General features: G+C 38.6%; 108 protein-coding genes and 9 pseudogenes (2 of these 117 running past the window's edge). 27 read left to right on the forward strand and 90 right to left on the reverse strand.

Annotation, left to right across the window (positions count from 1 at the left end; all coding sequences use genetic code 11):
* Window positions 1-698 carry the 3' portion of an MFS transporter gene (locus ACJROX_RS27455; RefSeq protein ID WP_408008355.1) on the forward strand. 442 nt of this gene lie to the left of the window's left edge, so only the last 698 of its 1,140 coding nucleotides appear in the window; the start codon falls outside the window, past its left edge; its stop codon occupies window positions 696-698.
* Between the two features lie 258 nt (window positions 699-956).
* Window positions 957-1,454, forward strand: a complete 498-nt coding sequence (locus ACJROX_RS27460; RefSeq protein ID WP_408008356.1) for a DinB family protein — start codon at window positions 957-959, stop codon at window positions 1,452-1,454.
* 2,326 nt (window positions 1,455-3,780) lie between these two features.
* Here ACJROX_RS27460 and ACJROX_RS27465 read toward each other — a convergent pair.
* From ACJROX_RS27465 to ACJROX_RS27480, 4 genes are all read right to left on the reverse strand, one after another.
* Window positions 3,781-4,356 carry a dihydrofolate reductase family protein gene (locus ACJROX_RS27465; RefSeq protein ID WP_056639975.1) on the reverse strand — a complete coding sequence of 192 codons (576 nt, stop codon included), beginning with the start codon at window positions 4,354-4,356 and terminating at the stop codon, window positions 3,781-3,783.
* A gap of 948 nt (window positions 4,357-5,304) precedes the next feature.
* Window positions 5,305-6,033, reverse strand: a complete 729-nt coding sequence (locus tag ACJROX_RS27470) for a P-loop ATPase, Sll1717 family (protein ID WP_408008357.1) — start codon at window positions 6,031-6,033, stop codon at window positions 5,305-5,307.
* A 30-nt stretch (window positions 6,034-6,063) separates the two neighbouring features.
* A complete protein-coding gene (locus tag ACJROX_RS27475) occupies window positions 6,064-6,234 on the reverse strand; it encodes a hypothetical protein (RefSeq protein ID WP_408008358.1) in 171 nt (56 codons plus the stop codon).
* A gap of 409 nt (window positions 6,235-6,643) precedes the next feature.
* Window positions 6,644-6,841: a small, acid-soluble spore protein, alpha/beta type gene (locus ACJROX_RS27480; RefSeq protein WP_408008359.1), complete on the reverse strand. Its 198-nt coding sequence runs from the start codon at window positions 6,839-6,841 to the stop codon at window positions 6,644-6,646.
* Window positions 6,842-7,378: 537 nt separating this feature from the next.
* Between ACJROX_RS27480 and ACJROX_RS27485 the strand changes: the two genes are divergently transcribed.
* Both ACJROX_RS27485 and ACJROX_RS27490 read left to right on the forward strand, forming a co-directional pair.
* Entirely contained in the window at window positions 7,379-7,546 is a 168-nt protein-coding gene (locus tag ACJROX_RS27485; RefSeq protein WP_408008360.1) for a helix-turn-helix domain-containing protein, read from the forward strand.
* 119 nt (window positions 7,547-7,665) lie between these two features.
* Entirely contained in the window at window positions 7,666-8,034 is a 369-nt protein-coding gene (locus ACJROX_RS27490) for a hypothetical protein (RefSeq protein WP_408008361.1), read from the forward strand.
* Here ACJROX_RS27490 and ACJROX_RS27495 read toward each other — a convergent pair.
* The 6 genes and pseudogenes from ACJROX_RS27495 to ACJROX_RS27520 form a co-directional block, all read right to left on the reverse strand.
* Window positions 8,030-8,650: pseudogene (locus tag ACJROX_RS27495) on the reverse strand (IS3 family transposase); the annotation flags it as partial. The gene ACJROX_RS27490 and the pseudogene ACJROX_RS27495 sit on opposite strands and share 5 nt — an antisense overlap.
* Window positions 8,614-8,748 (reverse strand): hypothetical protein, encoded by a 135-nt coding sequence (locus tag ACJROX_RS27500; protein WP_408008362.1) that lies wholly within the window; start codon window positions 8,746-8,748, stop codon window positions 8,614-8,616. The gene ACJROX_RS27500 and the pseudogene ACJROX_RS27495, both read right to left, overlap by 37 nt.
* A 726-nt stretch (window positions 8,749-9,474) precedes the next feature.
* Window positions 9,475-10,902, reverse strand: coding sequence for a Na+/H+ antiporter NhaC (gene nhaC / locus ACJROX_RS27505; protein ID WP_408008363.1), 1,428 nt, complete (start codon window positions 10,900-10,902; stop codon window positions 9,475-9,477).
* A gap of 1,422 nt (window positions 10,903-12,324) precedes the next feature.
* Window positions 12,325-12,773 (reverse strand): annotated as a pseudogene (locus tag ACJROX_RS27510) (multidrug resistance efflux transporter family protein); the annotation flags it as partial.
* A 75-nt stretch (window positions 12,774-12,848) separates the two neighbouring features.
* On the reverse strand, window positions 12,849-13,529 hold the full coding sequence (locus ACJROX_RS27515) for a DUF4352 domain-containing protein (RefSeq protein WP_408008364.1): 681 nt from the start codon (window positions 13,527-13,529) through the stop codon (window positions 12,849-12,851).
* 83 nt (window positions 13,530-13,612) lie between these two features.
* Window positions 13,613-15,034, reverse strand: coding sequence for an alkaline phosphatase (locus ACJROX_RS27520; RefSeq protein WP_408008365.1), 1,422 nt, complete (start codon window positions 15,032-15,034; stop codon window positions 13,613-13,615).
* 407 nt (window positions 15,035-15,441) lie between these two features.
* On the opposite strand from ACJROX_RS27520, the gene ACJROX_RS27525 reads away from it, so the two are divergent.
* Window positions 15,442-15,855: a hypothetical protein gene (locus tag ACJROX_RS27525; protein WP_408008366.1), complete on the forward strand. Its 414-nt coding sequence runs from the start codon at window positions 15,442-15,444 to the stop codon at window positions 15,853-15,855.
* A 785-nt stretch (window positions 15,856-16,640) separates the two neighbouring features.
* Here ACJROX_RS27525 and ACJROX_RS27530 read toward each other — a convergent pair.
* The 5 genes from ACJROX_RS27530 to ACJROX_RS27550 all read right to left on the reverse strand — a co-directional run bounded on the left by ACJROX_RS27530 (window position 16,641) and on the right by ACJROX_RS27550 (window position 21,959).
* On the reverse strand, window positions 16,641-16,976 hold the full coding sequence (locus ACJROX_RS27530) for a hypothetical protein (RefSeq protein WP_408008367.1): 336 nt from the start codon (window positions 16,974-16,976) through the stop codon (window positions 16,641-16,643).
* Between the two features lie 24 nt (window positions 16,977-17,000).
* Window positions 17,001-17,882 carry an IS3 family transposase gene (locus ACJROX_RS27535; RefSeq protein WP_408007392.1) on the reverse strand — a complete coding sequence of 294 codons (882 nt, stop codon included), beginning with the start codon at window positions 17,880-17,882 and terminating at the stop codon, window positions 17,001-17,003.
* A gap of 8 nt (window positions 17,883-17,890) precedes the next feature.
* Window positions 17,891-18,508: a helix-turn-helix domain-containing protein gene (locus ACJROX_RS27540; protein ID WP_408008368.1), complete on the reverse strand. Its 618-nt coding sequence runs from the start codon at window positions 18,506-18,508 to the stop codon at window positions 17,891-17,893.
* Between the two features lie 329 nt (window positions 18,509-18,837).
* A complete protein-coding gene (locus ACJROX_RS27545) occupies window positions 18,838-20,460 on the reverse strand; it encodes an amidohydrolase (RefSeq protein ID WP_408008369.1) in 1,623 nt (540 codons plus the stop codon).
* Window positions 20,461-20,582: 122 nt separating this feature from the next.
* On the reverse strand, window positions 20,583-21,959 hold the full coding sequence (locus tag ACJROX_RS27550) for a sigma-54 interaction domain-containing protein (RefSeq protein ID WP_408008370.1): 1,377 nt from the start codon (window positions 21,957-21,959) through the stop codon (window positions 20,583-20,585).
* 263 nt (window positions 21,960-22,222) lie between these two features.
* On the opposite strand from ACJROX_RS27550, the gene ACJROX_RS27555 reads away from it, so the two are divergent.
* Entirely contained in the window at window positions 22,223-23,863 is a 1,641-nt protein-coding gene (locus ACJROX_RS27555) for an amidohydrolase (RefSeq protein ID WP_408008371.1), read from the forward strand.
* 164 nt (window positions 23,864-24,027) lie between these two features.
* Window positions 24,028-25,557 (forward strand): BCCT family transporter, encoded by a 1,530-nt coding sequence (locus ACJROX_RS27560; protein ID WP_408008372.1) that lies wholly within the window; start codon window positions 24,028-24,030, stop codon window positions 25,555-25,557.
* A gap of 387 nt (window positions 25,558-25,944) precedes the next feature.
* On the opposite strand, the gene ACJROX_RS27565 is transcribed toward ACJROX_RS27560, so the two are convergent.
* Together ACJROX_RS27565 and ACJROX_RS27570 are read right to left on the reverse strand one after the other, a co-directional pair.
* Entirely contained in the window at window positions 25,945-26,364 is a 420-nt protein-coding gene (locus ACJROX_RS27565) for a universal stress protein (protein WP_408008373.1), read from the reverse strand.
* A 16-nt stretch (window positions 26,365-26,380) separates the two neighbouring features.
* Window positions 26,381-27,830, reverse strand: a pseudogene (locus tag ACJROX_RS27570) (SulP family inorganic anion transporter).
* Between the two features lie 774 nt (window positions 27,831-28,604).
* On the opposite strand from ACJROX_RS27570, the gene ACJROX_RS27575 reads away from it, so the two are divergent.
* Window positions 28,605-29,270 carry a hypothetical protein gene (locus tag ACJROX_RS27575; protein WP_408008374.1) on the forward strand — a complete coding sequence of 222 codons (666 nt, stop codon included), beginning with the start codon at window positions 28,605-28,607 and terminating at the stop codon, window positions 29,268-29,270.
* A 40-nt stretch (window positions 29,271-29,310) separates the two neighbouring features.
* Window positions 29,311-29,760, forward strand: a complete 450-nt coding sequence (locus ACJROX_RS27580) for a hypothetical protein (RefSeq protein ID WP_408008375.1) — start codon at window positions 29,311-29,313, stop codon at window positions 29,758-29,760.
* Between the two features lie 643 nt (window positions 29,761-30,403).
* On the opposite strand, the gene ACJROX_RS27585 is transcribed toward ACJROX_RS27580, so the two are convergent.
* The 9 genes from ACJROX_RS27585 to ACJROX_RS27625 all read right to left on the reverse strand — a co-directional run bounded on the left by ACJROX_RS27585 (window position 30,404) and on the right by ACJROX_RS27625 (window position 38,796).
* Complete coding sequence (locus ACJROX_RS27585) at window positions 30,404-30,760, reverse strand: hypothetical protein (protein ID WP_225068300.1); 357 nt, start codon at window positions 30,758-30,760, stop codon at window positions 30,404-30,406.
* Window positions 30,761-31,219: 459 nt separating this feature from the next.
* Window positions 31,220-32,401, reverse strand: a complete 1,182-nt coding sequence (locus ACJROX_RS27590; protein ID WP_408008376.1) for a trans-sulfuration enzyme family protein — start codon at window positions 32,399-32,401, stop codon at window positions 31,220-31,222.
* Window positions 32,402-32,798: 397 nt separating this feature from the next.
* On the reverse strand, window positions 32,799-33,689 hold the full coding sequence (gene rbsK, locus ACJROX_RS27595; RefSeq protein WP_408008377.1) for a ribokinase: 891 nt from the start codon (window positions 33,687-33,689) through the stop codon (window positions 32,799-32,801).
* Between the two features lie 15 nt (window positions 33,690-33,704).
* The gene (locus tag ACJROX_RS27600; RefSeq protein WP_408008378.1) at window positions 33,705-34,517 is read right to left on the reverse strand and encodes an energy-coupling factor ABC transporter ATP-binding protein; all 813 of its coding nucleotides are present in this window, start codon (window positions 34,515-34,517) and stop codon (window positions 33,705-33,707) included.
* Window positions 34,505-35,377, reverse strand: coding sequence for an energy-coupling factor ABC transporter ATP-binding protein (locus tag ACJROX_RS27605; RefSeq protein ID WP_408008379.1), 873 nt, complete (start codon window positions 35,375-35,377; stop codon window positions 34,505-34,507). Before ACJROX_RS27605 ends, ACJROX_RS27600 begins: the two co-directional genes overlap by 13 nt.
* Window positions 35,374-36,123 carry an energy-coupling factor transporter transmembrane component T family protein gene (locus tag ACJROX_RS27610; RefSeq protein ID WP_408008380.1) on the reverse strand — a complete coding sequence of 250 codons (750 nt, stop codon included), beginning with the start codon at window positions 36,121-36,123 and terminating at the stop codon, window positions 35,374-35,376. Before ACJROX_RS27610 ends, ACJROX_RS27605 begins: the two co-directional genes overlap by 4 nt.
* Window positions 36,124-36,212: 89 nt before the next feature.
* On the reverse strand, window positions 36,213-36,797 hold the full coding sequence (locus ACJROX_RS27615; RefSeq protein ID WP_408008381.1) for an ECF transporter S component: 585 nt from the start codon (window positions 36,795-36,797) through the stop codon (window positions 36,213-36,215).
* Between the two features lie 20 nt (window positions 36,798-36,817).
* Window positions 36,818-37,777, reverse strand: coding sequence for a nucleoside hydrolase (locus tag ACJROX_RS27620; RefSeq protein WP_408008382.1), 960 nt, complete (start codon window positions 37,775-37,777; stop codon window positions 36,818-36,820).
* On the reverse strand, window positions 37,774-38,796 hold the full coding sequence (locus ACJROX_RS27625; RefSeq protein WP_408008383.1) for a LacI family DNA-binding transcriptional regulator: 1,023 nt from the start codon (window positions 38,794-38,796) through the stop codon (window positions 37,774-37,776). The genes ACJROX_RS27620 and ACJROX_RS27625 overlap by 4 nt, the downstream gene beginning before the upstream one ends.
* Before the next feature lie 789 nt (window positions 38,797-39,585).
* Here ACJROX_RS27625 and ACJROX_RS27630 point away from each other — a divergent pair.
* Window positions 39,586-41,154 (forward strand): sodium/proline symporter, encoded by a 1,569-nt coding sequence (locus tag ACJROX_RS27630; RefSeq protein WP_408008384.1) that lies wholly within the window; start codon window positions 39,586-39,588, stop codon window positions 41,152-41,154.
* A 3-nt stretch (window positions 41,155-41,157) separates the two neighbouring features.
* Window positions 41,158-41,646: a hypothetical protein gene (locus ACJROX_RS27635; protein ID WP_408008385.1), complete on the forward strand. Its 489-nt coding sequence runs from the start codon at window positions 41,158-41,160 to the stop codon at window positions 41,644-41,646.
* 314 nt (window positions 41,647-41,960) lie between these two features.
* On the opposite strand, the gene ACJROX_RS27640 is transcribed toward ACJROX_RS27635, so the two are convergent.
* The gene (locus tag ACJROX_RS27640) at window positions 41,961-42,836 is read right to left on the reverse strand and encodes an EAL-associated domain-containing protein (protein ID WP_408008386.1); all 876 of its coding nucleotides are present in this window, start codon (window positions 42,834-42,836) and stop codon (window positions 41,961-41,963) included.
* A gap of 70 nt (window positions 42,837-42,906) precedes the next feature.
* Window positions 42,907-43,164, reverse strand: coding sequence for a hypothetical protein (locus ACJROX_RS27645; protein WP_408008387.1), 258 nt, complete (start codon window positions 43,162-43,164; stop codon window positions 42,907-42,909).
* Window positions 43,165-43,866: 702 nt separating this feature from the next.
* Here ACJROX_RS27645 and ACJROX_RS27650 point away from each other — a divergent pair.
* Window positions 43,867-44,064 carry an IDEAL domain-containing protein gene (locus ACJROX_RS27650; RefSeq protein ID WP_408008388.1) on the forward strand — a complete coding sequence of 66 codons (198 nt, stop codon included), beginning with the start codon at window positions 43,867-43,869 and terminating at the stop codon, window positions 44,062-44,064.
* Window positions 44,065-44,328: 264 nt separating this feature from the next.
* On the opposite strand, the gene ACJROX_RS27655 is transcribed toward ACJROX_RS27650, so the two are convergent.
* From ACJROX_RS27655 to ACJROX_RS27690, 8 genes are read right to left on the reverse strand one after another with little or no spacing between them, the layout of a single operon-like run.
* Window positions 44,329-44,871 carry a hypothetical protein gene (locus tag ACJROX_RS27655; protein WP_408008389.1) on the reverse strand — a complete coding sequence of 181 codons (543 nt, stop codon included), beginning with the start codon at window positions 44,869-44,871 and terminating at the stop codon, window positions 44,329-44,331.
* Window positions 44,871-45,881 (reverse strand): lysozyme family protein, encoded by a 1,011-nt coding sequence (locus tag ACJROX_RS27660; RefSeq protein ID WP_408008390.1) that lies wholly within the window; start codon window positions 45,879-45,881, stop codon window positions 44,871-44,873. The genes ACJROX_RS27655 and ACJROX_RS27660 overlap by 1 nt, the downstream gene beginning before the upstream one ends.
* A 46-nt stretch (window positions 45,882-45,927) precedes the next feature.
* The gene (locus tag ACJROX_RS27665) at window positions 45,928-47,604 is read right to left on the reverse strand and encodes a CD3337/EF1877 family mobilome membrane protein (protein ID WP_408008391.1); all 1,677 of its coding nucleotides are present in this window, start codon (window positions 47,602-47,604) and stop codon (window positions 45,928-45,930) included.
* 17 nt (window positions 47,605-47,621) lie between these two features.
* Window positions 47,622-50,042, reverse strand: coding sequence for an ATP-binding protein (locus ACJROX_RS27670; RefSeq protein WP_408008392.1), 2,421 nt, complete (start codon window positions 50,040-50,042; stop codon window positions 47,622-47,624).
* Complete coding sequence (locus tag ACJROX_RS27675) at window positions 50,005-50,433, reverse strand: conjugal transfer protein (RefSeq protein ID WP_408008393.1); 429 nt, start codon at window positions 50,431-50,433, stop codon at window positions 50,005-50,007. Before ACJROX_RS27675 ends, ACJROX_RS27670 begins: the two co-directional genes overlap by 38 nt.
* 6 nt (window positions 50,434-50,439) lie before the next feature.
* Window positions 50,440-50,664 carry a hypothetical protein gene (locus ACJROX_RS27680; protein WP_408008394.1) on the reverse strand — a complete coding sequence of 75 codons (225 nt, stop codon included), beginning with the start codon at window positions 50,662-50,664 and terminating at the stop codon, window positions 50,440-50,442.
* Window positions 50,665-50,686: 22 nt separating this feature from the next.
* Complete coding sequence (locus ACJROX_RS27685) at window positions 50,687-51,523, reverse strand: replication-relaxation family protein (protein WP_408008395.1); 837 nt, start codon at window positions 51,521-51,523, stop codon at window positions 50,687-50,689.
* A gap of 17 nt (window positions 51,524-51,540) precedes the next feature.
* On the reverse strand, window positions 51,541-54,150 hold the full coding sequence (locus tag ACJROX_RS27690; RefSeq protein WP_408011807.1) for a helicase HerA domain-containing protein: 2,610 nt from the start codon (window positions 54,148-54,150) through the stop codon (window positions 51,541-51,543).
* Window positions 54,151-54,666: 516 nt separating this feature from the next.
* On the opposite strand from ACJROX_RS27690, the pseudogene ACJROX_RS27695 reads away from it, so the two are divergent.
* Window positions 54,667-54,747 (forward strand): annotated as a pseudogene (locus tag ACJROX_RS27695) (recombinase family protein); the annotation flags it as partial.
* A gap of 668 nt (window positions 54,748-55,415) precedes the next feature.
* Here ACJROX_RS27695 and ACJROX_RS27700 read toward each other — a convergent pair.
* The 6 genes from ACJROX_RS27700 to ACJROX_RS27725 all read right to left on the reverse strand — a co-directional run bounded on the left by ACJROX_RS27700 (window position 55,416) and on the right by ACJROX_RS27725 (window position 59,163).
* Window positions 55,416-55,991: an NAD(P)H oxidoreductase gene (locus ACJROX_RS27700; RefSeq protein WP_408008396.1), complete on the reverse strand. Its 576-nt coding sequence runs from the start codon at window positions 55,989-55,991 to the stop codon at window positions 55,416-55,418.
* Between the two features lie 115 nt (window positions 55,992-56,106).
* Window positions 56,107-56,421, reverse strand: coding sequence for an ArsR/SmtB family transcription factor (locus ACJROX_RS27705; RefSeq protein WP_408008397.1), 315 nt, complete (start codon window positions 56,419-56,421; stop codon window positions 56,107-56,109).
* Window positions 56,422-56,493: 72 nt separating this feature from the next.
* Entirely contained in the window at window positions 56,494-57,225 is a 732-nt protein-coding gene (locus ACJROX_RS27710; RefSeq protein WP_408008398.1) for an alpha/beta fold hydrolase, read from the reverse strand.
* 664 nt (window positions 57,226-57,889) lie between these two features.
* Window positions 57,890-58,435: an alpha/beta fold hydrolase gene (locus ACJROX_RS27715; protein ID WP_408008399.1), complete on the reverse strand. Its 546-nt coding sequence runs from the start codon at window positions 58,433-58,435 to the stop codon at window positions 57,890-57,892.
* Window positions 58,432-58,641, reverse strand: coding sequence for an alpha/beta fold hydrolase (locus ACJROX_RS27720; protein ID WP_408011809.1), 210 nt, complete (start codon window positions 58,639-58,641; stop codon window positions 58,432-58,434). The genes ACJROX_RS27715 and ACJROX_RS27720 overlap by 4 nt, the downstream gene beginning before the upstream one ends.
* Before the next feature lie 45 nt (window positions 58,642-58,686).
* Entirely contained in the window at window positions 58,687-59,163 is a 477-nt protein-coding gene (locus tag ACJROX_RS27725) for a DinB family protein (protein WP_408008400.1), read from the reverse strand.
* A gap of 146 nt (window positions 59,164-59,309) precedes the next feature.
* On the opposite strand from ACJROX_RS27725, the gene ACJROX_RS27730 reads away from it, so the two are divergent.
* Window positions 59,310-59,612 carry a LysR family transcriptional regulator gene (locus ACJROX_RS27730; protein WP_408008401.1) on the forward strand — a complete coding sequence of 101 codons (303 nt, stop codon included), beginning with the start codon at window positions 59,310-59,312 and terminating at the stop codon, window positions 59,610-59,612.
* A 10-nt stretch (window positions 59,613-59,622) separates the two neighbouring features.
* On the forward strand, window positions 59,623-60,213 hold the full coding sequence (locus ACJROX_RS27735) for a LysR family transcriptional regulator substrate-binding protein (RefSeq protein WP_408008402.1): 591 nt from the start codon (window positions 59,623-59,625) through the stop codon (window positions 60,211-60,213).
* 344 nt (window positions 60,214-60,557) lie between these two features.
* Here ACJROX_RS27735 and ACJROX_RS27740 read toward each other — a convergent pair whose 3' ends face one another.
* The 29 genes from ACJROX_RS27740 to ACJROX_RS27880 all read right to left on the reverse strand — a co-directional run bounded on the left by ACJROX_RS27740 (window position 60,558) and on the right by ACJROX_RS27880 (window position 91,735).
* The gene (locus tag ACJROX_RS27740) at window positions 60,558-60,938 is read right to left on the reverse strand and encodes a hypothetical protein (RefSeq protein WP_408008403.1); all 381 of its coding nucleotides are present in this window, start codon (window positions 60,936-60,938) and stop codon (window positions 60,558-60,560) included.
* Between the two features lie 584 nt (window positions 60,939-61,522).
* Window positions 61,523-61,900: a VOC family protein gene (locus ACJROX_RS27745; protein WP_408008404.1), complete on the reverse strand. Its 378-nt coding sequence runs from the start codon at window positions 61,898-61,900 to the stop codon at window positions 61,523-61,525.
* A gap of 29 nt (window positions 61,901-61,929) precedes the next feature.
* On the reverse strand, window positions 61,930-63,543 hold the full coding sequence (locus tag ACJROX_RS27750) for a sigma-54-dependent Fis family transcriptional regulator (RefSeq protein WP_408008405.1): 1,614 nt from the start codon (window positions 63,541-63,543) through the stop codon (window positions 61,930-61,932).
* 196 nt (window positions 63,544-63,739) lie between these two features.
* On the reverse strand, window positions 63,740-65,131 hold the full coding sequence (gene lpdA, locus ACJROX_RS27755; RefSeq protein ID WP_408008406.1) for a dihydrolipoyl dehydrogenase: 1,392 nt from the start codon (window positions 65,129-65,131) through the stop codon (window positions 63,740-63,742).
* A 10-nt stretch (window positions 65,132-65,141) separates the two neighbouring features.
* On the reverse strand, window positions 65,142-66,440 hold the full coding sequence (locus ACJROX_RS27760; protein ID WP_408008407.1) for a dihydrolipoamide acetyltransferase family protein: 1,299 nt from the start codon (window positions 66,438-66,440) through the stop codon (window positions 65,142-65,144).
* Window positions 66,441-66,454: 14 nt separating this feature from the next.
* The gene (locus tag ACJROX_RS27765; RefSeq protein ID WP_408008408.1) at window positions 66,455-67,441 is read right to left on the reverse strand and encodes an alpha-ketoacid dehydrogenase subunit beta; all 987 of its coding nucleotides are present in this window, start codon (window positions 67,439-67,441) and stop codon (window positions 66,455-66,457) included.
* A 26-nt stretch (window positions 67,442-67,467) separates the two neighbouring features.
* Window positions 67,468-68,457 (reverse strand): thiamine pyrophosphate-dependent dehydrogenase E1 component subunit alpha, encoded by a 990-nt coding sequence (locus ACJROX_RS27770; RefSeq protein WP_408008409.1) that lies wholly within the window; start codon window positions 68,455-68,457, stop codon window positions 67,468-67,470.
* A 68-nt stretch (window positions 68,458-68,525) separates the two neighbouring features.
* Window positions 68,526-69,548: a zinc-binding dehydrogenase gene (locus tag ACJROX_RS27775; RefSeq protein WP_408008410.1), complete on the reverse strand. Its 1,023-nt coding sequence runs from the start codon at window positions 69,546-69,548 to the stop codon at window positions 68,526-68,528.
* A gap of 126 nt (window positions 69,549-69,674) precedes the next feature.
* The gene (locus ACJROX_RS27780) at window positions 69,675-71,144 is read right to left on the reverse strand and encodes an NAD-dependent succinate-semialdehyde dehydrogenase (RefSeq protein ID WP_408008411.1); all 1,470 of its coding nucleotides are present in this window, start codon (window positions 71,142-71,144) and stop codon (window positions 69,675-69,677) included.
* Window positions 71,145-71,184: 40 nt separating this feature from the next.
* A complete protein-coding gene (locus tag ACJROX_RS27785; RefSeq protein WP_408008412.1) occupies window positions 71,185-71,958 on the reverse strand; it encodes an acetoin reductase in 774 nt (257 codons plus the stop codon).
* A gap of 28 nt (window positions 71,959-71,986) precedes the next feature.
* Window positions 71,987-72,742 (reverse strand): oxygen-insensitive NADPH nitroreductase, encoded by a 756-nt coding sequence (gene nfsA / locus ACJROX_RS27790; protein WP_408008413.1) that lies wholly within the window; start codon window positions 72,740-72,742, stop codon window positions 71,987-71,989.
* Window positions 72,743-72,751: 9 nt separating this feature from the next.
* Window positions 72,752-73,765 carry a zinc-binding dehydrogenase gene (locus tag ACJROX_RS27795; protein ID WP_408008414.1) on the reverse strand — a complete coding sequence of 338 codons (1,014 nt, stop codon included), beginning with the start codon at window positions 73,763-73,765 and terminating at the stop codon, window positions 72,752-72,754.
* A gap of 8 nt (window positions 73,766-73,773) precedes the next feature.
* Window positions 73,774-74,478, reverse strand: coding sequence for an ABC transporter ATP-binding protein (locus tag ACJROX_RS27800; protein WP_408008415.1), 705 nt, complete (start codon window positions 74,476-74,478; stop codon window positions 73,774-73,776).
* Complete coding sequence (locus tag ACJROX_RS27805; RefSeq protein WP_408008416.1) at window positions 74,471-75,193, reverse strand: ABC transporter ATP-binding protein; 723 nt, start codon at window positions 75,191-75,193, stop codon at window positions 74,471-74,473. The genes ACJROX_RS27800 and ACJROX_RS27805 overlap by 8 nt, the downstream gene beginning before the upstream one ends.
* Window positions 75,177-76,184, reverse strand: coding sequence for a branched-chain amino acid ABC transporter permease (locus ACJROX_RS27810; RefSeq protein ID WP_408008417.1), 1,008 nt, complete (start codon window positions 76,182-76,184; stop codon window positions 75,177-75,179). The genes ACJROX_RS27805 and ACJROX_RS27810 overlap by 17 nt, the downstream gene beginning before the upstream one ends.
* Complete coding sequence (locus tag ACJROX_RS27815) at window positions 76,181-77,065, reverse strand: branched-chain amino acid ABC transporter permease (RefSeq protein ID WP_408008418.1); 885 nt, start codon at window positions 77,063-77,065, stop codon at window positions 76,181-76,183. Before ACJROX_RS27815 ends, ACJROX_RS27810 begins: the two co-directional genes overlap by 4 nt.
* Before the next feature lie 69 nt (window positions 77,066-77,134).
* Entirely contained in the window at window positions 77,135-78,364 is a 1,230-nt protein-coding gene (locus tag ACJROX_RS27820; protein WP_408008419.1) for an ABC transporter substrate-binding protein, read from the reverse strand.
* 18 nt (window positions 78,365-78,382) lie between these two features.
* The gene (locus ACJROX_RS27825; protein ID WP_408008420.1) at window positions 78,383-79,615 is read right to left on the reverse strand and encodes an ABC transporter substrate-binding protein; all 1,233 of its coding nucleotides are present in this window, start codon (window positions 79,613-79,615) and stop codon (window positions 78,383-78,385) included.
* A 20-nt stretch (window positions 79,616-79,635) separates the two neighbouring features.
* Entirely contained in the window at window positions 79,636-80,394 is a 759-nt protein-coding gene (locus ACJROX_RS27830; RefSeq protein WP_408008421.1) for an SDR family NAD(P)-dependent oxidoreductase, read from the reverse strand.
* Window positions 80,381-81,553: an iron-containing alcohol dehydrogenase gene (locus tag ACJROX_RS27835; RefSeq protein WP_408008422.1), complete on the reverse strand. Its 1,173-nt coding sequence runs from the start codon at window positions 81,551-81,553 to the stop codon at window positions 80,381-80,383. The genes ACJROX_RS27830 and ACJROX_RS27835 overlap by 14 nt, the downstream gene beginning before the upstream one ends.
* A 547-nt stretch (window positions 81,554-82,100) precedes the next feature.
* A complete protein-coding gene (locus ACJROX_RS27840) occupies window positions 82,101-82,676 on the reverse strand; it encodes a hypothetical protein (RefSeq protein ID WP_408008423.1) in 576 nt (191 codons plus the stop codon).
* A 3-nt stretch (window positions 82,677-82,679) separates the two neighbouring features.
* Window positions 82,680-84,245, reverse strand: a complete 1,566-nt coding sequence (locus tag ACJROX_RS27845) for a sodium:solute symporter family protein (protein ID WP_408008424.1) — start codon at window positions 84,243-84,245, stop codon at window positions 82,680-82,682.
* 17 nt (window positions 84,246-84,262) lie between these two features.
* Window positions 84,263-84,481 carry a hypothetical protein gene (locus ACJROX_RS27850; RefSeq protein WP_408008425.1) on the reverse strand — a complete coding sequence of 73 codons (219 nt, stop codon included), beginning with the start codon at window positions 84,479-84,481 and terminating at the stop codon, window positions 84,263-84,265.
* A 109-nt stretch (window positions 84,482-84,590) separates the two neighbouring features.
* Window positions 84,591-86,192: an acyl CoA:acetate/3-ketoacid CoA transferase gene (locus ACJROX_RS27855; RefSeq protein WP_408008426.1), complete on the reverse strand. Its 1,602-nt coding sequence runs from the start codon at window positions 86,190-86,192 to the stop codon at window positions 84,591-84,593.
* Window positions 86,185-87,792 (reverse strand): acyl CoA:acetate/3-ketoacid CoA transferase, encoded by a 1,608-nt coding sequence (locus ACJROX_RS27860; protein ID WP_408008427.1) that lies wholly within the window; start codon window positions 87,790-87,792, stop codon window positions 86,185-86,187. The genes ACJROX_RS27855 and ACJROX_RS27860 overlap by 8 nt, the downstream gene beginning before the upstream one ends.
* Before the next feature lie 30 nt (window positions 87,793-87,822).
* Window positions 87,823-88,716: a 3-hydroxyacyl-CoA dehydrogenase family protein gene (locus ACJROX_RS27865; RefSeq protein WP_408008428.1), complete on the reverse strand. Its 894-nt coding sequence runs from the start codon at window positions 88,714-88,716 to the stop codon at window positions 87,823-87,825.
* Between the two features lie 26 nt (window positions 88,717-88,742).
* The gene (gene fabG / locus ACJROX_RS27870; RefSeq protein WP_408008429.1) at window positions 88,743-89,483 is read right to left on the reverse strand and encodes a 3-oxoacyl-ACP reductase FabG; all 741 of its coding nucleotides are present in this window, start codon (window positions 89,481-89,483) and stop codon (window positions 88,743-88,745) included.
* A 52-nt stretch (window positions 89,484-89,535) separates the two neighbouring features.
* Window positions 89,536-90,714: a thiolase family protein gene (locus tag ACJROX_RS27875; protein ID WP_408008430.1), complete on the reverse strand. Its 1,179-nt coding sequence runs from the start codon at window positions 90,712-90,714 to the stop codon at window positions 89,536-89,538.
* 1 nt (window position 90,715) lies between these two features.
* Window positions 90,716-91,735, reverse strand: a complete 1,020-nt coding sequence (locus tag ACJROX_RS27880) for a LacI family DNA-binding transcriptional regulator (protein ID WP_408008431.1) — start codon at window positions 91,733-91,735, stop codon at window positions 90,716-90,718.
* Between the two features lie 445 nt (window positions 91,736-92,180).
* On the opposite strand from ACJROX_RS27880, the gene ACJROX_RS27885 reads away from it, so the two are divergent.
* From ACJROX_RS27885 to ACJROX_RS27895, 3 genes are all read left to right on the forward strand, one after another.
* Complete coding sequence (locus ACJROX_RS27885; RefSeq protein ID WP_408008432.1) at window positions 92,181-92,411, forward strand: GerAB/ArcD/ProY family transporter; 231 nt, start codon at window positions 92,181-92,183, stop codon at window positions 92,409-92,411.
* 282 nt (window positions 92,412-92,693) lie between these two features.
* Window positions 92,694-93,779, forward strand: coding sequence for a tetratricopeptide repeat protein (locus ACJROX_RS27890; RefSeq protein WP_408008433.1), 1,086 nt, complete (start codon window positions 92,694-92,696; stop codon window positions 93,777-93,779).
* A gap of 13 nt (window positions 93,780-93,792) precedes the next feature.
* Complete coding sequence (locus ACJROX_RS27895; RefSeq protein WP_408008434.1) at window positions 93,793-93,996, forward strand: hypothetical protein; 204 nt, start codon at window positions 93,793-93,795, stop codon at window positions 93,994-93,996.
* 155 nt (window positions 93,997-94,151) lie between these two features.
* Here the strand turns inward: ACJROX_RS27895 and ACJROX_RS27900 are convergent.
* A pseudogene (locus ACJROX_RS27900) lies at window positions 94,152-94,569 on the reverse strand (TIM barrel protein); the annotation flags it as partial.
* Between ACJROX_RS27900 and ACJROX_RS27905 the strand changes: the two are divergent.
* A complete protein-coding gene (locus ACJROX_RS27905) occupies window positions 94,553-94,648 on the forward strand; it encodes a hypothetical protein (protein ID WP_408008435.1) in 96 nt (31 codons plus the stop codon). The pseudogene ACJROX_RS27900 and the gene ACJROX_RS27905 sit on opposite strands and share 17 nt — an antisense overlap.
* Window positions 94,649-94,967: 319 nt before the next feature.
* On the opposite strand, the gene tatC is transcribed toward ACJROX_RS27905, so the two are convergent.
* The 6 genes from tatC to ACJROX_RS27935 all read right to left on the reverse strand — a co-directional run bounded on the left by tatC (window position 94,968) and on the right by ACJROX_RS27935 (window position 99,663).
* Window positions 94,968-95,693 (reverse strand): twin-arginine translocase subunit TatC, encoded by a 726-nt coding sequence (gene tatC / locus ACJROX_RS27910; protein WP_408008436.1) that lies wholly within the window; start codon window positions 95,691-95,693, stop codon window positions 94,968-94,970.
* 252 nt (window positions 95,694-95,945) lie between these two features.
* Window positions 95,946-96,146 (reverse strand): twin-arginine translocase TatA/TatE family subunit, encoded by a 201-nt coding sequence (locus ACJROX_RS27915; RefSeq protein WP_408008437.1) that lies wholly within the window; start codon window positions 96,144-96,146, stop codon window positions 95,946-95,948.
* A 54-nt stretch (window positions 96,147-96,200) separates the two neighbouring features.
* On the reverse strand, window positions 96,201-97,439 hold the full coding sequence (locus ACJROX_RS27920; protein WP_408011811.1) for an amidohydrolase: 1,239 nt from the start codon (window positions 97,437-97,439) through the stop codon (window positions 96,201-96,203).
* Between the two features lie 865 nt (window positions 97,440-98,304).
* Window positions 98,305-98,433 (reverse strand): AAA family ATPase, encoded by a 129-nt coding sequence (locus ACJROX_RS27925; RefSeq protein WP_408008438.1) that lies wholly within the window; start codon window positions 98,431-98,433, stop codon window positions 98,305-98,307.
* A 200-nt stretch (window positions 98,434-98,633) separates the two neighbouring features.
* Window positions 98,634-99,092 carry a DUF4309 domain-containing protein gene (locus tag ACJROX_RS27930; RefSeq protein WP_408008439.1) on the reverse strand — a complete coding sequence of 153 codons (459 nt, stop codon included), beginning with the start codon at window positions 99,090-99,092 and terminating at the stop codon, window positions 98,634-98,636.
* Between the two features lie 13 nt (window positions 99,093-99,105).
* On the reverse strand, window positions 99,106-99,663 hold the full coding sequence (locus tag ACJROX_RS27935) for a helix-turn-helix domain-containing protein (protein ID WP_408008440.1): 558 nt from the start codon (window positions 99,661-99,663) through the stop codon (window positions 99,106-99,108).
* 30 nt (window positions 99,664-99,693) lie between these two features.
* Between ACJROX_RS27935 and ACJROX_RS27940 the strand changes: the two are divergent.
* A pseudogene (locus ACJROX_RS27940) lies at window positions 99,694-99,936 on the forward strand (HD-GYP domain-containing protein); the annotation flags it as partial.
* A 101-nt stretch (window positions 99,937-100,037) separates the two neighbouring features.
* On the opposite strand, the gene ACJROX_RS27945 reads toward ACJROX_RS27940, so the two are convergent.
* Both ACJROX_RS27945 and ACJROX_RS27950 read right to left on the reverse strand, forming a co-directional pair.
* Window positions 100,038-100,361 (reverse strand): hypothetical protein, encoded by a 324-nt coding sequence (locus ACJROX_RS27945; RefSeq protein ID WP_408008441.1) that lies wholly within the window; start codon window positions 100,359-100,361, stop codon window positions 100,038-100,040.
* Window positions 100,358-101,461 (reverse strand): hypothetical protein, encoded by a 1,104-nt coding sequence (locus tag ACJROX_RS27950; protein ID WP_408008442.1) that lies wholly within the window; start codon window positions 101,459-101,461, stop codon window positions 100,358-100,360. Before ACJROX_RS27950 ends, ACJROX_RS27945 begins: the two co-directional genes overlap by 4 nt.
* A gap of 265 nt (window positions 101,462-101,726) precedes the next feature.
* Between ACJROX_RS27950 and ACJROX_RS27955 the strand changes: the two genes are divergently transcribed.
* Together ACJROX_RS27955 and ACJROX_RS27960 are read left to right on the forward strand one after the other, a co-directional pair.
* Window positions 101,727-103,190 carry an S-layer homology domain-containing protein gene (locus ACJROX_RS27955; RefSeq protein ID WP_408008443.1) on the forward strand — a complete coding sequence of 488 codons (1,464 nt, stop codon included), beginning with the start codon at window positions 101,727-101,729 and terminating at the stop codon, window positions 103,188-103,190.
* 70 nt (window positions 103,191-103,260) lie between these two features.
* Window positions 103,261-103,695: a hypothetical protein gene (locus tag ACJROX_RS27960; protein ID WP_408008444.1), complete on the forward strand. Its 435-nt coding sequence runs from the start codon at window positions 103,261-103,263 to the stop codon at window positions 103,693-103,695.
* Window positions 103,696-103,742: 47 nt separating this feature from the next.
* Here the strand turns inward: ACJROX_RS27960 and ACJROX_RS27965 are convergent, their stop codons facing one another.
* From ACJROX_RS27965 to ACJROX_RS27985, 5 genes are all read right to left on the reverse strand, one after another.
* The gene (locus ACJROX_RS27965; protein WP_408008445.1) at window positions 103,743-105,968 is read right to left on the reverse strand and encodes a stalk domain-containing protein; all 2,226 of its coding nucleotides are present in this window, start codon (window positions 105,966-105,968) and stop codon (window positions 103,743-103,745) included.
* A 127-nt stretch (window positions 105,969-106,095) separates the two neighbouring features.
* A complete protein-coding gene (locus ACJROX_RS27970; RefSeq protein WP_408008446.1) occupies window positions 106,096-106,320 on the reverse strand; it encodes a hypothetical protein in 225 nt (74 codons plus the stop codon).
* 319 nt (window positions 106,321-106,639) lie between these two features.
* The gene (locus ACJROX_RS27975) at window positions 106,640-106,894 is read right to left on the reverse strand and encodes a DUF3006 domain-containing protein (RefSeq protein ID WP_408008447.1); all 255 of its coding nucleotides are present in this window, start codon (window positions 106,892-106,894) and stop codon (window positions 106,640-106,642) included.
* A 33-nt stretch (window positions 106,895-106,927) separates the two neighbouring features.
* The gene (locus tag ACJROX_RS27980; protein ID WP_408008448.1) at window positions 106,928-107,836 is read right to left on the reverse strand and encodes an MBL fold metallo-hydrolase; all 909 of its coding nucleotides are present in this window, start codon (window positions 107,834-107,836) and stop codon (window positions 106,928-106,930) included.
* A 14-nt stretch (window positions 107,837-107,850) separates the two neighbouring features.
* Entirely contained in the window at window positions 107,851-108,108 is a 258-nt protein-coding gene (locus ACJROX_RS27985; RefSeq protein WP_408008449.1) for an S-layer homology domain-containing protein, read from the reverse strand.
* 85 nt (window positions 108,109-108,193) lie between these two features.
* On the opposite strand from ACJROX_RS27985, the gene ACJROX_RS27990 reads away from it, so the two are divergent.
* The gene (locus ACJROX_RS27990; protein WP_408008450.1) at window positions 108,194-108,640 is read left to right on the forward strand and encodes an S-layer homology domain-containing protein; all 447 of its coding nucleotides are present in this window, start codon (window positions 108,194-108,196) and stop codon (window positions 108,638-108,640) included.
* A gap of 508 nt (window positions 108,641-109,148) precedes the next feature.
* Window positions 109,149-109,563: pseudogene (locus ACJROX_RS27995) on the forward strand (transposase); the annotation flags it as partial.
* Between the two features lie 163 nt (window positions 109,564-109,726).
* Here the strand turns inward: ACJROX_RS27995 and ACJROX_RS28000 are convergent.
* On the reverse strand, window positions 109,727-110,068 hold the full coding sequence (locus ACJROX_RS28000) for a hypothetical protein (protein WP_408008451.1): 342 nt from the start codon (window positions 110,066-110,068) through the stop codon (window positions 109,727-109,729).
* A gap of 237 nt (window positions 110,069-110,305) precedes the next feature.
* Here ACJROX_RS28000 and ACJROX_RS28005 point away from each other — a divergent pair.
* A pseudogene (locus ACJROX_RS28005) lies at window positions 110,306-110,506 on the forward strand (transposase); the annotation flags it as partial.
* A gap of 57 nt (window positions 110,507-110,563) precedes the next feature.
* On the opposite strand, the pseudogene ACJROX_RS28010 reads toward ACJROX_RS28005, so the two are convergent.
* A pseudogene (locus ACJROX_RS28010) lies at window positions 110,564-110,845 on the reverse strand (NUDIX domain-containing protein); the annotation flags it as partial.
* The gene (locus ACJROX_RS28015) at window positions 110,805-111,305 is read right to left on the reverse strand and encodes a hypothetical protein (RefSeq protein ID WP_408008452.1); all 501 of its coding nucleotides are present in this window, start codon (window positions 111,303-111,305) and stop codon (window positions 110,805-110,807) included. The pseudogene ACJROX_RS28010 and the gene ACJROX_RS28015, both read right to left, overlap by 41 nt.
* Before the next feature lie 216 nt (window positions 111,306-111,521).
* Between ACJROX_RS28015 and ACJROX_RS28020 the strand changes: the two genes are divergently transcribed.
* Window positions 111,522-111,884, forward strand: coding sequence for a hypothetical protein (locus tag ACJROX_RS28020; RefSeq protein ID WP_408008453.1), 363 nt, complete (start codon window positions 111,522-111,524; stop codon window positions 111,882-111,884).
* 157 nt (window positions 111,885-112,041) lie between these two features.
* Here ACJROX_RS28020 and ACJROX_RS28025 read toward each other — a convergent pair whose 3' ends face one another.
* Together ACJROX_RS28025 and ACJROX_RS28030 are read right to left on the reverse strand one after the other, a co-directional pair.
* Window positions 112,042-114,186: a CDP-glycerol glycerophosphotransferase family protein gene (locus ACJROX_RS28025; RefSeq protein ID WP_408008454.1), complete on the reverse strand. Its 2,145-nt coding sequence runs from the start codon at window positions 114,184-114,186 to the stop codon at window positions 112,042-112,044.
* Window positions 114,187-114,479: 293 nt separating this feature from the next.
* Complete coding sequence (locus ACJROX_RS28030) at window positions 114,480-114,704, reverse strand: discoidin domain-containing protein (RefSeq protein ID WP_408008455.1); 225 nt, start codon at window positions 114,702-114,704, stop codon at window positions 114,480-114,482.
* Between the two features lie 201 nt (window positions 114,705-114,905).
* Here ACJROX_RS28030 and ACJROX_RS28035 point away from each other — a divergent pair, with 201 nt between their 5' ends.
* Window positions 114,906-115,343: the 5' portion of a hypothetical protein gene (locus tag ACJROX_RS28035; protein WP_408008456.1), read on the forward strand. 108 nt of this gene lie beyond the right edge of the window; only the first 438 of its 546 coding nucleotides appear in the window; it begins with the start codon at window positions 114,906-114,908; the stop codon falls past the right edge of the window.

Raw genomic sequence — 115,343 nt, forward strand, 5'->3', positions numbered from 1 at the left:
GTTTTATCACAGATATATTTAATTGGAGAGTCCCATTTTTCACCATTGGTGTAATCGGCATTCTTATGTTTATTGTCGCATGGACTGTCATTCCACAGTTTAAATCTACCAGCTCAAGTTCTATTGTAAAAATGATAAGAAAAGCACTCTCTAACCGTACCGTTACGCTTACATTGCTGATTTCTTTTATGTATTACGGCGGGTTAGAAGCTATTTTTTCTATCATAGGTATTTACTATAACCAATATTTTGATTTGTCACCTTCCTTTATTGGAAGTATCTTGCTTGTTGCAGGAATTGCAAGTGTTTTAGGCAGCATAGTGAGTGGCAAAGTGATGGATAAACCTCATAATAAGAAAAGTCTGTTACTGGCGGTGTCTATTATTTCTTTATTCTCCATCTTGTTATTAACGATGAATGATAAGCTGCTTTATGTATCCATCGTGTTAAATGTCATTTGGTCTTTTTCTTATGCATTCGGTCAAAATATTATCAACACCTATATGTCTAACCAAAATGATCAAATCCGTACAACAGTAATGTCTTTAAATACCTCAGCAATGTATTTTGGGGCAACCGTTTTAAGCATGATTAGTATCACGCTTCTAAATACTTTCTCATTTATTGCCGTTGGTATTTTATGTGCTATTGCTTATCTTCTGTCCGCTTTATTAACGTTTAAATTACAAGCTAGATAATAATGTATCAAAGTCATGAGTACTGAAGCTTTTCGTTTTCTTAAATTGTTATGAAAGCACGATATATAGAAAAAAACATCATTGCTAAGTAGTAAGAGATCAATCGTAAAATCTTCAAGAATAGGGCGCATTTCTGGAGTAAGAATTGCACATTGCATCTTTTTTGTGTTGTTTTGGGTCCGTAGTTTGTGAATAATACAGGAAGTTTTGGAAGAGTACTGAAGCAGTTATTATCTAATCAGAGGGAGTGTGTCGAGTATGTCTCACGCTAAAGATGTTTTGGCCGATCAGTTGTTAGCAAATGCGAACGATCCTAGCTGGTACGTATCATTTAAGGAAGCAGTAGAAGGTTTGTCTGAGGAAGAAGCCTTTTGGAACCCAAATGATGAATGTAATAGTATCGCTGAAATAGTGCAGCATTTGTTGTATTGGAATGAAACATGGCAGGCTAGGTATCTAAAATCTCATGTCAATGCTGTACCTTCCATAGGAAACAATGATAAAACCTTTATCATTCCGGAAAATCTATCGTTTATGGACTTAAAGGAAAGACTACTAGAAGTTCTTTTACAATGGCAAGAAATACTTTCTAATGAAAAGCTAGAAAGTGATGTATTAGGTTTCCTAGTACCAGCGAAGTGGTGGGAAATACTTGGTAATGCAACCACTCATAATGCCTACCACATTGGACAAATCATTTACATCCGAAAACTGCAAAAGAGTTGGAAAAATAACAACAAGTTGGAGGATTCCTAGGGCTGTTCACATCAAGTGCATTTTGTATAAGCAATGAAATTAAATCACAACATGTTTGAATAGGATTAATCAAAACATGTTGATTTTTTATTTCTCTTCGAAGCTCCGTAAGATATTACGTTTCAAGTTTAAACTAACCCGTCCTTCTTTAAAGGGAGGCTATTATTAAAGCTCTATTGAGATTGGATAGACACAATTTCGTTATTCCATTATAGGGCGCGCGCGACAAGTTCTGTTATAAGCGCATTACTGCGCGAAAATACAGGGAGTTTAACAGTTTAGACTTCAACTTTACAACGGAGGATGGGAATGATGGAGCCATGTTTCTTGAAACCATCCCGTCAATACTCCTGCATGCGTTATAACTGACAGGTTATAGGGTATGAAGCACAGGTAGATTCGGCAGAACGAAGGCTGAAGCCAGAAAGGTATGCCAACGGATATGCCGCACGGCTGAAAAACTAGATATGGTGAGAATGTTCTTTGAGAAAGGAACTGACGAACTTCCGAATGTACAGGTCTAGATTTAAAACATGGGGAAACTTATGTGTCATCCAACGATGACGTGAGTGGTGTGGAGTAAAAGTGCGCCCTCTGAAACACGCTATATCGAACAAAGGCGATATCCAGCTCACAGGCTTATAGGAAGCACCTAATTCTAGAATGGATAGCTACGTTGTAAGGGACTTGGAAAGCAAGGAACGTTGAAATAAAGGACTGTTATCCGAAACGGTTGCCATAAAGATCATACTGAAAGGCATTTATTCTTGTGAGGGTAGGGGTATGACCTAGGAATCTCCTGTAATGGGAGTGGAGGAACAGCCCCAAGTCTAGCGAAGTGGAATGATTATTTTCCAAGCGTTCATCGCACCGATCGGGTAGGAACGTGGGAACATTGCCTCCAGCAGGAGGGATGCCACAGTGCGAGCTTTTAGTAGGAATTATAAGATACTTCCTGTCTAAAGGTAACGAGGAACTTATAGTCTAGTACAATTCGTTAGATGGAGCGCCGGATGCTGGGAAACTAGCACGTCCATGGTGTGGAGCAGGGGAAAAGCTGGAGATAACATCAAATGCTTACCTATTGCTAACGCGCGACAAGTTCTGTTATAAGCGCATTACTGCGCGAAAATACAGGGAGTTTAACAGTTTAGACTTCAACTTTACAACGGAGGATGGGAATGATGGAGCCATGTTTCTTGAAACCATCCCGTCAATACTCCTGCATGCGTTATAACTGACAGGTTATAGGGTATGAAGCACAGGTAGATTCGGCAGAACGAAGGCTGAAGCCAGAAAGGTATGCCAACGGATATGCCGCACGGCTGAAAAACTAGATATGGTGAGAATGTTCTTTGAGAAAGGAACTGACGAACTTCCGAATGTACAGGTCTAGATTTAAAACATGGGGAAACTTATGTGTCATCCAACGATGACGTGAGTGGTGTGGAGTAAAAGTGCGCCCTCTGAAACACGCTATATCGAACAAAGGCGATATCCAGCTCACAGGCTTATAGGAAGCACCTAATTCTAGAATGGATAGCTACGTTGTAAGGGACTTGGAAAGCAAGGAACGTTGAAATAAAGGACTGTTATCCGAAACGGTTGCCATAAAGATCATACTGAAAGGCATTTATTCTTGTGAGGGTAGGGGTATGACCTAGGAATCTCCTGTAATGGGAGTGGAGGAACAGCCCCAAGTCTAGCGAAGTGGAATGATTATTTTCCAAGCGTTCATCGCACCGATCGGGTAGGAACGTGGGAACATTGCCTCCAGCAGGAGGGATGCCACAGTGCGAGCTTTTAGTAGGAATTATAAGATACTTCCTGTCTAAAGGTAACGAGGAACTTATAGTCTAGTACAATTCGTTAGATGGAGCGCCGGATGCTGGGAAACTAGCACGTCCATGGTGTGGAGCAGGGGAAAAGCTGGAGATAACATCAAATGCTTACCTATTGCTAACGTTTATCGAGTAACGCGTCTTTTTGTATCGGGCCAGTTTGTGGAATAAGGGGGTGAGGTGGGAATGAATGAATTGTTACAACGACAAAATGCTTTACAGGCGGAGGTATCAGAGGTTGTAGACAAATTAAAACTTGATGGGGTTCACCAACATTTTAACGAAAATATACGCTAAGCCCTGAATTGCGTCCGACTTGGCGTTTCTCCTTACTCTAAGCTCAAACGACACGATCACCCGACAAACTGAATTAGACTGACTCGTAAAAAAAGCAGTGACGGACTAGGAACTCGAAAGACCTAGACTGCCGCTGCTTTTATTGTGCTAACGTAATTTGTTAGCGTAATCTACTTTAGGAGACAAGGTCATCTAACCGTCTGGTAAACGAGGCCTATGGCTCCAGAATCAAATGTCTTGTTTTCGATAAGTTTAAGATTGATCTTCTCCTTGAGACCTTGGAATAACGGCAACCCGCTGCCGATCAGGACGGGAGAAACCGTAATTTTATACTCATCTATTAAATCAAGCTGCATAAGGTAGTGTGCGAACCTAGGACTGCCGAGGATGACCATATCCTTGCCTGGCTGCTGTTTGAGGTTCTTGATCTCTTCCTCGACATCTTCTTTCACCAGTCTGGAATTGTTCCATTCGACTTTCTCCAGCGTCGTGGAAAAAACGATTTTGGCTGTCTTTTCGATCCACTCGGCATGATTCCGTTCATGCTGCGAAGCTGATGGGTTCGAAGGCACAGATGGCCAGTAACTGTGCATCATCTGATAAGTCCCACGTCCCCAAATGACAGTGTCGGCAGTACTCAGAATTTCTTTCGCATGTTTCTCCAAATCAGCATCGTAGGAAACCCAGCCAATGTCCATTTCACCATTCGGCCCTTCTACAAAACCGTCAAGCGATGCGTGCAGAAATAGAACGAGTTTTCTCATTTTCAGTTCTCCTTTGTTCATGAGGAATATCTACATTGTACATTAACTAAATTTTAGCATAATTCAACTTGGGTTGTTTCTTATGGATTGCTAATCTAAACTGCCCATCCGTAATCCCGCACATATGACCGCTAACAGTCCATAGCGGACATTAATCCCGTTGTTCATTAGTGTTAATGTCCGCTAATGATTGATATAACAGAGATTTTGAATGTCCACTAAGGTTTAACTGTAGAAATCACACGTATCATGTAGATACCCCCTATAAGAAGAATGGTTACGTGCATTGTACTAAGCCTATGGAATATTTTACATCTTAAGCAATCGGGCGCTTAAGTGGAATAAATAATAAAGTAAAAGACCGCAAAATATGCAAAGTTTTATACAAAACTTTAATATTGTGGTCTTTTTAATATGCAAAAATCATACTGCCATTTCATACATAAATTAAATGCCAAATACAGGAACGGTATTTTAAAATCCAAGAAGTTCTCTCAGAATATCTATTATGACTTTACTCATAGCGGATATATACTTCCTCAAGGGGCAATAATGCATACAATTCCCGAGCTAATCTGATAGTGACTGAACAAACAGACTTAATCCTGGTAAATTTCATTGTATGTCCTTTTGCCATCTGCTTCTTTGATAATTTCCGGTGAGACTCGGGATGACATCATCGGAGTGGACATGGATGTTAACGACCTCTTGTGTGGTTGAAAGTCATGAAGTTTCCTAACTAATCAACATAAAATTAATACTTTTTTCTTCTTTTTGTGTTTGAGTGTTATATTCCTCTTCGAGGCCTTCCCCCAGGAAAATCCTTTTATTGTAATTAACCCCCTATGTGCTATTAAAAAAGCGCTTTCCTAATATAGAAAAGCGCTCGTAATTAGTCCATTAGGGGAAATTTAATAGCAGCCTTACGAAATAGATTAAAAGAAAATATTATGGAGAAGGAATTGGAAGGTTTACTTTTTCAATTTCCAAATATGCATGAAAAGCAGGATTGATTTGGTAACGTTTTGAACAAGAATTACGTTCAGATAACCTATCAGCAAGCTTATCTGTAATTTGAGTAGATCGCTTTTCACTATAATACTCAAATTTACCCTCTTGTATTTCTTGACCTATGAATGTCATTTCACATAGTATTCTGATTATGTCTTCTATATTAGTCAAGGTGTTTTTCCTTAAAGATTCTTCTAATTCTTCCTTATTAATAATTGATTTTTCTCCTGCAAATTCATAAAGTATTGATTCTAAGTTTTTAATTCTGCCACCATTTTCAGGAAATAGAGATTGAAGTGCGTATTCTGAATATGAATATTCAGCCGCTTTAAAGTCTTCCTCTTCAACTTTAGAATGCCCTTTGTTCACCGCTTCCTGTAATGCTGTTTTAAATAAAAAAACGATATCACGGGGCCTAGGAAGTATTAAACTTTGAACATAGGTTCTTAAAGGGATCCCATCTATATGTTTACAAAAATATTTTTCCCATAACACATCAGGACTAGTTACTCCATCACTACTGTAATCAATTCTATTTTCAATAACTCTGAATAATAAACTAGGCTCTGACCATGTTAAATGTCTAAATGGAATTTTGTCCCTCTCAGAGGCAAAACTCATAATTCGAGAAAATATATCACTTCTAAGAAATACAATTAGTGACATATTCACTTTAATATGCTTGTAGCTATTCTTTTAAAATTCATCAGAAATTTTATGAACTACATTTAATAACCCAAATAGTAAGTCACTTAATTTTTCTAAATCAGCATTGTCATTCCAACTCTTATCTAAATTATTGAGTATACTTACTTTTTCTCTTTTATGTAGTACCTTCCCTAAATGCTCCCTTAATTTTTTTATCATAGTATCGTGTAGAAACTCACTAACTTTTAATCGTTGTTCTTCAATAGAATCAGTCTGTTTGCAGGAAGCAGGAGTAAAAAAGACGACCTTTTATAAGCTGGTTAAGGAGTATGAACGACAAACAACTATATTATAGGAAGAATCTCGTAATAAATTTAAATAAATCCCCTCATAATCATACGATTTAATGGAAAAAAGATTATTGAGAAAACTGTACAGTTTAGTAAAAAGTTGAAGTTAATTGACCCACGTGTTCAAGAGAAAAGTTTAAAATATATATAGGTGAATTTAAATAGACCAGTGTAATCCTATAAAACTATCTGGAACACATTGGTTGAATAGATTTTTATTGACGATATAGCAAAGATAGGGTTCATTTTTTAGCTTTGTGTTACCACTACAGTAATAATCAGCTGCTTGATCCCATTTGTTGCTGAGCCATTTGAACCAGACGCTTGGTAATTTCTCCACCAACTGAGCCGTTTTGGCGAGATGATGTGTCCGGTCCCAGTTGTACATTGAATTCGTTCGCAATTCCATATTTCATTTGATCCATTGCTGCTTCTGCTCCTCGAACTAACAAATTATTGGTATTACTTTGTGCCATGTTGTTTGCTCCCTTCGATTGACCGTTCAAAAGCTTTATAATTTAAGTATTAAATGAAATTCAGAATCTATACAAGGAAAAAAATGGTAATATAGAGCGTTTGGGTTTTAAGTATTAGGGGGAAGACAATCATACCAAGGGGCTTATTTTTTTCTTAAATCGGATATTACTTCATAATAGGAATGCTGCCCGATTGCTGAAGATTAACTGTCTGTTACACGTGCTAATTGAACACATTGTTTATCGTAACAAAAATCATGATTCAAATCGGCAAATACGATTATTTATATATACGTTGACATACAAGTCATCATATGTTTTAACATTATGATTAACATATATATTAGTTTAGTAAAAAACTTGCGGATCAGATCAGCTGTCCAACTATGTCTTAAAGGACTAACATTTATCCCGTAACCCTGACGATGATATAGTTTTTTCTAAATAAATGTGAACAGCACTGGTAAAATACCCAATATCAGCACTTGAAAATTCCCCATTATTAGCGGACACTCTCCTCAAGAGGGGAGAAAAATTATGGTCCAGAATGGAGAATTTTTTATGATTAAGCAAATGAAACAAAATGGAATGACCATCACGCAAATTGCCGAAGAACTGGGGAGAGATCGTAAAACAATCAGAAAATGGCTAAACGAAAAAGAACCTCGAATTATCAACGTCGTACAACCCAGCCAGGCAAGCTAGAGCCTTTTAAATCGTACGTTCGTCAACGTATGGAGGAAGGATGCCTGAATGCCGTTGTCCTATTTGACGAACTGAAAGCAAAGGGTTATACCGGGCAACTCACCTTACTGTGTAATTTCATGAGACCCTTACGTCCCATCATTATCGCAAAAGCAACAGAGCGATTTGAAACACCTCCGGGCAAACAAGCCCAGGTAGACTGGGGACAATTTACGGTCGATTGGAACGGAAAGAAAAAACTAGAGACGCTAATAGGCTGCCACTTACGGGCTATGCAGTATTTTGGTGGAAAAACCGAAACGTGCCTGTACGATAATATGAAGACCGTTGTTGCCGGACAGGATGATCAAGGAGAAGTCATCTGGAACGAGAGATTTACCCATTTTGCCAGCCATCATGGGTTTAACTTAAGACGATGTCAGCCGTACCGGGCTCGTACAAAGGGAAAAGTTGAAAATGGTGTGGGCTATGTACGCAAGAATTTTTAGCCTCGCGTTCATAGGAGGTGTATTGGGCACCTTGATCACTGTGTAAGATAACTTCATGAGTCTCTCTTCCTCTACATGCAGCTTTTAGCGTATCGAGTACAAGGCTAACTTCTTGAGTATCACTTACCTTGTAGGCAACGATCTCGTTATTGTACAAATCCATAATCGTAGACAAATACAACGTTTTTTCTCCATAGGTTAAATACGTGATATCGGTTACCCATTTCTGATTGGGTTTCTTAGCCACGAAGTTTTGATTTAGAAGGTTGGGGACCACAATCTTACTTTCACCCGCAACGTATACTTTCTTTTTCACCTTTACTTGGCATTGAATAGAGTATTTCTGCATGATCTTTTGTACTGTTTTACGATTCACTTTTATTTTGTGATCTTTCCAAAGGAGTCCCTTTACGATTCGGTGTCCTACTCGATATGAAAGATGCTTACAAATATCGATGATGAACTGATGGAGGGGCGGAAGCTCCCTTAATACATCTCGTTTCCAACGATAATATGTGGATCTAGGAACTCCTAAGCATTCACAAATCCTCTTAATTGAATATTTTACTTTGAAAGCCTCTACAACTTCGATGAATATTTCTGGTACCACTTCCTTTTAGCCATAATTTCTTTATTGGTAAGCTCTCCAGCAAGCTTTAAACGAATAACCTCTTGTTTGATATGTTCTGGATAATACGTTTTCTTCTTCCCCATAAGAAAAACACCCCTATATGTCGATATTTGTTTATACGACTTAGGTGGTGTTTTTTCCTGTCTCATTTTACTGGGTCACTCTAGTGTTAACCGACATAGCTTTTTTTATCGATATAGTTAAGGATCTTCTTAATACCTTCCTTGATTAACCCTTTTTTGTATCGAGTCAGAAAATCACAATAGTCACACTAATCAGTTTTTCTAACGTGTAGGGGTGACCGTTAAAGACCTCCGAGAGATCGCTTAGTAACGTTTTTTCCTTAATGCAGCTTTCCTAATTATTCTGACGTACATGGTCCTGAGAGATGGCTGTGTGTCCTCTACATAGTCAATTGAATTCTTCATAACAATGAACCTCCGGCCTTATGGATTTATCTCTTATTATGAGATTGTTATATATAAACTCATCGGTACGCCTCACTTGGTCCAAGTATTCATCAAATAGAATTTTTAATAATCAACCTGGTCAAAATGTGTTTTGCTTAATCCACTAATATCTCACAAAGAACAAATGCATAAAAGTCACACCTTGGTAATTTAGTTTTACCTAGGTCAGAACAATCAAATCTACTATACACAGCATAAGCTGGATCAATACTAGTAGCTAATAAACAAACAACGGAAAAAGATTCCTTCAAAATTAGAAAACACAAAAAACCCGAATGTTAATAACTTTTTTAGTGTCCATCATTCGGGTTATAGTCCGAAGTTTCCAGAGCCTTCTCTTTAAGATGCCTTTTGATCGTTTGCCTCCATTTCTTTTCGGTCTTGATCACTCATAAAAGTAATTTTGTAGCCAAGCAAAGCAAAAATAATGGCTAGGATTGGCACGGTGAAGTTCAAAATAGCATACGGCGCGTATTCAAACGGATGCACTGACAGTGTAGACATAATAAATACTGCGCAAGTATTCCACGGGATAAATACAGAGGTCACTGTCCCTCCATCTTCAAGTGCGCGCGATAGATTTTTGGATTGCAGATTTTTATCCTTATAAGCCTGTGCATACATTCTACCAGGCAACAGGACGGATATATATTGTTCTGCTGCGGCAATATTTGTAAAAAAGGAGGATAAAACAGTTGTAGCCACAAGGCTTCTCGCTGAACGTGCCAGTTTAAGAATCTGATCGACAATTGCTTTTAGCATTCCTGTCTGTTCCATGACACCGCCAAAGGTCATAGCAACAATTGTCAATGAAACAGTGTACATCATATCATCAATGCCGCCTCTATTAAAAAGGTCGTCCACAAGGCTATTTCCGCTTTCGATTAAAAAGCCGCTCTGAAGCGTATTCACAGCATCTCCTACTGAACCGCCCTGAACGAAAATATGGCAAAGCCAGCCAAGTACAACTCCAGCCGCCAATGCAGGAAGGGCCGGAACCTTTTTGGCTACCAGAAAAATTACCAGTACAGGCACGAGCAGAAGCCAAGGAGAAATGACGAAGCTCCCAGAAAGCACCTTCATTACCTCTGTAATATTTTCATTGTTTAATTTACTCCCGCCGAACTGCCTGCCCATAATCCAATACGTAATAACTGCAATAATTAGTGCAGGAATGGTGGTGTAAAACATGTGGTGGATATGTTTAAACAAGTCTGTCCCCGTTATCCCTGCAGCCAAATTGGTTGTATCGGATAGCGGCGACATCTTGTCCCCAAAATAGGCACCGGAAATAATGGCACCTGCCGCCATCGGAGCTGGAATGCCCATACTGATTCCAATCCCCATGCCTGCAACCCCGATTGTTCCCATCGTGGACCAGGAGCTGCCAATCGCCAGTGTAACAATCGCACTAATGACGCATATTGAAACCAAAAACATCGAAGGCGTAATAAGCTTTAGTCCATAGTAAATCATCGTCGCGACAATTCCGCCGCCAATCCAAGAACCAATCGTCAATCCTACCATAATGATAATCAGGATTGCTGGAAGAGCTAATCGAATCCCTTTATAAAAACCTTCTTCAATGTCATTCCATTTAAATCCGTAACGCCAAGCAATGAAAGCAGATACAATTGTACCTATAATTAATGGCACATGCGGGCTTCCCTCAAATTTTACAATCGTGACAGCCATGACAGCAATCATCACCAATAACGGCAGCACGGCCATCCAAAACGGAACCTTCTTCCCTGTCGATTCATCCATATAGTTTCCTCCTTTTAAAATAAAAAACTTTAGAATATCCTTTGCAAGATTAATGCCAAAACATAAAATAACGTCATTTTTCTGATTTTCATGTTGAAAAATGCTCCGTCTGGGGTGTTTCTATATAATTTAGAATGCAAAATAATTTGGCGATCGCACACTCATTTTGCATGCAAAAGCAAAGAATTTTTGCATGCAAAAACCACTTATTCCAATATTGGCCAAGCAAAAGGGCATGGAATATATCACCTTGTGAAGTTCCAAATCTGTTAAGTGATCTTTTCCTTCCTCTGTGTAACTCTCTAAAAAAAGCCGGACTTTATTTTAATTGTTATTTTGCACATCCAACTTTTAAAACCCAGCTCCTTCACATCGGAAGATTAGCTGGGTTTCTTAATTATTTAAATCCACTCATTTATAGAACTATTCTGATCGGTTAAGTAAAAAAAGCGAATGCGGAAGATCTTTCCAATGCCTTAATAAAATAAAAACAATTATAGTTTAGGTGAAAGTTTTCACTAACTATTCACTATACCAATTTTCTTTAACCTTTTTAGTCCTAGCTATTGACCTTCTATTAGCTGGTATTGTGAATGAAACGCCTAATTTCTCGTTTACTACATTGTTGAGAAGTTAGACGTTTTTATATTTGGGTTTTCTTAGCGTAGGATTTTTTCAAAATGTTACCGATATCCCACTTAGTGGGGATAATATCACTTTAGATAGTTTTTAAAGAAATTCGTTTGTTTTAATGAAGACTACCCTTCAAGAAATTCTCTTTTTTATAGCCTGTGACAAAGGGTGCAGATTTGTCATATTTATTAAGTATACGGGTATATAAGGCAAAATCACTCAATCATAAAAGGACATACTTCGGGTGGAGAATGACTATAGTCCGCTTTGTTTTTTCGACAATTTGAAACAACGTTTAAATTCACTTTTTATGTTATAAACCCAATCCATTAATGGGTAATTGGGGACCGGTACATCTTCAATTCTTTTTTCAACATTTTTTCTATCAGGACCCATTATAGCATGATATAATTAATCTAATAGAGTAGTGAAAGGATTGATATCATGGAAGATATGCTAAAACAGATATTACAAGGAATAAATGAGCTAAAGGCCGAAATAAAAAATATAAAGAGCAACAAAGCAATGACATGAAAAAGATTGATACAAGGTTAAAGGCAATGAATGAAAGATTAGATTCTTTTAAATTTGATACAGATTATATCGTCCAAAAACGTTACCGTTCACCTTGCTTAATGTTAAACCAATAATAACTTATTCTACAATCTGGCCCGTATACGAAAAGACGCGTTATTCGATAAACGCGCCCGATTTGAAGATCAAAGGCTATTGAAGCTGGCTCGCACTCATTGAACTTTAGCACCCTTTGTAGAATAAGCGAAAGATAATTTAAAGATTCACTGACTGTTGCAAATGACTTTCCACTTTTCTATTTGAAACATAACTATGCAAAATCATTCCAAGAATGACTATAAAAATACCGTACCAAGATAAAAGTAAAGGAAGTGGTATCGACAAAAATATTTGTTCCCCAACTAATGCAAAAAGCAATTCCATTGATTGCGTGGCTTCAACAGAAGCTAATTTTTGCATATTTCCTCTAACCATATCTGTTGCTTTGAAAAATAGGACAGTAGCAATTACTCCAGAACAAAGTCCACCAATAAAGATTGAAGACTCTGCCCCTAACTTGGTAATCCAACGGTATAAAAACCATACAAGAAAAGTAAAAACCAGAAAGGAAGACTTGCTAGTGTCATTCCTAACACTCGTTGATAAGCATCTAAACGCCCTTCACATACATCTATCATCTTACGATTCCCTAAAGGATAGGCAAAGACCTTCTATAAAAGAGGGGATTACCTTTAAGGACAGTTTAATAAAAGGTTTATCACGATTAAGTTTGTCTAGACTTAAAAATCGATAATGAACTTCTGATTTTCATGGATGGATCCTTCGTTCTTAAATATATCACTTGTCGTTATCTCGATAGAAGTTAGGTTTTCTGGTTTTGTTTGCTCTAAAATGAATCCGAGTTGTCCGTACCTTTTCTCGCCTGGAGCATAGTCGCCATACAGTTTCTCTAAATAAAAATCATCTTCAAAGCTTGTCTGTTCTCCTTCATTTGTTTCCAAATGGGACACGGGTGCAAAATTCAAGGTTTCATCTGACGTGTTTTCCACAACAATTCTTAGCTTTACATAATTGAAATTCGATTCTTGATGTGTGTAGCCATGAAAGAAATCGATCAAGTCAGGCGAAGGGGAATAATTCAACAGCTTTGCCTCTTTAATGGTGACTTCGATTGGTCCAATGGAAACATGTTTATCCTCAGAGGAAATCGCTAATAGTTTTATCACACCATCTTGATCACGATGAGTTTTGCCAACCTCAGTAAGTTCTTGGTCATTTGGAGCTTGTGGGTTTTTAATGAACGGATCTTGTTTTTTCCTAACCGCGTCATTTTCATCCTTCTCTTCTATTATTGCTTTTTCTTCGGGTTTCACATTAGAAGAGTCGGCCTTTCCGTCATCATTCATACAACCAGTCAACAAGATGGTTGCTGCAAAAAATAGAAACCAAAGATGCTTCATGTCCTTCATCCTCCTGGTTGTTCGATTGTTATCTTTAGACACAGTTGCCCCGTTGCCTAAGAGACAACGGGTGATGTGCAATCTTAGTGCTTATTATGTGGTTTTACTGCTTTCAATACTTGAAATAGTTTCTGCCCGGTTTCACTGTTTTCATTCAAACCGCTGAATTCGTCACTTTGTGGTCCATACGTATAGACATTCACATCGACACCTGTATGGGCGCTGGTTGTCCAACCTGTTCCTGATCGAACGTTGTATATATGTTCGATTGCATTGTCAACTTCTGTAATATCAATGTTTCCATCTGCATCAGTCTGTGCCGCCTCTTTAACGGCATCCACTTCTCCTTGTTTCAAATCCAATCCAGAGTAAGTGTTTAAAACCTCTTCGACATCTGCTCCTTCTGCAATTTCTGTAGCCATGTAATCTGGGGTGCGCTCAGCAGCCTTTATCACATCAGGGTTAAACACATAGTCCGAACCGCGTCCGATGGAAATCCCACCTGTGGAATGATCAGCTGTTGTAACGACAAGGGTTTGTTTATCTTTTTTCGCAAATTCGATTGCTTGCTTAAAGGCCTCTTCAAAATCTTTCATTTCACTCATAGCTGCCACAACATCATTATCATGACCAGCCCAATCGATTTGACTTCCCTCCACCATTAGGAAAAAGCCATCTTTGTCCTTACTAAGTTTTTCTAGCGCTGTATTCGTCATCTCACTTAGAGAAGGAGTCTCTTCATCTCGGTCGATCGCTTTATCAAGGCCTTTCGGTGCAAACAGACCTAGAATTTGATCGTTATCAGCATTCAGCATATCCTCTTTGGTCGTTACATAGCTGTATCCATCTTGTTTGAATTCTTTTGCTAGATTCCGGTCACTTCGAATAAAATAATCGGTTCCGCCGCCAAGAAGGACATCTACTTTATGCTCTCCCTTAATCATTTCATCGTAGTAATCATCTGCTATATCATTATAGTTCTGCCTTGACTCATCATGTGATCCGAAAGCGGCAGGCGTAGCATGATTGATTTGGGAAGTAGCGACAAGCCCCGTCGCCTGTCCTTGGTCTTTTGCTACTTCAAGAATCGTTTTCACTTCTTCTTGTTCTAAGTCTACTGAGATGGCACCATTATACGTTTTGATACCAGCTGCCATAGCGGTTGCTGTAGCTGCAGAGTCTGGGATGTTTTCTTTGACATCATCTTCTCCACCGTCAAAATAAGGGTCCCACGAATAAGTAGATTGCGTACCTACTAAATATGGATCGAATACTGTACGTTCCATCATTTTAGTAGATTGATCATCTTTTATGTAGCGATACATGGTGGTATAGGAAGGCCCCATACCATCTCCTACCATAAAGATAATATTTTTGATTTCGGCATTGTTTTTCTTATCCGTTTTTGCTTCGACCTCTGGTGTGCTAGTGCCTGTACCACCGATAACCAGTGAAGTAATCACTGTAAACGGCAATAGCTTTTTTTTAAAGTTTTTGCTAATCATAAGTATCCTCCTTCTTGCATGTTTTTAACGATTATGTATGCGTATACATAATGTGAATAAAACTAGTAAATCACAAATACTCTACTTTTTGGGGTTGATCAGGAAAAAGAGTAGCGTAGAACTAGATAAATAGTTATCATTAATTTCCGCTCCCCATCGTCATACCTACAAAAAAAACAAAACCTACCAAATTATTATCAACTGGGCAGAAAGGCAGTTCATACTTCAGAAATGCGCTCGATTACTTAATAAAAATCCCAATGAAGCTTAGTGAAACGATTCATCCGTTTCTGTTCAAAATGGACCTGTTCTCTTAAAATGTTTTTTCATCCTGATCAACTTGTCTATTCACTATCAAATTAGATTTCATATTAATAGATTATTAAATAATAAGGAGGTGAGACTTTATGCCTAATCCACATTTTATTAAAGCGAGTGCTAGTGGACCAGATGAAAGTGGTAACCTAACCGTTTCATTTAAAATTGCAGGTCTTGGGGATAATGTGACTACAACGATTACTGCTAGTGCTGATGCCACTGCTGAATTCGCTTGTAGAAACAATGGTGGTAACTTTCCAAGTGATCCAAAGAAACAGCAAGTTAGTGGACCTGTATCAGCATCAAGACAATTCACATCTGGTAAAAATGGACAAATTACTGGAAGCCTAACATTACAACCACCACCCTCAACATTAGATTGTCCTCCAGGACAAGAAGAAGTATTAGTAAGCGTGACCTATACTAATGTTCAGGTTTCCGAACCTAGCGCAGGATCAGAAAGTATTCCGGGAACATTCACAAGAATCTTCTTTACTATTTAACTTGAGAACTATAAATAATTAATTCATTATCGTTGTTCAACAGTGATTTTCTTCTTTTTACAACAATTAGCTTTTTAAATTTAGCTCCCCTGTTAATTGAGTAACTTAGAGTTCTATTTACTTTCTAATGTTTCGTTATAAAAAAGATGTTTACTCTTAAATGTGAGATACCTTATTTGAGAGTAAACATCCCAGTATAAAGAAAATAAGTTCTTTACTGTTCAGGAGAATCCTCTTTACGGGATCTGGAAATAGAAATAAAGTTGTTTAATTAAATCAGCTCAAGCCCTTGATATATAAGGATTTTTCTGAAAATGAGCCGTTTTTTATTGAAAAAAACCGGTTATGAGTAAACAAATTTATTCCCAAGTAAACATCTATTTTTCCATGTAAAGAACATTTTTTCACGTTACACCTAACAATTCCTTCTTATACTACAATCTGGCCCTATTCATTAAAAAGAGGGCATTTTCTTGCTTCAGAATGGCGCCCTTTTCTGGAATAAGATTGCAGGAATTAATTGTTTATTTTAGCTGATAATTCATTAAAGTTTTCCACTATTTCAGGCATAGATAAATCCTCAGCTAACCCTTTACCATTCTCTATAGATATTCTTGCTTAATCATATAATTTTGCTTTGATTTGTGCATCTGCAAGTGTATACCAGTAAAACCAAGCATCCATTTTGGATAATTTATTCTTATAGAACCCTTCAATTACAGGATAATAGTTCAAGAATAAATCTTCATCAAATACTAATTTTTCGCCATTCCATTTAAGAACATTTACAAAATAGTGTCTGCAATATACCTCTGCCAGACTGCAATCCCAATATTTTTATTATTTAATAACTCTAATTTATGATAAAGAACATCTGAAATTTTTGAAAAAGTATTTTTATTCCATTCATAAATATCAAGATTATGTCTTGCTGAAGCACCAATTGTTGTTCCAAATAGGTATTCTTTAATTCCGTCACCTGTAATATCAGCAATACCCGAGTACTGTAACCCTACTGCTTTTGTTTTTGTTTCCCAAATCTTTATCCATTTTGCATCTACTTTTTTTAATAATATAGCTCCAAAAACAGAACGGGATGGTTGTGAAGTGACCCCTGTCAAGTAGACAGAAATTAAAAAGCATTTTTAAGCAGCCTGAGCTCTATAATTATAGGGACTCAGGTTGTTTAATTTCTTTTGAAATCTCTGGTGATTATAAAATCGTATGTATTGGTGGACGGCAAACTTAACCTCTTCAGAGGTTCGGAAAGAGTATAAGTGAAAACATTCTGTTTTAAAATGGCTAAAAAAGTTCTCCATACAAGCATTATCCCAACAGTTTCCTTTTCGAGACATACTCGCTTTCATTTTGTATTTTTTAAGCAGTTGGTTATATTGTTTTGAGGTGTACTGGAATCCCTGATCGCTATGAAGGATAATTCCTTTTACACTCCGTTTTCTTCTTGCCTTTTTTACTGTATCCATTACTAGTTGAAGGTCGTTTCTTTGACTGATTTTATATGCGATGATTTCGTTATTGTATAAGTCTTTAATAGCCGATAAATACAATCTTTGTCCATTAAAAATTAAGTATGTAATGTCTGTTACCCATTTTTCATTTGGCTTAGAGGCTTTAAAATCTCGGTTCAAATGGTTTTCTGAGATGGCATAAGCTTCCTTCTTTCCGTAGTAGGGCCGTTTTCTTCTTATGATGGCTTTTATTCCCAATTCACCCATCAAGCGTTGAACCCGTTTATGATTCATATGTAAATTGTGTACCGACTTAAGCCAGACATGTATCCTTCTATAACCATAAATCCCCTTGAGCTTTGTGTGACACTTTATGATTAACTTCTTGATTTTATCATCCTCTAACTGTTTAGAAGAGGGGGCTTCCTGACGCTTTAACCACTTGTAATATCCGCCCCTTGATACCCCTGCAAGTTCACATAGAAGTTGGACAGGGTATTGTTTCTTGGACATATCTTGAATCACTTTATACTTAGTACCTGTTGATACGGCTTCCATACCCCCTTTTACTTCCCTAAGAACTTTTTTAACATTTCATTCTCGGCTTCTAATCGTTTGATTTTCTCTTCTGGATCCTCAGGACGGGTTCTTGGTCTGCCTTTCCCAGGTCCTTTTGCTTTCCCGCGCTTTTCCTCGAGACCCTTTATTCCTTCTGCCTCAAAGTGTTGAACCCAACGACGTACAACTGAACTAGAAATACCTACTTCCTTCGCAACCGTATCGTAGCCCATACCATCTTTAATATATAGATCCACTACTTTTTTCTTCAAATCTTCATGTTCTGATTTTGTTAGTATTTTTCCAAGTTCACGATGAACATAAAAGTATTCTTGTTTTGTTTCCTTCCAATTTTCTAACGTCTCAGTTGGTAATCGAAATGTAGATTCATTATTTTCTGCCTGTGGTTCATTCGCTGTTTCACCAAGAAATCGCATCAGAAATCTCTTTTCATAGAAAAGTAAATGACAAACTAATTCCCAAATGGAATTCATTGCCCCATCAGCTGGTTTCCAAATTGCCTGTTCAAAAGTAATATCCTCTAGCACTTTTTCAAGTGGTGGAAACCAGTCTTCTTCATCTAAGCAGCTTGCCCATTGTTGTAACAAAAGTGTCTTTACATCCATTTTCTATTCCCTCCAATTTAATCCCTTTAATAGATAATCCCTTTGGTCAAAATTCATTTGCGGCGTGTTGTTCTGGCATAACTTACAATTTCAAGATGAACGATCAAATTACCTCCCCTTACTCCACAATATGGCCCTTTTCATGAAGAAAGACGCTTTCCTTATTAAAGAATAGCGCCCGATTGCTGAAGATCTGTTTACTTAAACTGTGGAAAAAAAGATATAATAATTTATAAGAAAAGGCTGGGATGTTCCAGCCCTTTTAGATGTGTAATAAAGTCGTTACTATTCAAATGTATCTTTATATTTTTTAAATAATTTTAAAGGAGTCACAATGTTTGTTTAACAATTGAAGACTCTTTACTAGTTCTATCCTCCTCAGGAGTAGCAGGTATCACCCATTCATTTTCTTTTCTCTCAGTTGTAACATATTCCGGCCAACGGAAATGGATTGGAGGTTCATAATCAGATAGAGGACCAACCCATTTTGTCCCATTAATTCCGCCTCCTGTTCGTTTAAAAAACTCTTGTTTAGCTTTTTCTAGTAAATTCGGTTTGGTTAATAAATCAATAATAGTCAAGCCAACGGTCCCTGAGGCGCTATAAATCATTGGATCTATACATTCAGGAATTCCACCTAATGCATTCATTACCCAGCTTGGGTAACTGTAACCACTAGGGGCCTTTAATGCTGGTCTACCAACATATAATCGAACAGTTGGGGCATGCCAACAGTACTCCGTATAATCATCGGATGTAAAATGTTCTTGCCAAGAAGGTAAAGTAGCTCTTAATTTTGCTTCTGCTTCTTTTGGATCAATGAGTGTTTCGACTTCTTTCAAGAATGGCTTATCCATCGGTTGCAAACCTAAATTTTTTTGAATCCCTTTAGCAATTTCCACTGCTTTTGGTCCGAAATGAGGGGGGCCAACCACTTTTAAATTCTCATAGGTTAGATTAGCCATTGTATGGTTAGCTAATCCCATTCGTGACTTTGTAATCCAGTCTTTTTTCCAACTACAATGTGCTGATCTTGCAGCACTTTCTGCGTTTTGGTCAAGTACATGTAAAACTTTTTCTGCCATTTCAATAGTAGGAACACGCATAAAATAGTATATTTGAGCCATTTGTGAAGGTAGATTATCTGCAGTAGCCTGCCCGGTATTTAATATTGTTTCATTCATAGACCATCCCATGTTATTGGAAAGCATATGTTCCCTGTACATTTTTGACAATGAATACATTGTGACTACAGCATCTGTAGCACCTGGACATCTTGCGGAAGCATGTGACGCTGGTATCGGACTGTCACTAGAGGAGGATAACCACGTTTCAGGATTATCACATGTAAATGTATACATTACTGAGAAGGCAACCGAGCAGTGAGTATTCCATCTTGTCGTATTACATAAAGGAAGCATATAAAAAGGATGAAAGCTAATGGCTGCATCTAGGTCATCATAATAACCTTTAGCTGCATGAATTGGTTTAGAGCCGCGTAGCTTTTCTGCCGGTTCACCGAAAAATTTGAGTTTACCCTTGATGTTATATTTTTCCATCGTATTTTTAGCTGCAAGAAATCCACCAAGAGAACTAATTCCTAACGCTGAATGCGGATCTGTATGCCCCCCGGCATATTTGCTCAACCCGTTACGGGGGCGTTCCACCGTGTCGGCAGCTTGACAGTTTCCCGGAACGGCATCATATTCTGCATATCCCCCAATTACAGGGCCGTCTCCATTACTCCAAGTAGCACAGAAAGCTGTAGGCATCCCGCCACTTCCTTCTTCTACCGTAAATCCTTCATCCCTTAACTTTTGAACATACCATTTTGCAGATCTATACTCTCTCCATGCTGTCTCAGCGTAGTTCCAAATGATTTGATTCCAATTTGATAAATCTTGTTTATTTTTTGATACCCAATCTAAAACATAATTTCTTGAACTTTCCATTTCCGTTTATCCCCCTTATAAAAGTTTTAATTATAATAATGCAAAAATTGTGCCAGTTTTTTGTAAGGGGGGTTATTTTGAGCGGGGGAATGATATAGAATCCAGTTTATTGATACGATAATTTAATGTAAATATTCTTTGTATTTTTGCATTTTTCTTACGACTGTAGGTTGACTAACGCCTAGATATTTAGCCATTTCTGTAGTACTTCTGCACTCCATTTTAGCCTTCTTTAAAATATTTATTTCTACTTCCTTCAGCATTTCGTAAAGGGAGATGTCTCCAACCTTGTTTAATGGATTTGTATATCCCTCCATTAATATTTTATCCGGTAAATGTTCCGGTAGAATAATAGAGGAATCTATTGTTAGAATTAATCTCTCAATCAAGTTAGATAACTCTCTAATATTGCCTGGCCACGAATAACCTAAAAGGATATCGAGGGTTTGCCTATGAAACTCTCTTCTTTTATTATGCTTATGATTAAACTGATCTTTGAGTAGCAGAGTTAATTTAGCAAGATCTTCTTCTCTTTCCCTTAAAGCAGGAATGTGAAGGGGGATAACGGATAAGCGATAAAATAAATCTTCTCGAAAGCTCTTTTCTTTAACTTTTTTTTCGAGATTAACATGCGTGGCTGTAATTAACCTAAAATTCACATATCTTGGTTTACTATCTCCAATCTTGAAAAATTTCTTCTCTTGAATGAGTGTTAGAAGCTTTACCTGAAGATTTAGAGGTAATTCCCCAATTTCATCCAAGAATAAAGTTCCATTTGCTGCTTCTTCAACTAGGCCCTTTTTCCCTCTTGAATTAGCCCCTGTAAATGAACCAGGAGCATATCCAAATAGCTCTGATTCGAGAAGGGATTCTGGTAATGAACCACAGTTGACTTGGATTAAAGCCCCCTTTCTTTGGCTATTATCATGGATAAATTTTGCCAACACATTTTTACCTACTCCTGTCTCGCCGGTTATAAGAATAGATGTGTCTGTATTAGCGACCATCATAGAAGTGTTTAAGATTTGTTTCATTTGACTGCTTGAAGCAATCATGTTATTGGACTTTTCCTGTGAGTTTTGAAAAAAGGCTAAATCATTTTTTACCTTTTGTAATTCTAATTCCATTTCTTTTACATATTCTTTTAATTTTTCAAAGTCTGTAACGTCTTGTGAGTAAGTAACAATATATTGTATTTCGTTTTGCTGATTATAGATGACATCTCCATTTAATAACAGTTTATTTCCTAACTTTGTAGTTTGAATAATGGTTTGTCTTTTTTTTGATTTAATTACCATTTTGGCTATTGATGGATAAAAAATCTTCTTTCTCTCAAGATCGTATACTGATTTACCTATTAACTCCTCTTTGCTTAGACCAAACCAATATTCACATGAATTATTAGCATAAACAATAGTTCCTGTGGCATCTGTAATAATAACATCGTTGTATATTCCATCTACTATTTCCTTCCAATACCCAGAGATGATAGAATCCATTATTCACCCTCCAACTTCTTTTTTAACGATTGTATAGCAGGTTATTCTGTTCTGTATAACCAGAAATGAACTATAAATATAGGGCCTAACCAAAATTTAATTTAATTCTATACAATACTGAATAGTAGGTAAAGGTGTATATCCTGAAAATACAGATAAATCAGGCAATTCATTATTGGTACAATAATTGCATTGTCTATATACGACTGAAAGAAAAGTATACCGATATTTTAGAAGATTAATTTAGAATAGGAGTAGTGGAAATGATGGAAAAAGACGTTTTGCTATTTACGGGTGGAACAATATTAACAATGACAGAGGAGATGTATGCAGAAGGTGTGGTTGTCAAAAATAATCGTATAACCTTTGTCGGTTCGCTCGACCAATGTCGGGAAGTGGCTGGGCAGAATTATGAAGTTATTGATCTTCAAGGCCAATGCCTAGTTCCAGGATTTATCGACCCACATGTTCATGTAATGATGTTAGGAATGTGTAATACGTGGGCTGACATTAGTTATGAGAAGGTTAAAAACATGGATAACCTTGTAAATGTTCTAAAAGAGCACGAGAAAACCCTTCCTGAAGGGGCACCAATCCGGGGATTTGGATTTGATAAGAGAAAGTTAGAAGAACAACGTTATCCTACATCGAAAGATTTAGATAGAGTTGCCACAGACCGCCCTGTTCAAATTATGAATAGTAGTGGTCATTGTAATGTTGTTAATACCTATTTACTGGATTTAATAGGTATTAAACCAGATACTCCAGATCCAATAGGCGGTTCATTTGGAAGAAATCAAGATGGTTTTCCTAATGGTACTTTATTTGACAGCGCAAATGACTATTTAGCACAACAATTTGGAGTTAGACCAGGTAATCATGGGCCAAATATTCATATGCCTGATACACAAGATAACTTGCAAAAAAATATTGAGATCGGGCAGGATTTGTTACTTTCTGCAGGTTTTACAACCGTTAATGATGTTCAAGTAACGAAACAGGAAATGGAATCTTATTTACATGCCCGGGACAATGGATTGCTAAAAATTCGTATTGAACTCTCCTTCTTATCTAATTACTTAGACGATATCAAAAAGATGGGGATATGCTCAAGGTTTGGGGAAGATCAATTAACTATGGGATCGTTAAAGCTCTATGCTGACGGTTCTCTGATTTCAGGAACTGCATATTTGAGCACTGATTACGCAGATCATGAGAGAACGAAAGGATATCTATTTCACGATCCAGAGGAGTTTAAAAATATACTTATTGAAGCTCATAAATATGGTTTACAAACGCTTACCCACGCTCAAGGGGATGGTGCTATTGAATTAGTCTTACAGGCAGTTGAAACTGCCCAGAAGGAATGCCTAAGACCAGATATACGTCACAGAATAGAGCATTGTGGTTTACCAACAAAAGAGCAAGTTAGAAGAATTGCTGAGTTAGAAATTTGGCCCGTACCTCAACCGCAACATGTGTATTTGTATGGAAATGGGGTAGTGGAAGCAATAGGTCAAGAAGGTGAAAACTATTCACCTTATGGTTGGTTTAAAGAAAATGGTATTCCGATAGTATTATCATCCGATACACCCGTAGCATTCCCAAATGCTTTTGAAGCAATATATGCTGCAATAACTCGGAATACTGCCCAAGGGAATATAGTTGGTTTGGAACATAAAATAGAGCTTGAGGAAGCGCTAAAAGGTTATACGATTGAGGCTGCTAAAACCATTCATAAGGAACATTTAGTAGGTTCAATTGAAAAAGGGAAATTAGCTGACTTTGCTATTCTTGATAAAAATCCTTACCATGACAAAGAAGAAGATTTAATCAAAATATCAGTTAATGAAACTTGGATTTCTGGAAAGAGGGTTTTTATAAGAGAAAAAGTAATAGGGTGAAAATTACCAAGTCATGTAAAGGCATTTATTGTATACCTGAAAAAACCTCTAGGTGATAATAATAGTAATTCATCGAGGTTTTTTCTACCTAGACATTAAGAAGAAACAAAACTTAAAGTGAATTTTCGAAAAATTCTAAAATATATTAAAAGGGGGAAGAGATATTGGTAAAGAAGAATTCAGTATTAATTATCTCTTTATCACTTTGTTTTGCTTTTGTCTTATTCGGAATTTTAAATCCAGTAAAGTTAGGTGAATTTTCTTCTAATTTCTTAATTTTTGCAATGGATTATTTCGGCTGGTTTTATATTCTTTCAGCATCTGCTTTCGTAATTATTTGTTTATATGCAGCCTTTTCTAAATATGGGAATATTCGATTGGGGAAAGATACAGATAAGCCAGAGTTTAGTATGGGTTCTTGGATCGCGATGTTATTTAGTGCGGGACTTGCAATCAGTCTTTTCTTTTGGGGAGTTGCAGAACCTGTAATGCACTATATGACACCTCCTGTAGGGGATGGACAGACACCGGAAGCTGCTAAATCGGCCATGAGTCTTTCCTTTTTCCACTGGGGATTACACAGCTGGGGTACTTATGCCATTGTCGGGTTAATCATTGCTTATTTCCATCATCGCAAAAAATATCCACCTCTTATAAATTATGCTTTCCGTCCATTGTTAGGAGATAGGGTTAACGGACCGATTGGTAAACTAATAAATATCTTAACCATTTTTGCGATAATATCCGGTCTTACTACCTCATTAGGTATGGGTGCTAAACAAATGAGCGCAGGATTAAATTACGTTTGGGACATTCCTAATACATCTGTTAGTCAAATTTTATTAATCTCAATATTAACTATTATGTTCGTAACTTCGGCTTCTATTGGTCTAGATCGTGGTATTAAAAATTTATCAAACTTTAATATCATATTAGCAGTAGTAATTATGGTAGTAATTTTTATTATGGGTCCTACAAAAGAAATTCTGCAAATATTTGTAGCTGGAACTGGTGAATACCTCCAAAATATTGTTGGTATGAGCTTGCGAATGGAGCCGTTTCTACCTGAAAATACTTGGCTTTCAAGTTGGACTATATTTTATTGGGGATGGGCTGTAAGTTTCGCTACCTTTGTTGGTCTATTTGTTGCAAGAATATCAAAAGGACGAACAATAAAAGAGTTTATTATTGGAGCAATGTTAGTTCCAACTTTAGCAACAATAGTTTGGTATTCAGTATTTGGAGGGAGTGCCCTTCATTTTATTCAAAACTTAGGTGAAACTGAGCTGGCTAATCAGGTAATGGACGATGTAACAACAGCTTTCTTTTACTTTTTACAATACTTCCCATTCGCTTCAATTCTTATCGTTTTGACGATTGTATCATTAATAATCTTTTTTGTTACATCGGCTGATTCTACCGTATTTGTATTAGGTATGTTAAGTGAGGAAACTAGTGATCCTACAACGAAAAGTAAAGTATTATGGGGACTTGTTATTGCTGGTGTAGCTATTGCACTACTTTTAAGTGGTGGCCTAAGTCCTTTACAAACTGTTTCAGTTGCTGCAGGTTTACCATTTACAGTTGTCATGTTGTTTATGTGTGTCTCCTTCTTTAAATCTTTAAGACAAGAAGTAAGGTTACAAAAAACAAATGTTGATAAAACAGAGGACTCAGACTCAGAATCTGCATAAATTTTCTATAGTCTTTGGCATCGTGATGAAATTTCTAAAAAGTTTGGGCCTTGGGAGATTTCCTTCGAGAATAAAAATACGTTTTTCCTTTTTTATAGCCTTTTCACCAAGTGTGTAAGGCTATTTTTATTATCTTCATTTTAAAAGTAGAGATGGTGTGGGAGCTATGTTTAAAATACAGCGACTGGAATCAGTAAAACCTCACTTTATAGGTATTTGGACAAAGTACAGTAGGGCTGCCAAGTTAAGCTTGTTATGATAAATTACATTTTATGTAAATAATCTGACGGACTAGAGCAGTAACCCTGTGACTAGGCCTTATAGTAAAATAAGTTCTATAAATTAGAAAAAGGTTGATATATAAATATGTATCAACCTCCAGTCTATCTATTTGACAATTAGTACAGGGCAATTTGCTCGTTTAGCAACCTTATGGCTTACGCTTCCCAATACAAATTCTTGAAGCACATTAAGTCCCCTACTTCCAATAACGACAATATCTATTTGATTATTATTAACATACTCAACAATTGTAGGGCCTGGCTCACCATGTAAGACTTTAATTTCGTATGTTACACCTGCTTCTTTTGCTTTTTGTTCTACATCCTTCATTCTCTCTTTCCGAGAATCATTAAGATCAGCAGAATTCCAGTTACTTAAAACATCAGATTTGGCACGATCGGCATCAACAACATAAACCACTTCTATTGTCGAATCTGAACTACATTTTGCAATATGTATTGCATTTTCTGCTACACGTATTGAATGCTCTGAACCATCAGTTGCTAACAATATTTTTTTATACATATTCTAAACCTCCATACTAATGAGATCCAAGCTTGTTTGCTAATTTTCCTACCAATTCCGAACTATCCTCATTTAACCCTGTAACCTCTACTAGGACTCCGTTTGATTCGAACTTGGAAACGACCTTGTCTACAGCAGCAACAGCTGAATCATCCCATATATGAGACCGACTTAAATTTATTTCTACCCTTTTTACATCTTCTTTGTATTCAAACATTGTTAATAGTTCAGTTACAGATGCAAAAAAGAGTTCACCCTTTACTAGATATATTCTTTTATTTCCCTCCAATGAACTTTCAACACGTACCTTTGATATTTTTGAAACAAAGAAAATTGCGCTTAACAATATACCCGTGAAAACACCCATAGCTAGATTATGGGTTAAAACGACCGTAAGGACAGTAACAATCATAACCATAGCATCACTTCTAGGAATTAAATGAAGTGTGCGCAAGGAGTTCCAATCAAATGTGCTTATTGAAACCATGATCATTACACCAGCTAAGGCTGCCATTGGTATTTCTACCACTATTTCGCCCAGTACAATAATCAAAAAAATTAAAAAAATCCCGGCTACTAGAGAGGAAAGTCTACCCCTTCCACCTGATTTGATGTTAATAACAGATTGTCCTATCATTGCACATCCAGCCATTCCACCAAAAAATCCAGTGATTATATTTGCGATTCCTTGACCTCTACTTTCTACATTCTTATCACTACCAGTATCGGTCATATCGTCCACAATAGAAGCTGTTAATAGGGATTCTAATAACCCAACAACAGCAAGGGCTAATGAGTATGGAAAAATGATAAATAGTGTTTCGAATGTAAGTGGAATGTCTGGAATAAAAAACGATGGTAATGTTTGCGAAATGGTACCCATATCTCCTACAGTTCTAACACCAAACTCCATAAAAATTGATAAAGCTGTGATAACGATAATGGCCACAAGTGTTGATGGTACTGTTCTTGTGAGATACGGGAAAAAAATAAATAATCGCTAATGTTAACCCCACAAGTGCATACATGATCCAAGTTTCACCAACAAAATGTTGCAATTGTGATGTAAAGATTAAGATTGCTAAAGCATTTACGAATCCAACCATGACAGATCTTGGGATAAATTTCATATACCTTGCTAATTTAAAAACTCCAAACAGTATTTGAAATATTCCAGTTAGTACAGTTGCAGCTAAAAGATATTGAAGTCCATGTTCTGCTACTAAATCAATAAATAAAAGTGCCATTGCACCCGTTGCAGCCGAGATCATACCTGGTCTACCGCCGATAAAAGCTATTGTTACTGCTATTGTGAACGAAGCGTACAGCCCCACCATCGGGTCTACACCAGCTATAATGGAAAAAGCAATAGCTTCTGGGATAAGTGCAAGGGCCACAACTAAGCCTGAAAGGATATCACCTTTAACATTTCCAAACCAAGATTGTTTATAGTTAAGTTGTTCCAAATTAATCCCCCTTTCTATTTAGTATGTTCTTTTGGAACAATTTCCATTATTAAACTTTAACTAATTAGTACTAGAACTAAAAAAGAATGTGGATATTAATTCCCACACTCTTCATAATGAATTCTATTTGTTTATTGATCCGCATTTCCATTATTTTCTTATATTTTTTCTTCAACTCGTTGAAGAAATATTCAAACTACAGGAATTTTCACAATTTCTTCTTCGGCAATATGGCCCGATAATGGAATACTGCAGTTTTTTCAATTATGAATAAAAATAACTGTTCATTCATATCCAAGAGTGTGTAATTATACTATTACCTTAATAAATATACCGCCAAAACATACATAGGTTAAATGCCATATACATAATTGCTAGTTAAAAAGGAGATATGCTCTTATCTAAAGGAAAAACATTTGGATTTTCATATCCGATAAACATTGTTCCTATTTTCAAGGGATTAACGTTTTCAGGATTTAGATTATAAAATGGACCCCATCGATAAGGCTGTTGGTTGTATAAAACAGGGGATCCGTGTAATGGTTTTGATCTAACATAATCATTTCTGTGATCCCCTTTAAAAATCCTATTATGGGGTAAATTCCTTAAATAATATATCCCGACAAAAATAGCGTTTTTTACAAAGCATTTATAAAAGGACAGTCTGAATCATTTTAGGATGCCTTTGCTCACTAGTACTAGATACACAACATATAAAAAATACATATCAATAGATATAGTCTATTGCACATTAGAAATAAGTAGGAGGAGAAAATGCAACAATTACCTGTACGAAACGCTTGGTTTATCGATAAAAAAGTTCGATTTGTTGATGCAGGAATAACACCGATGAGAAATGCACATGTTTATGCCTTCGTCCATGGATTTACATCCACAGGACAACCTATTCGAGTTCAAGGTCAATTCAATATTGCGGATACAATACCAGGAGATCCTCTTTATAGTCCATTATGGTTAGTTAATTATGTTTTCGTCCCTCAAAATTATTTACCCAATTCTATTCGTTCAGAAGAAGATATTTTTCGCAGTAATTATCATATTGAAGTAACAGGTGATGTCAGCAACTGTCCCGTTGTTCCTCGAGGTACGGTAGCGCCTGAATTTATGACGGTTCCTAGTTGGTATAAAAATCAACAGATCTTTTACGTGGATTTTGGATTATTTTCATTTAAAGCAGCCAACTTTTATATTTTCGTTCAGGAAAATAATCAACAATTGGTTGCGATAGCTGACCAATATGCGATTCTTGATTCTATACCTGGGGTTAGTGGATACAGTCCTGTATGGAGAATTAATTGGGTAGTGACACCATCCGATTATAAGGCTAATTCAATACGAAGCGTAAAACAATTATTTGAGTCAGGTTTTTTAATCAAACCAACAAAGCAGTTTATCAACTGTCCTGTTTTGTCGGAATAGAATGGTTCACTAATACAGAATTTTATAAAGGAGTATTGATATGAATCAATTTTGTAAAAATATTACTTTAAATGTTTTGCCTGAAGAAAAACCGAATTATATTTCTACAGAATACTGGTCCGCATCAAAAGGAATGGGCGTTCTTTGTGGGTATCCTAATAATACGGGAACATTTATTGTTACGGCTCAAAATCTGGTACCTTCTGGAGTTTATACTGCTTGGTTTGTGACAGATAATGGAGCCTATCCGTCTGCTCCGAAAAATGTAATCTTTACAGAAGATGGATATGATCCGAATCGATTGATTGTGAATTCAAAAGGTCAACTCCAATACTATATTGCACAACTTGATTACAATCCTTTTGAAGGGATCCCAACGAATGATGGAAAAATGCCTGTTAGAAAAATAGTCCTGGCGTTCCATCAAGACAATACCACTCACGGTTTAAAACCGGGTCCACACATTTCCCATTTATCTGGTGAATTATAGGTTGCACTCAATTTTTACTTTTAAGCCATCAATTATTTTCATCTATCCTATAGAGAAGTCGGCTATTTTTCTAAATACTTATGAAAATAGCGAATTGCAGTTGTCCATTTTAGAACTAATTTAAAACAAATCCATATTGTCAACTGGTGTAACTACAGCGTATAGGTTATCATTTGAATCCTTTATATTCTTTTGTATGATTTTGTGATGTAGCTGCAAATCCTTTATTTCTGTTTTTAACGAATCTTTTTTCATTTTCCATTGTCGTAGTTTCCCTCCTAACAATCCTCTTCCTACAACAAACTTAAATATATTTAAGGAGAAAAAATTGATTCTCTAATCAAATGTAATTGATCAAAAGGGGAAAGTCCGAGATAAGTCCAAAAAACGCCATGCAGATGGAATAAAATGTAAACACTAAATAATACCAATAGTTTTAATCTATAAAGTTATTTAATTTTCAAGCATTAAACACGTATAACCCCGTTCAGAGTAGGACGGGGTTAAAATAAAATTGTTTAAATTTTGATGTATAATACTTCATGGCACTTAAAAATATAACAATAAAGTTGTTTAAGTCTAAAGGTTCTTCAACAATCGCGCCCGTTTCAGGAATAACTTGCATGCTGGGTTTATTTAATTCCTATTTTCGTGGATTGACTCTGAGGATCGTTCCACAGGGATCCGAAATCCAGTAACCCTCTGAGTTCTCGTGTACCTCCACTTCGTCTCTTCTATTAATGTGATTCTTATGTAAATACTCTGCTGCTATCTTCACATTGTCTGTCTGAATCTCCAGCCATACATCTTGTTGAGAATAATTTTCCATACAATCCAACCACAGTGTGGCGTCACCAAACTGAAAGGCATGTGATTCAGACATGAAGCCTAAATATGGTAGCTTTATCACTTCCTTATAAAAATGCACCGTCTCGCTGTATTTGAATTTAGGAATCTTTAGAGCAATGTTATTTCCACCTTTGAATTCTCCCCTTGTCATTTCCAAACAGACTACCTCCTTTATTTTTATCTTTACTATACCATCTGCTACTTTTTTCCGTTTCTTCCAGATTGCTTTTTTCCTTGTCGATCTTCAACAATCTTTTCAACTCTATTGACATTAAAGACTTCATTTGTCTAAAAGTTTTAAGTTTTGGACGCTTAAAAAGCCACCCTCCCGGTGATTACTAATAAGCCTTTTCAAAACATCTTCTTCATCGTCAACTTTATTCCATTTGAGATAATCTTTTTATTAAGTCAATACCGAAAGATACATACACTCCCCTCACCAGATTAAGTCTCGGACATCAGGAAAGTGTCCTAAACTTAAAGTTGAGAAAAGAGGAGAATAGATGAGTGGGCTAAAGGTAAAAAGGAAAACTCGATCGGATAAAAAACGAGACGTGAAACCGACAATCCCTTATATAAAACAGACGGTTGAAAGAGAAGCATCACTTCACTATGACGAAATTTTGTCAAGAGCCTGAGCAAAGTCAGAGTATAGATCACCTACATCTTCACATCCGATCGAGAGACGAATTAAATTCTGGCGTTTCGGCATAGGATAGACAAGACTCCGGACGTCACCAAGACTTACCGCTATGGCTGAGAGTTCAAGATTCGCTGCAAACGTTTCCATCGCTGCGGCTCCTCCGTGTAGACGCAATGCGAGCATTCCCCCGTTCCCTTCACGAAGAAGCTTTCGTGCAACATCGTTGTGTGGATGGTTTTCAAGTCCAGGGTAAAGTACGAATTCAACCTCTGGTCGTGATTGTAGAAGTTCCGCAACCGCTTGCCCGTTCAGCGAATGCGTCCGCATTCGAAGAGGAAGTGTCCGAATGCCGCGAAGAATCAACCAGGAGTTAAACGGACTAACAGGAGAACCCAAATTGTCCATATAATAACGCACCCGGTTAACGAGACTCTTATCTCCAGCGACCGCACCTGCTAGCGCATCTCCGTGTCCTGCAATGTACTTAGTTGCAGAATGCACTACAAGGTCGGCACCAAACTCTAATGGTCGTAACAGATACGGGGATAAAAAAGTATTATCGACTATAAGGTACAAGTCATTTTCATGCGCTATTTTGGAAAGATTCGGTATATCAGCAACATTCATGTATGGATTAGACAAGGACTCGACGAAGATGACCTTCGTGTTTGATCGTATGTGTTCTGTGACGTCTGCAATATCATTGGTATCTATCCGTGTTACCTCAATACCTTTCGCATTAAACACATCATCTAAAAGGGTCTGAGTTATCGTAAAAAGGTCCGTCGACGCAATACAATGATCTCCTGCATTCAGTAAGCTCAACAGCGCTGTGGCGCAGGCGGACATCCCCGAGGCAGTCACAACGGCATCCTCCGCGCCCTCCAGTGAAGCCAGCTTATTCTCCAACGCCGCCGTAGTCGGATTCCCTGTTCGACTATAAAAATAAGTGTCGGGAGTCCAACTCATTCCTGCATCTACGGCAGATTCTTTATCTCGCGCGGACTCGAACGCAAACGTCGAAGTTTGGTAGATCGGTGTGTTGAGCGCCCGTGTCACGGGGTCAACTAATTCACCCGATTGAATAGCACGTGTCGAAAACGCCCATTTTTCTTGTTTCATAGAAATGCCTCCTTTAGTATTAGCCAATGTATACAAGATGAGTGCCACTGTAAATCTTCCTAAAGGTCTAAAAAAGTTTATTTTAATTTGTACGCAGTTTGCTCAGCATGATATGAATTTTGGTGGTCGAAACAGCCTTCATTCCGGGAATTAGATACTTTAAAGGTAAAAAGCATTTTTGGGAGCCTGCATGGTCATTAAACATACCAATTGAACAGGAAATCAACCGAAATCGGTTACAGAAACTAGAATGCCTTTTTGATTTTCATAGATATGTATCCGTCCCAAAAGTATTTTTTTATAATATCCAGACATAATTCAATCAAAAAAGTTAATCTTTAACAAAATGACCCTTTTCACGTGAGACCAAAGGAACGAAGAGCCCCGTAGCTTAAATTGAGTAACGCAATCATCGGTTTCATGTCTATACAACCCGAAATGATTTCGGAAATACTGGTTGTGCACCCATTTCTGTCACTACATATGCAGCTGCTTCAGCTGCATTCTTTACTGCATCCTGAAGAGAATCTCCCCGGCAAATTGCAACTGCGAGAGCCCCATTAAAGGCATCTCCCGCACCAGTCGTATCCACTACATCAACTTTTGCCGCTTTAACCCATCCATTTTCCTCATTATTCATGTAAAATGCACCTTTTGAACCAAGGGTAACGATTATCGTACCAACGCCTTTATCCAATAAGAATTTACACGCCTCCATCAATTTCTCTTCACTTGATGTTTCAAATCCTGTTAGTTGAAAGAGCTCTGTTTCATTAGGCGTCAGGATTGATACTTTCTTTAATAAAGAATCAGGTATCTCCTTTGTAGGTGCAGGATTCAAAATGATTACCGTTTCGGATTCTGCAGCTATTCTGATGGCTTTCTCTATACACTCGAGTGGTATTTCAAGCTGACAAAGGAGTACATCGCTGGTCCGGATCACATCAGATTCCCGGTCAACCTGTTCAGGTGTGACAAGAAAGTTGGCACCCGGGAATAAAACAATGGAATTTTCTCCGGAATTCGAAACTTGGATAATCGCCTGTCCAGTGATTCCTTCTTCTTCAACAGCAGCTGTATTGACGCCTTTATTTGCTAAATTTTCTTTTGCCTGCTCTCCAAACGCATCTTTTCCAACTTTACCAATAAAATAGACATTTGCACCAAGCTGACAGGCTGTTACAGCCTGATTCGCCCCTTTCCCTCCATAATGGATAGAATGAGACGTGCTATGCAATGTTTCGCCTTCCTTCACGATATGGGGGACGCGATAAACAAGATCGATATTGATGCTGCCTACTACTGAGATGTTCATGTACTACTCCCCCTTTCACGAATTTATGCGTTTTTCAATAGCAGTAATCAACTGCGGCTTTGTTAAAATGCCTTTCGGTAAACCTAATAATCTTGCCATACTTGCCACGGCAGGAGGCTTTAGCATGCTCTTTTCCAACACTTCATGATTATAAAAAATTTGCTGTGCATCATCATCAGACACTATCCGTCGATTCGCCATGACTACGATTCGGTTGAAATGCTCGGTAACAAATTCCATATCATGCGTAATCGTAACGACAGTCTTTCCTTTTTCTTGTAAAGTGTCCAGGATGTTCTCTAAACTTTTTAAGCCAATCTTATCTTGCCCAGCAGTTGGTTCGTCCAGGATGATGACGTCCGAATCCATTGCTAATATAGAAGCGATCGTAACGAATTTTCTTGTTGAGTAAGGTAGATTATATGGGTTTTCCTTTTTTAATTCGTAAATGCCGCAAAGATGTAGTGCCCATTCTGTCAGTTCATCCACTCGTTCAGGCTCGAATCCCATGTTTTTTGGACCGAACCTCACTTCTGATTCAACATCGTTGTGGAAAATTTGATCGTCAGGGTTTTGAAACACATATCCCACCTTACGTGATACTTGGGCTGTCGTGTAATCTTTCGTATTCCAATCCCCAACATGAACCGTACCCTCAGTCGGCTTCAGCAATCCATTCATGAGCTTAACAGCAGTTGTTTTTCCTGCTCCGTTTTGACCGATAATAGCAACCCGTTGTCCCCTAGGTATGTTCAAAGTAAGATTTTCTAAGGCCTTTGTACCGTCTGGATAAGAGAAGCTCACATTTTGCAATTTCAAGTAAGACATGATGCATCCTCCTTCACTACCTCCCAGGCGATGCTTTCCGTCAGTTCTTTGTCACGGATCGGCACAAATTTCAATGGAATGCCTGATTCTTGTAATTGAAGAGCGATTTCCGTTACGTGCGGGTATTGGATGTTATATTTAGCAAAATCCGGATTCGCAAACACTTCTCTTGCTGGACCTTGCAAGGCAATTTCTCCTTCATTCAGTACGATGATATTATCAGCATATTCTGCGATAAGGTCCATTTTATGCTCCACAAGCAGAATTGTCTTTCCTTTTTCTTTCATTAGTCGGATGATGTCAAATACATGCTCGGTTCCGATCGGATCGAGCTGGGAAGTCGGTTCATCAATTACTAAAATGTCGGGATCCATGACGATAATGGAGGCAAGCGCGACACGCTGACGTTGTCCACCTGATAATTCAAATGGATTTTTATCCCGAAGATGTTCGATTTTCACTAATTTCAATATTTCTTCAACACGGTTGCGTATTTCATTTTCTTCTACCCCTAAGTTTTCAAGGCCATATGCTACTTCATCAAATACTGTATCCTTTACACCTGATATTTGAATAAATGGATTTTGGAATAGGTAACCGATTTTTTCTCCTAGTTGACCTAACTGATAATCCGCCATGTTTTTCCCATCTACAAGGACATCCCCTTCGATATTTCCTTTGTAAAAATGTGGGACGAAGCCCCTAATTGTATTACATAACGTTGTCTTGGCTGAGCCGTTATTTCCGACAATTGCCGTAAAACTTCCTTTTTCAATAGTAAGGGAAATACTTTTCAATACATTCCCATCACCGACAGGATAACGATACGATACGTTTTTCATTTCAATAATTGAACTCATGACAGCACTCTCCAAACGATTAATGAAACTATGATGAGCAGAAAAAACAAGGGCAGAATCCGGTCCGTTGTACTTTTCGAAAGCTTATATAAGCTTGTTTTTTTCACAGGAGCCGAAAATGCGCGTGATTCCAATGTAATTGCTCTTTCTTCGGTGCTTGCAATGGAAGAAAGGATTAGTGGAGTCAAGGTCGGAATGAAAGCTTTTGCCCTGACAAGCATAGATCCTTCCGTTTCTACCCCACGTGTTTTTTGAGCTTCCATAATCGTATGTGCTTGGCGTTTCATTTCAGGAATGATTTGCAATGTAGACATGACTATATACGCTCCCATCGGTGGTAAACCGATATCTTCGAGAGACTTCACGAAATCCTTTACGTCGGTAATTCTAAAAAACAGAATGAATGCTGATCCAATGGCTAATATTTTGGAGGTCAGAATAAGACCATATTGAAGGCCTTCCGTGGTCCATTTGAAAATTCCCCATTCTCCAATCACCGTCTCGCCCGGATAAAAGAAAAGTTGCATGAGAAATACGAGTATTAGTAGGAAGAGAAGCGCATTAAGGATAATACCGATGAATTCCTTGAAGACACGTGATCCAGCAAGAAGTGCTACAATCATTAAAACAGGAAACCATGAAAATGCGAACAAATAACTTGGGATGATGAGGACTGCTAAAGTTACAAATAATGTAAAATAAAGCTTTGTCATTGGATGCAGTTTTAAAATAAAGTTTTGGTTCATTACAACCCACCTCCTTAGAAAAGTAAACTTTTTCCTTCCCTCGAAGTAAAAGGATGAAAGAGCATATCATATCTTAATTTATCTTTGTATTACATATATAAGTGTCCATAATTCATTTTCGACAAATAGCGATCTGACATTTTCTTCACAATGAAATAGACAATAAGAACTGAGATGACTTTATCTGCAATTTCAATAATGATTGATGAAGATAATACTGCTGTCCATAATTGCTGCCCTGCAGCAAGGAACGTTGCTGTAATGATAGATCCTGTGCCTCCTGTTACTCCACCAAAGACTAATACTGTGATTGGTGCAGAAACAATGGTTGCGATTAGTGTAATGATGATACCGGAAATAATGGTTTTAGGAATCGTTTTGAACATACCACTTTTCGATAGAAATCCTACACCAACACCGACTGCCATAGATGTCAATGCATATGGTAAGAAAGTAGGGTTGAAGATGGCATTAATGAGATTTGTGACAAGTCCGGCGATTAAAGCAACCCATGGCCCAGCGATTACTCCGATTAAAATGGTACCAATAGTATCAAGGAATATAGGTAGTCTCAATACATTGTGTAATTGGAATCCTACAATATTGATCGAAACTCCAATTGGAATTAAAAGCATGGCCATTATATTAAAGTCATTTTTAAAACTCTGTTTCATTTCATTTCTCCCCTTTGTTTTTATTGACCAATATAATGGTCCATTTTTTTTATTGCCTCAAAAAATTGTTGAACGAATTCTTCCCTTTTGACTGTGTGAAGCACTTTCACATTTTGGGGAAGCCCTGTACGTTGTGTATAATCCACAACTGTTGTGCCCGCTGTGAGACGTCCTTCTAATTCAACTTCAACATGGCAATCATCCCCTTCAAACAGTTCTGGTGTAATGACATACGAAACTGCGCATAAATCATGAAGACGAATCGCTCTTTCAAAATGCTCCTCATGGAAGGGGGTGCGATTTGCATTATAGATATAAAATTTAAGAAGCGAACTAATGTTTTTGGCAAGCTCAGTACCGGTTGCTTCGATTCCTGAAACTTCATCTAACGTAATATAGGCTTTATGAGTGACATCAAGCCCACTCATGACGATTGGAATGCCAGAACGGAATACAATTTCTGTAGCATGAGGATCTACGTATACATTGAATTCTGAAGTTGGTGTCATATTACCGCCAACAGCCGCCCCTCCCATGTAGGAAATGTATTTGATTTTATTTTTCACTTCAGGGTGAGCTAGAAATAAAGACCCAATATTTGTAAGGGGGCCTGTCGCAATGAGGACAATCTCTTCTTCACTGCTTAACAGTACATCTTTCATTGCATCAATGGCTGTTCGATTACTCTCAGGAAGTGTCGGGTCCGGAAGAACAACATCCCCAAGACCGCTCTCCCCATGGACCTCCTCAGCGACTTCAAGAACGCGAAAAAACGGTTCATTAAGGCCTCTTGCAATTTCAATGTCCTGCTTCATATAACTTGCAAAGGCACGTGCATTATAAATGGTTTTGGTTTGAGTTTGATTGCCTGGTTCTGTTGTAATCAATTTGATGTCAAGGTCTTCTGATGAAAATGCAAGCAAGAGCGCCATAACATCATCGATACCAGGATCGCAGTCGATAATAACAGGTACTTTCAATACAATCTCTCCTTTATTTTTACATGGACTGTACTTTCCCGCGCGATTAATGTAGGACTAAATAGTACGGATTCTGTCTTTCCTGTTTCAATTTGATTGATCAAAAGCTCCACAGCTTTTCGTCCCATTTCATATGTATTTTGGCGGATGGTTGTCAATTTCGGTATCAAAGATGACACAAATGAAATATCATCGAATCCAATGACGGAAAGCTCATCTGGAATCTTAATATTCAATTCATGAGCTGCTTGATATACACCAAATGCCATCATATCGTTACATGCAAATATGGCGGTAATATTGTTTATCGTTAGTAGATTTTTCGCATGTTCATAAGCGGATTCGATTGTGAAATCACCTTCGAATTGGAGGGAATTATGGAGATCTATCCCAACTTCTTTTAATGCACGACGGAATCCCGTTACACGCTCAAAAGAGTTCTTAATTGAATTTGGCCCTGAAATACACCCAATGTTTCGATGTCCTAAATCAGTTAGATGTTTGCCCGCCAAATATCCTCCTGTCTCATTGTCCAAAAAGACAGCGGAATACTTATTCTCCTCTATCCCTCTGTCAAGAAGCGCACACGGAATCTTCCCTTTCTTTAGAATCTCCTCACTCGATGGTGAAAGCTGATCTTGGCTGGACAGAATAATCCCATCTACTTGTTGTTCCTTTAATACTCGTAAATATCGCTCTTCTTTCTCTGATTGGTCATCAGAATTGCAAATAACTAAGCTGTAATTTCTTTTGTTTGCTTCATCTTCGGCCCCTCTACATAGCTCTGGGAAAAAAGGATTCATAATCGTTGGAACAATAAGCCCAAGTAATTTGGATTGCTTTGTGACAAGTCCTCTTGCAAATTGATTAGGCTGATATTGGACTTCCTCAATTACCCGCAACACCTTTTCACGAGTTTCTTCGGACATCCCCTCCTCCTTTTGATTCAACACCCTTGAAACAGTCGTTATGGAAACGCCTGCTTTTTTTGCAATGTCTTTAATTGTCCATTTGGCCATGTAATCTTCCTCTACGAATTAAATAATTGTAGTAAAAGCGAAAACGTTTTACGAAAACGTTTTCGCTTATTTCTCTTAGATTATTGCAATCGCTTTCAATTGTCAATATTTTTTTAATTTTCTTACAATATTCAGGGTGTTGGATCTTCAGAGCAGAAGCTATTAGGGGGAAAGGTAGCCTCCGTCTAGTTTTGGTGCCATTTGTCGAACAACTGGAAAGAGGAGTCGGGAGTCCCTATGCAATCCTAACGGTAAAATTTATTTCAAATTTAGAGAGGTGATTTGGTGGTGCATCTAATGAGCAACCCTTCAGACCGGACTTGCTCCGTCTAAAGAAAGCGAATATGTCGCAAACTTAGGGGTTAGTCAGGCAGCGTTTTATCGCAAACTAAAAGAAATGGAAAAAACTGTACCGTTTTTCAAATAACGTTATACCGTTTGTAAAAAAGTTCGATTAAAATAAACCTTCTTTTTCCTGAGAAAATTGATCAATCAAGGTTTCTAAAACATTTTTGATCAAACTTTATTTGAAAGTTACATAATGTTCTAAATTTATAAATTATTTTTACATTTTGTCTAACGCTAAGAAAAAAGCTAACATTTATAATTGACATGACAGCGTTTACATTTTTTTCTGGAGGTGAAAACATGTTTAACCTACCGCTAGAAACGTTTATTTGGTTTATACCATGGCCGTTTATTTGGATGGGAATATCTCTAGTAATCTATTTTAAAATGAAAAAGGGAGATGAACTTGAAAATTAATCGTTAGGGGGGTGTTTTTATTTTATGAAATCGGATGCTATTATTTTTATTGTCTACTTACTTGTATTATTAGGAGTAGGAGTTTGGTTCTCTCGAAAGGCTTCAAAATCAATTGATCATTATTTAATTGGTGGTCGGAGTTTAGGTCCTGCAGTAACTGCCCTTACAATGCAAAGCAGTTCCATGAGTGGTTATATGTTTATGGGGGGACCTGCATTAGCCTTTCAACAAGGCTGGTACGCATTATGGTATGCCATTGGGGATGCTGGTGGTTCAATCATTAACCTTTCCGTTTTAGGTAAAAGAATGCGTAGACTTTCTGAACTTTTAGGTGCACTTTCGCCAATTGAGTACTTGGAAAAGCGTTTTGAAAGTCCAACGATTCGTATTGTCGGCTCCATTATTTCGATTATTTTTTTAATGGCCTATGTATTTGCACAATTCATTGCTTCTGGAAAAGCTTTAACGATGTTAACAGGATTACCATATGAAGCCTGCTTGATCATAGGGGTAAGTGTTATTATTACATATACCGTCGCAGGTGGCTACCTGGCAGTTGTGTGGACTGATTTTGTACAAGGCATCATTATGGTATTAGGCGTTCTTGGTATTGGAATAATGGCATTCATTCATATTGACGGCTTATCAGGATTAAATGCTGCACTAGCTAGGATTGATCCAACCTATTTAAGTATTTGGGGTAAAGATTTAGCGTATTATGGCCAATGGGGTGTTGTTTTAGGAGCAATACTCATCTATAGTGTCGGATATATGGGGCTTCCTCATGTCGTTGTACGTCACATGTCCATGAAAAGTACAAAAACAGTAAAAGGTGCCATCTTATTCTCAGCAACATGGAATCAGATTTTCATATTTACTCCTTATTTATTAGGTCTTATCGCCATTGTTATGCTTCCTACACTAGCTGATCCAGAAATGGTTATTCCTGAACTTGCGTATAACTTTTTCCCTGGCTTTTTTGCCGCAATACTATTATCTGCTATTATGGCCGCCATCATGTCAACATCTGATTCGTGTTTAATGCAAGCGGGAACCATTTTGTCACGGGATTTATATCAACGTTTTTTTGCGAAAAATGCCTCACATTCAAAAATGGTTCTGGTCTCTCGGATTTGTATTTTGTTAGGTGGAATTGCCGGCATCATCGTTGCCATTTTTGAACCACCTTCCGTATTTACCCTTGTCGTATTTGCGTTTGGTGTCTTAGGAAATAGCTTTTTAGTTCCATATGTTGCTTCAGTCTATATGAGAAATGCAACAAATATTGGGGTTTTAACTGCGATGATCAGCGGTGGTTTAACAAATGTACTTTGGACAGTTGGTAATTTAGAAGCATACACAGCTATTCATCCATTTTTGGCAGGGTTAATTATTTCAATTATTGGGATCTTTATCGGAAACAATTTTGGTAGGACACCTTCTCAAAAAATTTTAGACGATTTTGAAAAAGCCAAGGGGCCACATCATATTTCAAAAACGATTGAAAAGAATATTGCGAAAGACCTGTCACCTGAAGCGAAAAATATTTCAGAGTTTTACAATAATCTACCGGGTAATTTTCAGAAGGTGTAACCGATGACTACATTAACTCAATCAATTTCCATTCAACCCGAAAATATCATTAACAAACTAAAACAATTCGATCCGAAAGCAAACTATCAAATTGATAAACTCATTTATTATCCCTACCATTTCTTTAAATATAAAATGAAAGCAAAAGGGCTGCTAAAACTAGATGGATATCTTGGCTGTACAATTGACAGTATAAGTGGACAAGGTGCCATCATTGACCATACCCCATTATTTATGGAAGAAAATCTACATGATCAACCATGTTTACCTAGTACACTTTCTTTACAAGATGCCAAAATAATGGCTGAGGATTTCCTGAATCATTCAGCATCTTTGAAACTAAAATTTTTCAGTATCCCTAAAATGCAACTAGAACAACATGAAAGGTTTTTTAGACCGTACTGGATCATTGTCAATCAAAAAAACAATGAAAAATACCCATCTATTATGATCGATGGCGTTTCGGGAAAATATCATCCATTAAATATATAATGAATAAAGGCTGTTTATTATTAAGTAGTTCCGTTTTTGTGGAGAAACATTAAGGGAAAAATCTTATCATCCAAACGAAAGAACATGCATTAGGAGTAGCTGACCATAGTATCGAATATGAAGAGAAACTCAATATCCTGCAGGAGGGCCATAGAATACCGTTATTCATAACAAATGACCCGTTTTCTACTCCTGTTAATACAGGTCATCCTATGACATGTTCTAGGATGGCTTTTGTTTTCTTTTGATTCAAGTGATAGAATTCGCATACCATATTCTTTTAACATTTTAACCTTGATGTTGAATAATCCTATTCACAAATTTAGTAAGGATTCATTTTCAAAAATAAAGGAATAGCTAATATCAACGAACAAAAAATAGTGATCAGATAATGGAAAACTAAAGGTGCGTATTGTTTCCCTAGTCTCAATATCCAAATAATTATCAGATAATATTCCTTTGTTAAATGTTTTCATTTGTAGGGTATTCTCTAAGAAATAGGGACGAAACGCCCAATTAGAACCTTTTTTATCGGGTTCAGTCTCCCAGCCTTCATCTCGCTTTCTGAAATTTGAAGACACTTGATAACCATCACTGTTACAAACAAACATACGGAAACTTTCTTCATTAAATAGGGTTGTCAATTCTTTAATAAACGAATCTACCTTTTCTATCCCTCTCCATTGAGAAAGTATATTCTTCACCTTTTGTTCCCAAATTGAAACAAGGTTCTGCCGTTGCTCAACGAAGTTTTTTTCTCTTTGGATATATTCAGCAATCTTACCTTTGACATTAACAGTTAATGAATCCGTGGAGGAAAGGTCAAATTTTTGTGGCGCTAAATATTGTCCCTGGTAAAACATACCTCCATGCTTCCATGCAAATTGGAGATGAAAGTTATCCTCTATATTGTCAAATAGCAAAGCAGCACCAATTCGGTGTGCGAGCATCGAAAGGGAATAGATAATATCTTGAAAACCTTCGGAATGATGATCACGAATAATGTTTGTATCAATTTTAAGAATATGGGGTTCAAGTTGACGTATCCGGTCTATATTAGAATTTTTGATCCCTATATGGTCGATTGCAACTTTTATTCCGTACGTTTTATAGTAGAGCAGTAAATGATTAAGAGTATGAAATTCCTCATCGAAGTCATGTTCAGTAATGGCTAAGACGATTCTCTCCATTGAAAATCCTCGTTGTTCAAAGCTTTTTAACGTTTGTAATAGGTCCTCTCCATGATTGACCATTAATTGTTTAGCGCAAGAAGCCTTGCTTGTTTGCTTCGAGAATATCTAAAATGGCAACATGTAATAGGTGTTGATCGACTTCCATTTTGAATTCATCGGGTACCTCATTATCTAGAAAAAAAGGCCTAAGTTTTACCCATTCATCCCCCTCCCAATATCGACCCGATACTTCATATCCAACGACATTATGTTTAATAGCGCTTACAATGGGTTGATAAGCAGGCTTTACGTTCTGTAAGTTGGTTATGATTTCTAAAGGATCCATACTCCCCCTCCTTCATATATCGATTAAAAATGAGTAAATAATGGAGTGTTTTATTGAACCTCTCGCCACTTAACGACCCATGGTTGGTCACCTCGTTTGAAGAGAATGTAAGTTCTTATTCTAACATAGCGAGGCTACTTTGACTAACGCCAACCGACATTCATCTCCCACTTACTCATGGGATACGCCCTTCACATTCCTTGAGGTGGGAGTCTTCTGTCGGTAAACGATAAATCCTTCCACTTTCATATATAGGCTCCTGCAAAAACACAAACACAGATGGAGGACAAGTCAAAGGTTTTCCCTGTTTTGAAACCCATCTGCCTTTGAACACCTTGCCCAGAAGTTTCTAGATGAATAATGAAAAGGATAAACTCACAAGGAGGTATTCCATCATTACTCCTAAAACAATCATATGTATATTCGGCACTAGGCCTGAAGCTATCAACCGAAAAATGGTTGGTATTGTAGGGGATTCTTACCTATTTGATCCAACAATTTTATGATAATGATCCGGAATAATAGTTTTTGAGATGAATTAAAAATATTCTTGTTTAAAGATCATAACTGAAGGTTTCAATGAGTTTGTACTTTCAGATGTAAACTCATTGGCTATAAATACCATGGAACTACCAAGCGAAATATTTGAATAGTCTGAAAACCGTTAGTATAATAGAAAAAAGGTTAAGGAGTTGGTTTCCTATGGAAAGGAATTTGCTTAATACACCACCACAATCTGAAGTAAACGTCATGGATTCTGAATTTGCTGAAATGGTATTAAACAAAGCCCTTCGTAATTTCCGAAAAGAGCAAATCCGAAAAGAGATTGACCAGTCATTACAGGATAGAAACAAAGAAGAATTCCTACGATTAACAGAGGAATTGAAAAACATTTCTTAAAATGTTATATTTCAATTCTGTGTATAATACAAGTACAAGAAAAGCAATGCCTATTAAATGACAACCAATCATTGATAGGTGGGGGAAAGACTGTCTGCCGAGTGGGGACTTGGGCTAAAGGCAGTCTTTTTTATATGATTTTCCTACGTTTTGTTACTCTTTTTCTATCAATTTATGATATAAATTAACAATGCTTTTTAGTTACACAAATCATGCACTATTTTTACACAACTTCAGGAAAAAAAGAGATTATGGTAAACTTTTTTATAGCAGCTGCTTTACTTCGAAGTTCTCGATCGACCAATCCCCTTCAAAGTGCTCCAGGTTAACAACCGCTTCATTTTTTGTTCTGGTTGCAACCCCTTCTACTGTTAAAACATGATTGAATACGACTGTTACCAGGGCAGAATCTTCATCGATTCGGTTATAGTAGGTTTCTAGTATGTCAACCTTTGAAGAAATATCATCGCCTATGTTCTCTGTGCCTTCTGTATGGTGAACTTCCTCGCTTTTTGTTAGTTTTTCCCTTGCTTGACCGGAAGCGCGCTCTAAAAGCTTCTCCTGGATTCCTGGAGCGGTCTTGCTATCGTAAGTGAACATGATCTCGATAAATTCCTTCCCATGTTGAACTAATTTTTTATTGTTTGATTCTGAGGCCTTCAGACGGTCTCTAAGCTGTTTTACTTCCTCCTGGAGTGTTATCCTGTGTTTTTTCTCCTCGTTCCATTTCTCGTAGAATATGACGCTAACAATCGATGTTGTAACGACCAATAACAACGAGACGACAATGAAACTATTTCGATTCATTAAAAAATTCTCCCCTCTGGATTTACTTTTCTTCCGTTTTCGTGAAGTTCCAGGTGTAAATGTTCTCCGGTGCTGCTTCCTGTTGTGCCGCAAGTTCCAATCTTTTGGCCAGCCTGTACGGTTTGACCTGGTTGAACTAATATCTGCGCTAAATGCGCGTATACCGTAACCAATCCGCCTCCGTGATCAATATAGATCCTTTGGCCAAACCCTTCACTGTGATTGCCTTGATTCTGCCATCCTGCCTGTTGGATCTTTCCGTTTCTTGCTGCATAAATCGGGAGCGGTTGACCTTTACAACCAAAATCAACACCGTAATGATTCGTAGGAACTCCAGTAAACGGATCGAACCGAACACCAAACCTTGAAGTAATTTCTGCTTGAATCGGTTTGATAAATCCGTAACTGTTCGGGGATCCAGGGGAGATTTCTAAACTGCCTTCAAAGTACCGCAATACATTATCGACATAATTGATATCTCCGTATCCACTCCAACCTAATTCCTTCGCTTTTTTTTGAGAAAAGGCAGCTGCAACTTCTTTTGAATAGCCTCCACGTTTAAAGGCGTAATCAATAAAACCTGTTCCAAAATTGAAAGCCTGGAGCGTTAAAGAAATATCTCTCTCGGCTTTTTTCAATACCTGGGAGAAATATCTTACCCCAGCTTCTATACTGACTGCCGGGTTTGTAATGGTGTTAGGGGGCAATCCTAAAGATTCGCTTGCCTGCATAGGATCTCCACCCCTTCCACCGCTTTCCTGCTGCATTTTTGCTAGTAAAAGTTCTGTATATCCTTCAACTCCGTATTTTTCCGCATACTTCCTGACAAGCGGCTCGTATCGCCTGACCTCTGGAGAAACAATCGCTTTTCCCCCTATTCCACCCTCTGGCAGAACAGGGGCACTTTCATCCATTTCTGGATTCATAAACAAAGCCGGTAGCAAGGTGATCCCTACTATCAATAAGAATCCTAGGATGATCGCGATTATGAGAAGCGGAAACTTAAACATCCAAAGTAATTTTAGGAATTCTATTTTTGCTTTCTGTTTTATAATCTCATTCACCCGAAGCACCTCTAAGATTGTGCTTTCTCAAGCGTTTCGCTGCTTCTAATTGTGTTCCAGCTGTAGGTGTTGCTTTCTTTGCAGGCTTCGCTTCCAGAACTTGACTTTTAATTGGCTGCTGCTTTTTAATTGTGTTACGGGTAGTGGTTCCGCTGTGCTGTGTGTTTGGTCGGCCTACAACCGATTTTCCATTCACATTTGTGGATCCAACTGCCCTTTTTCTGTTTACATCTGGTTTCGCTCGATTTGTTACAGTTCGACTAGTAGAAGTATAGCTGCTTTGCCTTTCTCTAGGTGTTTCTGCTGTTTTAGATGATCTATTTATCTCCTCTTGTTTACCTCCTCTATGCTCTATTGACCTCCATTTTTTGAAGAACCTTTCCCATGATGGTTCGTTGAATCCTAATCTGGTTCTAACCGGTGTGATCAACTTATTCTGATATACTAACGCCCCTATAAAGACGATGATTTGAACAAACATTGTGACAAAAAAGTGTTCCTGTTCTGTCGCTGCGTATGCTGCGGAAGACACAAACAACACGATAGAAACCAAAATACTCATATAAATCTTCATTAGGAGCGGCGATATAAGCCCTCCAAGGCCTTTCCAAGCTGTTCTGCTGTAGTAAGGAAGTAATCCCAAAAGAAAATTGAATGGTAATGTAATAGCTTTAAAGATGAACAATAAGCTATAAAACGTCATCCGTCCGATAAAGATTAATAATGTGAGGGCCATGATCAGGACAAACAGAAAAATTAAACAGATAAAGGTGATTCTTGAAGAGTGTACTTCGCTTGTATTCTTCATCATTTCATTTTTGTGTAGTTCGATTTCTTCTTTTACAACCTCTTCTCGATCCTCTCCAGATGTCGAAAGCACCTTATGGATCCGTTCTTTACCTATTACTTTTTCGTTTATCGTTCCAAATTGGAGCATCAAATAAGGCTTGTAGAGCCCTAAAGTGTAAATCTGGTTGTTCATAGCAGCTAAACTTTCATCATGATTGTAATTCTTTCCTGGAGCGGCAACCTTTGAAGTTTGACTAAGCACTTCTTTACCAACGACTGACGATCCTTGATTTAAGAATTTTAGGGATTGTTCCGCTGTCATTACGAAACCTAAAGCGAAAACAAGAACGATAAATGTGCTTAAAATCCCTGTCAAAGCTGTTGAAGATTTACCTCTAACAAAGGCGTGATAGGCTGCCCAGATGGCCATTAGCGAAACAAGAAAGCCTATAAAATACGTGTAGATACCTACATCGCTAAATCCTCCGTCAAAACCGGTTAAAATTTGTATGCTGTGGGCGGCTCCTTCGATCATTCCATTTATGAACTCTAATTGGAACGCTTCGTTTAGGAGAAAGATTGTTCCCTGGATAAACCACACAATTCCTTTAAATAAAAGGTTCGTGATATGGTTTCCCGCATATAGGAAAGTTTGTGTTGTTTTCTCCATGAACTTAAAGCCTTCAACTTCCTCCGCGTGTGTGTCTAACTTGTAATGACTAATCGGGTACTTATTGTAAAGCAGCTCCACATCTCCTACATTTTCACGTTCATCTAAAGGGATAAAATTATCGTCTAATGTTTCGGCGTTTGATATACCAGAAGGCATTACAACAAATAATACTAAGATCAAGATCCATGTTTTTAGGCTGTTTCTCATTTTCTCACCTCCCGCTTTTACCCTACTTCCTCTACATGTTCAGGTGGTCTTGTATCGAAAGCGTTAAACAAATCATCGAATAAGTAGTCAAATTTGATAACGGCCGTCCTTCCGTAAATGTCTTGGAACAAACATTCTCCTTGTTCCGGTCTTAAGTTTTCGACTGTTTGAATGTTATCTTCTGATTTCGATAATCCCATGAACTCCAGGACCTTTCGGACTTCCTTTTCATTGTTGTTTTGGAATACGTAACGGATCCCGATGTTACTTTCAATCGACTCTGGAATGTCATTTACATTGTGAGTGGCCAAGTAGATCCCCGCTTTCATGTAACGACCTTCACGGATCAATCTGTTTACAATGTCTTGGCCAAGACGGGTTTTTAATAAGAACCACGATTCATCGAAGAAAACCACTTTGAAAATTCGATTGTCGATCTTGATAAATTCATGTGCGAAACGTCCGATCGCTAACATCATAGCGGTTGAAAGCTTTTCTAAAAGGTTATAGTTTTCGAGTTTCACATTATCAGGCGGGATCCTTAAATTTTGGACCTGTAACACGTTCAAAGCGTCATCCAGGCTAATTGGTTTGACGGGTTTCCCATTTCCAAAGAGTAATTGAGATAGAGATACTTCAGCAAAAGCTTTTAAATGGTTCCCAATGTTTCGCGCTTCTTCATCTTTACTTTCTCTCAGGTGATCCACTACATCATTCATACATTCCGCATGTTCAACCGCTTGGTAGACCTTGCTAAGTCGTGTGTCTTCTGTTCTGATACCAAGTAAGAATGTGATAATCTCCATTGCTAGTTCTTGAGCGTCTTTTTTAGAAGAGCAAATGTTGTAAGGATCTAGTCTCCCCCTGTTTTCTTCATCTGAGGTTAACGTAATGATGTTTATCCGGTCCTTTAATTCAGGCAAATCTTTATCCCAATTGCTTCTCTCTCCCTTCGGATCGACGACCAACGCTTTTCCACCTGATAATACACTTAGATATGTGATCAAGTTAGCATTGAATGACTTCCCGCCCCCTGGAGGACCTATGAATATAGCGGAAGGGCTTCTAGTTTTAGATCCTGCAACGTTTTGTGTAGCAATGGCGGGATTTATATAAACTGGACGATCCAACATACCATGTGTACCAATGAAAAAGCCTTCTCCGTCTCCTATGTGTTTCGTTGCTCCAAACATGCCAGCTGCTAGTGTCGTAGGTTCAAAGTATTGGAGATAATCGCTTACAAGGTTCCTTTTTCCGCACGGTAGAAACTCATTGAATAGTTGAAGTTGATCGCCGGCAGGTTGAAGTAATTCTATATTCATGCCTCTATATTCAGCTGCTACCGTTTGGACTCTTTCTTGCAATGTATCTTCATCTTTCGCGTAAACACATATTAGAATCGATGTTTGTAAAATAGGGTGCTTTTCGTTATTCAATGACCGCTCCAGGTCTTCGGCCAGGTCCGAACTTTCTAATACTTCCATAGAAATTTGTTCACCATTCAATGAAGCATGATCTTCCTGGTCTCGTAATAGATTTTTTCTGAAATTTAGCTTCTTTTTCGCGGTGTAATTATCGATAAATTCCGTTCTAATGGACATCTCAACCGGAAAATCAAGGTTTTGAATCGCATAAACCCACTCGAAACCTTGTGAATAGATCTCTCTAGGAAAATGGGAAACTGTCATGAAAGAAAGGTGTGTATTATCATCCATTTGATTGATTTTCAGCTTTCTTGGATCCGTGTTATCGATAAGTCCCTCTGTAAGCTTCATAACGTCTCGTTTGAAAGGTTTTCTTTCTCCCTGTTCTAGTTCGTAAGATGGTTCCAAACCTTGATAAATAGCCGGTTCTTCCATACCTCGATAGAAATTTCGTTTGATTAACCATTGCATCTCGTCACTGGTTAAAGGTTCAACATTGTACCAATTCTTTATGTGATTTAAATAAGTGCGGGATCCTTTGTAAATACTAGAAAGCGTGATTTCAGGTATGCCAGGATCCTTTGAAAAATAACCTAGTACATACTGAACCACATTCTTAAAGGAGAATGATCGAAGAAGGTTTACACCTTCCGATGGCAATTTCACTCCGATGTAAAACTCATAATCCGCTGATTCTTCACCGATTAGATCCTTGATAACGTCTTTACTTTGATCGATATGCCGTGCTGCTACGTCTTTAAGCGGTCCTGATAGTCTAGCCTTTGATTTATCGTGTATATCGTCTATATTCTTAAACCTGGGTAAAACTAAATAGTGAACATCTACATTTAAGGAAGTGAACATCGCTTGTAACCGTCTGAATGACCGGCCTTTTTCTTCATCGGACAGGTAATCGTACACATAACTTTGCAGCTTATAAAAGGCCCACACTTCCTTGTTTTCTCCAAACAAAACGTTATTTTCCCAATAGCTTACTGGAAACTGTATTTTCATCCTTAAACCTCCTGTATTTCATCTTCGCTTTGTATTTCATAGGCTTTTTACAGACTGTAAAGGAGTTGTATCTGTTTAATAGGTCCGGTTCCAGGTAAAGATGTCTGAAACGCGACCATGCATATTTGAGCGGGGGTTTTCCGTCGGCTTTGAACCGTGAGAAAAACCAAGCTGATACGAAAGGAACTAGTAAGTACCAAAACATCCATTTATCATTTATTGAAGAAAGAAAAGGGAATCTTGAAAGGATGAAGATTCCCACGAGTGTTACACCGGCAATGATTAACTGGTTATATGTGACTGGAAAAGGCAGCTTTTTATCTTGGATGGAGTAAAGCTTTTTTTCGAACATCCAAATGCTTCTGTAGTTCCTACACAATTTAGGCTTCATCCTCTTTTAACCTCCGAAAACCGCTTTGGTTACATTTGTCCCGACCTTTACTAGTAGTTCTGGGTTGAAGACAAGCGCACCGATGAGCGATCCAACGATGAAAAATCCAATCAATGCCGCGAATGATTTCTTTATGATCAAGAAAGATGCGAATATTACTACCAAGGCTAGAAACACCGGTTGAAATTGTGCTGCTATTAAGTCGAAAAAATTTTGGCCTGCATCTAACATATAAATTCCTCCTATTATTTGGTCATTTAATAATTTTTTCTGCTAAATGGTATCTCTGGTTCTCGTCTTTGGAATCTTTCGCTTTGAAAATTTGGCCATATGGATCTTTTCTTATTTGTTCATACGTCGTGTACAAAACGCCCGCTATATGGCTTGTATCACATCCTTTCGAATGTCTTATAAGGCCTTCTATTTCGTTTTGCTTATTTGAAATGAAGAGGATCCTCGGTGTGTTAACTTCTAAAGCGATGTGCTTTTGGTATCCTTGTATTTTGCAATATTTGTTATATCGTTGAAGTTTGTTTCGCGTCACCTCGATCATTTGTTTACTTCTTTCAAGTTCAAGCATGAAAGAGAAAGGTTTGCTTGCTTTCGGGTGATCCAGGAGAACAACCCCGTCTGGTCGAATAACCTCTGATCCGTTGTCGTTTCCGTATTTGAAAAATCCTCTCCTTTCATTCAACCAATCAACTAGTTCAAACTCTTCTTGCTTATTTTGAAAAGACGCTTTTACCATGGCCATTTCCAAGCTGTGATGAATGGTTAAAGGTGTTCGCTCGGTCCAACGTTGATCAAAATCCACCCAACCAAGTATTTGTCGTACTTCCGAAATCCCCTTTTTGTCTAAAGTAAAGGCTTTTTTAGAAGTTCCCTGGTGCCCCATCGTAAGGATCGGCAATCGGTAAGACCTAATATATCCCTCCTCTTCAAGTCTTTTCGTTCGCTCGTAAATCAAAGGAAGAGAACTACTTGAGTAAATCACTTCTTTCAGGTACTCAATGTCTAAGAACGTCATATGGTACAGGTCTACAAAGAAGTTGTAGTCTCTTTGTGTTAGCAGCAAATTTTTCTTCGTCATTAAAAAAAAACACCATCCTAGAAAAAATCATCATCATTGTTTTGATCTACAGGATCCGATCTCTTTTGATTATTAGGGAAAGCTAATACTTTGCCTCTCTGTGGTTCGGGTTCGATTGCAGGTTCGATTTCTACTTTTGGTTCGGGTTTAAGATCCTCTCTCTGATCACATTCAAAGAACATTTCATCTACTTCTTCTAAGTCAACACCTAAGTATTTAGCTATCTGGTCATCAACTTTGGAATAATGTAATCCGTCTCTTTCTTGCAGCTCCCTAGCCTTTTCACGGGACCAATCAAAACCGGCTATCATCTCCTTTTCGTTTTGGTAATCCGCTGTTTCTCCATCTGGTTTGTAAACGTATGGTGGATCTGTAACGACAGTACAGGTTGTGATCTTATGCTGGTTGTTCTTGCCTTTGTACTTAGAAAAAACAGCAGCGGTTAAACTCGGTAAATCTTGAAGATATTCTGCTGAGAATTTTCCATTGGTCATTGCTTCAATTTGTGCTGCGGATTCATCCCCCTGGGTTCCTGATATGATCGTTCCCATGTTTCCACCGATGGCCTTTCTTAACCAGGGTTGAAACTGTCCCATGTACTGAGTCATCAAGCCAAGGCCAAGGCTGTATTTTCGGTCAAATGCAATGATTGTTTCCATGATCGGGATCTGTACCAGGTGCGCTTCATCGACAAACAACATATGAAACTTGGAACCAGTTACCCTTTTAGTGGCCTGTTGGTGATATTGTGTCATTAAATGGCCCATGATTAAGGTTGTTTCAATCCTGCTAAGACCTTTTATATCAACTAAAACGATGTGTCCTTCATCCATCCATCGCTTTAAATCGAAGCTGAATTTTGATTGGCCAAAAATACGGCGCATATATTCGCTCGATATAAAAGGACTGGTTCGGGTATATACCGTATCCGCTACGTTTCGAAGTTCTTTTTCGTTTACTTTCTCCCAAAAGTCAGTTAATACAGGATCCGAAACACTTTTTAGAACTTCTTTTCTAAAGAAACCGTCGGTCGTCATCCTGTTGACTCCCAAAATGTTATGGCTCCTCTTATCTTTTAAAAGGGATAACACCACATGATCGAGGTATTTTTGCATCCTGGGAGCTCCGGTGTTATCGAATGCTGTATCCAGTAAATCCATGATGTTGTTTTTTACTGCATTGCTATCCTCGCCCGCTCCCTGGTGTAGAAGGTTTAAAGAGACCGGAAAATCACTTTCTTTCATAGAAATGTAGTGAACTTTTTCCCATGGTACGGCCTTTCCTTCTGTCTCAGCCTTTAAGAGTCGATTTAATGCGGTTAATGCTGTTTCTTGTGCGGGATCAAATAGCGTGAAACCTGGTGCTTTATTCGGATTTTCGATCCAGGCATCGATCATGGATTGGATGGCCGTAAGGGCTAAAGCTGATTTCCCAGCACCCGTTTTCCCTGTAAGGGCAAAATGCTGTTTAAAGATTTCATCCGGTATTTTCACTTCTCGATCTTTAACGAAAGGGTGTTTCATCTTTCCGATCGTGATACCGTGCGAAAACTCGTTCTTATTAAGGTTCCGCTCTCCTTTCTCCAGGTGCGGGATATCCTCAGCTGCATCATGTCTCATGTCTGGTAAATGAACCATTTGTTCAAGTTCTTGACCGGTCCAATCCATTACATGTTTCATAGGGTACGGACATTTTTTAATTGGCTTGCTATGCTTTCGAAGGATTAACCGGTTTTCACCGTTCATCATGGTTCCGATACTATTTGCAATCGAATACAAGGTAGCTTTGCTACTTCCTAAAATTGATACTGATACATGAAAGGATTCATCCCGACCCGATAAACGGGTACTGATTGCCTTGAATCTTTCCTTTTCGTAAGAATCCATATCAGATATCTTGCTATAATCTTTCCTCATAGCCTTTTCAGCTTTTCTTAATTTCCTACGTATTTTGTAATTGCTACCTGGAGAAAAGGTTACATCGATCCAGGTATCTTTCTCCATGAACGAAACCATGTTCCCGATCCCGTCAATCCCTTCAAAAGGTATTAACGGCAGCCTCTTATCAAGGCCCTTTGTCGAAAACGTCATCCTTCCCCCGCTTCCCTCGGATCCACTTAGTGGAATTCCTTCAACCTTGTGAAATTCCGCTTCTGGGTACGCATTTTCAAGCGTTTTGATAATTCCGGTCTGACGATCTCCGGGACAACCGATGTAAAAACTTATTTCTTCGTTTTCGTCCTTGTGGATCAACCATTGAAACCATTCGCGGCCTTTTAGGAAGCGGATGTAAAACGGCCTCCTGTATCCTATAAATTGTTCAATCATTTCTCGTATGCGGGTAGGATTGTTTCTTTGTTCGATGTGCGGAATCATTCGAAAGTATTTGTACTGTGTTTTCTCCTTCTTTCGTGTTGTATAATGCCTCGTTATGGCTCCCCCTAGCAAACAAGTTCCACCTATAGCAAGTGCACCTATACCTTTTTGGATGTAGGGATACAGATTTGTTACTACCTCAGGGTTATTTGATAAGTAAAAATACCCTACTACTGATCCCCATAATGGAGAAGACTTTAGGAAGACTTTAGTTAGTTTTTTGAGTTCTTCTTCCTTACCTTTCGTCACCATTACCAAGGAAAATCGCCTCCTTTCGGTGCATCATTCGGATGCTATAAATTAAATAGGGATAGATCTGGTAAGGGTCGCTGTAATTTAGCCGTTTTTTATAAGGATCCATAAACCCTTAATATAAAAGGCTAAATTTACTTTAACAGGACCATATGTTGCCCCGTATGTAGAAATTCAGGTAAAAAAAATAACCCGATCAACTAAACAATATGTGATTCAATATGTACCCTGATCAAATTAAGGGTAAAAAGGAAATGCAACCAAATCATGGTATAAATTTAAATTTTCTTAATATTTAAAACAGAATTCTAGGGAATTTATAATCAGGATCCAGGGGACAGGAATTTTTAATGTGCGTTTTGTACAGTCTACAGAAGTAACGTTAATTAAACGTTACTTAAACGTTAAGCAAACGTTAATTTAAGGGCCTGAAATTTACATCGAATGGAGAATAAAAAAAGCCATGGAATTTGAAGCAGGATCCGATGGCCACAACAATTTACAAATGCTTCTCTCAATATTTTAGGTTCATTTGCACAGTTCGAACGAGATTTGATCGTAGAACGTACCGCAGAAGGCAGAGAATTAGCCAAGCAACCCAGCCCTGAGGAAAAATGATTACTTATTGGTCAGTCACATTACTACTCGTAGATTTTGTTGCCGTAACCCATGAATCACAAATCGGACAAGGCAAATCATACTTTCGTTGTTTCGATTGTCGAAAAAACAAAGCGGACTATAGTCATTCTCCACCCGAAGTATGTCCTTTTATAATTGAGTAATTTTGCCTCATATACTCGTATACTTAATAAAGATGACAAATCTGCACCGTTTGTCACAGGCAATAAAAAGAGAATTTCTTGAAGGGTAGTCTTCATTAAAACATATGAATTTCTATAAAAACTATCTAAAGTGATATTATCCCTCTAAGTGGGATATCGGCAACATTTTGATGTAAATCCTACGCTAAGAAACCCAAATATAAAAAGCCTAACTCCTCAATACAATGTTATAAACGAGAATTAGGCTTTTATTACTTCACAATCGCTCCCGATTCTAATGATCAAACTGTTATACTCAAAATAAGAGGAAAGGATGAAGCTGGATAAAAAAACGTTGGGTGGCAGCCCTTCTTCGGATGAACGTTTTAAAAATTAGTTATTTATATTTTATAAGCAAGAGGCCCCCCCGATTCTTGAATACAACATTTTTTAACCCATTTTTAGCGGAAAGGTCACATAGTCGCATTAAGAAAACCTCAAAACTTAATATTTGGCGTAGTGCAGTCCTAGATTATAAGCTTGAGTCAACCACTCTTTCATATATCCGGGCTGTACATTTATGGTTTCATATAAAAGTTCGAATTGCGAATTTTGGATTCCGCAATAATTCGCCAAACCAACATTGAAATATCTTGACATCATCTTATCGTACTGCCTCTTCTCAAAACGCTCAATTGGTGCACCGGCTAGGCTTAGCCATAACACTTTTTCATGCTTAAGCTTTCCTGGTCCGTAAGCAAACCCATAGTTCCAAACGCGATCTATATACCCTTTTAGTAGGGCGGGCATGCTCCACCACCAGAGTGGAAAAATAAAAGCTAGGGCATCATGTCTTTTCATGCGTTCTATTTCGGTTTCAACCTCTGAAGAGTATTGTTGAACCTCGTTTGACCAATCAGGTTCATCCTCTTCCCAAAGTACGGGATTGAAACCGCTACGATATAGATCTAATACCTCTGTTTCGTGACCAGCTTTTTTAAGGCCTTCGACGAAATGACCAGCAACTTTAAAAGTCAAAGAGTTCTCTCTAGGATGAGTAACAACTGTCAGTACCTTCACTATGATCCCTTCTTTCCTTTAGTTTTTTTCCAGAATAAATCGTTAGTATTTAGACTGACCCAAAAACATATTTATATATCGGGAAATATCGATATATATGGATAAGAAAAACCAATTAAAGTTTTTCTTTTAAGTATACGGATACATCTTGAATCGTTTTTTCATTTCTTCGGTAGTAAGTCCATTTTCCGTGTCGTTCAGATTTCAACAAGCCAGCCTTCTGCATCATAGCTAGATATTGAGATGTCGTTGATTGTGACAATTGTGCTTTCTTTTGAATAACACCTACGCATACGCCACCTTTTTCATCAATATTTTTTGGATCTTTGCCCGGGGGATTGTCAAAGTGTTTTTTTGGTTCTTTCAACCATCTCAATATTTCTATGCGTGTTTCATTTGATAGGGATTTAAAAATATCGATATACTTCATACTTTTAAACTAATCGACTTTTCCCGATATGTCAATGTAAAGAATTTAAAAGTTAACCGGAATAAGATCGGTTTATAATTTAGCCCTCATCTCCTTAATAGCATTTATAACAGCTTTAGGATCGTCAATGTGGATAGCGTGTCCAGCCTTTTTAATAATAAGATGATTACTTTTTGATGAGAGATTGGCAAGTTCCTTCTGAAATTCCATCCATTGAGCCATAGATTGTGTAGTATGATAGGACTGTGTACCACCAGTAATAACGAGAAGAGGAACGCTTCCAAGTTTTGCTCCCCTTACTTGCTCCAAACTTTCTTCAAATTCATTTAGCGTAGCCTCTACAACAAATTGCCCTAAATACTCTTTTCGTACTTTCTCTGAAAATAACGGAACCATTATCTTATTTTGATCTTCGTGAACGGAGTCTAACAGAATTATTCCTGCAACCTCTTCTGGATACTTACTAGCATATAATCTGACATTTACACCCCCGAAGGAATGTCCTACAAGAAAATATGGTGGTTTGATATCTGCCTTTTTTAGTAGATTTCTAAGGTTCTTGATAATTTGAATACTATGTTTTGGTTTATTACTTTTCCCGCTTCTGCCAACACCGTCCCTATCATAAAAGAACAAATTTGCAAACTTCGAAACATCGTTCCTAATTGGATTCCAGTTATTCAAATCCCAACCATATCCAGATTCAAACACAATTGTTATATTGTTTGTAGAACCTTCAATATATTCATAATATAGTTCATTTCCTTCTATATTCACCTTTTGTCCAACAGTACTTATAGCCATAAATCCTCCTAAAATATTTGTCTATAATAGAGAGATTCCTCAACTTTATTCAACAATCTTGCCTAACTCTTGAGCATGTATGGATCCAGTTGCTTATTCAGCAAGTACCCCCGATAACAAAAAAACGACCGCGCAATTCAATATTCTTGAATTGTTATTGTTTAAGACTTTGAGTATTTATTTTGTTAGCATATTCCTAATAATCTATTACTTTAATAACATGTGTCCAATACAGAACCGTTCCGACAAAGTCGCGGATGTTTAGCCCTAGCATTTTGTAATTGTCTTCTTGTGGACAGTAGAAACGGCGTTTTCAATAAACGTGACTTTACACCTGTCGTAACCAGCAATGGCGGTGAATAGACAGCAAGATTCCGTATTAAACCCTGTAACTGACTTAATTTGAATATTGCATAATTTTCCTTTAATAGATTATTTATAACCTAAATATCCTGATATTAAAACAAGCTCCAAGATCTGACACGATTGATTAAAACCATCAGTTTTAAAACGGTTCAAACCGAGGAATCAATCATAGGGTAAGATATTGCAGAAGCGCCAAACGAGTGCTTTCCCCTTCATGGAAAAACACTCGTTTGTTTTGTGAATTCTCTTTAACAGGGTTCCATCTCTTTCTGTTTGATAATTGACAGAAGATCCTTTGTTAGTCGTTCAGCATGGGTAAGCCATGTGGACCGTTCTCGTATACAATGAACTTATTATCCGGTATAAGCTGTGTTGATTTCTCTCCAGATATCTCCATAGGCATTGACTGGTCGCTGTCACCGTGAATGATCAACGCAGGAACATCGATTTTACGTATTTCATCTCGAAAATCAGTCTCGATAACCGTTTCATAACAGTCAAGAACAGCCTTAAAGGAAGTATGGAGCATATCCCATCTGGTCCATTCACCAATCTTTGTTGAAACGTTACACCCAGGAAGCCCTACACCAAAGTAAGGTTGTTCAGCCTCAAAAAGCCAGCTTGGAAAATCTCTTTTCCATGCATCGCGCATCGAATCAATAAAGCCTCTATCGAACCCGTCCGGATTATCCGCCGTCTTTAATGGAAAAGGCACACTCCCTGCAAGCAGAACAATCCGATCGATGCGATTGCTGCCGTATCTCGTTAAATATCGGACAATCTCACCACTCCCCATCGAATGTCCTACAAGCGTAATTTCCCGGAGATCAAGATGTACGATCAAAGCATTGAGATCATCACAGCGAGCGTGTCATAGTCATATCCTTTTCCTGGACCATCCGAACGCCCGTTCCCCTTCCGGTCATACGCAATGCAACGAAGCCCTTCATTGTACAGTTCGACCATTTGATATTCCCACATCCGGGAACTGATCGCCCAGCTTGAAATGAAGACGATCGGTTTACCGTTGCCCCAATCCTTAAAGAACAGTTGTGTGTGATCTTTGGTTCATAGTAGGGCATTACATATGCCTCCCTAGACTTTTTGATATTGAAGTACTTTTAACAGGCATGAAATTGTACTAAAGTGCATACTTTCATGGACGATTGCAAAGTTGAAGACCTCTCCAAACGTTTCAAATTTCAGTGGACCAAGCTCTTTCGGTGGATCCATTTGTTTGTCGAAGACACTAGGATCAATCTCAGAAAAGCCGGAAAGCTGCCTTGATAGATTTTGAAGAAGCTCTTCTTTTGTTGGAGGAATGTCGCTCCAATCAACCGGCTTTGTTCCTGGTTTGAATAATGATCCGTAGTTATTTGGAAGTCTTGAATCAATTGGTAGACCTAATGAAAGAAAGTACTCATGGACAAAGGCGATATGTCCCACATTCCATCGAATCGTATTATTGAATTGATCTGGTTGAACATCGAACAGCTCCTCGGGGATGGAATGAACCTGCTGGATAACCATTTGGCGGACAGATGCGGCCATGCTTAACAATGCACTAGACATAATAATAAAACCTCCATTCATTTTTTAAAAATTCTAACAATCGGTACAACACAAGTATATCCAGCCCCCAAAACTTTATCAATGCAGTGTTTCTTATCATTATGATAAGTTATAATTATGATAATATTTGGAAAGAGGGCGATAGCATGGAATTGCGGCAGTTGGAATACTTCATGGTGGTCTATGAAGAGCTTCATTTTTCAAGAGCAGCAGAGAAAATTATGGTTTCACAGCCTAACTTGAGCCAGCAGATCAAGTTACTGGAAAGTGAATTGGGTGCCCCCCTCTTTAATCGTATCGATAAACGGATCACGATTACAGAAGCAGGTGAACTGTTATATGAACAGTGCAAGCATATTTTTTTGCATATTAAACAAGCACAGGAAAGCATTTCGGAACTTAAACAGCTGAAAGGCGGTTCCCTTACCATCGGAGTTCTGCCTCGGTGATGCAGACCTTATGTTCAATTCTTTGCTATTGGATTTCCACAATACATACCCGAATGTTTCCATATCCCTGATTGAAACAAGCCAGGTGACCGATCAAGTCATTGAGGGCAAGATTGATATTGGGGTAACCACATCCCCCGATCCAGATGAACGGATCATGCAAATTCCACTTTTCCATGAGGAATTCTCCTTGGCCGTCTTGAAAGAAACAACACTTGCAAAGAAAAAGTCGGTTCCACTTTCAGATCTGCAAGAGGTGAACACCGTCCTGTTCCCTCCTGATCATCAGTGCCGCCAATTAATTGATCATCATTGTCAAGCAGGGGGATTCCGAATGAAACCGAAAATGGAAACAACCACCTTATCCTCGTTGCTCACCATGGTTGAAAAGGGGATCGGTGCAACGATTCTGCCAAGACTTCTAATCGAAAATCTTCCAAATAAGAACATTCAACTCATCAAAATTACGAACCCCACACCAAGCCAAAATATTTGTCTCATATATCGAACGGATAAATACTTAGGATTTGCAGCAAAGACATTTATACAAACAGTTGAGGATTATATTCAAGCAGCAATAAAAAACACTATTATTTCATAAGAGATACGGTTAATGATTCGAATACGAAACCCTCGCCTATAAAGGTAACGGGTTCACTTGTGAGGTGCAAAAAGCAAAAACACGGACCAAATCACAAGGGAAATCATAGTGTACGTGTAATTATTCAAAGTATAATTCACATCAAATAGGCTTAGAGGGAATATCCTCTAACCCTATTTCTTTTTAATGATTGCTTCAATTAAAGCCTCTTTACCGGAATAACGGAAGCATTTCAATTACTCTGAATTACGCCCTTTTAGTGTAACAAGAATTCCATTATTATCTATTTAACGCGTTATTTAATCCTTGTATCCATTCTTGAATATGAAATATCATTCATTTGTTCATTTAGTTTTTACTGAGATAGCTGGGGAAATATTGATAACCCGACAATCTTCTAGGTCATTTTCCTTTAAAATACCAAGGTTAATCGCTGCTTTCATTTTGTCGATATCCGGTTTTTTCACCATTAAATCTTCTAATTTTAGTTCCTCTAATTTCTCTACCGTCTTCGCTTCATTAAATTTCTCAATTGCTCTAACTTGCCTTTGTAATATGTAATCCCCAACTGTTACTTGCCCTTTAACACTTTCGCCTACCGTCTCATCAAAGTAATTATGGAATTGCTTTTTCATTTCCTTCATGGCAGATTCAATTTCCTTTTTCTTTTGATTAAGCCTATAAAATTTTTCAAGCATTGCTTCTGTTACTTGATATTCACCCATACTTACACTCCCCATATAAACTAGATATATCATCTTATGGGGTTAATAAATTATGTATGACTAAATATAATTGGGAATATAAAAGTAAACTAAATATGTATTATTTCACAATGATTCGTAATACAACCTATAATCTCATTTTGAAGTCGTATTCTTACAATTCTTAGACAGGTGAATGTATATAAAGGTTATTCTCTCTTGCGATGTTCTTTTCCGGGGTAGCGAAAGATAATAGTACTTTTAATTTAGGCTGAATGTATGCATTTAATTTCTTTCATAAAACACACCCCTTCTTTCATGAACCTACCTCTTTACTTTAATAGGAGCTCTTCTCCTTCTTGAAGAAAAGCCCCTTTAACAGAACAATGGACGCAATCCGATCATTCCAGTGCATTTTGCTTTGATATTTATTTGTTTGCACCTCTGACGAAAAAAAAGAGCATTGGTTACGTTTTTCATTTCATTTAATTTAGATTACAGCACTTTTTTGGAGTGGCTTTTTAGTGAACGGTCTTACGTACACTATCAAGAAAAAATTAGAAGATTGATAGCATTTTGGTTTGATACAGTAAGAGTAATCGTCTTCACCTTTCGACTAATTCTAGCTTTTCTCCATCCGGTCCCTCGAAAAACGCAATTTTGATATGCTCCTTTAACACGATTCGAGGCTCAAAATCCACCATTTTAACATCCAGTTGGTTCAGTCTGTTAATTTCTTCTTCGATATTATCAACGGTAAAAGCAAGGTGATTCACTTTTCCTTCAACTTCGATTTCGCCTTTACCACTTATCAATTCAATCTCCACATTCGAATGGTTAGGATAGGACAAGAATGCGAGCTCTACTTGTTCATTTAGAAATTGTCTTGAACGTAAGGACAGACCTAAAACAGTTTCATAAAAATGAATAGATCGATCCATGTTGCTTACAACAATGCCAATATGCTCTATTTTTTTTATCATTACTTAAATCTCCTGTCGTGTATGAAATATTAACTGATTTGATTTTTTCTCAATTTATACATATCAATCTTTTTATACAACGTTTTCCGAGTGATTCCAAGCATTTCAGAGGTTTTAGTAATATTGCCATTAAAAACATCCAGAGCTTTACGAATAGATTCCTTCTCAACTTTTTCAAGGGTGGTTAGTTCAATACTTTCATTCTGAAAAATATGATCAACCACTTTAGTAGGAAAATGTTCAATGGAAATTCTTTGTCCTTGTGTCAAGACCACGGCTCTTTCGATATAATTTTCTAATTCTCGTATATTCCCTGGCCAATGATAGTTTTCCAAATAGGAATAGATATCTTGATTGTAATCATATGTTTTAACGCCTAGCCGCGTACATATTTTTGCTAAAAGAGCGCTAAAAAGATCTGGGATATCTTCTAATCTTTCGCGAAGAGGCGGAACTTCAATTACCATAATACCTAACCGATAATATAAATCCTTACGGAATTCTTCCTTTTCTACTAACGATTCTAACGATTGGTTGGAAGCAGCTATTACACGGACGTTAATAGGGATCGGATCAACGTCTCCGACACGGGTAATTTCATTTTGTTGAAGTACCCTTAATAATTTTACCTGCATATCTTCAGACATACTATTTATTTCATCTAAAAATAACGTTCCACCATTCGCCAATTCAAACTTCCCAGGCTTCCCCCCTTTTTTTGCTCCAGTAAACGCCCCTTCTTGAAACCCGAATAATTCGCTTTCAATTAGTTGATAAGGGACCGCTCCACAATTAATGGCAACAAATGGTTTGTCCTTCCGGTTACTGGCATTATGGATAGCTTGCACAAACAATTCTTTTCCGGTACCGCTTTCCCCCTCAACGATTACTCTAGTGTCCATTTTGGCAACTTTCTTTGCAATTTGGACCGTTTCTTGCATCTTTTTACTTTTACCGATGATATCGTTAAAAGTATAGTTGTTTTTAGATGAATGGTTGATACTTTTTTGTTTATTAAAGATTTTTTCTTTAAGATATAATTCTTTTTCAATGGCTTTAACGAGAGAAACAACCATGCCTAACGTATGAGTATGTTTTAAGGAATAATGGCCTGAAAGTGTTAGAACACCAAGTAAATTTCCTTTTGTATCATGGATAGGTGCGGAGGAACATGTCCATTGATGAAAATGAACATTATAATGCTCTGGACCGGCAATTTGAATGGGGGATCGGGTACTAATAGCAACACTAATTGCATTGGTTCCAGCATTTTCTGATCGATTTGCACCAATTTCAAAATTACTTTTTTTGGCATTTTCTATAATAGATTGATCGCCTCTTACATCTAGAATATTTCCCTTATTATCTGCAAGGACAAAAATAAAGTTTGTTTCTTTTGTTAAATCACTAATCAGATTAATAAAAGGAGATACCACGTCAATCAAATACCGGTTTTTATTTAATAATTCCCTAATTTCATCCTTATCTAAAAGAGGTGGTTTTTTAAAAGGATTGACATTTGACTTTCGACAACGTATCCAAGATTCGGATACCTCTTTGCGTAAGTGTGACAAATCCCGTCCACCATTAATAAATTTTTCCCACTTGTTATACAGTTCTTTATATGTATACACTTTTTTCACCGTTCTCCCCTCACCTATAGAAATTTTTTAATAGATGGGCAGACTAAAGATTCAAAGTTTTTCAACTATTATAATAATAACACCTTATTTCCAAAAGATAAAAGACAAAATAAACATACATTAGACACCATCAGCTAAATAACGCTTGGATAAGAGAACCAAGCGTTAAAATGAAAACAACTATTTTTTAAAAGATTTATCTTGTAATGGGCTGCTTCTTCTTAGCTAACCAACGTTTCGCTACTTCCCAAATTCCTTCTGACAATGTTGGATGAGGATGTATAAGCGATGCCAATTCCTGAACGGTTCCTTCCAGTGTGATAAAAGAAGAGGCTTCTGATATCATCTCTGTTACATGTGGACCGACCATAACGATTCCAAGAATTTCATCAAATGTTTCTTCAGCAATAAGCTTCACAAAACCATTTTTCTCGTCCATCGCAAACGCTTTTCCGTTGGACCCTAAGGGTATGGTTTCGGTTCGGACCGTATATCCCTTCTTCATAGCTTCCTTTTCGGTCAACCCCACACTGGCAATCTCAGGGAGTGTATAAATACATCGTGGGACGACCTTGTAATCGACCTGTTTATCATGACCACTCGCATTCGCGGCTGCGACTATACCTTCTGCACTAGCGACATGCGCCAACTGCCACCCCCCGATCACATCACCTATTGCATAAATGTTCGGCATACTCGTCTCCATGTGATGATTGACCGCTATGAAAGAACCATTCATTTGCAAGTTGAGTTTAGTACAAGCGGATAAGTTTGGCGTCCGTCCAGATGCGAGCAAGATTTCCTCACATTCTAGAGTAAGGCGTTTTCCATCTTCTAACTCCAAATGAACTTCTTTCCCATCTACTGTTTCAGATGCGGCTTGGACTTTGGCAGACGTAAAGATGTTGACACTGTCCTTTTTTAATTTCTTTGTGATGAGTTCTGATGCATCTTCATCCTCACCCGCTATCAATCTATTTTCCATTTCAATAATTGTAACCTCGACGTCTAAGCTCGAAAAAATACAGGCGAACTCTACCCCAATGATCCCGCCCCCTATGATGACGAGGGACTTCGGAATATGATCCAACTCAAAAATCGTGTCACTCGTATGGACTGTTGTTTCGTCAACCCCATTAATCAGAGGTATAAAAGGTTTTGAACCTGTGGCAACGATAATGTTTCGTGCTGAGATGATATCTGTGCCATGGTCCGATTCGATGGAAATCCGGTGATCCTGATGGATCGTCCCCTTTCCGTTATAAATATCGACTTGTTCTTTTTGAAGTAAGGAAGCGACACCTTGACGCAGACTTTTAATGACCGTATCCTTCCGTTGCATCATTTTGTCAAAGGAGACCGAAACATTTGTGTACTCGATCCCCCATTGCCTGGCTTTTTCCATGAGTTCCAGGGCTTCGGAATGCCGTAATAAGGTTTTAGAAGGGATACAGCCTGTATTTAGACATGTACCACCCAGATGTTTCATTTCAACCAGCCCTACGGAATGGCCGTATTTCGCTGCCTCTTCTGCTGCAACATACCCGCCTGGCCCACCACCGACGACAACTGTATCATAATGTTTCATCTTTAACACCTCAAACCAATAGCTCGTATGGATTTTCTAGTATTTCCTTTAGGTCCGTGAGGAATTGGGCTGAAGGGGCACCATCAATCACACGATGGTCAAAAGAAAGGCTCAACGACATTTGTGGTCTGGCCTCGATGGTACCGTTGACGCTAACAACCTGTTCTCGGATACGTCCAACACCCAAAATGGCAGACTCCGGCTGATTGATGATGGGTGTGAACGTGTCGATGCTATACATCCCTAGATTACTGATCGTAAAGGTTCCGTCAGAGATTTGATCGGGTGATAAACGATTTTCTTTCGCTATTTGAGCTAGGGTTTTGCTTTCTTCTGTAAGCTCTGCCAAACCTTTTTTGTCAGCATTCTTGATGACAGGTACAACCAAACCGTTTGGAATTGCGACTGCAAGGCCAATATTAACGTCTGAGTGGAGATCAATACGGTCTCCGTTTAGTGATGCATTCATCATCGGATGGGCGTTCAGTGTATGAGCAACAGACTTGATGATGATTTCTGTATAAGACAAGCGATACCCCGTTTGTCGCTCGATTCTATCGAGCAGCCGTTTCCGTAATTCGATTGAAGTCATCATATCTACTTCTGTCGTTAGCGTGATATGAGGGGCCGTATGAGAGCTTTGATGCATCCGGTTTCCAACCGCTTTCCGAATGCCATGATAAGGAATAAATCGATCCCTTGGCCTCGGAACTTGTCTCATTACCTCCTCTTTTTTAACCCTTTTACCAGATGAGTCCATAACGGATAGATCATTTTGTTCAGCCACTTTTTTCGCAAGCGGAGAAACCTTCGTTTGTTGTCGGATATAAGCTTGGACATCCTTCACATGGATACGATGATTCGGACCTGTCCCATTGATTTGGTTTAGGTCGATCCCATGACTCATCGCCAACTTTCGTGCTGCCGGCGTTCGACGTGGTTTGGTGTGGACGTTGGTCGATGAAATAGGTTCTGTTTGCTCGTTTTCGCTCTCTGTCCTGTCCTCCTCTTGGCCTAGGGTTGTCCTGTGTTCGTCCTGTAAATCGCTTCTTCGATCTGGGAAGCTCTCCCCAGGTTCTCCAATATAGGCAATCGGTAACATGACCGGAACTTCTGTATCGACGTCGTATAATCTTTTAAGCAACACACCTGTGGCATTGGCTTCTACTTCGATATTGATCTTGTCAGTCATAATTTCGAGGATAGGTTCCCCTGTTTCGACCGGGTCCCCTTCTTCTTTCAGCCAACTAATGATCGTTCCCGTTTGCATAGTAGCACCGAGTTTTGGCATAACCACTTCTTCCGCCATCATCTCACCTCCTCTTAGACATGTGTAATCAATGTTGATTTGACGGCTTTCAGTATATCTTCGACTTGGGGGACTGCTTTTTCTTCCAGTTTCGGATTGTAAGGGATGGGCACCGGTTTGCCTCCAACCCTCGTAACAGGTGCATCCAAATAATCGAACGCCTCACTTTCGTTAATGATACTTGCAATCTCGGCGCCATAACCTCCGCGTTGTACAGCTTCATAAACCACCACTGCCCGACTAGTCTTCTTGACAGATTCAACGATGGTCTTTATATCCAGAGGCACAAGGGTTCGTGGATCGATCACTTCGATGCTGATTCCTTCCTTTTCAAGTTCTTCAGCGGCTTGAAGGACGCGATGGACCATCATTGAAGTTGCTACAACAGTCACATCAGAACCTTCGCGCTTAATATCGGCTTCACCGAGCGGAATACTGTAACGCTCCTCAGGGACATCTCCAACTTGTCCATATAAGAGTTTGTGCTCATAGAAGATGACAGGATTGTTATCATCAATGGCAGCTTTTAATAGACCTTTAGCATCGTATGGGGTGGATGGTTGCACGACTTTTAATCCCGGAATATGGGTCATCCATGCCTCTAAACTTTGGGAGTGTTGTGCTGCAAAACCGGCTCCGGACCCACCAGGCGTTCGGACTACCATTGGGATCATCCCTTTTCCACCGTTCATATATCTTAATTTGGCGGCTTGGTTCACGATTTGATCCATCGCTATGGTGATGAAGTCGGAAAATTGCAATTCCAAAATGGGCCGCATCCCGGTCAGGGCCGACCCGACCGCTAGACCACTGATCGCCGCTTCTGAGATCGGGGTATTCAGGACCTTTTCAGGTCCTACCTCTTCGACCATCCCATTTGTCACACCGAACGCTCCTCCATAAATCCCAATATCTTCACCGAGAATATATACGTCCTTATTGGCTTTTATCTCTTGTATCATGGTTTCTCTCAATGCTTCGGCATAGGTAATTTTGCGCATATCAATTCCTCCCTGTATTTATGCTTTTAGGCAAAGACATCTTCTTCAAGAAGATCGAGTGATGGCTCAGGGCTATTTTCTGCGTACTCAATCGCATCTTCCAGTACCTTTTGCACTTTTTGTTCTAACTCGACGATTTCCTTCTCAGTAAGTACTTCATCATGAAGGAGTTGTTGTTTAAAATTTGAAATCCCGTCTCGTTTTTTCATCCAATCCTTTTCTTCTTCTCGTGTACGGTATTTTCTGGCGTCACTTCTGGAGTGCCCTTTCCAGCGATAGGTTTTAGCTTCAATTAAAGTAGGGCCTTCCCCTTTCTTAGCACGTTCCAAGGCTTTATGTGTCGTTTCAAAGACTTTTAAAACATCGGTGCCATCAATGGTTTCACCTGGTATCCCATATGAAGCTGCCCGTTCGGCCAAGTTTTCGACATTGGTCATTTCAGTTATATTTCCGGACATTCCATATTGGTTGTTTTCACAGAAAAAAATGACCGGTAGATTCCAGATTGATGCAAGGTTGAGGGATTCATGGAAGCTCCCTTCGTTTGTCGCACCATCACCAAAAAAACACACAACGGAATAGCCGAGATTTTTCTTTAAGGAGGTAAATGCCGCCCCACAAGCTAACGGTAAACCGCCTGCCACAATCCCATTTGCGCCCAGATTCCCTTTGTCCAGATCGGCAATATGCATCGATCCACCTTTTCCTTTACAGTGTCCGGTCTCCTTTCCTAAAAGCTCTGCCATCATTCGATTGATATCGGTCCCTTTTGCAATACAATGGCCGTGTCCTCGATGGGTACTGGTAATTTTATCTTCATCTGTTAACACCGCGCATGCGCCAACAGCCGTCGGTTCCTGCCCGATACATAAGTGCATAGTCCCGTGAATTTTTCCTTCCATGAATAATTTCTCGACCGTCTCTTCAAACCCCCGGATCAACAGCATTTGATACAACAAATCAACAATCTTCTCTTTTCCAAGCTTTTGAACATAATTTGGATAACTGGTTTGCATGTTATAAACCTCCTTTAATCGATTCAAATCTGCTAGGCTACAAACATCTTTACGATTCACTTGTCAATTTAATAGTCATAATATAATAGGACCTTTCCACACTCTTTTGCTTCACAAATTTCGAAGGCACGTTCCCATGCACTCAATGGAAGAACATCTGTAATGATAGGTTTAAGATGGACGGCATTTAAAGAAAGGATTTTTTTGATTTTATCCCAGGTTTTCATCGAATGTGCATAGGATCCAAATAATTGCAGTTGCTTGTAAAGGATGGTATCCATATCCATCTCAACCTCACTTCCGATTATGCCAACCTGTATGTATTTCCCCATTTTCTTCAAAGATTGTAAAGAAGTATTGACCGCAGAGGGCGCTCCCGAACATTCGACGGCGATGTCTACTCCAAGTCCGGACGTCTTTTCACGGACAATTTCTTCTATATCTTCCGTGAAGACATCGATAACGGCATTGGCACCGAGTTCTCTTGCAATCTGAAGACGTTTTTCATCCTGGGTCGTTCCCGTAACCATGACATTGCATCCTTTGGCAACGAGTAAACTTAAACAAATCAGCCCAATAGGGCCTGGGCCAGAAAGAAGGACCCAGTCACCAGTGTGAATCTCGGTTAATTCTTCAATGGCTTGGACAGCACAAGCAAGTGGTTCAGCAAGAGCAGCTTCTTGTAATGAAAGATTTGGCGGGACTTTAAACACCATCTCTTCGTTAACAACGACATATTCCGTAAAACTTCCATGAACGCCACTCCCGATGCTTCTTCGTTCTGAACAGAACATATAATAGCCTTGTTTACAATACATGCATTTTTTACATATCCATGCGATCGATGGAAGAACCATCACATGATCGCCAGAATGGATGTGATTGACGTTTTTACCCGACTCTACCACTTCCCCTGAAAATTCATGCCCAATAACGACAGGGGGATAATTCTTATAGGAATCATGGTAGATGTGCAAATCAGTCCCACAAATACCGGAATAATGAACTTTGATTTTAATTTCGGTCGCACCGCATACCGGCTCTGGAATGTCCAACAATTCCATATTGCCGAAACCCGATTTTGTTTTCATAAGCGCTCGCATATCATTTCCCTCCACATCTTGTAAGTCTTCCGCTGTTTTTATCCATGTTTAATAGATGGTACCGGCCATATCCACGTTGATACGACCGGCCTGATTAGGATTTCTATAAGCCTTTTACAAGCTTAAGGAAATGAACTTTTCTTCTAGGTAGTCTTTGATGCCCTGATGGCCACCTTCCCGACCATAACCACTTTGATTCATACCACCAAACGGCGCTTGTGGAACACCAGGTACCGCATCATTTAATCCGATGACACCGAAATTCAAGGATTCAGAAACCCGTACGGCTCTTTCCAAATTGGAGGTATATAAATAGGCCGCTAAGCCATATTCTGTATCGTTTGCTTCAATGATTACCTCCTCATCACTGCTGAATGTGAATAATGGGGCGACTGGCCCGAACGTTTCTTCTGACATGATGAACATATCTTTGGATACATTGTCGATGACGGTAGGTTCAAAGAAATACCCATCTCCATCTTCTTTAATATGTCCTCCCTCTAAAACAACCGCCCCTTTTAATTGAGCGTCCTTCACATGTTCCACGACCTTGTTTAGACCGTCCTCATTGACAAGAGGACCAATTTGCACAGATGGATCGAGGCTGTCTCCCACTTTTAGATGCCTTACCTTCTCGATAAAACGTGTAGCAAACTCTTCTTTCACATTCTCATGAACGTATATTCGGTTGGCACAGATACATGTTTGTCCCGCATTTCTGAATTTACTGGCTAATGCACCTTCGGCAGCCTTATCCAAATCAGCATCTTCAAAGACAATGAAAGGGGCATGTCCACCTAATTCAAGGGACAGTTTCTTCAATTGTTTCGCTGATTTTTCGACGAGTGTTTTGCCCACGTCTGTAGATCCTGTAAAAGATACCTTCTTCACAACCGGATTCTCGAAGATCTCATCAGAAATTTCTTGGGTTTTCCCTGCTACGATATTAACGACACCATTAGGAATCCCTGCTTTTTCTACTAATTTTGCAAATGCAAGGGCAGAAAGTGGCGATTGACTGGCCGGCTTTACAACCCCCGTACATCCTGCTGCTAAAGCTGGTCCTAATTTTCTCGTCATCATGGCTAGAGGGAAGTTCCAAGGTGTGATCGCTGCAACGACTCCAACAGGCTGTTTAATGACAAATAATCGTTTATTCGGCGAGGATGCTGGAATCGTCTCCCCATAAACACGGCGACCCTCTTCGGCATACCACGATAGGAAATTAGCGGCATATTTCACTTCCCCGATGGATTCCCCAAATGCTTTTCCCATCTCCATACTCATCAAAGTCGCTAATTCTTCTTCATTTTCCAACATCAAATCACGAAGCCTTAATAGATAGTCCGCTCGATCGTTAGCCGTCAATTTAGACCATTGCGGAAAAGCGGCATTCGCAGCTTCGATAGCATTCTTGGCCTCATCCCTTCCACCACGAGGGACATTTGCGATGACTTCCTTTGTCGAGGGATTCTTTAAAGTGAAAAAGGTATCTGTACTGGCTGTTACCCAGCTACCATTCACAAATAGTTTGACTTCCTCTAAATCGAGCAACGAAAAATCTTTTGTTGTTGTATTAGCCATGCTTTCATCCTCCTGTTTGGTTTATATTGAAGCGTTTCGTTTAAGAAAAAACGATTCCACCATCGATCATGATGGCTTGTCCCGTCATATAATTGGCGTCATCTGATGCGAGGAAGGATAAGAGATTCGCTACATCCTCCGGTTCTTCCACCCTACCTAATGGGATGTTGTCGACTCGGTTTTTGAAGGTTTCTCCTAATGGTACATTCAGGTATTCACTCATTTTTTGGTCGATTTCTTCCCACATCTTCGTCCCGACGACGCCTGGACAATATGCATTGACTGTAATGCCGTAACGGGCCAGTTCTTTGGCAGCGGTCTGTGTCATGCCAATGACGGAAAATTTCGTTGCGGCATAATGACTGAGAAATTCCACGCCTCTTTTACCGGATGTACTGCTTGCCGTAATGATTTTTCCGCTTTTTTGTTTCATCATGACTTTTGCTGCTGCTTGCATGCAAAAGAGCGTCCCAAACACATTGATGCGGAAGATTTTTTCCATGTCTTCTTCCGTAATCTCAATGAATGGCTTCACTTGTACAATACCAGCGTTTGCGACCATAGCATCCAACCGGCCAAACCGTTCGACGACTTTGTCGACCATTTGGAAAACCTGTTCTCGATCACTGATATCCCCAGGAATCGTCAGGCTCTCTTGACCTATTGACGTAATCTCAGCCGAAACGAGCTGAACAGCTTCCTCATTAACATCATTTAAAGCGACTGTGAAACCATCTTTGGCAAGCCTCAGGGCAATAGCACGACCAATTCCTCCCCCTGCACCCGTAATAATAGCAACCTTGTTTCCTTTCATATTCCACCTCTACTTTTCTGGGATGACCCTACTCCAAATGAACCCCCTTGGATGCAAGGAAAGATTTCATGTACCCTCTTCTTTTTTCTACTAAAAAAGAACTCATGGTATTGGTCCAGTTTGCATCTTTGTTATTGGATAGGCGATTTTTATAATAATGCGCCAATTCAACGTCATATTCCTCTAATAGGGCAGGGTATTTGTCTTCTTGATAGCGATTTTCGTGAAGAATCGCCTCCACGGGCAAACGTGGCTTCACCAACTGGATTTCATCCGGGACACCGACTGTCATGCCAAACAGAGGAAATGTTTTATCCGGTAAATCCACGACTTTACTGATTTCTTCTGGATTGTTACGGACTCCACCTATAAAACAAATACCTAATCCTCTTGATTCTGCGGCCACTACAAAGTTTTGGGCAAATAAAGCGGTATCTACCACCGAGACGATAAAATTTTCTACGGTATCATATTGCATGGATGTTCCGTGTTTTTGACAAGCATACTCCAGCCGCTTCATGTCCGCACAGAACAACAATAAAATGGGTGCAGAATGAATCTGGGGTTCATTCTTGGACAATGTCGCGATCGCTGCTTTCTTCTTAAGATCGGTCACATGAATGACGGAGTACGCTTGGACAAAGTTGGAACTTGCAGCATGTTGTGCCGAAGTGAGGAGTTCTTTTAGCATATCGATTGGGACATCTTCATTCTTATATTTCCGAATAGATGTATGACTTTTTAAGAGTTCCAATGTGTTAGTTAGGTTTTTATCCAGATTCATAGTTTTGTTCTATCCCTCCTTTGTTTCCATCGTGAGCACGGATTTCAAAACGGTCTGGTTAAAACTGTCCGTAAAAGCTTGGACAGCATTGGATAGAGAATAATAGTCAACAACATACTGTAAGGACTCTTCGTGAGATTTCAATAACTCAAATGCAAGTTGATAATCGGATGGATCACACCCATAACTCGTTATCAAGGACCATTCATTTCGGACCAATTGCGTGAGAAACAGGGAGGTCTCTTCTTCGTATAACGCGACAATGATCGCTTTTCCTCCCTTTTTCAACCTGTTGAAGCCCAGCTGAACGGCTGAATTGGCACCCGAACATTCAAACAATAGGTCCACTTTATCAGGTACTGGGCCGTGTTCGACGACATGCGGCTCAACACCGAACAAGGGACATTTTGATAAACGGCTTTCAAAATCGCGTTCTAATCCAGATAAAATGACCTTGGCACCTTTCAGTACACAAATGATGCTGACGAAAAGACCGATAATCCCAGGCCCCTGAACGAGAACCACTTGTTTGTCGTTGATCTTTCCCGCTCTTTCGACGGCGTGAACAGCAATGGCCATCGGCTCACAGAGAGCAGCAGTGGTGGGAGATAAACCATCAGGAATTTTCTGGATGAATTGTACATTCGTTTTTACATATTCCGCCATCCCGCCGTTAAAATGAAGGCCGATGACCTGATTATGTAAACAGATGGATGTTCGGCCCATCCGGCAATTGTCACATTCACCACAGTAGTGCATCGATTCAACGATGACCTTCTGACCTATCAATTTCTCATTTGATGGATCATGGACGTCTATGACCGTTCCAGCGATTTCATGGCCTAAGATGATCGGCTTTGGAACGAACTCATATCCTTTCGAATGATTGTATGCATGTAGGTCACTCCCACAAACACCGCAACAATCCACTTGAATAAGAACGTCCCCCTCTTTTAATCGTGGTCTTTCTGTCTCTTGGAGCACAACTTCCCTTTTTTGTTTGGTTTTGACAGCCGCTAACATCAAACCACCTACATTCCTAAATACGCTTTCTTGAGATGCGGATCATTAACAAGTTCTGAAGCTGGACCACTTAATGCAAGGCGTCCATTTTCCAATACGAAAGCTTTATTGGAGATTTGTAACGAATGCTGGACATTTTGCTCCACGAGGAGAATCGTAATTCCTGTATTTTTGATATCAAGCAATGCCTTCAATAACTTCTTGACCAGTATCGGCGCGAGACCGAGAGAAAGTTCATCGATAATTAACAATTTGGGATTAGACATCAATCCTCTGGCAATGGCGCACATTTGTTGCTGGCCGCCACTCATATCTCCTGCCAATTGCTTTTTTCGTTCTTGTAAAATCGGAAATAGGTCGTAGACCAGTTTTAGATTCTCCTTATAATGTTTTTTAGCACGTTTTGAATAGGCGCCTAATTCCAAATTTTCTTGAATGGACATGTAATTGAATAACTTTCTTCCTTCAGGTACTTGAATAATGCCTTTTTCAACAATTTCATGTGGATCCATCTTATGGATTTCCTTCCCTAAAAAAGTGATCCTCCCGCTCGAAGGCTTTTCTAATCCGGATATGGTATTGATCGTACTCGATTTCCCAGCAGCATTCGCCCCTAATAAGGCGGCGATCTGGCCTTCCTCAATAGTAAAGGAAAGGTCCCATAGTGCCTGGATTTCACCATAAAACAAGTTGATATTTTCAAGTCTAAGCAAGGCTCAATTCCTCCCCGAGATAGGCTGATATGACCTCTTTATTGTTGGCGATCTCTTTTGGTGTCCCTTCAGCGATTTTTTCACCATGATGCACAACGACAATTCGGTCACATAGATTCATCACGACTTCCATGATGTGTTCAATGATAAGAATGGTCATGCCATTATTCCTTAAACTTCTGATAATCGGAAGGATTTCTTTTACTTCCCTTGGGTTCAGTCCCGCCATGACTTCATCTAGCAAAAGAAGTTGTGGTTGTGTGGCAAGGGCCTTTGCGACTTCTAGTCTTTTTTTGTCTGCGATCGTTAGACTGTTCCCGATTTGATCTTTCTTCTGATCCAGACCGACTTTCTTTAAAATTTCCAAACTGTATTGTTTGGCTTCTTTGGTGTTAGACGTTTTATTAAAAGCCCCGACCATTACATTTTCTAATACTGAGATATTCCCGAAGGGTTTGACGACCTGATAAGTTCTGCCGATCCCTTTCTTGCATATGACATAGGGCTTTTGAGTGGTGATGTCCTCACCATTGAAAAGGATCGATCCAGTCGTGACTGGCAAAGCCCCAGAAATGAGGTTGAAAAGTGTGGTTTTCCCAGCCCCGTTCGGTCCAATGATCCCGACAATTTCATTGGTCTTAACATCAAAGTCGATTCCGTTTACCGCCTTTAAACCACCGAAATGTTTCGATACATTTTTAACTTGAATAGTCAACTTTTCTTCCCTCCTTTTTTCCCCGTGTTTTTAGGGCTTTTAGTTTTTCAGGGATCCTTTTCAGAATTGGTAAGATTCCATTCGGCATAAAGGACACGATGAGTATAAGTAAAATGCCGTAAATCAAGTAGTTCATGCCATTTAAGGCAGGAAAAGAAGATCGTAAAATCTCATTTAAAGGAATGATGATACAAGCACCAAGAAGCGGACCGTAAACCGTACCCATTCCCCCGATAATCGCTATAAGTGCGATCTCGATGGAAAAGTTTAAATTAAATACGGAATCGGGTTCAAAAAAGAGCATGTATTGTGCATAGAAAACGCCTGCTATACCGGTTAATCCAGCACTTAAGATCATGGCTAGCATCTTATACTTTGTAACATGAATACCAAGTGTTTCTGCACTATCTTCATCTTCACGGATCGCTTTCAAATAATAGCCAATCCGTGTTTTATCAACCCAATAAACAATGGCTAAACTGATGAAGAATAATACCAGTACCGCATAGTAGTAAACGCTATACTCTCGAAATATAAAATTTGCAAAGTTAGGATCGAATCGGATGTTAACACCTGATGCTCCATGTGTTAAATCTCGCCAGTATAGCGTGACATGCCGGATGACTTCGGCAAAAGCAATGGTAGCAAGCGTAAAATACGGCCCTTTTAATCGGAACGTAGGCCACCCAAGCAATACACCGCCTCCGATGGAAATCACAGCAGCAATAAAGATACCTAACCAAGGTGAGATGTCAAAATTTAAATATAAAAGAGTAGAAGTATAGGCCCCTAGTCCAAAGAAAATTGCGTGACCTAATGATAACTGCCCCCCATAACCACCAAGAATGTTCCACGCAGTTGATATGGTGGCATACAAAAGAACAAGGATGAAAATATTCAGGTAAAATCGATTGCTAAAAGCGTATGGTACGAAAAATGAGAGTAGGCCAAATAGGAGTAAGTATTTTTGGTTTGATAGGAATCGCATCATTTTAAACCGACCTCCCCTGCTCCTTTTCCAAGGCTGAAAATGCCAGAAGGACGGAATAAAAGGACTAGAATAAAAATAGCAAAATAGACTGCTTCTTTTAGTCCGGGTGAAAATAGAACGCCTGAAAGAGCCTCGACCAGCCCAATAATTAATCCTCCGAAAAAGGCGCCAAACATACTTCCCATTCCTCCTAATACCACAACAACAAAGGCAATGAGTACAAAGGAGGTTCCTACCGTTGGATAAACACTGTATATCGGCATAAGCATCGCTCCAGCAAGGCCTACAAGGGCTGAACCGATTCCAAATGCCAATAGATAAATCCGCTTAACGTTTACCCCCATCAAGTACGCTGCCTGCCTCTGCATTGCAACTGCACGTACCGCTTTACCAGTCATTGTTTTTTGTAAAAATAAATACAAGAGAACCGCTACAGTAATTGCTGTAACAAATGCTATCAATCTTGGAACACTGACAACTAACTCACCAATATGAATGACAGCAGATTGATAACTCGTTCGTACACTAAAGTGATCTGCGCTTACAGTCATTAGCGCTAAATTCTGTAGGGCAATAGAAAGCCCAAGTGTAGCAAATATTTTTGTTGACGCCGGTGTATCCAAGATGGGCTGGATCATAATTCTTTGGGTAATGACACCTAATAAAAACAAACAGATGATTACCAAAATAGCCGATACATATGGATCCATACCCCAAGTTGTATAAAAAAGAAAGCTAATATACATGGATATCATCAGTAATTCACCATGAGCGAAGTTAATAATTCGCACAACACCAAGAATTAAATTAAGCCCCATACTGATAAGGGAATAAATACCACCTAACAATATGCCAGAAATAAGCGTTTGCAGTATTGTCATCAAATACACCCCATAGCGTTTATATTAATTAGGGGGAGACCTCCCCCTAATTACTTCTAAAATCTTAATCTATTTTTTATTTACTTGTGGTTCTTCTACTGCTATTTTTTCAGGCCATACCGTAATCAGTTCCCCATCAATCCATTGATGGACATAAGGTTCACTTTTAAGGTTTTGACCATTTTCCTGGTCAAATTCCACGCCCCAACCTGTAGCAGTGGAACCAGGTTCAACTGTATATTTCAGGGCGGCTTCTTTCAATTTGTCCGGATCGATTTCACCGACTTCATCTAAGACATCGAGGACGACTTTCATACCCATGTAATTAGTTAATGAGTGCCCGGACCTAGGTTCTTGTCCATATTTTTCTTTATAGAGTTTCAAGAAATCTCCCATTCCAGGTGTGTACTCACGGTTGATGTTATATTGTGGGAAATCAACATTGAACAACCCATTCGCTTTTTCCCCTACTGACTCTGCAAAGTCCGTCATTGTGTGACCACCACCTGAACCGATAAAAACCGGAACATCCAGTCCTAATTCCTCACTTTGTCGAGCCAACAGGATCGCATCATTCATATACGACACGGCAATCAATACATCCGGCGCTTCTTTCTCGATGTTCAAAATGACTGAACTCAAATCATTGGTTCCAGCACTGTATGGCTGTGTTGTAACGACATTGATGCCTTCCTTCTTTGATAGTTTCACGGCTTCATCTGCAATGGTTGTCCCGTAAGCCGAGTCCTCGTGGGCGATGGCTACCTTAATGTCAGTTAAGTCTTTACCAAGCTTCTTTGTAACCACGTCTTTAATAAAATTCACATGGGTCTTTGAGAAATAAGATGCAGGCGGATTTGTCCGTAAAATATATTCATATTTTCGATCCGTGATTGAGTCGGATACCGCCCCGAGCTCCCAGTACAGAGCACCGCTTCGTTCCGCTACTTCACTTGCTGCAAACGAGATCGAGCTTGAATAAGAACCTACGATAGCCTGAATCCCTTCCTGATTGATTAAACGGTTTGCTTCCGCCTGTGCAGCATCCGCATCAACCGCATCCCCCTTCACAAGTTCAATTTTCTTCCCCCCGGCTACACCACCGTTTTTGTTGGCCTGCTCGACTGCCAGTTCTACTCCGCGGTAACTTTCCTCACCTAAAAGCGCCAAGTTTCCGGATAAAGGATAAAGCGCGCCGATTTGCAATGTCTCGGAATCGGAACCTCCACCCGGAGTCGAACTACAAGCGGTTAAAACGAATAGAAATAAAATCATGCAGAAACTCGCTATTTTTTTCATTTTTAAGTGAAGCCCTCCTTATTGGTTTTCAAGATCGAATACCGGGTCTGTAACGGATGCCTCCTCAGGCCAAACTGCAACCAGTTCCCCGTCCACCCATTGTTGGACATATGGTCTGCTTTTCAGGTTCTGTCCGGTTTCCGGATCGAATTCGACACCCCAACCCGTAGCTGTCGTACCATTTTCAGCTGTATATTTCAGAGCGGCTTCTTTTAATTTGTCCGGATCTGTTTCTCCCACCTCATCAAGTACATCCAATAAAACCTTCATTCCCATGTAATCAACCAAAGAGTGTCCTGAACGCGGTTCTTCACCATACTTTTCTTTATAGAGTTCAACGAACTCGTTCAACCCAGGTGTGAATTCATCGTTCATATTATATTGAGGGAATGCCACGTTAAAGATTCCATTTGCATCCTCACCTGTAGCATTAATGAAGTCTAACATGTCATGTCCCCCACCAGATCCGATAAATACAGGCACATTTAGCCCTAATTCTTTACTTTGTCTTTCTAATAAAATCGCATCGTTTAAGTATGAAACACCAATCAACACATCAGGCTCTGCATTTTTAAGGTTTAAAATGACAGAACTCAAATCATTGGTCCCAGCACTATAAGGCTGGGTGGATACAATGTTGATGTCTTCCTTTTCCGCCAATTGATGGACGACTTTCGCAATCGTTGTCCCGTAGGACGAATCTTCATGAGCGATGGCTACTTTCACATCGCCCAATTCTTTACCAAGTTGATCGGTAACAACGTCCTTAATGAATTGGATGTGCACCTGTGATAGATAGGACGCTGGTGGATTGGTACGTAAAATATAGTTGTATTTTCGATCGGTAATGTTGTCTGCTACCGCCCCAAACTCCCAATATAAGACACCGCTCCGTTCTGCGACTTCACTGGCTGCAAAAGAGATCGAGCTGGAATATGAGCCAACAATGGTCTCGATGCCTTTTTGGTTGATCAATCGATTGGCTTCCGCCTGTGCCGCATCAGCATCTACAGCATCCCCTTTTACAAGCTCGACTTTCTTTCCTCCAGCCACACCACCATTTTTATTAGCTTGTTCGACAGCTAATTCCACGCCACGGTAACTCTCTTCACCTAAAAGAGCCAAATTTCCGGATAATGGGAACAGCGCCCCAATTTTCAATGTTTCTGTATCTCCACTTGCACCCTCAGAGCTGCATGCCGTTATGATCAATAGACATGCCACGATTATGAAACTGGTAATCTTTTTCATTCAATCCCCCCCTTTTTGGTTTAAGAAATAAGCCAACCGCCATCAACATAAATCGTTTGACCGGTTAAATAATCCGATGCCTCCGTTGCTAAAAATAACGCTGTCCCCTGAAGTTCTTCCACATGTCCGGTTCGTTTCAGCGGAATACGGGATTTCATCCACTCGACACGTTGAGCATCTTCAAAGACTTCCTTTGTCATTTCGGTTTTGAAGTAACCTGGGCCAATGGCATTTACAAGAATGCCATCATCTGCGAACTCGACTGCCAATGCTTTCGTGATTTGGCTAACACCACCTTTACTGGCACCATAAACCGACATATTCTTAAAACCTATCATACTCGTTAAGGAAGCAATGTTAATGATTTTTCCGTATTTCTGCTTTCTCATATGTGGAATGACAGCCTGCGTGGTGAATAGGATGCTTTTTAGGTTGATATCCATCACAAAGTCCCAATCTTCTTCGGTCACTTCTAAAAATGGAAGTCTTTTATTCGTCCCAGCACCATTTACTAAAATATCAATCTTTCCTTCTTTCAGAGCGACTTCATCTATAAAGGAGACTATATTCTCTTTATCCCGTACATCGACCGCTGCATAATAAGCCTTTCTGGACAGGGCTTCGATGTCATGAACCACTTGTTTCAATTCAGCTTCCGTTCTGCTCGTTACCGCTACATTCGCTCCTGCTTCTGCTAAGGCTAATGCAATTGATTTCCCAATCCCACGTCCGCCACCAGTAACAACGGCTGTCTTACCCGTAAGGTCAAATCGCTTCAACTTTAACACCACCAATTGATTTTTTATAAAGCTCGATTACATCCTCATAAGTTGTCGTACGTGGATTTACGGCGATGTTCCCGCTCAAGAGGGCATCCCTCGTCATTTGATCCAACCGGGATTCATCCACATTGAAGTCGGATAGTGTCGTAGGGATACCGATATCTTCTGATAATCTTTTAACCGCATTCACTGCTGTTTCTGCTCGTTCCATCAAAGATAAGCCATCTAGGTTTTCACCCATATCTTCTGCAATATCACTGAATAGTTCGGGAACGGCATAAGAATTAAATTTCATTACGTGCGGGATTAAAATGGAGTTGGCAACACCATGTGGGACCCCGTAAATCGCACTAACAGGGTGACTCAGGGCATGACAATTACCTAATCTCGTATTATTGAAAGCAAGCCCTGCCAGGAGGCTACCCATTATCATGTGATCTCTTGCAACCATATTGTCTCCGCTGTACACGGCTTGTCGTAAGTTCGAACTGATTTTTCGAATCGATTCACGCGCAAGCGCTTTCGAAATCGGGTTAGCCATTTTTGAGGTATATGATTCCACCGCGTGTACAAGTGCATCTAGTCCCGTTGAAGCGGTAATATGCGGTGGCAATGTTTTCGTCACTTCCGGGTCGACTAATGCCCATTTTGGAGCAAGTTTTATACCACCAACGGTTAACTTGTATTGGCGTTCTTCATCTGTTATTACGGTAAACGTGGTAACTTCACTTGCTGTTCCAGCTGTTGTCGGAATTGCAATAAGAGGTAAAGGATCGTTAGGACACTTGTCAATACCTTCGTAGTCAATAATCGAACCCTCATTTGTAGCTAAGGCACACACTGCTTTTGCTACATCTATTGAACTCCCACCCCCCATCGCAACGACAACATCAGCATGGATTTGTTTCAGCGTGCGTAAGGCGTCTTCACAATTTGTTACCGTAGGATTTGGTTGTGTTTCGTCAAAGATGGCGTAATTCAGGTTTCCAATTTGACTTATTACTCGCTCAATCAAACCTGTTTTCCTAATACCTTGGTCGGTAATGATAAGTATATTTTTGAAATCTTGATCCTCGATGATTGATCTAAGTTGTTGTATAACGCCGCTTCCATAGGTGATTTGGGTGGGGTTTTTAAAAGATCCAAATTGGTTCATGTTTACTTTCCTCCTTAAAGTCAATAAATAATGAAACAAAACCAAATGAAACCGCATTCAAAAAAATTGTTTCCAATACATCACATTGGATGATGTAATTTACGCAAAATAGATGAGATTTAATGGTATGATCCCGGGAGAATCTTATGTGCGCTTGTCATGTAAGAATTTTATATGTAATGACTGTCCGTGAAAAAACAAAGGATGATGCCTCTACGATGGACTTTAGTATTATTTAACATGCCTCCTTTTTTATATAACCAAAGTGGTTTGTTTACGTTTATCTAATGCAAGGATCGTGCCAACTTTTTTGATTAATCATTATTTCCCACCTAACGTGTATTTTTGTTTGTTTTTATGTTCATGTTAGAAAATGGGAAATGGATAGGGTGTATAAAAAATCTACAAAATGTGATCCAGTGTTTCTTTTTTTCACTTTCCTCTAATGGGATTAAAAAAGCGTAAGATTAACTGTAATCTTACGCTTGACTAAAGAGTTAAACCCATGATTTTGTTCGATGGCATGATCCCCTCAAAGGAAGTATATCTAATTTACGATCCTGATCTTGGATTGTTGGATTTGATTAATAGTCTGAGTAGGCTCCATGTTTTCATGTAAGGTAAATAAGATATCCTTGAACTGTTCCTCATTTTTTTTAAATTCTTCTGGCGTTGTTAATAGAGAAGCGATCAACATTCTCTGTGTCTTCTCTGAATAAAAAAGCATCTGTAAAACTTTGACTCTTTCATCCTTGCCAAACACACGATAAATGCTATGGTTCGCTATAAATTCCTTTTGCAGTAAATAGGCGTCTCTTTCACCAATGGTACACTTTATTTTCTTGATAATTTTAAATCGTTCCCTATTCCGGCTTTTTCTTTCCTTTTTTTTGAATTGATTTTTTAATTCTTCCACATACTCTTCTAACTCAATAGGTTGCTTCATTTTTGCCCATCTGATAGATAAGGAGGTTTCTTTCTTTTTCGACCCTTCTGTAACCTTATCAATTTTTACCAATCCTTCATCAAAGGTAAATTTATTATTCGGATTAATAAAAATTTGCCAATCTTTAGGATGACTGATACTGACACCGTAAACATTTAACAATAAATGTTTATCCATTACCTATCTAGCCTCCCTATTATTTAAAGCGGTTAATGAATCATCCACTAAACCATTAACTTCTGTGCCTGAATTAATGATTGATTCAACTCGTACAATGTATTTATTAATAATTTGTTCCGGAGCTTTTGTAAATAAACTCACAGCTATATATCCACCAGCATTAAATAGTAAAGCCCAAACTAAAGCGGAAAATCCGAAAGGCGGTGAAATAAAGAATGTAAAGATGGTGGTCACGACTAATCCTAAAATAGTACCTGTAAAGGCCCCTTCTTTTGTTCCTTTTTTCCAGAAAAGCCCTCCAATGGTAGCTGGAAGTATCTGCGCGAAAAATGGAGATGAAAGTTTATAGGCATAATCAACAATATACGTAGGTTTTAATGCCACGACCATTAATGTTAAAAGCATTAAGATGACAAGCAATACACGTCCAAAATAGACTACTTTTCTAGAATCTACTGTTTTTCCTTTCAGTTCATAGGCATGGCGAACAAATACGTCCCTCGATCCTATAGCACTTGCTGATAAAAGTAACGAATCGGCTGTTGATACCCCGAAGGCAAATAAGCATAACAACGATAAAAAGGAAATGATTGGGGTTGCATATTGCGTGGATAGTACTGAAATAATACTATCGGTATTAGCGAAATCAGGCCCAATGATGGCAGGAGCTAAAATCGCCCCGATAATTGCAATTAAGAAAAATACAAACACATAGGCGATGGGAAGAGCCCATGCCATTGTTCTGAATGTATCTTTACTGGCAGCAATATAGGTCCGCATGAAAATATGTGGCCAAACAACTGTTGCAACCGCTCCAGTTAGTACATTGGATAACGTACCTTGCCAGTTGAAAGTCCCATTTGGACCTGGATGTGATAAAATGGGTGCCAATTCTCGGTCTTTTAACATCGTATCTACAGCTTGTGAAAGTCCTCCATTTGGGAAGTAGGTGATTGTAAGATACACCACCAATACGATTAGCGTTCCGGCACCTAATATAAAATGAAACGTATCCATCCATGCTACAGACTTCATCCCGCCCCCAATGATATGCAAGGATACAACAATCGTTGCAAGCCCTACAGCAACAAGATAAGGTACCATACCTTCAGTTGTTACAACCGTCGCATCTCCAATGGCAATAAGTTGCATCGCCACGTATGGCACAATAAACAAAATTAAAATCGAAGCTACTAAAATCCCATATCCTTCAGAATCATATCTCGACCGAAGGTAGTCTACAGGAGTTAAAAACCCATATTCTTTTCCTAATATCCATAACCGGTAGCCGATCACTACAAAAAGTAAACCTGCGATCATACCTCCTGTATTGGATAAGAACCCTATTCCATCTCGATAAAGGGCAGCTGGAACACCGTAAAAAGCTAAAGCCGAAAAGACAGAAATGGCTGTTGTAGCTAGCAATACAAGAGGATTAACACCACGATCTGCCGTAAAAAATGCTTCTGAGGATTTACCTGTCGTTTTAAATGATTTAAACCCATGAAAAACAAGGATTCCAGCATAGATTAATATTCCAATAATAATCATTAAGTTGGCATTCATAATTTACCTCCTTCGGCTCATTGGTCATATTTAACATGTTGTTGTGTGTTAAAGAACGCATTAAAATACAATCCCCACAATATTGCGGCTATGATCGGAGCTGCAAATAGTAAAAACATTTGCAATGGCAACCAACCAAATAGAATTGGATTGGGTAAATACGGTATTAGAATCCAATCAAAAGTAAAATAAGCAATGTTAAAAACAATAAATAATATTTTTACTGTTTTGTTCATCCTTTTTCCTCCTTTTATAAATGACTGCACGTTGGTCATACGGAAAGAAAACGCTTTCTTTTCCGAGTGATCTAATTCTTTCTATTTTAATTCTTCCTAATATTCCGAATTATTTAGTTAAAGTTTTCCGATTCATTGGCCCCATTTTAAATAACCTAAGGTCCATTTCTTTAAGTGAATCCGATATGATGGGTTGGAATGCCATCTGTTGTAAAATATCTCTTTCAAGATCAATGCCAGGCGCAATTTCTGTTAAGACTAACCCTCTCTTTGACAGGCAAAATACAGCACGTTCCGTTACATACATCACATCCTTTAAATGCTCCGCTGCATATTTTCCACTAAACGTAATTTGCTCAACTTGTCTGGTAAACTTTTTTATCTTTCCTTCCCTTCTAATAGAAACCTTACCTTTTTCAAGCGAAACCTCTAGTCCCCCACTCGTAAAAGTAGTACAAAAAACAACTTTTTTAGCAGGCTGGGTAATATCAATAAACCCACCACCTCCTATTGTTCTTGTACCAAATTTTGATACGTTAACGTTACCAATGCGATCAATTTCGGCTGCTCCCATAAATGTCATATCAATGCCTGTTCCGTGATAATAATCAAATAAATATTCATGCTCCAAAATAGCCGCGGCATTTTGAGCAACCCCAAATTCATTAGCTCCTAAAGGGGTACCACCGACTACCCCAGACTCAAGTGTAAGGGTAAAATCCTGACTTAAACCTTCTTCATTTACGATTGGACCGATCACATCTCCCGGAATCCCAATCCCTATATTCACGACACTGGATGCCGAAAGTTCCTGTACGGCCCTCCTCCCAATCACCTTGCGTATATCTAAAGGTAAAGGGGCAAGACTCTGTAAAGGTGTACGAACATCCCCTGAGAATATAGGAGAATAAACTGTACTTGGTACTTGGCGGTGTTCGATCTCTGGATCTTCGACAAGAACATAACCATCCACAAGATAGCCAGGAACTACAACATCTTTGGGATGGAACGAGTCAGAATTAGCTTCGTATTTCACTTGAGCGATCACTTTCCCACCATAGGCTTTCGCTGCATGTGCTGCTGAAAGGATTTCAAGTTTCAACGGTTCCTCTTCAGTCGTGATATTCCCCTTCTCGTCGATGCTTGTCCCACGAATAAAAACATAATCAAAAGGAATGGAAGGATAAAATAGAAACTCTTCATTATTCAATGATACGACCTGAATGAGATCCTCTTTTGCTTTTGTTCGTTCATTAAATTTTCCACCTTCAATACGAGGATCGACAAAGGTCCCAAGTCCAATGGGTGAAATATGTCCCGGTAATTTATTTGCCATCGCACGTAATAAATGAGTTAGTTGCCCCTGGGGCCAGCAATAGCAATCCACTTTATTCTCTTCAATTAACCTTCTCATCTTGGGGGCAAGTCCCCAGTGCCCCCCAATAACACGTGATAGGAGTCCTTCTTCTGCAAGATGTTCAATTCCATTTGATCTATCTGATTGTCCCGCTGTGTGAAAGACGGTTAGATGAGTGGGATGGCCTGTATCTTTAAAAGTCTGACCGATGACCCGCAAAATTTTATCACATTGCCCCATTCCCCCAAATCCCACTAAAGCCAATGTACTTCCACTAGGGATTTCACAAGCAAGATCGTTTGCGTTTATACGTCTAGCTATTTCATTCCCCTCCCTTAAAAATTCATTATGCAATGACTAGATTTGTAGTAGAGGATCCGTTACCAAAAAAGGTTTCAGCAAATCCCACTTTTTCACTTGATAAAAGATCAGTATCCATCGTTTTTAGATTATTGGAAATGACCGGTTTGAAATCCATATGCGCTAAAATATCCCGTTCAAGGTCTAAGCCAGGCGCAATTTCTATCAACATCAACCCTTCTTTTGTTAATTGGAAAACCGCACGTTCAGTAATATAAAGCACCTCTTGGCCCTGTGTTTTAGAAAATTCTCCGCTAAAAGTAATTTGGCTAACCTCATTTTTGAATTTTCTGAATTTACCTTCCCTATGGATTTTTAATTGGTTATTTTTTATGGCGATTTCACAACCTCCTGCTGTAAAAGTAGAACAGAAAATGACTTTTCGAGCATGTTGTGTAATATCAATAAACCCTCCACAACCTACTGTTTTTGATCCGAATTTACTCACATTTACATTTCCATGAACGTCAACCTCAGCAGTACCCATATAGGTGATGTCCACCCCTCTACCAGTGTAATAATCGAATTGGTACGGGTGTTCAATTATCGCTTCAGCATTTTTGGTTATACCAAAATCCGTACCTCCTAACGGTTGACCACCGATTGCTCCAGATTCTACTGTTAAATTAATTTCGTCTAAAATTCCTTCCTCTTTTGAAACTGGGCCAACGGTATCCCCAGGAATTCCTGTCCCCAAATTGACGATGGCTCCTGGGAAAAGTTCTTTTACTGCCCGACGACCGATGATTTTTCGGATGTCCAGGGGTAACGGCTCACCATCTTCAAGGGGTTCTTTGAGCCTGCCGCTAAATACTGGATTGTTGAACGCACAAGCTGTCTGACGATGATCCTGTTCTGGTTCTTCTGAAACAAGAATATGATCAACGTAAATACCAGGTACGACAACGTCTTTAGGAGACAGTGTACCGCGTCTTACATAGTTTTTGACCTGGACAACCACTGTTCCACCGTACCTTTTGGTCGCTTGTGCAATCGATATGGCTTCTAATTTCAAAGCTTCATCTTCCATTGTGATATTTCCAAACTCATCTGCAGTGGTTCCACGAATGATACAAATATCGAGGGGAACCTGTTTATAAAAAAGGTATTCTTCCCCTTGAATTTGAATTAGTTCCACCAAGCTTTCCTGTTGTTTTGCTTGTTCATTTATGCGACCTCCTTCAATCCTCGGATCAATGAAAGTCCCAAGCCCTACTTTCGAAAATGTTCCTGGCTTCCCACTTGCCATCGCACGGAATAAGTGAGTTAATTGTCCTTGAGGTAAACAATGTGCTTCTACTTCATTATTGTGAATCAACTCTCCCCATCGAGGAGCAAGGCCCCAATGCGAACCAATAATTTTTGAAACTAACCCTTTTTGGGCCAAATGTTCGATTCCGTTTACTCTGTCACTGTGCCCAGCAGCATGGATAACTGTAAGGTCATTCGGATATCCTTTGATCAAATAACTATCCTCTAGCTCTTTCAAAAACGTTTCGCAGGCCCCCATCAGCGTAAACCCACATAAGGCCAGTGTACTTTTGTTTTGAATATTTGCGACAACCTTTTGAACGCTTGTTTTTTTTGTGTTCATCATTCAACCCTCTTTTTGTCTAATGGATTATCACACTGTGACCGGTGAATCTGGTTCCATTTTCTTTCCTAGCTCGTCATACAGATAGAAACCTCTACCTGTTTTCCGCCCTAAGTTACCCGACTCAACCAACTTCTTTAACAATGGTGCCGGTCTGTATTTGGAGTCGTTGAAACCTTCGTATAATCCTTCCATTGTGGCTAATAGAACATCTAAACCGACAAAATCTGCGAGTGTAATTGGACCCATTCGATGATTCGCACCAAACTTCATGGCATCATCCACATCTTCTGGTTTTGCCCCTTCCATTACACAATAAATAGCTTCATTGATCATAGGAACGAGCAAACGATTCACGAGGAATCCGGGATAATCATTACACGTAACATCATTCTTACCTAGGTCTTTTACAAACTGTTTTGCCTTGTCATAGGTTTCAGATGAAGTGATAATGGAAGGAATCACTTCAACTAAATCCATCACTGGAGCTGGATAAAAGAAATGGAGGCCAATGACTTTTCCCGGTCGCCTTGTAGAGGCGCCAATAGCAGCGATGGATAAACCGGACGTATTAGATGCAAGGATTGCATTTGGATTCACAACTAAGTCGAGTTCACCAAACACTTTTTGCTTTATATCTAACTTTTCGGGTACAGCTTCTATGACGAGATCGACCTCCTGAATCTTATTCATTGCGACCGTGGTGGTAAGATTTCCAAGCGTCTCTTCTACATGAGACCTGGAGCATTTTCCCTTATCTGCTTTCCTGTTAAGATTTTTTGTAATCGTTTGCAAAGCTTGTTGTAAACGTTCATTGTCAACCTCGACCAATATCACTTCTTTTCCTGCTTCTGCAACGACTTGTGCGATACCGGAGCCCATTAACCCTCCACCAATCACAGCAACTTTTTTTAGTTCATCCATGTTCCTTTCACCTCTTTATACGTAGATTACAGAACCATGCCACCGCCGACATTGATAACTTCACCATTAATATAGGATGCTTGATCTGATACCAGATAGGCAATGCAATTGGCTACATCTTCTGGTTTCCCCGCTCTTCCCATCGGAATTTTTGAAATCATAAGATCCCATACATTTTCAGGAACGCCACGAGTCATATCGGTATCAATAAATCCCGGACAAATTGCATTGACTGTAACATTTTTTCTACCTAACTCCCGTGCTGCCGTTTTCGTGATTCCTACCACTCCAGCTTTTGCAGCAGCATAATTTGCTTGACCGATATTACCAAGCCAGCTTGCAGATGAAATATTTACAATACGCCCATTCTCTTGTTCTCGCATTATGAAACTGGCAGGTTGCATCGTATTGAACACACCTGTTAAGTTAACACCGATTACAGCATCCCACTCATTATGAGTCATTTTATGGAGCATAGTATCCCGATTGATCCCTGCATTATTTACGAGAATATCAAGCTTTCCATGCTTTTCAACCGTTTGTTCAATCAAACGCCTTGCTTCTTCTTCATTAGAAACATCGCAAAGGTTGACCTCAGCATTTCCTCCTCGCTCAATAATTTGAGAAACGGTTCTATCGGCGCCTTCTTGATTTAAGTCACTTACAACCACGTGAGCACCTAAGTTTGCTAGTTTATCCGCAATCCCTTTTCCAAGACCTCGTGCCGCGCCGGTTACGATAGCCACTTTTCCAGTTAAATCGATCATCTCGGTTCCTCCCTAAATCTATCTTCAGTAATGGTAGTTTAATAGTTTTGGTTTATACGAGTTCAAACAAAGTCGCAATGCCTTGACCACCGCCAATACACATCGTTGAAACCCCACGTTTTAGTCCTCTTCGTTTTAGTTCATCCAATAATTTAACGGTAATGATCCCACCTGTGGCCCCAATTGGATGTCCTAAAGCAATTGCGCCACCATTAACATTAACTTTTTCCCGCTCAATGCCCAATTCTTTTATGACCGCTACTGATTGAGAGGCAAATGCTTCATTTAATTCCATTAAATCGATATCATCTAAGGTAAGGTTTACTTTTTCAAGCAAGTTTTTAACAGCTGGTGCTGGTCCAATCCCCATTATTTCCGGTTCTACTCCAGCAAGGGCTTGTTCACGAACGTACGCAATTGGTGTTAACCCAAGTTGTTCAGCCTTTTCGCTTGTCATCAATACTAAGGCAGCGGCACCATTGTTAATCCCAGAAGAGTTACCCGGTGTTACGGTACCACCCTCTTTAAAGGTAGGTTTTAATTTTGCTAATTTTTCCACCGTGACCCCTTTTCTTGGATGTTCATCCGTATCAAAGGTTACCACTTCACCCCTTTTGCCTTTTACTTCAATAGGAACAATCTGTTCTTTAAAATAACCTTTATCGATGGCCTCTGTTGCCTTCAATTGACTTTCATATGCAAATTCATCTTGGTCTTCACGAGGGATATCAAATCGCTCAGCAACCTTTTCTGCAGTAACGCCCATTGGATAGTTTCCAAATGGATCTGTAAGGGCAGTAAGCAAACCATCTTCGAGCTGGGAATGGCCAAATCGATACCCATAACGGCCTTTTCGTACATAATACGGAAGTTGATCCATATTTTCTGTTCCTCCAGCCACCACGACTTCTGCATTCCCTGTCTGAATTTGTTGAACAGCATTATTGATCGCTTGAAGTCCCGAGCCACATAAGCGATTGACAGTATAGGCATTGCTACTAGACGGGACACCCGCACGTAATGCACACATCCTTGCTATAAAAGCGCTTTCAGCAACCTGACCAACACACCCCATTATGACTTCATTTACTTCATCACTACTAATGCCCGCCCGATGAATGGCTTCTTTAATCGTAGTGGCTCCCAAATCCGCAGCATGGACATCTTTGATGGCGCCACCCATTGTTCCAACTGCTGTTCGTGCATAACTTACAATGACAACTTCCTTCATATTAAATCACCTTTCCATTATTTATTATCGGACCACTGCTCTCTCTAATCACTAATTTGGGTTCTAGTAAGAGCTTCCGATGATCAATCTGAGCTTTTTTCATAAGAGATCGCATTAAAATTTCACATCCCATTCTTCCAATATCATAAGAATGAGCATCAATTGTAGTCAGAGGAATCCGAAAATCCTCTGAAAAGGGGATATTATCTGAACCGATAACCGATACATCCTCTGGTACGCGATAACCTGCATTCAGTAGTGCTTTTATTACACCAAAAGCCATATTATCGCTGGCTGTAAATACTGCGGTAGGAACATCTCCTGTTACAATTAAACTATTCATATCCCGGTAAGCGTTTTCAGTTTTGTAATCACTCATAATAATTCGATTATGTTTAAGGGGCAGGTCATTTTCCATTAAAGTTTCTTTAAATCCCTTTTCCCGCTCGCGGCTGTTTAGACGGTCACCTCCTATAAAAGCAATATCTTTATGTCCTAAATTAACCAAATAATTGGTGGCCATTTTTCCCACTTTATAGCTGTCAATTCGTACTTGGCTTCCCTCGTACTCGTTTGGGCCTCGGTTGATCAGAACATAAGGGACACCTGCTTTATTAAGCAGTTGAATACTAGGTGATTCATGATCGTCAACAGTGGCAAGAACAATTCCATCTGCTCCTTGATCAATTAATGATTGGAGGATTTCATACTCTTTCTTAGGGTCATCCCCAGTTGTACATAAAATTAGATTATAACCATTTTCAAGTGCGATATCTTCGACACCCTTTAACATCAATGGATAGAACGGATTTGTTATTTCTGTTACCGTAACTCCGATTAACTTGGTTTCTTTTCTTTTCAAACTCCTTGCAACTTTATTAGGTCGGTATCCAAGTTCTGTAATGGAGTGTTCAACTCGTTTCCTCAATTCTTCACTTACGAACTTTGAATTATTAATGACCGCCGAAACGGTTGCAATAGAAACATTTGCTTTCTTAGCTACATCTTTGATTGTACTCAATTTTTATCACCTGCTAGCTAAACGTTTTTCTGTACCCGCAAAAAACAGCATTTATTCTTTAAAGTGTTTAATAAATTCCTGTGTTAAGAGGAGGAAATCCAGAAAAACGTTTAGCTGGATTTTTCTTTGCCTCTCATTTTATTAAACATTAATCCAAATGTCTATACATTTTTCTGAATTTTTTAAAACATTTTTATAACCCGTACTGTTCTTTCCCTAATGTTACGTGAGGTACAAAGTCATCAAGCTCAAAATACCGTTTAATTAAGTCATCTGATGGTGAAATTTCTAAAAAAGAATAGCGTAGCACGTGGTTCACGTGAAGAAGGAGAGGAACCAATGAAAAAGACGGAAATCAGCAAACTCCAGCTTTTTTATGTGATGATTCCTTCGAACTGGGAACCACCGTGGTATTTGCTGTAGGGGGAGATGCAAAGCAGGATGCATGGATCCGATTTTAACGGCCATGTTAGGCGGTCTTCTTTTAATGTGGATTTACTTTAAATTATCTGAACATTATCCCAGCGATACACTTATCAAGATCATTCCTAACATTATCGGTAAGGTTTTGGGCTACCTGTTAGTTGTTATTTATACCCTATATATCATTTATGAGGCTGCAAGAAATTGCAGAGACTTTGCAGAGCTGATCGTTTTAACTATTTTACCTAGATAATAACATCTTATTTCCAAAAGATAATAGACAAAAACAAACATACTAGATGATTAATTCGTTTAAAATATTTTTGAATTCCATTACGACCGAATACTTAGAGGGTACTTTTTTTGGACTTCAGGAAAATTGTTGGGAAAACCCACCAACAAAATTATCGATATTTACTATCAAATTACACCAATTTTCCCAATTTATTAAGTGGAAAAATATAGTATTATATAAATAATGGGATATTGTTAGAAAATTACGTATTTTCAAAAATAATAAGGTTGGAGGGATTTGATGTCTTCTATTTCTTTGGACACAAGTACATTGAACAAAAAAATCGATAGATGGTATGAAGCTATTAAGGAAGCACAAGAAGAAGAATCTGTTAGGTTAGAGGGAGAAATTGGTAATATTATAAATGAAACGGCCTCAGATCGTGAAACCGAAGTATATTATAAGTTAATTTTATTTCGCTATCACTTATCTAATAAAGACATAGCAAAAGCAAACCGAACACTTGAGGAAATTGAAGTTTATGAAAATAACGAACTACTTCAATTCTATTATTACAATTTCAAAGGGATCTATCATTACATACTAGACGAATACCAAACTTCCATAGAATACTTCAAGAAAGCTCAACCACTTATTATTTTTTCAGAACATCAAAATGAAATAGGAGAATTTCACTACAAGCTTGCAGCAACCTATTTTGAGCTGTACCAAAATGCTTTATCCATAAGACATTTGGATGCAGCGGCAAAAATATTTCAGAAAAATCATGTTTATAAACGAAGTGCAGATTGTGAACTCTTATTAGCTCTTAACTTACAAGATTTAAAAGAATTTGAAGAAGCTGAAATTCATTATCATAATGCTTTACGGTATTGTGATCACTTTAAAGATTCTAATTATAAACATTCTGTATTGTTTAACCTTGGGATTTATTATTTTTCTCAAAATCATTTGGATGAAGCATTCCAATACTTCAACAAAACGAAAGAATATTTCCTTAAAGAAAATAACTTGGAATATGCAACCAAAGCCATCTACCAACTTGCAAAACTCCATTATGTTAATAATGAACTAGAAAAAGCTGAACGATATCAAAAAGATGGCCTACTTCTTGCTAAACAAATTCATGATGACTATTTCATCAATAAATTTAAAACGGTTCAGATATACTCTAGTAACGCAATTAATACACATGAAAGTAAAATTTTTGAAGGAATTTCGTATTTTGAGGAGAATAAATTGTGGAATGATGTAATTAAGGTGGGTGAAGGGCTTGCAGAGTACTTCCATGATAAAAAAGATTACGAAAAAGCAAGTATGGTGTCGAAGCGAGTAATCCTCGCAAAAAAGAATATAAATTCTTAAGGGGGAGTTTTGGTTGAAGAAAAAATTATTTTTTCTATTAATTTCTACAATTTTACTTCTAACATCACTATCTTCTAATGATTCAAGTGCAAATAGACGTGATGAAATCGTTCCTGACATAGGCAAATATGAAATAGTTCAAAGGGAAGAAATTGTCCCTAGTTCTAAGAATCTACTTGTCAGAGAAGAGATTGTTCCGGATTCACCAAGTTCATAAGATCAAAAAGAAAAAGTAGAAAACTTCTATTAAAAAGTTTTCTACTTTTTTGTTCATCTTGATCACCTGTTACCATTTACAATACCTAGATGATCACACTCCGAATTAAAAGCAGAGTGTCATCCATCCTGCTTCCTAAACCGTTCATTAACATTTTATCCCACAAGCTTTTTGATGTATTCCCTTGCCAGTATGGTATACTCCAGCGGATTGGCTTTGGCAGGGTCCTGTTCGGCTTCGACCAATAGCCATCCTTCTTCAAGAAACTTGAAAACAGGGGTGAAATTGAAATCGCCATCACCAGGCACAGTAAAGACGCCTTCCTTCACTGCTTGTAAAAAACTCAAATGCTTGCCTTACTCTTTTGGCGACATCAAGGCGGACATCCTTTAAATGAACATGCTTGATCCGTGGACGATAGCGTTTCAACACCACCACCGGATCTTCGCCTGACAAGAATAGGTGCCCAGTGTCGAACAGCAGAAACACAAGATATGGATCAGTTTTGTCCATAAGGCGATCGATTTGTTCTGTTGTTTGGATACCTGTCCCCATATTGGAGGAGATCACGATTTTTGATTCAACCGGGATTGCAATTCAGGATATAACAACTGCTAAAATGGTTTATAAACTAACAAATGAAAGGCATTGACAGTTAAAAGTACCGTTAATTTAGATTGAAGATACTTGTTCGACAAAAGTAATGCATAAGAGCAATTGTTATCACCATGAACGACAAACTGTGTAAATAAACTTCCTTATCAATTGAATAAAGAGAATTGTGTAATAGCCTAACCCATCTCCATTTATTACCTTCATGGCGGCGAAATTGGTAGATGCTACCTTTCTCCTGGTTTGCTTTACTTCTTTGTTTTACTCTCACAACCCGAAAAGAATATTCTCGAGAATAAAGAGCAAAAGACAAGTTAATAACAAGTCGTTTTCTAAAATAGGGATTTTTTTCAATTTACTTAAGCAACAAGATCAGAAGTCTTATTCTTTCGATGATAAACGACCTTTGATAACAAAACACTGCATTCATACAATAAGAGTAATGGGATAACGACTAGTATATCCGACAGAAAATCAGGAGGAGTAATTAGAACAGAAGTAACAATTAGGAAAAAGTAAGCATACTTTCTCGTTTTTTGTAGCCGATAAGGATTCAACACCCCAATATTTGTCAAGAACATAAAAACCACCGGAAGTTCGAACAATAGGCCGAATGGAAGAGTCATATTTATCATAAACCGAAAATATTTCTCCGCCGTAAAAAATTCCATAAACATATCTCCTGACAAAGAGAGCAGAAAGTCAAGAACGATGGGAAATATTAAAAAATAGCCCATGCAAATACCTAGAATAAAAAGAATAAAAAGCGCTGGAATGTAAGCCAAAGTTATTTTTCGTTCATTTTCATGTAGAGCCGGACGGACAAAGAGCCAAATTTGATAGGCTGCAATGGGTATAGTTCCCGCAAGAGCTATGACACTGGATAGTAGTAGATATATCCATAAGATGTCAGTAGGGCCCAATACAGCAAGCTCTATTGGGAAATCCTTTATCAGCCATTTATAGAAATCTTGTATGTTAAAAAAAGCAAAAATAAAAAAAACTATGAAAGTAGCAAGTGTAATGATTAAACGTTTACGCAATTCTTCCAAGTGCCCGATAAAGTTCATTTCAAATTTCCCCATAAATACACCTCTAGTTAAGGTACAGCCAACCCTCTCCAAAAGCACACGATAAGAGACGTTCAATGGTTCAAAACAACTAAAATATTTTGGTTATTAACAAGCGAATACTGTTTTTTAGAGTATATGAACCACTTTAAATTTATTGTACTTTCTTAGCGAATGTTTTCCGAGAAAAGTTGGAGAAACCTCTGGTTATAAAAAAGAAGATGCAAGTGAAAGAAGCTACTTGCACCTTACTAGAAATATTGATACTTATTTTACTTTCTCCTTATTAGTTTCAGATTGGCCCTTTTCTGACTCGCCTTCTGAAACCAATTCTCTAGTTGACTTCTTAAACTCTCTTAACGTTGCGCCACAAGCTCTTCCGATTTCCGGGAGCTTGGATGGGCCAAAAATAATAAGAGCAATTACTAATACTAATATCAAACCTGGAATTCCAATATTTTGAATCATTACTTCCTCCTAGTATTTATTTTCTTGTACCTTTATGAGAATCGTCCAATTTCATTATTGTTTCCCTTTTTTATGCTTCGTGTCATCAAGTAAACCCGATGCCACATTTCCCTTATACAAAACAGCAGCACATTTAGGTAGACGAGCTACAGTTTCAGCAGAACAACTTGCAGGAACAAGAACCGCCGTTGCATCGTCGCCAACCTTTGGCCATACTTGCTTGCCAGATTCATCTAATGGTGTAATGCCACCAGTTGCAAGGGAAAGTGCACGTGACAGATTGTATTCATTGGACCAACCATATAGTTCAGCAGCTCGATGTGCCTTTTGAAGTATGTCGCCAATTCCAAATGGTGACCAGTGATCAGTTATACTGTCATTTCCCAGCATTACGTTCACATTCTGCTCTTGGAGCATCGGAATTGGCATTACACCTTTGCCATTAGGTACGTGTGATGCAATGGATATACCTAACGATGCAAGGCGGTTTGCCATTTCCACATCAGCCCCAGGCGCTAATGAAGCTAGAGAGAACGCGTGGCTAATAGTCACTTTTCCATGAAGACCGGCCTCTTCAGTTAGATCTGCTAGCCTCCTGATTGCCTTCAAGCCCGTTTCGCCTCCTTCATGAAGGTGAATATCAATTCCAGCATTGTAATCTACGGCAATTTGTACCATCGTTTGTAACGATTTTTCCATATTCCCATCAACTAGGGTTGGATCCAGTCCACCAACATGCGTAACACCAAGCTTCATCGCATCACGTATTAGTCCCTCTGCATTTGAACGAAGTAATCCATGTTGAGGAAATGCAACAATTTCATGTGCTATTTTATCTGAATAATTCGCTAATGCTCTTTTTAATTTCTCAAGATTTTTAAGACCGACTACTGGGTCAATATTACAATGACTTCTGGCAAACGTAGATCCGTAACTAAGAATCAGCTCAATTAATTTCTCTGCACGCTCCTGAGCAGTTGGCAGTAACTCTAAAAGCAGTGACTGTTCCAATTCAATCATGGAAAAAATACCATTTTCCCTTGTAGCTGCTGCTTTCCATGGACCGCCATAATACGTTTTGTCCAAATGAATATGCATCTCTTTAAATGAAGGTAGAAGTAGCATACCTTTCGCATCATAACAAGCAAGCCCCTTTTCATAAGGTGCTGTTGGATCTAAAATCTTGGTAATAGTACCTTTATCAATTCTAATGTTTCGCAAAACAGTATCTGTTGCGATAACATGGCCGTTCTCATACTGATAGCCGCTTTCTAAGCGTACATTCAACAGCATATAGGAACTGTTTTTATTTGGTTGTTTAATATGGTGTTTATTCCTCTTATCTTCCTTCGCACTTGCTAACTGTGGCCCAAGTATTCCCACCGTACCAGTTACACCTAAAACAGCGGAAGCACCTCCAATTTTACCCATGTCACTTAAAAATTTTCTACGAGATAAACCATTTTTTTCCTGATCCATTTAATAATTCTCCTTACATACTGTTTTTTACAAGATACAACAAGGTTACCGTATTTTTTTAAAACTTATTTACAGTCTTTTTACTTATTTTTTAAAATTTTTTAACTATTAAAAATATATTGAGCGACCTTACTGATTGTACTTTTAACTTAAAAATTAATAGTTTTAATTTTCATTACTTAAAGTTAATATTTGGTTACTAATATATAAAAGAAAAACACCCCTCTATTTGAATAAGCAAAGCAGGTGCAAAAAGTTGAAATATTATAGGATGTACAGTATAGAGAACTTATAGGATTATCCTTTTATTTAGGAAAATCCCCTCTATAATAGACAGATTAATGTGCTTTCTTTTTTCTGTCTACTATGAGGGGATCATATCAGCTTAGGGGTTCTATTTATTGGTAAACAGGTTAAATTTATCGAACATATGTAACCTATTACAGATTTTCCGAACGGGAAAGCCCATGCAGGGCATAGCCCGCCTTTAGGCATGGGATGAGAGTGAGAACGGATACGGAGCACCGCTAAAATCGGAAAGGTTTTGTGGTACTTCAAGTATCCGAAAATTTCACTCTCTTTTTGTTGTATAACTGTTGTAGTTTATAAACAAAACTAACATTGAACTCTACTAAGTTAGGAGAATCCCATGCATCCTGAATCGTAACCATAAATTCGGTCACTCCGTCTTCTGAACGCGCATCAAGACTTTATACCCTTCACGAGCTAATATAAAGGCTGTGATGGCTGCTGGGGTCGTTTTGGATACTCCACCCTTCTGTAACCCAAATGTGATCGTTTTAGCCATTGTCATTCCTCATATGTGGGTCTATTCCACCATAACTTTCGTACTTCTTTGACCATTTCTGGATAACACCTTGAACAATACATGTTTCTCTGCCAGCGATCCAAATCCTTTGGCAGCGGTTCTTCTTCTTTCGACCCAGGCGCATAATTCCTCGGTCATCCTAGAATCTGATCTGTTTTTGAACAGTTTCAATACTTTTTTCAGTCGTTTCTTAGTAAATTTAAGTTCCATGTATGCTCATTCATTTTTTCGAAGGTAATGATGTAGCCGGTTAGATGATAGGATAATATTTTCCCTGATTTGTTGGTTGGTTTCCCCATTTTCTTCTCTATTTCGGATTTTGTTACATTTAGTTCAACTCCGATACGATAAACTTGTTTTAGTTCATCTTCTGCAATCACAAATCGTTTGTTATTTTTAACGTAAACATAAGTCTGAATATCTTCATGATCATGATGTTCATGCGGTTTTCCCCACTCTTTTTCAACATCTGTCATCGTACTTTTCCTGTCTAATCTTAAGGGTGTATTAACGATCTTCCCATTTTTTAACTCTTCGATCATTTCTTTATTTAATGATTGATTTTCTGCCTCTTTCAAGCATGCTGTTAGGATTATCGATAACAAAATTAAAAAAGTAAAAATCATACTTTTCTTCATATAATACTCCCCCTTATTTTTGAAAAACAAGCAGGAGAATTTCTCCTGCTCTAATTTTTTGCTTCACATAAAAAATCACCCTCAAATCGTAATTACGGCGTAATTTTCGAAGTACCCCATACTGCTGATCATTGTTACCTTGCTGTATCGAAAGGACTTCCTTATTGTTCATCCAGTGATCAAGAGATTCTTTTCTGAATAAGATACGCTTCCCAGCTTTTACGTGTGGTACCTCTTTACGCTTTACCATTTCTAGCACAAGCCAGTAAGATACTCCGAGGTACTCAGCTGCTTCTTTTGCGGAGATAGTTTGACGGTTCATTATTTTACCCCCTTTTCCGACTGCTCTCAGATCTTGGTAGTCTTCAATAGAAACTTCTGCACAGTCATGGTCTCCGAAGACAAAGATATCCGTTTCTGAATCAGTTTCACCTTTGTTATGAAGCTTGATTGAATCTTTTTGTACCTTTGCGTCTACTTCACTTACTTTTTCAACCACAGCTTGATATGGGATCCTTGTTTCTTTCCCATCTTTATCTGTCAGTACTACATAACCATCCAGTTCATTCAATCCTGCTTCATCACTCTACTTAGCTGCCTTGATGGCAAAGGTTATCCATATGGATTGAAGGGGTATTCGATCCCGAAGCTGGCACGTATCCTTTGTATCTTCGACTCTTTTGATGCAATGACCTCAGAACGGCCTTATCAGCCTACGAAATCTTTCGAAGAAGCGCTAGAAGAATTAAAGAAATGTGCTGGTACGCAGTTCGATCCCGATCTCGTTGAACATTTCGTGGAGATGATCCAAGAGATGTATATGCAGGAAATACGGGCACTTTGATGAGCACCGTTATTGTTGGCGGTGCTTTTTTTGTTGCAAAAAATAAGCCTTGGATTGGGTTGGAATCCAAGGCAAGGCGTTCTTTATGATGGTTGATTATATTAAGCTTTTCCGGATGAATCTCCGACTGCTCCCCGTTCAGAAGCAAGCATAGCAGAATCTCCAACCGCACCACGCTCTGAAGCTACATTAGCTGAGTCACCTACTGCACCTCGCTCAGAAGTTTGTCCAGCGAAATCCCCAACTGCTCCTCGTTCAGCTACCAGACCTGCTGAGTCGCCTACCGCTCCGCGTTCAGAAGCAACTTCGGGTGAGTCCCCTACTGCTCCTCTTTCTGATGAAAGGCTTGTACCTCCGCTATAAACGATAGCTCCAAGGATAAGTACAGAGACCGCAAGCGTCGTGACTAACGTTTTCGTTTTCATTTTAACGCCTCCATTTGATTTATTGTATTACGAGCCTTGAAAGCTAATTCGTAATAGTGTACGGCTTTTTCATGTTTATCAGCTTTACTATAGACTTGGGCAACCAGCTTGGCATATTCCTCGACATCTTCCCAATTCTTGTTTTCCTCGAAGTACATTACGCTTTCAAAGAATAATTTTTCATCCATCTTGTTTTGATTAAGTAGGAGTACTTTTAACAATTCGAATTTGTACTTATATTCGGTATTAGCCGTTTTGTTTACTTGTTTGATTCCGATTTCATAGCAATTTTCAGCTTCTTCAATTTCACCTAGGCGGCAATATTCTCGATATAATAAGAAGATTGCTCTTAGTGAATATTCATATTCCCGGTCAAGCATCAACAATTTCAAATACCTGACGGCTGCTTCTGAGTGGCCTTGTTCAGCGTAAAAGAATCCTAGATTATGGAGGACACGGTTGCGCAGCTGTGGGTCGTTCACTCTTTTTGAATACATGAGAGCCGAATGGAACTTCTCTTCAGCCAACCCATATTGCTTCATATCAAGATAATTCAAGCCGAATAACATCTCACAGTCCGCATTTCTTACGATGTTACGGTCAATAGAAAAATCATACAAAGCTTGTGCTTCTTCTAAGTGTGATATTGATAAAAGTGAATGATGAATAAAATAGTAGCTGGATGCAATTTTATAATGAAACTCTGCTCTTTCGAAATCAGATTCGATTCCTTCTATGTAATCTTTCGCTTTTCGATATTCAATTAACGAATCTTCATAATTTTGATTTTGATAGGCGTATTGTCCCTTAAAGAAGTAAAAATAAAATTTTAGCTTATCGCATAGTTTTGGTTCGAATGGAGCTAGTTCTTTTAATAGTTTGTCTGCATTTTGTTTGTCTTTCAATAAAAGGGCATGACTCAATTCGATCAATTTCGCATGTAAAAAGACAGGGGAGTTTTGAGAGGATAGATTCTTTAATTGCCTCGACATGTCTTGTTTAATTTGAACAGCCTTGTCGATCTCGCTATTGAGGACATAGGTATACCAACTATTCAATTGATCACTAAAATTTGAAGATACTAACGTCGCCTCAACCATGACAACCTCCAACGATGTATTAATATAAGAATACCATACGTGGTAAATTGTGGTTATTGGGAAAATTGAGACAGTTTAGGCTCGATATTTGTTGTAAAATGATGGCGATTTTCCCAAGTTTTTAGATTATTACGGAATCTAGTTCTAGTAACTCCATTCTGATAACTTGGTAGATTAAGAGTTCTATGCTATTATTACTTTCGAGGCATATTATGGAAAATCCTTTCGTATTTTGTAAAAATTTTTATGGGGGATGTGTTTTTTCGTGAAGTTTTTTGTAAAGGGGCTATTTTGGGCTTCGGTTATTGGGTGTTTGACACTAGCTTTTCATGGGGATGCTTTTGCAGCAGATAGTATTGCAGAGAAGTGTGATTATGTGCAAGAGGATGGTGTGAATCCTGACTTCAGTACGGTTAATTGTCTCCTGACAGAAGCAGCATTAGAGTTTGACGTCCCACCTGAGATTGTGAAAGCAGTAGCAGAGGGCGAAAGTGGGAACTGGCAACATTATGATGAAAACGGTGATGTAATCATAACAGATGACAACGGGATCGGTCTGATGCAGATTACGAATCAATCTGGGTATGAGGAAGACCTCCTTAAAAATGACATCATCTATAACATTCGTGCAGGGGTTGAGACACTAGATTACATGTTTGATAGAACTGATTTGCCGACGATTGGGAATGGCGAGCGTGATGTGTTGGAGCATTGGTATTTTGCATTGATGGCATACAATGGGACGAAACCGGTAAACAGTCCTGTCGTACAAGCTACAGGGGAACGGAATACAGATGCATACCAAGAAAAAATCATTCGGATTATTGAAGATTTTGGGTTGGTGTCATTTGCGGAGCTTCCTTTTACAAGGGATGATTTCGACTATGATCCTAGTAGTAATGAGAATATCGAATTTGTAACGATGGAATACAGTTTCGGTGAACCTTTTACGAAAACAAAACATGGCTTTAAAGCGGGTCAAGAAGTGAAGGCTACACAGGCTGTAAGCTTCAGGGAACGTCCAACGACGGATAGTGGTAAGCTAGGGACGTTAGCCGAGGATGAGGTCGTGACGATTCAAGCGCCATTCACGTATGAAGAGGCAGTAGAAAATAAGAATCATTTCGTCTGGTATCAAATCAAGAGAAGTGATGGAACGGTAGGTTATGTAGCATCAAGTTATTTAACTTATAAATTCAAGGATATTGATGTTGGTTTGTATGCTGAAGACCAAATCTATTACTTATATGAAAAAGGTTTGCTATATGGAATCGGGAAAGATCGGTTTGGATTCAAGGATAATCTGACGCGCTGGCAGGCAGTTTTACTGTTGAATCGTGCGAACAATGTATCTATAGGTGATAGACCGGATCCAGGTTTCACCGATGTTCCGAGAGCCTATAAGTATTATGACCAGATCGCAGCAGCTGTGGATGAGGGATTGTTCAACGGAAAGTCGGAAACTCACTTTGAGCCAGAGGCAACGTTGAAGAGAAGTGAAATGGCCGCTGTTTTACAACGAATCTATGAATTTCCAGCCGCGAGTTCACATCCGTTCACAGATGTTAATTCCGGTGCATGGTATGAAGATGCAATTGCACGCTTATACAATGCAGGGATAGCAGCAGGAGTCAGTCCAACGAAGTTTGGCCCTTATGAAGAAATCACGCGGGAGCAATTCGCAGTATTCATGGCAAGGTCGATGAATGAAGATTTCCGCGTAAGGTAAAATTTTGATAGGATTGAAGATTGTAATTGGATGTCTCGCTTTTCAGTTAAACATTAGATAGGGTGTTACTATGAAAAGGATATTAATCTTTGCTGGGATCATTATTTTTAGTATAGCAGCTTTTTTAATTGTTGATGAAATTAATAAGTATACTGTTGGAGGGAACTTTAAAGCTTATAAAGAAGACCGTGAAGAGATGATCAGAATGCTTAAGACAGGTGAAATAAAGAAAGAGCGCTTTTACTATACACCTGAACGATTTAAAGAAGCCAATGTAAATGATATTCTAAATGCTAAAATGTATGGAAACAGACATTTCGTCTTTTTCCAATGGGTTAAATCACCAGTTTTCGGCCCTGGGCTAATAGAAGGGTTTCTATATACATCTACTGGTAAGCCGCCGACCATCAAAGAATTCGACCATCTAGCAGGATGCAAATTTGAAAAAGTTCAAGGTGAGGACAATTGGTATTTTGCCTCTAATGATGATGGATATTATGATTAAAAAGGTGAACCCTGCATTAAATGGATGCAGGGTTCTCTTCATTTTCTTTAGTTTTTGGATTCGGACGTTTCTAGTTCTTCTTTTTCGGTATGATCTTTGCTTGTCTCTTGGTTTACATTAGAATCATCAGTATTCTGATTAGTGTTGTCTTGATCTGTTTCATTAGATTGAGATTCTTCTGCTTTTTGTTCACTATCCCCAGCTTCTTGCTCTTGGTTTTCATCTGCTGAATGAGATTCTTCAGTGGATTCATCTTCTTGATGTTGATTTTCTTCTGATGATTGAGCTTCTTCTGAAGACTCATCCTCTGTAGTTTCTTCTATCGCTTCTTGTTCATCGGTATCAGAACTAGAATCTTCTTCAGGAGTGTCTACTGTGTTTTCTTGTTCCTCAGCTATTTCTTCTGAATCTGCTGGTTCTTTAGCTTCTTCACTTGCTTCCTTAACAGTTTCTTGAGTCGCTTCTTGATTTGTTTTGATTTGTACCGTATAAGTTTCTGAATCCCAATCCAAGATTTCTGCACCAAGATGATCTGAAACAAATCGTAGAGGGACCAGCGTTCTGCCTCTGATTACTTCAGCTGCTGCGTCAAGTTCATATTCTTCACCATTGACAGTTGCTATTTTAGAACCCATTTTTAACGTAATTGTTTTTTCTTCTGTTGTGATGGTTGTAATTTGTTCTTCTTGATTCCAGCTGATTTCAGCATTGAAATGGTCGATACTTTCACTGATTGGAATCATCGTACGGTAATTTTTACTGATCGCTGGGAAGTCATATTCCTGTACTTCATCATCAATAATAACTGTTACGACACGGTATTTCTTATCGCCGACCGTGACATAATCAGGGTTCTCAGGAGTTTCTGGCTCCTCTTCTTTTACCGTATGGATTGATGCTGTCAAGGTCTTGCTATCCCAAGTCACACGTGCGCCAAGGGCTTCTGTGACAAAGCGCAGAGGTACCATTGTTCTGTAATTGACAAGTTTAGGTGCGACATCTAAAGTGACTTTTTCTCCATTGACTGCAGCGGTTTTAGACCCAATTTTCAAGGTGACTTCTGTATCGTCTTTCGTTACGCGGACAGTTTGCGTCGATTGAGTCCAGTATACGTTCGCACCCAGTTTCTCAAAGACTCCTCTTAATGGGACGAGGGTTCTGTAGTTTTCTAAAATAGCCGGCTGATCGAAGTTCTGCGTTTCACCATCGATTTTTACTGTGACCTCGATTGGATCATTCTTGTGCTTAGCATAGTAAAGCTTATAGCTTTCTTGTGCAGCGTACAAAGGTACTGCTTTATTTTCTTGCCAGGTTGGCTTGAACTCCGATATCGGTAAATGACGGTTCCCTGGATAATTCCCGATTTCCATTGTAAAACCAGGGCGTTTATATTTGCTGATGAACCAGTCTGTCATTCCCCCACCCGATGGATTTGGTCCAGGATAAATCAATCTGTACCCTGTCATACCTCCGATTTTTTTCGCTATTTTATGGTCACGATCATAGCGACTGCCTCTTTGGTGGAAGTTCCAAAAAATGATCTTTCCAGCACTATGATACGGTACTGCTATTTCCGGATCGATCGCTTTCGTAAAATTGACAATGGCCTTGACTTCAGATGCGGTATGCGGCGCTTTTCCCTTATGGTTAGCCCAACTAGGTTCGCTGCGGTTGTTTTTGATATTCGCCCAGTCAGCGTCATATTGTCTGTTTAAATCAACGCCTTTCCCGTTAGCTTTCCACCTTGTAAAATCTTCGCTGCCTTCGTTCATTTTGATCAAACCGGCATGAGCACTTTGTGGAAAGGCACTCAGCCCGCTTTGTTGAAGGGTGACTCCATCCGGATTGACCATAGGGACGAACCACATCGTCGTGTTGTTGAGTATTGGTTTTACCTTATATCCGTCAATCGAGCGATTCGCCTTATAGGCTTGAGTATATTGATCGATCATATACATGTTGAGGTTTGTCGTGAGCCATTCTCTGGCATGGTGGGAACCGTTGATGAACACAGTTGATCTTCCTGTTCCCAGTGATACGGCGTAAATATCACGTCCGTATTCACTCTTCCCAATCACTTTATACTTGATCAAATCCGGGTGTTTTTTAGCCAATGCCTTGATGTCTCTGACCATTTCATTGTAAGTATAGGTTTGGATCGGATTTACGACATTATCATTGGCGTTGGTTGTTGTCGGCATTAAAAATAGACTTCCTATGAAAATGAATAAGAAATACATAAGGAAGTGCTTTACATTGAACCTCGATTTCATTTAGTGTATATCCCCCTATGATTATATGAAGTTATTATGGTATGAAACTTGTAAATCGGTCGAATTCACGCCTCCCTTTTTAATTGTTTTTGTATGTAATACCTGGAATATCGTGAAAAAGTTTTAATCAATCCCAGTTATTTGTAAATTTATCTAGGATAAGGATGATGGAACCAGAAAGTAATGAAGCAAAACCTATTAAAGCGAGGATGTTCGAACGTACAGCATAATCAAAATGATAAATACCGGCAACTTTGTATTCGATATAACCTATCCAGTAATCCGCAATATAGAGGCTTAACAACATGATGAATAATCCAACAACGATTAAAATTTCTCCCTTTCTAAACATGGCCCGCCATCATTTTCCTGAAATTTCATATGTATAGACTTCCAAACTTTATAATATTTCACTATAAAGTTAATATCTCCTGCAAAAATTGTAGAACTTCTGAAATTATTGTCGTTTTACTATTTTCACAGTTTTATAAGGTTTTAATTCATCTGCCGTAGTGAAAGAGGAAGGCGAAATTGGCTATTGATGGAAAAGCCCTTACGGACAAGGAAATGGAGTTGGTTGAGGAATTTGTTCGTAAATATAGGAACAATTAATAGCCCGAATATTAGTCTGTAAACATAAAAGCCCACCTTTTGATAGGTGGGCTCAACTATTACCTTTTATTTTTATTTATTAGATTGTTTAACAGATCATTTACTTTTTTTCTTGCATCATCTGTTTCATCATGCAGTATTTTATAGCGAATCTTTCCACTAATTGATTCTTCCTTAACAATGTCTCCTTCAGCTATATCTTTTGGAAACTGATGAATCGGAACATCTTTTTGTACTGACTCGTTGCCTTTCATTAATAAAACAACCAGGTCACCCTCAAAGCGATCAACTGTATATTTATTTTGCGAGTGCATCTATCAACTTCCCTTGTGGATCATATAAATGAGCTACGTCCCCCGAGTTGTTCCATATATAGGCGTTTGACCAAAGTAATTGTGATGGTGGATTATGAGTAGCTCCCCTCCAGCAACAATTTTTACTGTAGAGCCTTTCTTTAATACAAAGTCACCCGGAAAGTAAAATGTCTGATTCCCCTCTACACTTACTAATCTCCATCCACCCATTGGAATATCTTGCGTATCCATATTTTTGATCGTTACATACTCATCACTTAGGCTTAAATCAGTAATATCCAAATTCCCTGTTACAGGAATTGGTTCAGGTTCTGGATCTACATCCGTTCCACAACTATCGTTCCCCATAAATGGATCTGCATCTACATTATAATTATTTCCATTCGTTGTTACCATAATAGAACCTGCATCACAAGTTGAATATAATGTTGATCCAAAATCCCACATACGGTTAACTACTTTAGAATTAGGATGGCCATAGCTGTTATTTCCATAAGAAAGGATACCTACTTCTGGGTTCACGGCATTAACAAATGATTGAGAAGTTGAAGTGGATGATCCATGATGCCCAAGTTTTAGAATTTCTGCTTCAACATCATATTTTTGAATCATTTCAGCTTCATTATCAACACTTGCATCTCCTGTTAACATAAAATCAATATCACCGTGGGAAACCTTTAATACTACAGACGATTCATTTAGATCACTACTACTATTCAAAGCATTTAATACTTTGATGTTTAATACATCATCAAATTCCAGAATAGACCCTTCAACTGCAGTTTCAAACGGAATATCTTTCTCATCAATTAAGCTTAGATATTCATAATAAGTATCGGTTGTATGAGATTTACCACTATCCAAGATCTTTTGAACCTGAACCTGTTCTAATACATTGATAAGTCCGCCAATATGATCAGCATCGGGATGAGTGGCTACCATTAAATCTATTGATGTTATACCAGCTTGTTAACTAACCCTTTTTCTGCAGCCAATGCAATTGCATCATAGTAAAAGTTATCTTCAGATAAATCAGTAAATCCAGGGTCCTTTGTTGCAGTTTCACCTGGATATATCGCCTTAACAAGCATTAAAGCAGCTTGAGCGCGAGTAATATTATCCTTTGGCCCGAATTTCCCGTTTCCGTAACCATTAATAATATTAAGATCAGCTAAATAATATATCTCTTCTTCAGCCCACGGAACCTTATCCAAATCTGTAAAATGTGAATAGGCCTCTGGTTATCCGGATGGAACCTTCCGTTATAATGCTTACATAACTCGTGCAGAAACGGCTGTTATGATTGACAATGCCTATAATATTGACCGTAAAAGAAGCACTAATGGCTTTAAGGATTTAAGTAATGTACCTTGGGCATTAGAAAGTATTCTTGATCTATCCTCACACAAAATTTTTAATGGTTATACAGATGGCACATTTCGTCCGAAAAACAACATTACTCGCGCTGAATTTTCAGTTGTTCTTGCATACACTATCAATCCAGATTTTAGACCTTTAGATGATCTATTAGTACATTTTATCGATGTGGGGCAAGGAGATAGTATACTTTTAGAATCTCCTTCAGGGAAAACAATTCTGATTGACGGTGGTAGAAAGTCTGCTGGTCAGGTAGTTGTTGATTACCTTGCTACCTTGGTGTTATTTAGAAATGAGAACATCAAAGTAAAGACTAGTAAAAATGAAAAAAATTTCTTCAAAACAACCCCTCCTATATTATTCTCGTAAACCATTATATAGGAAATGAAGGGATTTTTGGTTATTTATTGAATATTAAATCAAAAAATTTGAAAGTACACTCATAAGTTTGTATGAATAGAAGAGATGTAACCGATGAGGAAATGGAAATGGAATTGGTTAGGGTTTTAGTTCGAGAGAAAAAGAATGGATCGGGGATAAAATTTTAAACAATTGTTGATATAGATTTTGCGATCTGATCAGTTATTAATCGCTTTAGAGAATTCTCAATCATACATATCTGCTTTAAATAAAATGACTACAAGAAATATGGACAGCAAAGTAATAATGACTTCAGCAAAGCACTTAATTCAAAGGATTGTCGATGGATTATCATCTGATATTAAATCTTCTCCAGGAGAACGACATAGGTGTGGCGTGTGGATGGAGATTGAAAACGAATTAATTTTATCAATAGCCAGTTCTGATTTCCCTTCACATTACATAGGTAATAGAAAGCTAAGTTTAGACCACTCATTAACAGGGAAATCATATATAGAAATGGCATTCCATCTGTATTCTCGTCGATTTATATAATCGTAAAATCATTGGCTACAGTGCTGGTTCTCATAAGAGTTCAACGTGCCTTTGCATCCGTTCCATACAATCTTCATCAGCTCGAATTATTCCACACCGACCGAGGAAGTGAGTTTAAAAACCAACTCATCGATCAGGCACTCAAAACCTGTGGTATTGAGCGATCCTTAAGTGAAAAAGGAACGCCCTATGACAACGCTGTCGCTGAAGCTACCTTTAAGACCATCAAAACAGAGTTTGTCCACGGTCGTACCTTTCCTAACCAACACGAACTTGACCTTGAACTTTTTGATTATGTTCATTGGTTCAATCATATTCGCATTCATGGATCACTAGATTACTTAACCCCAACAGAATACAAGTCAATGAACCTTTAAAATCTGTCCAGTTTAGTGTTGACATACCAAGGTAGGGTAACTCTTCTCTAGTAGATTTGGTCGTTTACTCTGAGGGGTACCCTACCTCTTTTTTGTCTTAAATTGTTTACACAAACTGTCTTACGTCATCTTAAGAGAACAGGCATAAAACTTTTGATTTGAATTAAGCACTATCATCTAAACGTACATGCATATACTGACCGGCTATTTGATTATCCTCATCAAGTTGAACCTGAACAGCTCGCACACTACTGATAAATGTCTTAGTGTTTTCAAAGTTCGCAATGGCCGCGCCCGGTATAGTTCGATTTACTTGAGTTCCATTAAATAGAATATATCTAATATTTATATCTACACTTGAGTTATTTATAATAGATACTGCATAATTTTCTGGAACTGCATTTTCAATTAGGGCAGAGAACGGGGCACCCGGAGTAGCATTAAATCCAAATGTCCCTTTCGCAATAACTTTACCAGCACCTTCTGTGTTCTCTGGAAAAGGCAAAATAATCAACTCCTTTTAATTATTTTCACTCTATCGAATACAGGTTTAATTAATAACTTATTTACTTCTTTTTTAATGATAGAGTTACAACTATATTATGTCTCTTAATACAGTTCGTATGGACTATGGTAATAGTTACTTTGAATATTTTTATAGTTATGAATCGGCTACACTTGGTTGGACAGATTCGATAAGGTCATATAGACTTAGTTCAAATCAATGCTAAGGGGGATAGATATGACCAGAAGAAATAGAAGAAATTATTCTAAAGAATTTAAAGAACAGATCGTCCAGCTGCACTCTTCAGAAAAACCCAGAGCAGAAATTATTAAAGAATACGAGCTGACACCATCGGCGTTTGATAAGTGGGTTCGCCAATCCCGGACAAACGGATCCTTTGAAGAGAAAGACAATCGTACTCCTGAACAAGAAAAGCTAAGAGGGGTAACAACAGCGTAGCTGTCATTACCTGCAATAGGATGTATTAAATTATAATTCATCACCATTTGAGACCTTGAAGTAATATTCTGGACCTGAGAAAATTCCTAATAACTCAAGCTCTCCAATTGTAAGTCCCGTTTCCTCTTTTACTTCTCTTCTAGCAGTATCCTCTAGACTTTCCCCTAATCCCATTAAACCACCCGGTAATCCCCAACCACCATCTTTTCTATGTTGTAAAAGCAGTTCATTTTTTTCATTTAATACTAAGACAACAGAACCAGTTAAAATTAAAGGTTTATGGCCCACTAATCGTCTTAACGACCGGCTTTTTCCCATCCAGGAACTTGAACACTTTTTGATAATCAAAAACACAACAAGCCTTCCAAGAGTATCCTGGAAACTCATTGTGTGATTTGTCCCCTTTTCCGATATTGTCAGCTGCTAATGCCTCCTGTAGTTCATCAATCGTCGCTTTGGTAGTATCGTCTAATTCATCATACCGATAATCCCCGGCTACACAAATGCCAATGGCCCAATTCCCTACATTGTAAGTTCTCAGCATAATGTCATTAGCATACACAATACGCGCTCTTGGACCTCTTGGCGTATGAACAATATTCTTTGGTTCAATGATAAGATGGTACCCAACACCAGACCAACCTAACGTTATATGGTATTTCCCAAAGGCAACAGCAGTAGATCCTGCCAAAATCTTTTTTGTTAACGAGTGATGCCACGCCCGCCAGCAGTCTTTTAAGCTTGTGTTTCGTTTTGAATAATTACCATTCTTAAGCATTGTTTTTCGATGATCCACTAATTGGGGTAACTTCTCAAAAGCATAAGCCATTGTAAAAACCTTGAAAGAAGAATATAGTTGAAGTTATCTTTCCTTTTTAATATTCCTTTTCCTTATTTCGGCACTGTCACCTATTTTTAAATATCAGGTTTTTTTGTGTATTTTCTAAGAATCAAAATTACAGAAAGAAATATGTAATATAATAGAGAGCTCCCAATGGTTAAGATTAATGTATATCTGAACATAGTTGGTCCTAATGGAAAAGTTAATATTACAATACCACCAATTAAACCTCCTGCAATTATGTACATCACTATCTTGTATAAGAAAATAAGTTTAGTAAATCTCATTTTTTTAACGATCCACTCGATCAATAAAGAAGTCGGGACGCCTATGAATAAAAACACTGGCAAAGAAAAAATGAATACAAGACTAGATGGATCTCCTACAACTGCACCTACACCTGGATTCTTTGGAGGAGGAAAAATGATATTAATAATAACAGCTAACATAACTGAGGAGATGAACGCTGTTAGGATTTTTATAAATACGCCCAATATAAAGTCTCCCATAATCTAATAATCACTGAGATTATTTAGTTTTAGCCCACTTAACACGTATTCAGACATATCGAACCTTCCAGAAATACTGCCCGTTTATTGAATTGGAATATTCTGTATAACTCTAATTTGAAAGACCGGTCCCTCTCACAACGATTTTTAATGTTTTGAGATTGTTAGTTAACCTCAAATACTTCTTTGACGACTTTTTCAGAGGCTTTGCCGTCGTCCCATGAACAGAATTTCTCATAAAAGCGACCATACTTTTCTTTGTATTGGTTATGGACATGTTCAATATTTTCAATCGTTGAGATTACCTCATCCGTTGTTTTTAACAGCGGGCCAGGCACATCCTCTTCAATGTCGATATAGAATCCACGCAATGTATCGCGATAATTTTCCAAATCATACGTGTAGAAGAGAATCGGTCGGCGCAGGTTGGCGTAATCAAAGAACACAGAAGAGTAATCCGTGATCAGGATATCTGATACTAAATAAAGCTCTGCGATATCATCATAGGTTGATAGATCAAAAGCGAATCCTTCAAATTCTGTAATGTCCAGTTGGTTTGCAATGAAATAGTGCATTCTCAAAAGAACGACATACTCATCACCGAGCTGCTCTTTCATTTTTTGAAGATCCAATTGTAAGGTGAATCTGTATTTACCAGCTTCAAAAAAGTCATTATCCCGCCATGTCGGTGCATATAGGACTACCTTTTTATCAACGGGGATATTGAGATTTCGTTTAAGCTCGTTGATCGTCGCTTCATCATTTCCTGTATAGAGGATGTCGTTCCTCGGATATCCGTATTCAAGCATGGTTTTATCATACTTAAAAGCACTTCCGAAAATCTCTGTTGAATATTGGTTGGGAGAAATCAAGTAATCCCACCGTCTTGATTGGATGTACACATCTCGTTTGTAATTCGGATTAGCCGAATGGATATCCTTCATATCAAACACTAGTTTCTTGAGCGGAGTCCCGTGCCAGGTCTGTAGATAAACGTTCCCTTCCCGTTTGTCAAACCGCTTTGGAATCCTCGAGTTGCTTACCCAGTATTTAGCGGTACCCATGTAATAATAATACTTGAGGCTGAATCGTTTGATTTGCTTCGAATTACCAAGAATTTTCTTCCCAGGCTCTTTAAAAATCCAGATAAAATCGTAGTCCGGGTGATTTTTCAGCATATATTCATAGATATATTTCGGGTTATCGGAATAGTTTTTCCCTAAGAAGCTTTCAAACAAGACTGTCTTCTCTTTTAACGGGAGTTTCGTAAATACGGATCGATATAATTGCGTGTAGAGTTTTGTTCTACCACTTAAAGCATATTTCACTTTTCTTAATCGTTGATGTAATCGATTGATTGACTCGAATTTTTCTCGATTATTTTTCACCAATGCATTCAGTTCTCTTCGAACAATGATGCTTTTCTTAGATAACAACTGTTGGTCCAATTTTGTTGCGAATGAAACAAGTTGCTTATAAATCAAGTTGATGTTGTTTTCTTCTTTTAAGAACGTAACAATCGTTTTCCTGTAAAAATTGATCATATGGTTGTCTAAAAAATTAACAGCTTCGCTATTGTCTCTGTAGTCTTCTTTCAGTTGATTGTAAATGGTGATGAAATCCTTGATCCTTATCTCCGCATCCAACTGCAGGATTGCTGGGTTCGTGATGGGATCATTTCTTTTCCTTTTGAAGTAAAAGGCGTTTTTTATATAAGGGACCTCATCCATATCGACTAAAAGAGGCAAAATAAAGGACAGATCTGAATAACAATCTACCTCTTCTGAAAAACGGATATTCTTGTCCTTTACTAAGTCTTTAGAGATAAGCCTATGTAATACTGATCGATTTTTAAATACCTTTTTGATGTTATTTTGATAAACATGAACGTCTGGATCCACTTCAGTATCCAGGGCCACCGCGGTTTCTTCATTTTCATGGCTTATCGTCGTCCTGACTTGCTTTCCAGTAACCATCTTATGGTCTGTGATGTTCTTCATTAGGAGTTGTAAGGTACTCTCCCCAAGATAATCATCACTATCCATGAAATATATGTAATCACCTGTAGACTTTTCTATTCCGAGGTTACGGGCTGCTCCCACGCCTTTACGTACTTTCTGGTGGAAAACTTTTATTCTATTATCAATTTTCGAAAGTTCATTTATTTTATTTGTACAAGTTGGACCAGACCCATCGTTGATTAAAAGAAGCTCGAAATTTCCAAAACTCTGCATAATAATCGAAAAAATACATTCCTCTAAAAATTCTTCAGTATTATATATAGGTACTATGATAGAGATCTTATTCATTTCATTCTCCCCTCTTGAAGTTACCAGTTGTAAGACTCTACCATATTAGACGAATATAACGGTAAAAAGATTCATTTTTGTAAAAAAATTATAATTATTGGATATTAGTAACAATGGGATAATAAGAAGAAATGAAGAAATACAACAAATTATTGTAGTATCGGTGCCTGGCACCTTTTGAAAAGCGTTGGGGGAGAAAGGAACTAAAATAGCGCCAGGCACCATCTGAGAAGCCTTGTGGCGCAAGGGATTGAAAATGGTGCCTGGCACTGAAGATTTAAAGGGAGATATAGTTAATTCACGATAAATTCTCTTATTTGTGCCCAGCTTGTTTGGTCGGTCAGGACCTTGAACCTTATGAATCTTGCTTGTTCTTCCTCTTCTAACGAGAGGGAGATTTCTGGTTCATCCCCGTATTCGCCTATTACCCGCCAGTTACTTCCATCTGTTGAGATTTCGATTGCCCCATGGGTAATATAATCATTTGGTCTTGGTACGGAGCCGCTTGTTGATGCCATATTTCACCGAAAATTTTATTAGTTCTACATATATTTACAATATTTTTTGCATATGGTAAACTTTTATGTATAAAGGAAACGTTTTATCCCATAAGGCATATATTTTCAGGAAAAATCTAATTAATTTTAATATTTTTTTAACAAAAAAATTGCCCTACGGAAAAATAAATGCCCTAATGGAGAGTAAGGAGGAATCTTTAAATGAAAATAATAAAAAATGAAAAAATAGATTTTTTTTCATCTCTTATTGTTTTAATGCGTATTCTTTTTGGAGTAGGTTGGTTACTAGCAGGGATAACCAAAATTACCGAAAAATCATGGTTTAAAGAACCAAGTTTATTTTTGAGAGAATATCTATTAGATTCTTTACAAAAATCCAATGTCCCATCCTTTTATAAGTTTTTCCTAGAAAATATAGCTTTAGAACAAGTGATGGTATTGAACTATGTTATCCCAATTGTCCAAATTATACTTGGTATATTCCTTATAGCAGGTTTATTTACCATTCCTTCTCTCCTTGTTTGTCTCTTTATGCACATAAACTTCATTCTTTCTGGAAATATGAATTTAATAAGTCTTGTTCTTTATACAAGTGCATTTTCATTAATAATTTTCAGATCAGATTTATATTATCTCAGT

This window comes from Pseudalkalibacillus sp. A8, from assembly GCF_045920555.1.
GTDB lineage: Bacteria > Bacillota > Bacilli > Bacillales > Fictibacillaceae > Pseudalkalibacillus.

Bases quoted from the DNA above. Each gene is read 5' to 3' on its own strand.
- ACJROX_RS27460 (WP_408008356.1), top strand. From the start codon at position 957: ATGTCTCACGCTAAAGATGTTTTGGCCGATCAGTTGTTAGCAAATGCG.
- ACJROX_RS27465 (WP_056639975.1), bottom strand. From the start codon at position 4,356: ATGAGAAAACTCGTTCTATTTCTGCACGCATCGCTTGACGGTTTTGTA.
- ACJROX_RS27470 (WP_408008357.1), bottom strand. From the start codon at position 6,033: ATGTCACTAATTGTATTTCTTAGAAGTGATATATTTTCTCGAATTATG.
- ACJROX_RS27475 (WP_408008358.1), bottom strand. From the start codon at position 6,234: ATGATAAAAAAATTAAGGGAGCATTTAGGGAAGGTACTACATAAAAGA.
- ACJROX_RS27480 (WP_408008359.1), bottom strand. From the start codon at position 6,841: ATGGCACAAAGTAATACCAATAATTTGTTAGTTCGAGGAGCAGAAGCA.
- ACJROX_RS27485 (WP_408008360.1), top strand. From the start codon at position 7,379: ATGGTCCAGAATGGAGAATTTTTTATGATTAAGCAAATGAAACAAAAT.
- ACJROX_RS27490 (WP_408008361.1), top strand. From the start codon at position 7,666: ATGAGACCCTTACGTCCCATCATTATCGCAAAAGCAACAGAGCGATTT.
- ACJROX_RS27500 (WP_408008362.1), bottom strand. From the start codon at position 8,748: ATGGGGAAGAAGAAAACGTATTATCCAGAACATATCAAACAAGAGGTT.
- nhaC (WP_408008363.1), bottom strand. From the start codon at position 10,902: ATGGATGAATCGACAGGGAAGAAGGTTCCGTTTTGGATGGCCGTGCTG.
- ACJROX_RS27515 (WP_408008364.1), bottom strand. From the start codon at position 13,529: ATGAAGCATCTTTGGTTTCTATTTTTTGCAGCAACCATCTTGTTGACT.
- ACJROX_RS27520 (WP_408008365.1), bottom strand. From the start codon at position 15,034: ATGATTAGCAAAAACTTTAAAAAAAAGCTATTGCCGTTTACAGTGATT.
- ACJROX_RS27525 (WP_408008366.1), top strand. From the start codon at position 15,442: ATGCCTAATCCACATTTTATTAAAGCGAGTGCTAGTGGACCAGATGAA.
- ACJROX_RS27535 (WP_408007392.1), bottom strand. From the start codon at position 17,882: ATGGAAGCCGTATCAACAGGTACTAAGTATAAAGTGATTCAAGATATG.
- ACJROX_RS27540 (WP_408008368.1), bottom strand. From the start codon at position 18,508: ATGGATGTAAAGACACTTTTGTTACAACAATGGGCAAGCTGCTTAGAT.
- ACJROX_RS27545 (WP_408008369.1), bottom strand. From the start codon at position 20,460: ATGGAAAGTTCAAGAAATTATGTTTTAGATTGGGTATCAAAAAATAAA.
- ACJROX_RS27550 (WP_408008370.1), bottom strand. From the start codon at position 21,959: ATGGATTCTATCATCTCTGGGTATTGGAAGGAAATAGTAGATGGAATA.
- ACJROX_RS27555 (WP_408008371.1), top strand. From the start codon at position 22,223: ATGATGGAAAAAGACGTTTTGCTATTTACGGGTGGAACAATATTAACA.
- ACJROX_RS27565 (WP_408008373.1), bottom strand. From the start codon at position 26,364: ATGTATAAAAAAATATTGTTAGCAACTGATGGTTCAGAGCATTCAATA.
- ACJROX_RS27575 (WP_408008374.1), top strand. From the start codon at position 28,605: ATGCAACAATTACCTGTACGAAACGCTTGGTTTATCGATAAAAAAGTT.
- ACJROX_RS27580 (WP_408008375.1), top strand. From the start codon at position 29,311: ATGAATCAATTTTGTAAAAATATTACTTTAAATGTTTTGCCTGAAGAA.
- ACJROX_RS27585 (WP_225068300.1), bottom strand. From the start codon at position 30,760: ATGACAAGGGGAGAATTCAAAGGTGGAAATAACATTGCTCTAAAGATT.
- rbsK (WP_408008377.1), bottom strand. From the start codon at position 33,689: ATGAACATCTCAGTAGTAGGCAGCATCAATATCGATCTTGTTTATCGC.
- ACJROX_RS27600 (WP_408008378.1), bottom strand. From the start codon at position 34,517: ATGTCTTACTTGAAATTGCAAAATGTGAGCTTCTCTTATCCAGACGGT.
- ACJROX_RS27605 (WP_408008379.1), bottom strand. From the start codon at position 35,377: ATGAGTTCAATTATTGAAATGAAAAACGTATCGTATCGTTATCCTGTC.
- ACJROX_RS27610 (WP_408008380.1), bottom strand. From the start codon at position 36,123: ATGAACCAAAACTTTATTTTAAAACTGCATCCAATGACAAAGCTTTAT.
- ACJROX_RS27615 (WP_408008381.1), bottom strand. From the start codon at position 36,797: ATGAAACAGAGTTTTAAAAATGACTTTAATATAATGGCCATGCTTTTA.
- ACJROX_RS27625 (WP_408008383.1), bottom strand. From the start codon at position 38,796: ATGGCCAAATGGACAATTAAAGACATTGCAAAAAAAGCAGGCGTTTCC.
- ACJROX_RS27630 (WP_408008384.1), top strand. From the start codon at position 39,586: ATGAAATCGGATGCTATTATTTTTATTGTCTACTTACTTGTATTATTA.
- ACJROX_RS27635 (WP_408008385.1), top strand. From the start codon at position 41,158: ATGACTACATTAACTCAATCAATTTCCATTCAACCCGAAAATATCATT.
- ACJROX_RS27640 (WP_408008386.1), bottom strand. From the start codon at position 42,836: ATGGAGAGAATCGTCTTAGCCATTACTGAACATGACTTCGATGAGGAA.
- ACJROX_RS27645 (WP_408008387.1), bottom strand. From the start codon at position 43,164: ATGGATCCTTTAGAAATCATAACCAACTTACAGAACGTAAAGCCTGCT.
- ACJROX_RS27650 (WP_408008388.1), top strand. From the start codon at position 43,867: ATGGAAAGGAATTTGCTTAATACACCACCACAATCTGAAGTAAACGTC.
- ACJROX_RS27655 (WP_408008389.1), bottom strand. From the start codon at position 44,871: ATGAATCGAAATAGTTTCATTGTCGTCTCGTTGTTATTGGTCGTTACA.
- ACJROX_RS27660 (WP_408008390.1), bottom strand. From the start codon at position 45,881: ATGTTTAAGTTTCCGCTTCTCATAATCGCGATCATCCTAGGATTCTTA.
- ACJROX_RS27665 (WP_408008391.1), bottom strand. From the start codon at position 47,604: ATGAGAAACAGCCTAAAAACATGGATCTTGATCTTAGTATTATTTGTT.
- ACJROX_RS27670 (WP_408008392.1), bottom strand. From the start codon at position 50,042: ATGAAAATACAGTTTCCAGTAAGCTATTGGGAAAATAACGTTTTGTTT.
- ACJROX_RS27675 (WP_408008393.1), bottom strand. From the start codon at position 50,433: ATGAAGCCTAAATTGTGTAGGAACTACAGAAGCATTTGGATGTTCGAA.
- ACJROX_RS27680 (WP_408008394.1), bottom strand. From the start codon at position 50,664: ATGTTAGATGCAGGCCAAAATTTTTTCGACTTAATAGCAGCACAATTT.
- ACJROX_RS27685 (WP_408008395.1), bottom strand. From the start codon at position 51,523: ATGACGAAGAAAAATTTGCTGCTAACACAAAGAGACTACAACTTCTTT.
- ACJROX_RS27690 (WP_408011807.1), bottom strand. From the start codon at position 54,150: ATGGTGACGAAAGGTAAGGAAGAAGAACTCAAAAAACTAACTAAAGTC.
- ACJROX_RS27705 (WP_408008397.1), bottom strand. From the start codon at position 56,421: ATGAAGTATATCGATATTTTTAAATCCCTATCAAATGAAACACGCATA.
- ACJROX_RS27710 (WP_408008398.1), bottom strand. From the start codon at position 57,225: ATGGCTATAAGTACTGTTGGACAAAAGGTGAATATAGAAGGAAATGAA.
- ACJROX_RS27725 (WP_408008400.1), bottom strand. From the start codon at position 59,163: ATGTCTAGTGCATTGTTAAGCATGGCCGCATCTGTCCGCCAAATGGTT.
- ACJROX_RS27730 (WP_408008401.1), top strand. From the start codon at position 59,310: ATGGAATTGCGGCAGTTGGAATACTTCATGGTGGTCTATGAAGAGCTT.
- ACJROX_RS27735 (WP_408008402.1), top strand. From the start codon at position 59,623: ATGTTCAATTCTTTGCTATTGGATTTCCACAATACATACCCGAATGTT.
- ACJROX_RS27740 (WP_408008403.1), bottom strand. From the start codon at position 60,938: ATGGGTGAATATCAAGTAACAGAAGCAATGCTTGAAAAATTTTATAGG.
- ACJROX_RS27745 (WP_408008404.1), bottom strand. From the start codon at position 61,900: ATGATAAAAAAAATAGAGCATATTGGCATTGTTGTAAGCAACATGGAT.
- lpdA (WP_408008406.1), bottom strand. From the start codon at position 65,131: ATGAAACATTATGATACAGTTGTCGTCGGTGGTGGGCCAGGCGGGTAT.
- ACJROX_RS27760 (WP_408008407.1), bottom strand. From the start codon at position 66,440: ATGGCGGAAGAAGTGGTTATGCCAAAACTCGGTGCTACTATGCAAACG.
- ACJROX_RS27765 (WP_408008408.1), bottom strand. From the start codon at position 67,441: ATGCGCAAAATTACCTATGCCGAAGCATTGAGAGAAACCATGATACAA.
- ACJROX_RS27770 (WP_408008409.1), bottom strand. From the start codon at position 68,457: ATGCAAACCAGTTATCCAAATTATGTTCAAAAGCTTGGAAAAGAGAAG.
- ACJROX_RS27775 (WP_408008410.1), bottom strand. From the start codon at position 69,548: ATGAAAACAAAATCGGGTTTCGGCAATATGGAATTGTTGGACATTCCA.
- ACJROX_RS27780 (WP_408008411.1), bottom strand. From the start codon at position 71,144: ATGGCTAATACAACAACAAAAGATTTTTCGTTGCTCGATTTAGAGGAA.
- ACJROX_RS27785 (WP_408008412.1), bottom strand. From the start codon at position 71,958: ATGAAAGGAAACAAGGTTGCTATTATTACGGGTGCAGGGGGAGGAATT.
- nfsA (WP_408008413.1), bottom strand. From the start codon at position 72,742: ATGAATCTGGATAAAAACCTAACTAACACATTGGAACTCTTAAAAAGT.
- ACJROX_RS27795 (WP_408008414.1), bottom strand. From the start codon at position 73,765: ATGTTAGCGGCTGTCAAAACCAAACAAAAAAGGGAAGTTGTGCTCCAA.
- ACJROX_RS27810 (WP_408008417.1), bottom strand. From the start codon at position 76,184: ATGATGCGATTCCTATCAAACCAAAAATACTTACTCCTATTTGGCCTA.
- ACJROX_RS27815 (WP_408008418.1), bottom strand. From the start codon at position 77,065: ATGACAATACTGCAAACGCTTATTTCTGGCATATTGTTAGGTGGTATT.
- ACJROX_RS27820 (WP_408008419.1), bottom strand. From the start codon at position 78,364: ATGAAAAAAATAGCGAGTTTCTGCATGATTTTATTTCTATTCGTTTTA.
- ACJROX_RS27825 (WP_408008420.1), bottom strand. From the start codon at position 79,615: ATGAAAAAGATTACCAGTTTCATAATCGTGGCATGTCTATTGATCATA.
- ACJROX_RS27835 (WP_408008422.1), bottom strand. From the start codon at position 81,553: ATGAACCAATTTGGATCTTTTAAAAACCCCACCCAAATCACCTATGGA.
- ACJROX_RS27840 (WP_408008423.1), bottom strand. From the start codon at position 82,676: ATGGATAAACATTTATTGTTAAATGTTTACGGTGTCAGTATCAGTCAT.
- ACJROX_RS27845 (WP_408008424.1), bottom strand. From the start codon at position 84,245: ATGAATGCCAACTTAATGATTATTATTGGAATATTAATCTATGCTGGA.
- ACJROX_RS27850 (WP_408008425.1), bottom strand. From the start codon at position 84,481: ATGAACAAAACAGTAAAAATATTATTTATTGTTTTTAACATTGCTTAT.
- ACJROX_RS27860 (WP_408008427.1), bottom strand. From the start codon at position 87,792: ATGAACACAAAAAAAACAAGCGTTCAAAAGGTTGTCGCAAATATTCAA.
- ACJROX_RS27865 (WP_408008428.1), bottom strand. From the start codon at position 88,716: ATGGATGAACTAAAAAAAGTTGCTGTGATTGGTGGAGGGTTAATGGGC.
- fabG (WP_408008429.1), bottom strand. From the start codon at position 89,483: ATGATCGATTTAACTGGAAAAGTGGCTATCGTAACCGGCGCGGCACGA.
- ACJROX_RS27875 (WP_408008430.1), bottom strand. From the start codon at position 90,714: ATGAAGGAAGTTGTCATTGTAAGTTATGCACGAACAGCAGTTGGAACA.
- ACJROX_RS27885 (WP_408008432.1), top strand. From the start codon at position 92,181: ATGGATCCGATTTTAACGGCCATGTTAGGCGGTCTTCTTTTAATGTGG.
- ACJROX_RS27890 (WP_408008433.1), top strand. From the start codon at position 92,694: ATGTCTTCTATTTCTTTGGACACAAGTACATTGAACAAAAAAATCGAT.
- tatC (WP_408008436.1), bottom strand. From the start codon at position 95,693: ATGGGGAAATTTGAAATGAACTTTATCGGGCACTTGGAAGAATTGCGT.
- ACJROX_RS27915 (WP_408008437.1), bottom strand. From the start codon at position 96,146: ATGATTCAAAATATTGGAATTCCAGGTTTGATATTAGTATTAGTAATT.
- ACJROX_RS27920 (WP_408011811.1), bottom strand. From the start codon at position 97,439: ATGCTGTTGAATGTACGCTTAGAAAGCGGCTATCAGTATGAGAACGGC.
- ACJROX_RS27925 (WP_408008438.1), bottom strand. From the start codon at position 98,433: ATGGCTAAAACGATCACATTTGGGTTACAGAAGGGTGGAGTATCCAAA.
- ACJROX_RS27930 (WP_408008439.1), bottom strand. From the start codon at position 99,092: ATGAAGAAAAGTATGATTTTTACTTTTTTAATTTTGTTATCGATAATC.
- ACJROX_RS27945 (WP_408008441.1), bottom strand. From the start codon at position 100,361: ATGAAAACGAAAACGTTAGTCACGACGCTTGCGGTCTCTGTACTTATC.
- ACJROX_RS27950 (WP_408008442.1), bottom strand. From the start codon at position 101,461: ATGGTTGAGGCGACGTTAGTATCTTCAAATTTTAGTGATCAATTGAAT.
- ACJROX_RS27960 (WP_408008444.1), top strand. From the start codon at position 103,261: ATGAAAAGGATATTAATCTTTGCTGGGATCATTATTTTTAGTATAGCA.
- ACJROX_RS27965 (WP_408008445.1), bottom strand. From the start codon at position 105,968: ATGAAATCGAGGTTCAATGTAAAGCACTTCCTTATGTATTTCTTATTC.
- ACJROX_RS27970 (WP_408008446.1), bottom strand. From the start codon at position 106,320: ATGTTTAGAAAGGGAGAAATTTTAATCGTTGTTGGATTATTCATCATG.
- ACJROX_RS27975 (WP_408008447.1), bottom strand. From the start codon at position 106,894: ATGCACTCGCAAAATAAATATACAGTTGATCGCTTTGAGGGTGACCTG.
- ACJROX_RS27980 (WP_408008448.1), bottom strand. From the start codon at position 107,836: ATGGTAGCCACTCATCCCGATGCTGATCATATTGGCGGACTTATCAAT.
- ACJROX_RS27990 (WP_408008450.1), top strand. From the start codon at position 108,194: ATGATTGACAATGCCTATAATATTGACCGTAAAAGAAGCACTAATGGC.
- ACJROX_RS28015 (WP_408008452.1), bottom strand. From the start codon at position 111,305: ATGCTTAAGAATGGTAATTATTCAAAACGAAACACAAGCTTAAAAGAC.
- ACJROX_RS28020 (WP_408008453.1), top strand. From the start codon at position 111,522: ATGGTTAAGATTAATGTATATCTGAACATAGTTGGTCCTAATGGAAAA.
- ACJROX_RS28025 (WP_408008454.1), bottom strand. From the start codon at position 114,186: ATGAATAAGATCTCTATCATAGTACCTATATATAATACTGAAGAATTT.
- ACJROX_RS28030 (WP_408008455.1), bottom strand. From the start codon at position 114,704: ATGGCATCAACAAGCGGCTCCGTACCAAGACCAAATGATTATATTACC.